97 protein-coding genes, 4 tRNA genes and 1 pseudogene (1 of these 102 running past the window's edge) are annotated in these 115,343 nt (G+C 62.2%); 38 read left to right on the top strand and 64 right to left on the bottom strand.

All coding sequences use genetic code 11. The features are described 5' to 3' along the window. The 3 genes from CAG44_RS14965 to CAG44_RS14955 all read left to right on the top strand — a co-directional run. Positions 1-201, top strand: the end of a protein-coding gene (locus CAG44_RS14965) for a glycosyltransferase family 4 protein (protein ID WP_085692419.1). Its footprint begins 1,044 nt before the window's first position; 201 of the gene's 1,245 nt are visible here — the last part of the coding sequence; the start codon falls outside the window, past its left edge; the stop codon is at positions 199-201. Beyond that, positions 201-1,427: a glycosyltransferase family 4 protein gene (locus tag CAG44_RS14960; RefSeq protein ID WP_085692418.1), complete on the top strand. Its 1,227-nt coding sequence runs from the start codon at positions 201-203 to the stop codon at positions 1,425-1,427. Before CAG44_RS14965 ends, CAG44_RS14960 begins: the two co-directional genes overlap by 1 nt. 571 nt (positions 1,428-1,998) lie before the next feature. Then, positions 1,999-3,084, top strand: a complete 1,086-nt coding sequence (locus CAG44_RS14955; protein WP_085692417.1) for a DUF6270 domain-containing protein — start codon at positions 1,999-2,001, stop codon at positions 3,082-3,084. An 80-nt stretch (positions 3,085-3,164) separates the two neighbouring features. Here CAG44_RS14955 and CAG44_RS14950 read toward each other — a convergent pair whose 3' ends face one another. The 32 genes and pseudogenes from CAG44_RS14950 to mtnA form a co-directional block, all read right to left on the bottom strand. After that, positions 3,165-5,156 (bottom strand): acyltransferase family protein, encoded by a 1,992-nt coding sequence (locus CAG44_RS14950; RefSeq protein WP_085692445.1) that lies wholly within the window; start codon positions 5,154-5,156, stop codon positions 3,165-3,167. A 149-nt stretch (positions 5,157-5,305) separates the two neighbouring features. Further along, the gene (locus tag CAG44_RS14945; protein ID WP_158091149.1) at positions 5,306-7,261 is read right to left on the bottom strand and encodes an acyltransferase family protein; all 1,956 of its coding nucleotides are present in this window, start codon (positions 7,259-7,261) and stop codon (positions 5,306-5,308) included. Positions 7,262-7,995: 734 nt separating this feature from the next. Beyond that, entirely contained in the window at positions 7,996-8,874 is an 879-nt protein-coding gene (locus CAG44_RS14940) for an SGNH/GDSL hydrolase family protein (RefSeq protein WP_143493920.1), read from the bottom strand. 423 nt (positions 8,875-9,297) lie between these two features. After that, positions 9,298-10,179 carry a glucose-1-phosphate thymidylyltransferase RfbA gene (gene rfbA / locus CAG44_RS14935; RefSeq protein WP_085692444.1) on the bottom strand — a complete coding sequence of 294 codons (882 nt, stop codon included), beginning with the start codon at positions 10,177-10,179 and terminating at the stop codon, positions 9,298-9,300. A 5-nt stretch (positions 10,180-10,184) separates the two neighbouring features. Continuing rightward, positions 10,185-11,081 carry a dTDP-4-dehydrorhamnose reductase gene (rfbD, locus tag CAG44_RS14930; protein WP_061550844.1) on the bottom strand — a complete coding sequence of 299 codons (897 nt, stop codon included), beginning with the start codon at positions 11,079-11,081 and terminating at the stop codon, positions 10,185-10,187. After that, a complete protein-coding gene (gene rfbB, locus CAG44_RS14925; RefSeq protein ID WP_085692414.1) occupies positions 11,078-12,148 on the bottom strand; it encodes a dTDP-glucose 4,6-dehydratase in 1,071 nt (356 codons plus the stop codon). Before rfbB ends, rfbD begins: the two co-directional genes overlap by 4 nt. Positions 12,149-12,249: 101 nt before the next feature. Further along, on the bottom strand, positions 12,250-14,247 hold the full coding sequence (locus CAG44_RS14920; RefSeq protein ID WP_085590023.1) for a nucleoside-diphosphate sugar epimerase/dehydratase: 1,998 nt from the start codon (positions 14,245-14,247) through the stop codon (positions 12,250-12,252). A gap of 58 nt (positions 14,248-14,305) precedes the next feature. After that, positions 14,306-15,319, bottom strand: coding sequence for a glycosyltransferase family 4 protein (locus tag CAG44_RS14915; RefSeq protein WP_085590021.1), 1,014 nt, complete (start codon positions 15,317-15,319; stop codon positions 14,306-14,308). Further along, a complete protein-coding gene (locus CAG44_RS14910) occupies positions 15,316-16,305 on the bottom strand; it encodes an SDR family oxidoreductase (RefSeq protein WP_085692413.1) in 990 nt (329 codons plus the stop codon). Before CAG44_RS14910 ends, CAG44_RS14915 begins: the two co-directional genes overlap by 4 nt. Continuing rightward, positions 16,305-17,414: a DUF1972 domain-containing protein gene (locus tag CAG44_RS14905; protein WP_085590016.1), complete on the bottom strand. Its 1,110-nt coding sequence runs from the start codon at positions 17,412-17,414 to the stop codon at positions 16,305-16,307. Before CAG44_RS14905 ends, CAG44_RS14910 begins: the two co-directional genes overlap by 1 nt. After that, positions 17,404-18,495: a glycosyltransferase family 4 protein gene (locus CAG44_RS14900; RefSeq protein ID WP_085692412.1), complete on the bottom strand. Its 1,092-nt coding sequence runs from the start codon at positions 18,493-18,495 to the stop codon at positions 17,404-17,406. The genes CAG44_RS14905 and CAG44_RS14900 overlap by 11 nt, the downstream gene beginning before the upstream one ends. Further along, on the bottom strand, positions 18,492-19,199 hold the full coding sequence (locus CAG44_RS14895; RefSeq protein WP_046615532.1) for an acyltransferase: 708 nt from the start codon (positions 19,197-19,199) through the stop codon (positions 18,492-18,494). The genes CAG44_RS14900 and CAG44_RS14895 overlap by 4 nt, the downstream gene beginning before the upstream one ends. Next, positions 19,196-20,044: a hypothetical protein gene (locus tag CAG44_RS14890; protein ID WP_085590012.1), complete on the bottom strand. Its 849-nt coding sequence runs from the start codon at positions 20,042-20,044 to the stop codon at positions 19,196-19,198. The genes CAG44_RS14895 and CAG44_RS14890 overlap by 4 nt, the downstream gene beginning before the upstream one ends. Next, the gene (locus CAG44_RS14885; protein ID WP_170929315.1) at positions 20,004-21,269 is read right to left on the bottom strand and encodes a hypothetical protein; all 1,266 of its coding nucleotides are present in this window, start codon (positions 21,267-21,269) and stop codon (positions 20,004-20,006) included. The genes CAG44_RS14890 and CAG44_RS14885 overlap by 41 nt, the downstream gene beginning before the upstream one ends. 2 nt (positions 21,270-21,271) lie before the next feature. Continuing rightward, on the bottom strand, positions 21,272-22,705 hold the full coding sequence (locus tag CAG44_RS14880) for a hypothetical protein (RefSeq protein WP_085692411.1): 1,434 nt from the start codon (positions 22,703-22,705) through the stop codon (positions 21,272-21,274). Between the two features lie 6 nt (positions 22,706-22,711). Then, positions 22,712-23,983, bottom strand: coding sequence for an O-antigen translocase (locus CAG44_RS14875; protein WP_085590006.1), 1,272 nt, complete (start codon positions 23,981-23,983; stop codon positions 22,712-22,714). A 3-nt stretch (positions 23,984-23,986) separates the two neighbouring features. Continuing rightward, complete coding sequence (locus tag CAG44_RS14870; protein ID WP_085665322.1) at positions 23,987-25,099, bottom strand: DegT/DnrJ/EryC1/StrS aminotransferase family protein; 1,113 nt, start codon at positions 25,097-25,099, stop codon at positions 23,987-23,989. Next, positions 25,092-25,559, bottom strand: coding sequence for an acyltransferase (locus CAG44_RS14865; RefSeq protein WP_085590002.1), 468 nt, complete (start codon positions 25,557-25,559; stop codon positions 25,092-25,094). Before CAG44_RS14865 ends, CAG44_RS14870 begins: the two co-directional genes overlap by 8 nt. After that, the gene (locus CAG44_RS29125) at positions 25,552-25,938 is read right to left on the bottom strand and encodes an FdtA/QdtA family cupin domain-containing protein (RefSeq protein WP_223998121.1); all 387 of its coding nucleotides are present in this window, start codon (positions 25,936-25,938) and stop codon (positions 25,552-25,554) included. Before CAG44_RS29125 ends, CAG44_RS14865 begins: the two co-directional genes overlap by 8 nt. Before the next feature lie 27 nt (positions 25,939-25,965). Then, positions 25,966-26,526 (bottom strand): annotated as a pseudogene (gene rfbC / locus CAG44_RS29120) (dTDP-4-dehydrorhamnose 3,5-epimerase); the annotation flags it as partial. Positions 26,527-26,604: 78 nt separating this feature from the next. After that, on the bottom strand, positions 26,605-27,666 hold the full coding sequence (locus CAG44_RS14855; protein ID WP_085692410.1) for an LPS O-antigen chain length determinant protein WzzB: 1,062 nt from the start codon (positions 27,664-27,666) through the stop codon (positions 26,605-26,607). 234 nt (positions 27,667-27,900) lie between these two features. Then, positions 27,901-29,325: an MBL fold metallo-hydrolase RNA specificity domain-containing protein gene (locus tag CAG44_RS14850; protein ID WP_085692443.1), complete on the bottom strand. Its 1,425-nt coding sequence runs from the start codon at positions 29,323-29,325 to the stop codon at positions 27,901-27,903. 102 nt (positions 29,326-29,427) lie between these two features. Next, entirely contained in the window at positions 29,428-29,691 is a 264-nt protein-coding gene (locus CAG44_RS14845; protein WP_085617676.1) for a lipopolysaccharide assembly protein LapA domain-containing protein, read from the bottom strand. Between the two features lie 19 nt (positions 29,692-29,710). After that, on the bottom strand, positions 29,711-30,010 hold the full coding sequence (ihfB, locus tag CAG44_RS14840; protein ID WP_013971456.1) for an integration host factor subunit beta: 300 nt from the start codon (positions 30,008-30,010) through the stop codon (positions 29,711-29,713). Between the two features lie 190 nt (positions 30,011-30,200). Then, positions 30,201-31,259: an acyltransferase gene (locus tag CAG44_RS14835; RefSeq protein WP_178076929.1), complete on the bottom strand. Its 1,059-nt coding sequence runs from the start codon at positions 31,257-31,259 to the stop codon at positions 30,201-30,203. Positions 31,260-31,345: 86 nt separating this feature from the next. Next, a complete protein-coding gene (gene rpsA, locus CAG44_RS14830; protein ID WP_003252673.1) occupies positions 31,346-33,022 on the bottom strand; it encodes a 30S ribosomal protein S1 in 1,677 nt (558 codons plus the stop codon). A gap of 124 nt (positions 33,023-33,146) precedes the next feature. Continuing rightward, positions 33,147-33,833 carry a (d)CMP kinase gene (gene cmk / locus CAG44_RS14825; protein WP_003260862.1) on the bottom strand — a complete coding sequence of 229 codons (687 nt, stop codon included), beginning with the start codon at positions 33,831-33,833 and terminating at the stop codon, positions 33,147-33,149. Beyond that, positions 33,830-36,037 (bottom strand): bifunctional prephenate dehydrogenase/3-phosphoshikimate 1-carboxyvinyltransferase, encoded by a 2,208-nt coding sequence (locus tag CAG44_RS14820; protein ID WP_238067670.1) that lies wholly within the window; start codon positions 36,035-36,037, stop codon positions 33,830-33,832. The genes cmk and CAG44_RS14820 overlap by 4 nt, the downstream gene beginning before the upstream one ends. Positions 36,038-36,246: 209 nt before the next feature. Further along, on the bottom strand, positions 36,247-37,341 hold the full coding sequence (gene pheA, locus CAG44_RS14815) for a prephenate dehydratase (protein WP_025338102.1): 1,095 nt from the start codon (positions 37,339-37,341) through the stop codon (positions 36,247-36,249). After that, complete coding sequence (gene serC / locus CAG44_RS14810) at positions 37,341-38,426, bottom strand: 3-phosphoserine/phosphohydroxythreonine transaminase (protein WP_025338101.1); 1,086 nt, start codon at positions 38,424-38,426, stop codon at positions 37,341-37,343. The genes pheA and serC overlap by 1 nt, the downstream gene beginning before the upstream one ends. A 257-nt stretch (positions 38,427-38,683) precedes the next feature. Continuing rightward, positions 38,684-41,449, bottom strand: a complete 2,766-nt coding sequence (gene gyrA / locus CAG44_RS14805) for a DNA gyrase subunit A (protein ID WP_085589990.1) — start codon at positions 41,447-41,449, stop codon at positions 38,684-38,686. A gap of 291 nt (positions 41,450-41,740) precedes the next feature. Then, positions 41,741-42,817, bottom strand: a complete 1,077-nt coding sequence (gene mtnA, locus CAG44_RS14800; RefSeq protein ID WP_025338099.1) for an S-methyl-5-thioribose-1-phosphate isomerase — start codon at positions 42,815-42,817, stop codon at positions 41,741-41,743. A gap of 111 nt (positions 42,818-42,928) precedes the next feature. Here mtnA and ubiG point away from each other — a divergent pair, with 111 nt between their 5' ends. The 3 genes from ubiG to CAG44_RS14785 all read left to right on the top strand — a co-directional run bounded on the left by ubiG (position 42,929) and on the right by CAG44_RS14785 (position 45,186). Then, positions 42,929-43,627, top strand: coding sequence for a bifunctional 2-polyprenyl-6-hydroxyphenol methylase/3-demethylubiquinol 3-O-methyltransferase UbiG (ubiG, locus tag CAG44_RS14795; protein ID WP_025338098.1), 699 nt, complete (start codon positions 42,929-42,931; stop codon positions 43,625-43,627). Between the two features lie 2 nt (positions 43,628-43,629). Further along, a complete protein-coding gene (mupP, locus tag CAG44_RS14790) occupies positions 43,630-44,301 on the top strand; it encodes an N-acetylmuramic acid 6-phosphate phosphatase MupP (RefSeq protein ID WP_046615545.1) in 672 nt (223 codons plus the stop codon). Between the two features lie 144 nt (positions 44,302-44,445). Next, positions 44,446-45,186: a YciK family oxidoreductase gene (locus CAG44_RS14785; RefSeq protein ID WP_085692409.1), complete on the top strand. Its 741-nt coding sequence runs from the start codon at positions 44,446-44,448 to the stop codon at positions 45,184-45,186. 118 nt (positions 45,187-45,304) lie between these two features. On the opposite strand, the gene CAG44_RS14780 is transcribed toward CAG44_RS14785, so the two are convergent. From CAG44_RS14780 to CAG44_RS14750, 7 genes are all read right to left on the bottom strand, one after another. Continuing rightward, positions 45,305-46,090: a TenA family transcriptional regulator gene (locus CAG44_RS14780; protein WP_085692408.1), complete on the bottom strand. Its 786-nt coding sequence runs from the start codon at positions 46,088-46,090 to the stop codon at positions 45,305-45,307. A gap of 30 nt (positions 46,091-46,120) precedes the next feature. Then, positions 46,121-48,577 (bottom strand): EAL domain-containing protein, encoded by a 2,457-nt coding sequence (locus CAG44_RS14775; protein WP_085692407.1) that lies wholly within the window; start codon positions 48,575-48,577, stop codon positions 46,121-46,123. Positions 48,578-48,815: 238 nt separating this feature from the next. Then, on the bottom strand, positions 48,816-50,648 hold the full coding sequence (locus tag CAG44_RS14770) for an ABC transporter ATP-binding protein (protein WP_075044054.1): 1,833 nt from the start codon (positions 50,646-50,648) through the stop codon (positions 48,816-48,818). Then, on the bottom strand, positions 50,641-51,273 hold the full coding sequence (locus tag CAG44_RS14765; protein ID WP_085589984.1) for a DsbA family protein: 633 nt from the start codon (positions 51,271-51,273) through the stop codon (positions 50,641-50,643). Before CAG44_RS14765 ends, CAG44_RS14770 begins: the two co-directional genes overlap by 8 nt. 3 nt (positions 51,274-51,276) lie before the next feature. After that, positions 51,277-52,209: a rhodanese-related sulfurtransferase gene (locus tag CAG44_RS14760; protein ID WP_025338092.1), complete on the bottom strand. Its 933-nt coding sequence runs from the start codon at positions 52,207-52,209 to the stop codon at positions 51,277-51,279. A gap of 219 nt (positions 52,210-52,428) precedes the next feature. After that, entirely contained in the window at positions 52,429-52,725 is a 297-nt protein-coding gene (locus CAG44_RS14755) for a BolA family transcriptional regulator (protein WP_003252644.1), read from the bottom strand. 10 nt (positions 52,726-52,735) lie between these two features. Then, positions 52,736-53,260, bottom strand: coding sequence for a DUF2059 domain-containing protein (locus CAG44_RS14750; RefSeq protein WP_025338091.1), 525 nt, complete (start codon positions 53,258-53,260; stop codon positions 52,736-52,738). A 155-nt stretch (positions 53,261-53,415) separates the two neighbouring features. On the opposite strand from CAG44_RS14750, the gene CAG44_RS14745 reads away from it, so the two are divergent. Then, positions 53,416-54,810 (top strand): class II fumarate hydratase, encoded by a 1,395-nt coding sequence (locus CAG44_RS14745; protein ID WP_025338090.1) that lies wholly within the window; start codon positions 53,416-53,418, stop codon positions 54,808-54,810. Between the two features lie 123 nt (positions 54,811-54,933). Here CAG44_RS14745 and CAG44_RS14740 read toward each other — a convergent pair whose 3' ends face one another. Further along, a complete protein-coding gene (locus tag CAG44_RS14740) occupies positions 54,934-55,896 on the bottom strand; it encodes a DMT family transporter (protein ID WP_085692406.1) in 963 nt (320 codons plus the stop codon). A gap of 252 nt (positions 55,897-56,148) precedes the next feature. Beyond that, complete coding sequence (gene pap, locus CAG44_RS14735; protein ID WP_085692405.1) at positions 56,149-57,642, bottom strand: polyphosphate:AMP phosphotransferase; 1,494 nt, start codon at positions 57,640-57,642, stop codon at positions 56,149-56,151. Between the two features lie 214 nt (positions 57,643-57,856). On the opposite strand from pap, the gene mnmC reads away from it, so the two are divergent. From mnmC to CAG44_RS14710, 5 genes are all read left to right on the top strand, one after another. Continuing rightward, positions 57,857-59,821: a bifunctional tRNA (5-methylaminomethyl-2-thiouridine)(34)-methyltransferase MnmD/FAD-dependent 5-carboxymethylaminomethyl-2-thiouridine(34) oxidoreductase MnmC gene (gene mnmC, locus CAG44_RS14730; RefSeq protein WP_085692404.1), complete on the top strand. Its 1,965-nt coding sequence runs from the start codon at positions 57,857-57,859 to the stop codon at positions 59,819-59,821. 231 nt (positions 59,822-60,052) lie between these two features. Beyond that, on the top strand, positions 60,053-61,840 hold the full coding sequence (locus CAG44_RS14725; RefSeq protein ID WP_085589976.1) for an N-acetylglutaminylglutamine amidotransferase: 1,788 nt from the start codon (positions 60,053-60,055) through the stop codon (positions 61,838-61,840). Positions 61,841-61,843: 3 nt separating this feature from the next. Beyond that, entirely contained in the window at positions 61,844-63,589 is a 1,746-nt protein-coding gene (gene ngg / locus CAG44_RS14720) for an N-acetylglutaminylglutamine synthetase (protein WP_085692403.1), read from the top strand. Positions 63,590-63,718: 129 nt separating this feature from the next. Further along, a complete protein-coding gene (locus CAG44_RS14715; RefSeq protein WP_025338084.1) occupies positions 63,719-64,903 on the top strand; it encodes an osmoprotectant NAGGN system M42 family peptidase in 1,185 nt (394 codons plus the stop codon). A 167-nt stretch (positions 64,904-65,070) separates the two neighbouring features. Beyond that, on the top strand, positions 65,071-65,298 hold the full coding sequence (locus tag CAG44_RS14710) for a YheU family protein (protein ID WP_003252629.1): 228 nt from the start codon (positions 65,071-65,073) through the stop codon (positions 65,296-65,298). Between the two features lie 114 nt (positions 65,299-65,412). Here the strand turns inward: CAG44_RS14710 and csrA are convergent, their stop codons facing one another. Then, on the bottom strand, positions 65,413-65,601 hold the full coding sequence (gene csrA / locus CAG44_RS14705) for a carbon storage regulator CsrA (protein WP_025338083.1): 189 nt from the start codon (positions 65,599-65,601) through the stop codon (positions 65,413-65,415). 120 nt (positions 65,602-65,721) lie between these two features. Then, entirely contained in the window at positions 65,722-66,531 is an 810-nt protein-coding gene (locus tag CAG44_RS14700) for an SDR family oxidoreductase (RefSeq protein WP_085692402.1), read from the bottom strand. Between the two features lie 307 nt (positions 66,532-66,838). Here CAG44_RS14700 and CAG44_RS14695 point away from each other — a divergent pair, with 307 nt between their 5' ends. After that, complete coding sequence (locus tag CAG44_RS14695) at positions 66,839-66,991, top strand: DUF3309 family protein (protein ID WP_013971433.1); 153 nt, start codon at positions 66,839-66,841, stop codon at positions 66,989-66,991. A 55-nt stretch (positions 66,992-67,046) separates the two neighbouring features. Here the strand turns inward: CAG44_RS14695 and CAG44_RS14690 are convergent, their stop codons facing one another. The 3 genes from CAG44_RS14690 to CAG44_RS14680 all read right to left on the bottom strand — a co-directional run bounded on the left by CAG44_RS14690 (position 67,047) and on the right by CAG44_RS14680 (position 70,121). Continuing rightward, positions 67,047-68,711, bottom strand: a complete 1,665-nt coding sequence (locus CAG44_RS14690; protein ID WP_013971432.1) for a cation acetate symporter — start codon at positions 68,709-68,711, stop codon at positions 67,047-67,049. Beyond that, positions 68,708-69,019, bottom strand: coding sequence for a DUF485 domain-containing protein (locus CAG44_RS14685; RefSeq protein ID WP_003260090.1), 312 nt, complete (start codon positions 69,017-69,019; stop codon positions 68,708-68,710). The genes CAG44_RS14690 and CAG44_RS14685 overlap by 4 nt, the downstream gene beginning before the upstream one ends. A 241-nt stretch (positions 69,020-69,260) precedes the next feature. Beyond that, positions 69,261-70,121, bottom strand: a complete 861-nt coding sequence (locus CAG44_RS14680) for a glycine betaine ABC transporter substrate-binding protein (protein WP_085692401.1) — start codon at positions 70,119-70,121, stop codon at positions 69,261-69,263. A gap of 197 nt (positions 70,122-70,318) precedes the next feature. On the opposite strand from CAG44_RS14680, the gene CAG44_RS14675 reads away from it, so the two are divergent. After that, positions 70,319-71,884 carry a beta (1-6) glucans synthase gene (locus CAG44_RS14675; RefSeq protein WP_085692400.1) on the top strand — a complete coding sequence of 522 codons (1,566 nt, stop codon included), beginning with the start codon at positions 70,319-70,321 and terminating at the stop codon, positions 71,882-71,884. Between the two features lie 133 nt (positions 71,885-72,017). On the opposite strand, the gene CAG44_RS14670 is transcribed toward CAG44_RS14675, so the two are convergent. After that, the gene (locus CAG44_RS14670) at positions 72,018-72,380 is read right to left on the bottom strand and encodes a hypothetical protein (protein ID WP_085589963.1); all 363 of its coding nucleotides are present in this window, start codon (positions 72,378-72,380) and stop codon (positions 72,018-72,020) included. 190 nt (positions 72,381-72,570) lie between these two features. On the opposite strand from CAG44_RS14670, the gene CAG44_RS14665 reads away from it, so the two are divergent. Next, positions 72,571-73,869 carry a serine/threonine protein kinase gene (locus CAG44_RS14665; protein WP_025338072.1) on the top strand — a complete coding sequence of 433 codons (1,299 nt, stop codon included), beginning with the start codon at positions 72,571-72,573 and terminating at the stop codon, positions 73,867-73,869. Then, positions 73,862-74,686, top strand: a complete 825-nt coding sequence (locus CAG44_RS14660) for a VacJ family lipoprotein (protein ID WP_080958529.1) — start codon at positions 73,862-73,864, stop codon at positions 74,684-74,686. Before CAG44_RS14665 ends, CAG44_RS14660 begins: the two co-directional genes overlap by 8 nt. A gap of 113 nt (positions 74,687-74,799) precedes the next feature. On the opposite strand, the gene CAG44_RS14655 is transcribed toward CAG44_RS14660, so the two are convergent. Beyond that, complete coding sequence (locus CAG44_RS14655; RefSeq protein WP_085692399.1) at positions 74,800-75,948, bottom strand: patatin-like phospholipase family protein; 1,149 nt, start codon at positions 75,946-75,948, stop codon at positions 74,800-74,802. A gap of 149 nt (positions 75,949-76,097) precedes the next feature. Then, entirely contained in the window at positions 76,098-77,033 is a 936-nt protein-coding gene (locus tag CAG44_RS14650; protein ID WP_024086430.1) for a lipid A biosynthesis lauroyl acyltransferase, read from the bottom strand. A 111-nt stretch (positions 77,034-77,144) separates the two neighbouring features. On the opposite strand from CAG44_RS14650, the gene minC reads away from it, so the two are divergent. The 7 genes from minC (at position 77,145) to CAG44_RS14620 (ending at position 83,891) form a co-directional block, all read left to right on the top strand. Further along, positions 77,145-77,903, top strand: a complete 759-nt coding sequence (gene minC / locus CAG44_RS14645) for a septum site-determining protein MinC (protein ID WP_025338069.1) — start codon at positions 77,145-77,147, stop codon at positions 77,901-77,903. 101 nt (positions 77,904-78,004) lie between these two features. Next, entirely contained in the window at positions 78,005-78,817 is an 813-nt protein-coding gene (minD, locus tag CAG44_RS14640; RefSeq protein WP_013971423.1) for a septum site-determining protein MinD, read from the top strand. Positions 78,818-78,820: 3 nt separating this feature from the next. After that, positions 78,821-79,075 carry a cell division topological specificity factor MinE gene (minE, locus tag CAG44_RS14635; RefSeq protein ID WP_025338068.1) on the top strand — a complete coding sequence of 85 codons (255 nt, stop codon included), beginning with the start codon at positions 78,821-78,823 and terminating at the stop codon, positions 79,073-79,075. A 159-nt stretch (positions 79,076-79,234) separates the two neighbouring features. Then, on the top strand, positions 79,235-79,870 hold the full coding sequence (locus CAG44_RS14630) for an RluA family pseudouridine synthase (RefSeq protein WP_011532730.1): 636 nt from the start codon (positions 79,235-79,237) through the stop codon (positions 79,868-79,870). A gap of 169 nt (positions 79,871-80,039) precedes the next feature. Continuing rightward, positions 80,040-81,329 (top strand): M18 family aminopeptidase, encoded by a 1,290-nt coding sequence (locus CAG44_RS14625; RefSeq protein ID WP_025338066.1) that lies wholly within the window; start codon positions 80,040-80,042, stop codon positions 81,327-81,329. A gap of 196 nt (positions 81,330-81,525) precedes the next feature. Beyond that, positions 81,526-81,693: a hypothetical protein gene (locus CAG44_RS28955; RefSeq protein WP_170929313.1), complete on the top strand. Its 168-nt coding sequence runs from the start codon at positions 81,526-81,528 to the stop codon at positions 81,691-81,693. Positions 81,694-81,737: 44 nt separating this feature from the next. After that, positions 81,738-83,891 carry a mechanosensitive ion channel family protein gene (locus CAG44_RS14620; protein WP_085692398.1) on the top strand — a complete coding sequence of 718 codons (2,154 nt, stop codon included), beginning with the start codon at positions 81,738-81,740 and terminating at the stop codon, positions 83,889-83,891. Positions 83,892-84,009: 118 nt separating this feature from the next. Here CAG44_RS14620 and phnR read toward each other — a convergent pair whose 3' ends face one another. Beyond that, a complete protein-coding gene (gene phnR, locus CAG44_RS14615) occupies positions 84,010-84,723 on the bottom strand; it encodes a phosphonate utilization transcriptional regulator PhnR (protein WP_085692397.1) in 714 nt (237 codons plus the stop codon). A 317-nt stretch (positions 84,724-85,040) separates the two neighbouring features. On the opposite strand from phnR, the gene CAG44_RS14610 reads away from it, so the two are divergent. The 6 genes from CAG44_RS14610 (at position 85,041) to CAG44_RS14585 (ending at position 90,349) form a co-directional block, all read left to right on the top strand. Beyond that, positions 85,041-86,105, top strand: coding sequence for an ABC transporter substrate-binding protein (locus CAG44_RS14610; RefSeq protein WP_085692396.1), 1,065 nt, complete (start codon positions 85,041-85,043; stop codon positions 86,103-86,105). Positions 86,106-86,251: 146 nt separating this feature from the next. Then, positions 86,252-87,058 (top strand): alkaline phosphatase family protein, encoded by an 807-nt coding sequence (locus CAG44_RS14605; protein WP_085601816.1) that lies wholly within the window; start codon positions 86,252-86,254, stop codon positions 87,056-87,058. Beyond that, entirely contained in the window at positions 87,055-87,906 is an 852-nt protein-coding gene (locus CAG44_RS14600) for an ABC transporter permease subunit (RefSeq protein ID WP_046616725.1), read from the top strand. Before CAG44_RS14605 ends, CAG44_RS14600 begins: the two co-directional genes overlap by 4 nt. Further along, positions 87,896-88,690 carry an ABC transporter permease gene (locus CAG44_RS14595; protein WP_013971414.1) on the top strand — a complete coding sequence of 265 codons (795 nt, stop codon included), beginning with the start codon at positions 87,896-87,898 and terminating at the stop codon, positions 88,688-88,690. Before CAG44_RS14600 ends, CAG44_RS14595 begins: the two co-directional genes overlap by 11 nt. Position 88,691: 1 nt before the next feature. Next, positions 88,692-89,681 carry an ABC transporter ATP-binding protein gene (locus CAG44_RS14590; protein ID WP_085692395.1) on the top strand — a complete coding sequence of 330 codons (990 nt, stop codon included), beginning with the start codon at positions 88,692-88,694 and terminating at the stop codon, positions 89,679-89,681. A gap of 14 nt (positions 89,682-89,695) precedes the next feature. Next, a complete protein-coding gene (locus tag CAG44_RS14585; RefSeq protein WP_085692394.1) occupies positions 89,696-90,349 on the top strand; it encodes an HAD family phosphatase in 654 nt (217 codons plus the stop codon). A 113-nt stretch (positions 90,350-90,462) separates the two neighbouring features. On the opposite strand, the gene CAG44_RS14580 is transcribed toward CAG44_RS14585, so the two are convergent. Beyond that, positions 90,463-91,425 carry an NAD(P)H-quinone oxidoreductase gene (locus tag CAG44_RS14580; RefSeq protein ID WP_085692393.1) on the bottom strand — a complete coding sequence of 321 codons (963 nt, stop codon included), beginning with the start codon at positions 91,423-91,425 and terminating at the stop codon, positions 90,463-90,465. 143 nt (positions 91,426-91,568) lie between these two features. On the opposite strand from CAG44_RS14580, the gene CAG44_RS14575 reads away from it, so the two are divergent. Both CAG44_RS14575 and CAG44_RS14570 read left to right on the top strand, forming a co-directional pair. After that, entirely contained in the window at positions 91,569-93,650 is a 2,082-nt protein-coding gene (locus tag CAG44_RS14575) for a carboxy terminal-processing peptidase (RefSeq protein ID WP_025338057.1), read from the top strand. A 118-nt stretch (positions 93,651-93,768) separates the two neighbouring features. Then, on the top strand, positions 93,769-94,737 hold the full coding sequence (locus tag CAG44_RS14570; RefSeq protein WP_085589918.1) for an EAL domain-containing protein: 969 nt from the start codon (positions 93,769-93,771) through the stop codon (positions 94,735-94,737). A 60-nt stretch (positions 94,738-94,797) separates the two neighbouring features. Here CAG44_RS14570 and CAG44_RS14565 read toward each other — a convergent pair whose 3' ends face one another. The 6 genes from CAG44_RS14565 to CAG44_RS14540 form a co-directional block, all read right to left on the bottom strand. Continuing rightward, positions 94,798-95,166, bottom strand: a complete 369-nt coding sequence (locus tag CAG44_RS14565) for a hypothetical protein (protein WP_013971408.1) — start codon at positions 95,164-95,166, stop codon at positions 94,798-94,800. Continuing rightward, the gene (locus CAG44_RS14560) at positions 95,163-95,501 is read right to left on the bottom strand and encodes a helix-turn-helix transcriptional regulator (protein ID WP_085692392.1); all 339 of its coding nucleotides are present in this window, start codon (positions 95,499-95,501) and stop codon (positions 95,163-95,165) included. The genes CAG44_RS14565 and CAG44_RS14560 overlap by 4 nt, the downstream gene beginning before the upstream one ends. 111 nt (positions 95,502-95,612) lie before the next feature. Beyond that, positions 95,613-96,053 carry a YkvA family protein gene (locus CAG44_RS14555; RefSeq protein WP_085692391.1) on the bottom strand — a complete coding sequence of 147 codons (441 nt, stop codon included), beginning with the start codon at positions 96,051-96,053 and terminating at the stop codon, positions 95,613-95,615. Between the two features lie 293 nt (positions 96,054-96,346). Beyond that, positions 96,347-97,111 carry an FKBP-type peptidyl-prolyl cis-trans isomerase gene (locus CAG44_RS14550; RefSeq protein WP_003257347.1) on the bottom strand — a complete coding sequence of 255 codons (765 nt, stop codon included), beginning with the start codon at positions 97,109-97,111 and terminating at the stop codon, positions 96,347-96,349. Positions 97,112-97,445: 334 nt separating this feature from the next. Continuing rightward, complete coding sequence (gene pcaQ / locus CAG44_RS14545; RefSeq protein ID WP_085692390.1) at positions 97,446-98,378, bottom strand: pca operon transcription factor PcaQ; 933 nt, start codon at positions 98,376-98,378, stop codon at positions 97,446-97,448. Positions 98,379-98,388: 10 nt separating this feature from the next. Next, positions 98,389-99,318: an AraC family transcriptional regulator gene (locus CAG44_RS14540; RefSeq protein WP_085589916.1), complete on the bottom strand. Its 930-nt coding sequence runs from the start codon at positions 99,316-99,318 to the stop codon at positions 98,389-98,391. A gap of 416 nt (positions 99,319-99,734) precedes the next feature. Between CAG44_RS14540 and CAG44_RS14535 the strand changes: the two genes are divergently transcribed. The 4 genes from CAG44_RS14535 (at position 99,735) to CAG44_RS14520 (ending at position 103,668) form a co-directional block, all read left to right on the top strand. Next, positions 99,735-101,075 (top strand): MFS transporter, encoded by a 1,341-nt coding sequence (locus tag CAG44_RS14535; protein ID WP_085589914.1) that lies wholly within the window; start codon positions 99,735-99,737, stop codon positions 101,073-101,075. Between the two features lie 131 nt (positions 101,076-101,206). After that, positions 101,207-101,917, top strand: a complete 711-nt coding sequence (locus CAG44_RS14530; RefSeq protein WP_085589912.1) for a fumarylacetoacetate hydrolase family protein — start codon at positions 101,207-101,209, stop codon at positions 101,915-101,917. Between the two features lie 17 nt (positions 101,918-101,934). Beyond that, entirely contained in the window at positions 101,935-102,693 is a 759-nt protein-coding gene (locus CAG44_RS14525; RefSeq protein WP_085589910.1) for an SDR family oxidoreductase, read from the top strand. 24 nt (positions 102,694-102,717) lie between these two features. Then, complete coding sequence (locus CAG44_RS14520) at positions 102,718-103,668, top strand: 2-hydroxyacid dehydrogenase (protein WP_085589908.1); 951 nt, start codon at positions 102,718-102,720, stop codon at positions 103,666-103,668. A 124-nt stretch (positions 103,669-103,792) separates the two neighbouring features. On the opposite strand, the gene nirD is transcribed toward CAG44_RS14520, so the two are convergent. From nirD to CAG44_RS14505, 3 genes are all read right to left on the bottom strand, one after another. Beyond that, positions 103,793-104,155, bottom strand: a complete 363-nt coding sequence (gene nirD, locus CAG44_RS14515) for a nitrite reductase small subunit NirD (RefSeq protein WP_085589906.1) — start codon at positions 104,153-104,155, stop codon at positions 103,793-103,795. After that, the gene (nirB, locus tag CAG44_RS14510; protein WP_025338051.1) at positions 104,155-106,707 is read right to left on the bottom strand and encodes a nitrite reductase large subunit NirB; all 2,553 of its coding nucleotides are present in this window, start codon (positions 106,705-106,707) and stop codon (positions 104,155-104,157) included. The genes nirD and nirB overlap by 1 nt, the downstream gene beginning before the upstream one ends. Before the next feature lie 305 nt (positions 106,708-107,012). Next, positions 107,013-111,038, bottom strand: a complete 4,026-nt coding sequence (locus CAG44_RS14505) for a bifunctional nitrate reductase/sulfite reductase flavoprotein subunit alpha (RefSeq protein ID WP_085692389.1) — start codon at positions 111,036-111,038, stop codon at positions 107,013-107,015. Positions 111,039-111,376: 338 nt separating this feature from the next. Between CAG44_RS14505 and map the strand changes: the two genes are divergently transcribed. Then, entirely contained in the window at positions 111,377-112,153 is a 777-nt protein-coding gene (gene map / locus CAG44_RS14500) for a type I methionyl aminopeptidase (RefSeq protein WP_371858039.1), read from the top strand. Between the two features lie 225 nt (positions 112,154-112,378). Here map and CAG44_RS14495 read toward each other — a convergent pair. The 4 genes from CAG44_RS14495 to CAG44_RS14480 form a co-directional block, all read right to left on the bottom strand. Then, positions 112,379-112,455 (bottom strand) — tRNA-Asp (locus CAG44_RS14495). A gap of 13 nt (positions 112,456-112,468) precedes the next feature. Further along, positions 112,469-112,544 (bottom strand) — tRNA-Val (locus CAG44_RS14490). A gap of 170 nt (positions 112,545-112,714) precedes the next feature. Continuing rightward, positions 112,715-112,791, bottom strand: a tRNA-Asp gene (locus CAG44_RS14485). 13 nt (positions 112,792-112,804) lie between these two features. Further along, positions 112,805-112,880, bottom strand: a tRNA-Val gene (locus CAG44_RS14480). Between the two features lie 217 nt (positions 112,881-113,097). On the opposite strand from CAG44_RS14480, the gene rdgC reads away from it, so the two are divergent. Beyond that, positions 113,098-114,018 (top strand): recombination-associated protein RdgC, encoded by a 921-nt coding sequence (gene rdgC, locus CAG44_RS14475; protein ID WP_085589900.1) that lies wholly within the window; start codon positions 113,098-113,100, stop codon positions 114,016-114,018. A gap of 187 nt (positions 114,019-114,205) precedes the next feature. Then, positions 114,206-115,171 carry a bile acid:sodium symporter family protein gene (locus CAG44_RS14470; RefSeq protein WP_013971400.1) on the top strand — a complete coding sequence of 322 codons (966 nt, stop codon included), beginning with the start codon at positions 114,206-114,208 and terminating at the stop codon, positions 115,169-115,171. Positions 115,172-115,343 lie beyond the last annotated feature (172 nt).

Raw genomic sequence — 115,343 nt, 5'->3', positions numbered from 1 at the left:
ATACTGGTACCAGCCAATAATTCACCTGCTCTAGCACGTGCGCTGAACCAACTGGTTACAGATCTCGAGTTGCGTAAAAAACTTGCCAGTAACGCGCGCGCAACTGCAAGTACCTTGAATTGGGAGGAGCAGGAGGCTCGCTTGGTGGACCTTTACCAACAAATACTCCCTGCGACCACACCAATAGAACAGGTTCGATAATGACCACCCGGATTCTTCTGCTCAGCTTTTACTACCCGCCGGATCTTTCGGCCGGTTCATTTCGTGCAGAAGCGCTGGTCAACGCGCTAAGGGCTGAATTAGGTGAGCACGTGGCTATCGATGTGGTCACGACACGCCCTAATCGTTATCACTCCTTTACAGCAAATGCGGTGAACCTTGAATGCTCCCCGCTGTTAACAATAAGGCGCATTGATGTACCGGCACATCGAAGTGGGATTAGGGACCAGGCTAGAGCTTTCATCAGCTTTGCTACCAACGCTTTAAAGATCACACGAAATCAAAACTACGATTTGGTTTTCGCCACATCGTCGCGCTTAATGACTGCATCTCTCGGGGCTTTCATCGCGCAACGAAATGGTTGTGGATTGTATTTAGATATTCGCGACATTTTCGTTGATACCTTACGAGAGCTCTTACCCGCTCGATGGGGGCGTTTCGCAGCATTAACTTTCTCACCGATTGAGCGTTGGACGATTAATAGAGCGACCCGAGTAAATTTGATATCACCTGGATTCCTGCCTTACTTCAACACTCGCTATCCAGGTCGAGATTTCACTCTTTACACCAATGGCGTAGATGATTTATTCATCAACCAAATCTCGCCCCCCCAGATAGCAGAGTCCGAAAAAAAGTCGTCGAGAATTAAAGTGGTTTACGCAGGCAATATTGGCACCGGACAAGGGCTCCACCAAATACTTCCAGAACTCGCAAAGCGACTTGCCGATCAAGTTGAGTTTCACCTAGTCGGTGCTGGCAGCACATTAGAACACCTTAAGATTGCCTTGGAGCATGCTAAGGTCGATAACGTTCGAATTTCACAACCAATGAAGCGAGATGAACTGCTTCGTGTTTATTATCAAGCAGACGTACTTTTTTTGCACTTGAATAACCTAAAGGCATTTCGCCGCGTCCTTCCCTCGAAGCTGTTTGAGTACGCCGCCACTAACAAACCTATTTGGGGTGGCCTTTCTGGTTATGCGGCGCGCTTTGCGCAAAAGCGCATCAAGAACATTGCACTGTTTCGACCTTGCGATATAGACGGTGCAATTGAAGCCTTTCAACGTCTGGAAATGCAGCAAACCTCTCGCTCTGATTTTGTCGAGCAATTCTCTCGAAACAACATCAAGAAAGAAATGGCCAAGGACATTCTGCAGATTTCGCCAAAATACCTGGCTCGATCAACAGGCCAGAATACTAAAAGTTAGGGCATAGCAAAGGTCGCGAACTCTCAACTTTTGAAAGGCTTGTCTCGAGCTGAAGTTTGCATAGCTGGCTCAATTACCCTCCAAGTAGTTTATTATTATAAAAGCTTACACTTTTCTTCCAGCCCTGCCTCCATTCGTCTAGACCTCTAAGAAAGACCCTCGGCTACCGCGCCCTACAGCGCATCCAGTCGACCGAAAAATGAACTATCTGCGCTATCCGGGGGTCATAGCTTTACGACTCAAGCAGCATGACGACATCAAGAATGCATGAGCGCCCAGTGCGTCACGATTTTATTTGTGTGACGTATTATGTGTTTAGAGCGCCTATCAACCGCTGCGTGGTCGTTGCATTCGCCCTTCCTGCTCGGGATAATGCATTATCAGTTACCTCTCACAAGGCATAAATTGGATCCTATATGATCGCCACCGCTAACCGTCCCATGAATATCGAACCGCATCAGTGTTGGCTAAGATAATCAGTTCGGTTACGCCCAAAAACCATATGGGCTTTGTGGTCGCACCATTTGATGCACGTTCAAACTGCATCATTCCAGAAGGCTAAAACAATACAGTGACTAAGAATTTAATTATCTATGGCAGCTGCGTTTCCCGAGACATATTTAACCTCGAAGAAAACAGCGACTTCAGTCTCTTAGAATACTATGCCAGATCCTCTATGGCTTCACTATGCAGTGCGGCTTATGCTAACGATGAGGCATTACAACGCATTCCTTCTGCCTTTCGACGCCGCATGGTTGCGTACGACTTCTCCAAAGCGATGTTCTCCGAGAACAATCAATTCAATGACGCAGATATAATCCTAATTGACCTCATCGATGAAAGATTCGACCTTATAGCCTTGCCTTCCGGCCAAATAATCACGCTCTCAAATGAGCTTACCGAAAGCGGCTTACTCGAAGAGCCATCCATAGCTGGCTTTAGGATAATCCCTCAAGGATCCATGGAGCGTCGTCGACTCTGGTTCCAAGGAATGCAAAAATTATTTGCTTTCTTGAAGGATCGAAACAAGCTTGACAAAGTTATCATCAACAAAGTCTTCTGGTCATCTAAGTTTGAAAAAGATAGCGATACAGATTTCCCCGTAGCCCCCGCTTTTATTGAAAAAGCAAATGCCGAACTAAACTGGATGTATGATGTTTTAAGCCATGAATTGGCCGAACATCAATTCATGAGTTTTTCACCATCTCTTTTAACTGCGGACGAACAACACCGATGGGGGGTTTCTCCTTTCCATTACTGTAAGGGTTACTACGTAGAAGCTCTTAGTCAAGTAAGAAAAAAAACCGACCACCCAAATGCGATGGTTATCGAACCCCCGTCAACACCTCGTCCTTATCCGCCGTTCATTTCTTTAGGCGCAAAGCTTGCTGTTGCTGCTTTTAAAGCCGATGAAGAAATATTTGCACATTGCTCTTTGGTAATCGATGGGAAGTTTCAGGATAGCGGGAGCGTTGCTTTTTATCTAGTAGTCGATGGTGCTCGCCGTGATGTGCGCTGGTACGACACCTCGCGAGACGCCCGCTTCCCAGTTCCTAGTTCGTACGAGACATTAGAGATCATTGCTTTTTACAAAGACGCCCTCGAAGAGCAGCTATCTGCAAAATGCAATGTAGAACAGATCGAAAACCTTTTATAAAGATCTCCCCCTATTGAAAATAGAAGATTGGACAGGTACTTTTCAGTGCCTGTCCAATCTTCATGCAGCCCAACAGTCCATTACATGCTTGGACTACTGTCACTATCCGCTAACGGCTCAGAGTTATTCGAAAGCACTCGCAATAGTTCCCAAGGAAGTGAATTTGTTCGCAATGCTTCCGCACCTAGCATTTCAGAACCAGGGATACTTAAGTGCCCTTCATCATAATACAACGGAATGCCATTCATGTAGGCTGAGCACATACCATTCTTGCAAATCAAATCTCGCAAGCCGAACACGGCTACTCGCGGATAATCTCGAGCCACATCACCAATTAGCTTATTAACCGCAATATCGCCTTTATCCACATACGAAGATTGCTTCTCACATGACATGAAAGGAATCTTCAGTTGTTTCTTACTGCACTCGCGGTCATAGCCAATGAAACCTGGCGCGCGGAGAGCAATAACGACACTCTTACCGGAGTCGGTAAGAAGCTTCAATGTCCGCCTAAGGTCAGATTCGAAACTCGGCTCCTTCGCATACGCATGCCAACTTGCACCCAAGACAACAGTTTCGTACTTGTTCAGTTCACTCCGCACCATTCTATTGAATTCAACACAGCTATTTTTTGCGGCGGGTGGAGTGTACTTCCTGCTTAACTCCTCAGGGAATGGCGGACAAGAGGAGTGTTCTATATTTCGCAGCGCGAACCCATAATGCTCAGAAAGAACCTTAAAATAGCCCATGAAGTGCGCAGCATTAGAATCACCAAACAAAATTGCTCGTGGCTCTTTACTCGTATCTCCGACTACACATCTCTTGTCACTCAAAAATTCCGGCTTTGCTCCTACCTGACATACATATCGATAGCTGAAAGCTGGACCTGTGTTATTGCCAATATCTGCTAATGTCTCTGCGTAGCCTTTTGGCGACAGAAACTGAATCACTCCATTAAAATACAACGCAACACCGGAAAGCATGCATGCCGCTACGAGCAATCCAGAAAGAGCCAGAGCTTTGGCGGGAGCCCCTCCATGTCTAAAGGGCTTTTCAACGAAGAAGTATGAGAACAATGTCATCACTATAATGATAACAAGACACAAGCCCCCTCCCAGTAGATCCGGCTCCCCCATTGCGTAACGATAAAACGCCAACACCGGCCAATGCCATAAATAGAGAGAGAATGAAACCAGCCCGATACCGACTATCGGACGTAAGGAAAACAGTTTACCGATGAATGTAGGGCTGAATGTGCCAACTGCAATAAGCAGCGCAACGCCAATTGTAGGCACTATCGAGATGAGGCCAGGGAAACCATCCGACTCACGGATCATTACCAAAGACCAGACTACAATCACAAGGCCGACAACAGCCATAAGCTCAGCATAAATTCGCTGAAGTCTGTAATTACTGTTCTGACATATAAAATAGGTGACCGCGCCAACCAACAGCTCACCAGCACGCGAAGGCAACATATAATATGCAAACTTCTGATCGGCAACCAGATTTAGTTGCCCACAGATGAAAGATGCTATCGCCACGAACACGGCAAAAACTATTAGCCAATATCTTCCAGCCCAAGCAAATGCAAAAAATAGACAAGCGGGCCACAGCAAATAGAACTGTTCCTCAACGCCTAGCGACCACATATGAAGCAACGGAACCATATCTGAAGACGCAGCAAAGTAACTTACGTCCAGATACTTCCAAAAATATACATTCGCCACTGACAAAATAGAGGCAAGTGCTGATCCTGATAGATCATTCACGTCCGCTGGCAACATCAGAACAATGCCGATCGACAGGACAACGAAGATCATAAAAGCAGTAGCGGGGAAGATTCGCCTAATTCTTCGCAAATAAAAATCTGCAAATCTGAACTCCCCTGCGGTTAGTTGCCTAGCTACAATCCCTGTGATCAAGTATCCAGAGATCACAAAGAAAATATCAACCCCAACAAAGCCACCCGGCAACCATTGCTTGTTGAAGTGAAATATCACGACTGCCAATACGGCAATGGCCCTCAATCCATCAATATCAGGACGATAGGCAATAATTTTGTTACTCATGAATTCCCTTTCGTAGGGCATTGCCCTTGGTCAGGTACGTAGGACGCGAGCCTCGGGAACTCGCCCGCAAATGAACTACTGGGTAGGTAAACTGTGTTTGTGCCATAGTGCTCTAAATAGAGGCGACCACTTGGTCGCCTCGTCAGCCTCTATTTTTGAGAAATCAATCCAGGCATATTTTTCTCGGCAACCGATATCCGCCCAATCTGCTCTGATCCAGCCATGCTCAAGTGACCGAGGTCAAAATAGATAGGTTTTCCTCGCAGATAAGCAGAGCATGTACCGTGAGTACAGACATAGTCTCTCAGCGTAAAAGTCTTGACGTTATTATACTTACCAGCAATAGCAATAATCTGGTTGTTTATTTCTGTCTCACCTGTATCGGCATACACACCTCTAGCAGCGCAATCCACCCCGGGAATCTTGATGGCTTTTAGGTCACACGACCTATCATATCCCTTAAAGATCGGCACTTTCAGGCCGATTATGATACTCTTTCCGGTAGATGAGAGTTCCCTAACAAGACCCTCAATATCTTCCACATAGTTTTTTGTTCTGTATTTATAGCCTTCCCAGTCAGCGCTAACAATTAGCGTATCATAATCACCAAAATGCTCTCTAACCAGCGAATTGAACTTCTGGCAAGAGTCTCGACTAGCCACCTTCACATACGGGCGACTTTTTTCCCCTGCAAAAGGCACACAAGAATCATGCGCAATATTGCGCATGGTGACACCTTGATTTTCCGCAATGACTTTCCAGTAACCAACGTAATGGGCAGAATTAGAATCACCAAAAATCAAAACACTTGGTTTTTTGTCGCCAGGACCGATAAGGCAGCGTTCCAAATTTATCAAATTTGCATCATAACGTGGAGTTTGGCAATTATATTCGTAGCGGTAGGCAGCTTTAGTTTGATTAAAATGCTCAGTCACCTTGGCATGGTACCCCTCTGGCGAGAGCTCTCTTACTAAGCCTTTAGTGCCGATGGCGTAGTAAGATACGGAAACGGTTAAAATTGCCACCACAGCAACAGCAAAACCTTTTAGGTTTACGATTCGTTTTGCCGGACGCCGGAAGGGCACTTCAACTAAATAATAGGAAATCAATGTCGCTACGATTAGCAACACGCCGCAGATCAGATACCCGCTGCCTGCTGGCTGACCATACGCATAGCGATAAAATGCCAGGATAGGCCAGTGCCATAGATACAGAGAAAATGATACAAGCCCGATAAATACAAGAGGCCTCAATGACAACAATGAACTCACGACATTATTGCCAATAGCACCCGCAAAAATCACAGATGCTACGCCCACTACCGGAAGTAACGAAATAATTCCCGGAAAGCCCCCTGCCTCGCTTATAAACGCAATTGAAAAACCAATTGCTGCAACACCAAAAAGAGCCAGAGCCTGGCCGACGTTTTTATTGATACGACCTTTCCAAGTCTCACTTGCAAAAAGTGCAAGCGCACCCACAAGCAGCTCACCAGCTCGTGAAGGAAGCATATAATAGGCAAACTTGGGATCAGAGGCCAATTTGCTTTCACCATACAGAACTGATGCTAAAGATATCAGCAACGCAGCCGGGACTAGCCCTCTCCGTCCTCCGACCTTATACAAAATGACTAGCAAGGCTGGCCAGACAAGATAAAATTGCTCCTCTACACCTAGCGACCACATGTGAAGCAGCGGCACCATGTCAGAGGATGCTGCAAAATAACTTACATCCAGATATTTCCAAAAGTAAATATTTGCAACTGAAAAAGTGGATGCGATTGCCGAGGAAGCCAAATCCTTCGCATCCATAGGCACCATGAAGGTAAGCCCGAAAAGCACCGTAACGAAAATAAGGAAGAATGCAGCCGGAAGAATCCTTCGAACTCTTCTCATATAGAAGTCCACAAAGGAAAACTCTCCCCTTGCAACTTCTTTCAAGATGATACCCGTGATCAAATACCCTGAAATCACGAAGAATATATCGACACCGACGAAACCACCGGGCAGCCACTGTTTATTAAAGTGAAATATCACTACCGCTAATACCGCCAGAGCCCGTAACCCATCTATGTCTGGACGGTAGGACATTTTCTTGCCTTGCATCTCTGAATTCCCTGTCATGGGGGCCTTTAAGAAATGGCAAATGATACCGTTTTACTAGCGTTTGCGGATTTTTTTTTACTCAGACCGCTCTATTTTTCTCAGGAAAAAAGCATACTGATGACGCTTTGCCCACGCTGAAGCGGCTATCTCAAGCTATTCAGGGATGCTCGTATGACCTGCGGCAAACTCATACCATACCGGAGAGGAGACTCAATTGCCGCGCAAAGCCGGGAAAAGCCTGCTAGGGACAAAACCAGGGTTGTATGCTCCATGGGTATCAGGACACATTGATCTATCCACCTAAGACCTCCCGGGGTCCCGACGAAACTCGACTCCTCGGTAGGGCATGGCATGTGTTTACAGGGCTTTCCGCCAAAAGGAGCAGGACAATGTTCAGTCAACGGCTGACGCTCGATGGAGCGCTTCGGCGCCTGAACAATCAGTTGCTTATACGGTTGTATCTCTGGAGCAGACGAACTGCCTCATCAGGAGGGATAAGGGCCCGAGGCATACTGATCACAGCCCTGACCTTCCCTGGCGATCTGACACGCTTTGTGACGTCACCGGTACATCCTTACGCTTTGTACTCCTTGGATAGGATACAATTGATAACGGACAGAGCTAAACCCTCAAACTACTGGACGACGTCGCTGGCCTGACATACCTCAATACAGCTTTCAAGTACCGACGAAAACCCAAAGTCTTATAACAGGGCGCAGCTTGCGCCCATACATTTAAGCCATTTCGATTGCTGACATTATATTCCCAGCAATTACTGAATGCCCCTTAACGTTCGGGTGGCTCCCATCACTTAAGTGCGCCTTGAGATCAAGACTTTCAAACAATGCGTAATTATCAATAAAATCAATGCGGCAATTTTTGGCAACCGCAAGTACAGCATCTCTAACCACCCGCATATCAAACAAATATTTTCCAGACGACTCTACAGTTGATGGGTTTGCGCACATTAGAACCACATCAGCCTTATCATTGATTCGGGAAACAAGAAGCTCCAAGTTTTCCGCCAGTTCGCTACCACTCTTCGGATTCCGGCGATCGATAATTCGATCATTGGTCCCAAGTTGCACAAAAACAAACTTGTCGCCGGAAAGCAAAGCAAAATTATCCTCACCAGAGGCAACTAGATTACGGGCCGTATAACTGGTAGTGCTTGCTCCGTTGATGCCTTGATTGCTGATGCGCACCGCTTTATTCTTGGCCCCATCAAGAAACTCCACAATGGATTGTCCAGAGGGCGATGTGCGCCAATTAGACAACTTCAATGATGCGTTTGGTAAAAATTTATTTCCGATGAAGCGCTTAACATTATTGACATAGCTTTCACTCGCAAAATTGTCTCTAGGATCAGACAGCGTACCGTTTCGAGGATCGGGATCAGGGCCTTGTCGAGTACCTGTACCCCAGGTTATTGAATCCCCAATAAACGAGATTCCAGTCATAGCTTGATTGGGGTCGGCAAGGGCAGCTTTAAGTCTGCCAAGTTGCCCACCATAAAAGTGAACCAGTCGATCGTTAAATAACACCCCAAGTCCTCGATAGGCCGGATATGCTGCAGCAGCAGCCGCAACTGTTAAAAATTTTCGTCTATTCACCGATTTTTCCCTGTAAAAAACAGCGATTGTACCGGGATATCTATGCGAACTGAAATAGAAAGCCCACCGTAAGGTGGGCTCAGGAGATGCGCTCGAAGGAGCTTATGAACGTTGCGGACATCGCTTCAACGCCCGAGAATTAAGCGAAAAACCATACCAGGTTTGCCCACCTCGATCGAGTGTTCATCAACCGCTGTTGCAACATTTCGGACGCATGTATGACTGGTAGAGAAAAAATCGCCAAATCCTCATGTGTTTCGACAAGTTAACAAAAGGCTGTGCCATGATTCCGCTGGCTTGCACCATGTGATATTCGTGCCAGGATTTTTTAGGGCCTTGATCAAGAAAGACAAAGCCTCCCAACAAAAACCTACCATCGTCCCCTCAAGGTCCGGTTGCGCTACGGCAAGGCTTAACTCCCTCTCAATAAACCCTATCCTGCACCAGCCGCTTCAAATACTGCCCATACCCATTCTTAGCCAACGGCTCCGCCAGCTTCAACAGCTGCTCCGCCCCAATCCACCCCTGCCTGTACGCCACCTCTTCCGGACAAGCCACCTTCAACCCCTGCCGCCGCTCAATGGTCGCGATATACCCACTCGCCTCGAGCAACGAGTCATGCGTCCCGGTATCCAGCCAGGCATACCCGCGCCCCATTATCTCCACCGACAACCGGTTCTGCTCCAGGTACACCCGGTTCAAATCGGTAATCTCCAGCTCACCCCGCGCAGATGGCTTGATGCCTTTGGCAATCTCGACCACGTCCTTGTCGTAGAAGTACAACCCGGTCACGGCATAACTGGACTTCGGCTTGGTCGGTTTCTCCTCCAGGCTGATCGCCTTGCCCTTCTCATCGAACTCGACCACGCCGTAACGCTCGGGGTCGTGCACGTGGTAGGCGAACACGCTGGCGCCTTCGTCGCGATCCATGGCGTTGCGCAGCAGTTGCTGGAAGTCGTGACCGTAATAGATGTTGTCGCCCAGCACCAGTGCCGACAGGTCGTTGCCAATGAAGTCTTCACCAATCAGGAAGGCCTGCGCCAGGCCGTCTGGCGAGGCCTGCACGGCGTAGCTGATGTTGATGCCCCACTGGTGGCCGTCGCCCAGCAGTTGCTCGAAACGCGGGGTGTCCTGCGGGGTGGAGATGATCAGGATGTCCTGGATACCCGCCAGCATCAGGGTGGTCAACGGGTAGTAGATCATCGGCTTGTCGTAAACCGGCAGCAGCTGCTTGGAAATAGCCAGGGTCGCGGGGTGCAGACGGGTACCCGACCCGCCCGCCAGAATGATGCCTTTACGCTTCATAGTGGTCATTTCTCGTGTATTTCCGTAAGCATGCGAGCCACACCCAGGCGCCAGTCTGGCAGGTTCAGGGCAAAGGCTTGCTGCAGTTTATGGGTGTCCAGACGCGAGTTGGCCGGCCGCTTGGCCGGGGTCGGGTAGGCGTCGGTGGTCAACGGGTTGACCTGTTCGGCGTGGGCTTTCAATGGCACACCCAAGGCCGCTGCCTGCTCCAGCACGTAACGGGCGTAGCCGCACCAGGTGGTTTCGCCGGCCGCCGCCAGGTGATACAGGCCAGCCAGGGCCGGGTCGCGGCGGGTGGCGGTGATGGCGTGGGCGGTGATGTCGGCGATCAGTTCGGCGCCGGTCGGGGCGCCGTGCTGGTCGTCGATCACGCCCAGGCTGTCGCGTTCCGCAGCCAGGCGCAGCATGGTCTTGGCGAAGTTGTTGCCGCGTGCGGCATACACCCAGCAGGTTCGGAAGATCAGGTGCTGGCAACCGGCGGCCTGGATGGCCTGTTCGCCGGCCAGCTTGCTTTCGCCATAGGCATTCAGTGGGCCGACGCTGTCGTCTTCGCGCCAGGCTTGAGTGCCCTGCCCCGGGAACACGTAATCGGTGGAGTAATGCACCAGCAATGCTCCGCAGTCGGCGGCGGCGCGGGCCAGCACGCCGACGGCTTCGGCGTTTACCTTGAAGGCTTGTTCACGGTCGCTTTCCGCCTTGTCCACGGCAGTGTAGGCGGCGGCGTTGACGATTACATCGGGGGCGTAGGCGCGCACTGTTTCGGCCAGGCCCGGCAGGTTGGCCAGGTCGCCGCAGTGTGCCTGGCTGCGGGAATTGAGCGCCAGCACCTGGCCCAGCGGGGCCAGGCTGCGTTGCAGCTCCCAACCTACCTGGCCGTCCTTGCCCAGTAGCAGAATCTTCATGCCGAGCGCCCTGCGTAGTTTTTCTCGACCCAGTCGCGGTAGTTGCCGGACTGTACGTTCTGCACCCACTCCTGGTTGTCGAGGTACCAGGCCACGGTCTTGCGAATGCCGGTTTCGAAGGTTTCGGCAGGCTTCCAACCCAGTTCGCGCTCGAGCTTGCGCGCGTCGATGGCGTAGCGGCGGTCATGGCCTGGGCGGTCGGTCACGTAAGTGATCTGCTCGGCGTAGGGCTTGCCGTCGGCGCGGGGGCGCAGTTCGTCCAGCAGGGCGCACACGCGGTTGACGATTTCCAGGTTGGGCTTTTCGTTCCAGCCGCCCACGTTGTACACCTCGCCGGTCTTGCCGGCTTCCAGCACGCGGCGGATGGCGCTGCAGTGGTCCTTGACGTACAGCCAGTCGCGAATCTGCTGGCCGTCGCCGTATACCGGCAGCGGTTTGCCGGCCAGGGCGTTGACGATCATCAGCGGGATGAGCTTCTCCGGGAAGTGGTAAGGGCCGTAGTTGTTCGAGCAGTTGGTGGTCAGCACCGGCAGGCCGTAGGTGTGGTGGTACGAGCGCACCAGGTGGTCGCTGGCGGCCTTGCTGGCCGAGTACGGGCTGTTGGGCTGGTACTGGTGGGTTTCGGTGAAGGCCGGTTCATCGGCGGCCAGCGAACCATACACTTCGTCGGTGGACACATGCAGGAAGCGGAAGGCCTGACGCGATTGCTCATCCAGGCCGCCCCAGTAGGCGCGTACGGCTTCCAGCAGGCGGAAGGTGCCGACGATGTTGGTTTCGATGAAGTCTTCCGGGCCGTGGATCGAGCGGTCGACGTGGGACTCGGCGGCAAAGTTGACGATGGCGCGTGGCTGGTGGGTTTTCAGCAGCTGTTCCACCAGCGCGGAATCACCAATGTCGCCATGCACGAAAATGTGCCGCGCGTCGCTCTGCAGGCTGCTCAAGGTCTGCAGGTTGCCTGCGTAGGTGAGTTTGTCGAGGTTGACCACGGGCTCGTCATTGCCGGCCAGCCAGTCCAGCACGAAGTTCGCGCCAATGAAGCCCGCACCACCAGTTACCAGAATAGTCATCGTTCAGTTCTTCCCAATTCCCGCGTTCAAACTTCACAGCGTTTGAAGTTCATGTAGGCGTTCCTGTATCGGCAACGCCGTTCATTTTGTAAGTGCTGCGTTCAGGGCTCCATGCGCCGGCGCTGGTACAGCCAGTCCACAATGTCGCCGCCAGGCACGTAGCCGCTTACGGTGTCACGCAGCAGCTGTCGCACGGTGGCAAAGTCATCTTCCGCAGTCGCCGCGCGCAGGGCGTCAAGGCGCTGCTTCAGCACATCCCAGGGCAGGTAGTCCTCGTGTGCGCTCATGATCATGGGGTGGCGGGTGGCAATCACGTTGTCGCCGATCAGCAGCTCTTCGTACAACTTCTCGCCCGGACGCAGGCCGGTGAAGTTGATGGCGATGTCGCCCAGCGGGTTGCGCTCGGAGCGGATGCTGAAGCCGGACAGGTGAATCATCTTTTCCGCCAGTTCCACGATCTTCACTGGTTCACCCATGTCCAGCACGAACACATCGCCGCCCTGCCCCATGGAACCGGCCTGGATCACCAGCTGCGCGGCCTCGGGGATGGTCATGAAGTAGCGGGTGATTTTCGGGTGGGTCACGGTCAGCGGCCCACCGGCCTTGATCTGCTTGTGGAACAGCGGAATGACCGAGCCCGACGAGCCCAGCACGTTGCCGAAACGCACCATGGTGAAGCGGGTCTTGTTCACCTGTGAGACATTGCCGGTTTCGCCCATCAGTACCGGCGCCAGCTCACGGCTAAGGGCCTGCAGCACCATTTCGGCCAGGCGCTTGGTACTACCCATCACGTTGGTGGGGCGCACGGCCTTGTCGGTGGAAATCAGCACGAAGTTGGCAACGCCGGCCTGCAGCGCCGCCTGGGCGGTGTACAGGGTGCCGAACACGTTGTTCGTCAGGCCTTCGGCAATGTTGTGCTCGACAATCGGCACATGCTTGTAGGCAGCGGCGTGGTACACGGTGTCCACCTGCCAGGCACGCATCACGTCGAGCATCTTGGCCTGGTCGCGGACCGAGCCGAGGATGGGGATCAGCTGCACCGCCAGGCCTTCGCGAATGATGCGCTGCTCCAGTTCGCCGGCAATGGTGTACAGGTTGAATTCGCTGTGATCGAACAACAGCAGGGTGCGCGGTGTCTGCCCGAGGATCTGGCGGCACAGCTCGGAGCCGATAGAGCCGCCGGCACCGGTCACCATGACCGTCTGGTCGATGATGCAGTGCTGTAGCAGGTCGCCTTGCGCCGGCACCGCGTCGCGGCCCAGCAGGTCAGCAATGTCCACCTCCTGGATGTCGTCCACCTTGACCCGGCCGCTGGCCAGGTCCATGAAGCCGGGCACACTGCGCACGTGCAGCGGGTAGCCTTCCAGCAGGTTGAGGATTTCGCGGCGACGGCTGCGGCTCACCGAGGGCAGCGCCAGCAGGATTTCTTCGGCGCCGGTATCGTCGATCATGCGTTGCAGTTGTTCCGGCTGGTACACCTGCAGGCCGGCGATCACTCGGTCAGTGATGCTGGCATCGTCGTCGATGAACGCTACCGGGCGCATGGCCTTGCCCATGCGCAGCGCCGCCACCAGCTGGTTACCGGCCGAGCCGGCGCCGTAGATGGCCACCCGTGGCAGGCCGTCGTCGCGGTTGGCAAAGGGCACGTGCTGCACGGCAGTGGCAAACCAGTCGCCGAGGAAGTACTGGCGCATGGCCAGACGCAGGCCGCCGACCATGATCAGGCTCAGCCACCAGTAGTTGAAGGTGATCGAGCGCGGCACCACGTTCTGGTGGTTGCTGGCCCAGTAGATGATGAAACCGAGGATCAGCGCCGACAGGGTCACCGCCTTGATGATCGCGATCAGTGCGTCATTGCCGAAATAGCGCATCACCGCCCGGTAAAGACCAAAGCGGATGAACAACGGGATCGAGATGATCGGCGCCGTGATGAACAGCCAGGTGTGATCACGGACAGGGTTGGCCAGGTCATCGATGCCCAGGCGCACGACAAACGCCAGCCACAGCGCGAACCAGACCAGAATTACATCGGTCGCTACCTGGATCAGCCGTTTGTGGCGTCGAGGTAGTCCAAGCAGTCTTGAGCGCAGCTTATCCATAGAACCTCTGAGAGTGTTGCAAAGTGACATGTCTAGCGTCTTCTTTCTATCACTCTAGCTAGTGTTCGAGTTCACCGGCGCGCCAGCGCACGGCCAGAAACGCCAATGGCAGGTAGGCGATGATCACGCCCAACACGCCGTCCAGGCCCAGCAACAGCACACACAAGGCCACCGGCAGCAGCCAGAACAGGTTGAGCCCGGCCACAGCCAGGGTCACCGGCAGGTGCTTGCCATAGTGGCGCGAGGCGAACTGGTAGGCGTGACTGCGGTGCGCTTCGTACACCTTGTCGCCGCGCAGCAGGCGGCGGATCAGGGTGAAGGTAGCGTCGACCACGAACACGCCCAACAGGATCAGCCAGCACCAGAACAGCTGCGGCGCGGCCCAGGCCGCCTGCAGCGACAGGCCTGCCAGCACGATACCAAGGAAGCCACTGCCAGCGTCACCCATGAAGATCCTGGCCGGCGGGAAGTTCCAGAACAGGAAGCCCAGCGTGGCCGCGGCCAGCAACAGTGGCAGCGCCATCAACTGTGGCACACCGGCCAGGGCCGAGAGCAGCACCATGCCCAGGCAGGCGGTCACCGCTTCGACGCTGGCGATGCCGTCGATACCATCCATGAAGTTATACAGGTTGAGCATCCACACGCTGTAGAACGCGGCCAGGATGTAGCCGAACCACTGCAGGTCCAGGGTAAAGCCGAACACCTGCAGCGGCGCCAGGCCACCCAGCCAGTACAGCATCCAGACGGCCGCGGCGAAGTGGCCAAGCAGGCGCCAGCGGGCAGCGATGTGGCCGTGGTCGTCCATGAAGCCGATTACCGCGATCAGTGCCCCTGCCCCGCCGATGGCAACCAGTGCCGGCAGCGGCACAGCGCCCGCCAGGCCCAGCAGCGGCAGGCAGCCAAGAAAGCTCAGCACAATGGCTACACCGCCACCCCGTGGGGTGGGCACGGTGTGCGAACTGCGCGCGTTGGGCACGTCGATGATCTGCTTGTTCAGGGCGTAGCGCCGCAGCACTGCGGTCAAAAGCAGGGATGCCCCTGCGACCAGGGGGATAAGCCACCATGCCATCATTTGTCTTGCTCTTTCAGAAAGTTGAGTGCCGTAGCCCGCAGTGCCTGGTCGACATCCAGCGGGGGCTGCCAGCCCAGCAGTTCACGGGTTTTGCCAATGTCTACCTGCAGCGAGCCGCACAGGCGCTGGGCCAGCCCGGCCTTGCCGGCCAAGGTGGCCGCGCCCTTCAACCAGGCGGCGGGCACGGGCAACAACCTGGCTGGCTTGCCCAGCGCCTTGCCCAACCGTTGCAGCAGTTCGGTGGTGGACAGGTCGTGGCCATCGCTGGCCAGAAAAGTCTGGTTGGCGGCGGCCGGGTGGTCGATGCAGGTCAGCAGCAGGTCCACCAGGTTGTCCAGCGCCACCAGGCTGCGTTTGTTGTGGATGGCGCCAAATGGCAGCGGCACACCTTTGCTCAGCCAGTTCATCATGCTGCGGAAGTTGGCTTTCACGCCTGGACCATACACCAGCACCGGGCGCACGATCACCACTTCCAGCCCGGTTTCAGCCGCCAATTGGCGCAGGCCGTCTTCGGCTTCGCGCTTGGAGATGCCGTACGGGTCCGAAGGCGCAGGGGTTTCATCGGCAGTGAACGGCTGGCGGCCGTTGGTGGTTTCGCCGTTCACCTTCACCGAGCTTACAAAAATGAAGCGCCGCACACCGGCCTGGGCGGCGGCTCGGGCCAGGCTCAGGGTACCTTCCACGTTTACCCGGCGGAACTCGGCCAGCGGATCGGCGGCGGTTTCCTCCATTACGTGCACGCGGGAGGCCAAGTGGATTACGGTGTCGACCTGCTCGAAATGCCCGGACGCAACATCCACCGCCGCCAGTTCGCTGAATGGCCGGTAGTCGACGCCCGCCAGCCGCTGGCCAGGCGCTTGCCGTACCAGCGCGCGCGGCGCCCAGCGTGTGTCTGCAGCAAGCCGCTGCAGCAACACCTTGCCGACAAAACCGCTACCGCCGGTGGCCAGGATACCTGGCCGTTGCCCGTTGCCTTGCTCGGCCATCAGCCTCTCCCCGCCCGGCCCAGCAGGCGGGTGAACACGCTACGGTACTGGTCTGCCACCACCGACCATCGGTAACGGCGGTTGGCAATTTCATGCAGGCGCGCCGAAAGCTGCGCACGGGCGCCTTCATCGGCAAACAGGGCTTGGGCGTGGTTGCGCAGCGAGGTGCTGTCGGCAAAGTACAGCGCCTGGTCTTCGGTGGTGGCGCGGTTGAACGACACATCGAAGGCCACCACCGGCAGGCCCAGCCACATGGCTTCGACAAGCGACGGGTTGGTGCCGCCGGCGCTGTGGCCATGCAGGTACACCGTGGCATTGCTGCGCAGCGGGCTCAGTTGCTCCACGTCGTAGATCGGGTCCAGCAGGTGAATGTTGCTTACCCCTTCGTATTGCTTGCGCAGTTGCACGCCGTATTCGCTGTGGTTCCAGTTGCCGATGATCGCCAGCGGCATGCCAGAGCCGGCGAAGGCTTCGAGAATGACATGGATGTTGTTCTCCGGCTCGATGCGGCACACCGTAAAGGCATAGGGCGCACCCAGGAAGGGGTAAGCCTGGCGGGCTTGCTCGCTTGGCTCGCCGGCCCGGGCCTGGTCGCCACCGTAGGCAATCAGTTCGCTGGGTTTGTTGTATTCGGCGGTCACGTATTCCTGCAACACCTTGTTGTCGGTGATGACCGCGTGGGCAAAACGCACGGCCACCGCTTCGGACAACTTCAGGAACCAGCGGGCGAAGTTGGACCACTTGGCGCGCTTCCATTCATAGCCGTCGATGTTCACCACGATCGGCTTGCGGGTCAGCAGGCGCATGAATGGCAGGGCAATGCAGCCGGAAACACCCAGAATCAGCATCAGGTCATGCTTGCGGTAGGCGTGCAGCATGCTCAGCACATCGTACGGAATGCTTTGCACGCCATTGGCCTTGAGGTTCAGGTAGACCAGGCGGGCACGCTCGAAAAACTTCGGGCGCTGGGGGTAATGGGGCGCACTGCAATATACGGTGAGTTCGCAGTCACCCGGCAGGTTGCGCACCAATTGCTCGGTCAGTGTTTCCCAACCACCGTATTGAGCGGGTAAACCGACCGTACCAATCACTGCAATCTTATAGGTCATCAAACACCATCACGATTTTTTTCTGGAAGTTGGCAGTGGAAAACTCACTCGCTTTCCTGCGTGCGCACTCGGACAGTGCCTGGCACACCTGTGGGTCCTGCGACAGGCGCGCAACGGTGCGCACCAGTTGTTCATGGTTTTTCGAATCGATCTGGTAGCCCTCAACCCCGTCACTGACCAGTTCGACCGGGCCGCCTACCGGGGGCACTATGGTCGGGATGCCGAAAGCCATCGCCTCGAGAATGGTCAGGCCAAAGGTTTCAACCCAGCCGTCCACATGGGACAGGTTCAGCACCAGGCTGGCATTGCGGTAGAACTTCGCCACCTCGGCACTGGCCGGGCTGAGCATGAGGTTTTGCGGCAGAACCTTGCCGGCAAAGTAGGCGTCCACTTCCTGCGGGCTGGCATTGAGCACCAGGGTGAACTTCAGCACAGGGTTCGCGGACAGTGCGGTGGCCAGGGCGACAAATTCGTCCACCCCTTTGTAGCCCTTCAACGACGCCAGCATCAGCACGTTGAAGCTGCCGTCGTGCAAGTGCTGGTACGGCGTGGCCATTGCCTGCTGCTGGAAGCCCTCGGCCAGCCCGTTGTACACGGTCACCGCTGGCACGCCGGCCACGCCCTCTTGTACCTGAAGGTACTTCGACACGTAGACCACCTTGCTGGCACAGCCGGCAATCACTCGGCGCAGGAACGCCTTGAGCAGCGCAGGCCGGATGGAGGTTTCGTGCACGTGGTAGACCACCTTGGCACCGCGCAAACGGGCGGCCAGGGCGGCACCAAAGGGCAGCATGGTGTTAACCAGCACGATCGACCCCGGCCGCACCTGGCGCAACAGGCTGAAGAACAGCGCCACCTGCGAGCCGGCATACGCCAGCAAGGTCAGCCAGCGGTTGTCGAAGCGCTTGTAGGCAAACCTGCAGGTGCGTACCTGCAGCTCGTCGAGCACACCGTGGCCGCTGCTGCCCACATGCAGGGTGCAGTCGGCGCCATGTCGCTGTAGCGCGGTGATGGTCTGGTTCAACACCCGGGGGCTGCCGCTGTAGTCATTCAGCAGATGGACAAAGTGCAACGTTTTCATGCCACCCCTTCTTCCGCTACGCGCGCCTTGATGAACTTGGCCGGCACACCGCCATAAATCGAATTCTTGCGGTACACGCCCGCGGCCACCACCGCCCCTGCGGCGAACACGCAGCCGTCTTCGATCACCGCGCCATCGAGTACGGTCACCTTGGCGCCGATCCAGCAGTTGCGGCCCACCTTGATGCCCTGGCGGGTCACGCCCTGCAGGCGGATGGGTTGCAGCGGGTCTTCGAAGTTGTGGTTTTCCGAATGGAAGCTGACGAAGTTGCCGATGATGGTGTCGCTGCCAATCTCGATGCCGCCGGCGCAGCCCAGGAAGCAGCCGGCACCCAGGCCGACGTTGTCGCCGATCACCAGGCCCTTGCCGATGTTGGCCAGGCTGCCGGTGCACTCGATGATGATGTGCTTGTTCAGCGACACGGCGGTGCCGAAGCGGATGCCGTCATTGGACAAGGCATCGACGAAGCAGCCCTGGTCGATGACCAGCCCCGGGCCGTACTCGATCTTGCCCACTTCCTTCAGGGTTACCCCCGAGCCGATGAACGCCAGGCGCCGCCGGCGCAGGCGGATCACGCCGCGGCAGGCCATCAGCAGCTTGGTCACGAACAGCCCCAGCAGATAGCCCGACGAGATGCGCCGGTCGACAACCAATGGGCGCTTTTTAACCAGCAGCACCAGTTTTTCGAGCAAGGCATGCATCATTTCACGGCCCTCACCTGGGTAAACAAGGCCTTGACGAAGGCCGGACGGCGGTAGGCCACCGCTTTGCGAATGGCCGCATAGACCAGGTACAGGTCAAGCAGGCCTCGCTCCAGCAGGCCGTGGGAATGGAAGCTGATACGCAGCCCGTGGATCATTTCCTCGAAGCGGAACAAGGCACGCTCGGGGGTATCGGCACTGTGCTCGGACAGGTCGTGGGCAATCTCCACATCCAGCACGCAGGCCTTGGGGAAATAACCCTCGTAGCGGATGAAAAAGTCGGTATCGGTGGCATAGAAGCGCAACCGCTCGTCATAGAAAGGCGTCATGCGCTGGAAGCACTCGCGAGTGAAGATCAGGCCACTGTTGATGCCCAGCAGGTTTTTCGAGTCCACCAGCCCCGCGGCCACGTTGGGGGTAAGGCGGCCCATGAACAGCCAGCGCTTGCCGGGGCTGACCAGTTGCCCATGGCTGACCAGCCGGGGCATGAACACGCCCACCTGCTCGCCGCCTGGCGCACGGCGTACCTGGCCGATCTGCGCCAGGCAGCTGGACAGGCGGATGTTCGAGTAGTTGGTGTCGTCGTCCGAGATCATGAACAGGTCGACCCCGGCGGCAAACGCCTGTTCGGCCACCTGGTTGTAGACCACCGACAACCGCTGGTTGTCCGCCTCGTACCAGCGTACGCCCGGGCACGGCTGTGCCACGCCGGGGGAGTTGTTCCAGACGTACAGCTGCAGGTCGATACCCTCGTCACGCAGTAAAGCCTGCTGCGCGAGCAATGACTGCAGGGCAATCGAGTCCTGGCTAGCTTTCCGATACAGAACGATCAGGACTGCCAGGCTCAACTTTTGTTCTTCTGTTTTCACCAATGATCACCATCACCACGATCGCGAAAATGTAGAGGACAACACTGTTCGTATAGGACTGGAAAAAGAACGAGCTCAGGAAGAACGGATAGCTGGCAATCACGAAGTTGCCCAGGCCGTTTTTCCAGGAGCTGCCGTGAGGCCTGTCCCGGACGATGATCGTCACCAGCTTGTGATACCAAAGGATCAACCCGGCCATGATCAGCAGGCCGACCAGACCGCAGGTGGCCAGCAGGTTGAGCCAGAACGAATCGAACCAGTGCGGCTGGCCCGGGCCTACCGCGCCAAAGCCATAGCCCATGGGGTGCGCGCCAAGCACCTCAAACATGTGCAGCCACTGCCGCTCACGGTCCAGTGCAGACAAGTCCTCGGTGTAGCCCATCGACAGGTAGGCGAAAATCGCCACGGTCAGGCCCACGAACTGCAGGTAGCCCAGCAGTGAGATCAGCCAGGCCGTACGCAGTACCCGGGCCGCCACCAGCATCGAGCAGATGCACACCAGGCCGATCATGGCCGTACGCACCGAACCGATCACAATCAGCCCGCACAGCAGCAGGAAGGCAACACTCAGCAGCAGGCGCCGGGTCAACGACCAGTTGCGCCCGCTGAGCAACACGGCCAGGGTCATGGCTGCGGTATTGAGGATTACCGCAGAAAACTCCAGCGTGCCGGTAAAGAAGCCGGAAACCCGCGGCAGCCCGTCACGCATCGAGTTGTAGGGTTGCAGCTCATAGCCTTTGGCGGTAAGCAGCGGCCAGTACCAGAACTGCTCGGCCGAGACGATGGTCAGGTACTGGTAAAACGCATACGCGCCGGTAAGTACGCTCATCGCCAGCACCGACCAGTACACATGGCGCAGCTTCTTCTCGGTCGACACCGCGTGGGCCCAGATGGCCACCGCCATGCCGACGAACACCGGCACGGCCAGTGCGCGGAACATGCGCACCGACGACGCGCTAAGGTCGCCGAACAGCAGATACAGGAAGACGAAGAACAGCACGACCAGCAACCACCGCCCGACTTCGAGGTTGACCATGCCACGTGCCGTGACACTGGCCAGCACCCGCAGCAGCAGCCACATGATCATCAGCAGGCTGATCATTTCTCGCCAACCGGCAAACACACTGCCCAGCCCCAGCGTCAACACGACGAAGTCGCTGAAGAACAGCAGGCAGAACAGCACGCCGATAAATATCCTGATCACACTCACCCTCGCGCTCTGGTCAGCCTGGCCAGCCGGAACAGCACGACCTTGATCAAGAGTTTGATTCTCGGCACCCAGGCGTAGGCAAACAGGGTTCGCAACCCCAGGTTCGTGTCTATGCGGCACAGGGCGTCGAAGACATCCGCAGGGATCATGCTAGTGACCTTACCTGTCGGTTTCATGAAATCGAGGTTGCCCGTCCACGGCAACATGGCTGCCAGTTCGTTCTCGCTGAATTCGCCCCGCTCGATGCAAGCCAGGTAACGCGCTTTCACCGACTCCAGCGAGTTGACCCGCTGCACCGCTTCCACCACCGAGGCACTGGGCCGGGGTTGTTCGATGCTGTCCAGCAGCTGGTCGATGCTGGCCACCTTCAGGCCGTCTGCCGGGGAATAGCCCTGAATCGGCGCCACCAGCCCCACGCAACGCCGGCCCTTGAGCAATTGCTCGGCGAACGCCGTGCCACCGGGTATAGGGTAGCTGTCCAGGTAGAAGTCGGCTTTTTCCGCAAAGGCCAGGTAGTCCTTGTACGGCAGGTGGCGGCGGATGAAGAAGCGCTTGGGGTAGCGCAGCTTCACTGTCCACCACCAGGTGTTGGTCAGGGGGTTGGCACCGATGATCCAGCACTCGGCATTGGGGAAGCGCTGAAGAATCGCCGTGATCGACGGACGCATGTCCAGGCCGCCGTGGGGCTTGTACTTGGCCGCCGAGGCAGCGCTGAACACCTTGATCCGCTCATGGGTTGGCACGGCATCCGGCACTCTGGCGCCGCTGGTCTCGATCGGGATCGCCAGGAAGCTCTTCTGGCAGGATAGGTGCTTTTTCTTGTCCAGATGGTGCCCGTAGGCGCTGATCTCGAAATACACGTCGGCCACCGACGCGCCAAAGCTGAACACGTGGTCGGCATGGTTGACGAAATACACTGTCAGCGCGGCGCCACGTTGTTGCTTCAGCAGGCCGCAGGCGACGGTGGTGATGATGTCGTCCGGGTGAATGTGCAACACCACCTTGTCGTACTGGGCCAGGATGTCGACGATGGACTGCAGGCGGGCGCACGGGTCATCGCCGCGCGCCACCTCGATATGGGCGAAATAGCCTGCCAGGCGTTCGAGCACCTGGGGCTTGGCGCTGCGCGCGACCAGCAGGTCCACAGGCCCCTCGTGCATGTGCGCCAGGCGCTCCATCAGCCGGGTGTGCCCGCCTTGCATATAGGGTTCGCTGACCACATGCAGGCAGCCGCGCGATACGCTGCTGACAGCCGGCAGCGTGACCTGGCTGGCGCATCGGGCCACCAGGTGGCGCTCAAGCGCGGTGGCATCATAAATACCCAGGTCCACCGCCCAGAGCAGTGCCCCATAGACCTGCGCCTGCACCAATGCCTGGGCAGGTTCAGCGCCAAGGATGCGCCCATGTAACTGTTCGATGACGTCCTTCATCTCTACTCAGCTCCGCGCCGTATCGCCAACAATAATGTGCAAACGACGGAATACCGAGAAATACATCACGACTCCGTACAACAGGTAGTTTGCCGCGTATGCAAGGGTAACTTTTTCATACCCCCACAACTGGGTGAAATAGACCGTCAGAGCATAAAGCGAAAGCGTCGAGAGGACTTCGGTAATCAGATACAACCGGGTGAGTGCCTTGCCGAGCATCAGGTAGGCCATCAACCAACTGATGACCTTCAAGCTGTCCCCTACCATCTGCCATGCGAACAGCTCACGCATGGGCAGGAATGACGCCGAGAAAAGGACATGGATGATGAAGTCCCTGAGCAGGTAGATAACCAGGCCGGCAGCAATGGTCAGGGGCAGGATGAGCTTGTATCCCTGAATGATTTCCCGACGAAGTTCACCTGCATCTGAAAGCTCCGAGAGCCTCGGCAGGTAATAGACCGCAAGCGTCGTGGTGATCAACATGAGATAGGCCGTGCTCAACCGCCACATGGCCTCCCAGTAACCAGCGTGATCCCAGCCGAACTCCGCCCCCAGGTAATCCCGGATGAACACATGGCAAACGGGCAGAGAACATGCTGTCACAACGGCCATGAGGGCAAACTTTGCCAGCCGGGACAAGGACTGCTTGTCCAGCGCCCCGATGAAATCTGAGAGGCGGAACCATGATGTGCGCATGCAGATGACCAAGGTGGCCACGAAGCTCAACGACTGGTACACAGCCAGCGAAACCAGCGCACCGTACAACCCCAGCCTGATGGTCAGGGCACAGGTCACCACCAGCGATATCAGGCTGCCAGAAATATTGGCAAGCACGTAGCGCTGAACGTCTTTCTTGCCGTTCAGAATGCCCAGCAGCAAAGAGTTGAAGGCAAAAAATACCAAGGTAGCGGCAAACCACACCAGCACTGGGGCGAGTTTTTCGTCGTTGAAAAACCAACCTGCCAATGGTGCCCGCATGGCCACGATCAGCACTGCCAATACACACGAAACCAGCAGTGACAGCGTCCCGGCAGTTCGCCAGATCCTGTGTTGTTCGTCCGGCCGATCAGCAAACTCCGCCGTGTACTTGGTTACCCCTGTGCTGACAGCGCCGCTGGCCAGTGTCGTGAACATGGTAACGGCATTCTGCAATTGCCCGATCGCCGCGTAACCCGCTGGCCCTACATAAAGGGCCAGCACCTTGTTGAGCCCCAGCAATGTCGCCATCTTTACAAAAACAGCAATAGCATTCAGCAGACTGGTCTTGATCAACGTCATGTATTATTGCCCGGACACAGTAAAACTGTTGCAGGCATCGATGACCGTCTGAATATCCGCGTCGCTCATGGTGGGGTCGACAGGCAGGCTGAGCACTTCATCATGAATTTTTTCAGTCAGCGGCAGGCTCAAACCGTTGTACTGACTGTAAGCCTGCTGCCTGTGAGGCGGGATTGGGTAGTGAACCAGCGTCTGTATCCCTTGCTCGCGAAGATGTTGCTGCAAATCGTTTCTGTGCGGCGTGCGTACTACATACAGATGCCAGACATGCTCCTCGACAACACTATTTTGCGGCTGGACGATTTGAGCATTTTGAATGCCCGCGCGGTAGCACTTGGTGATGTGCCGGCGCCGGCTGATTTCTTCACCCAGATACTTGAGCTTCACGTCCAGCATAGCCGCCTGGATCTCGTCCAAACGACTGTTCACTCCGACGTACAAGTTCTTGTACTTCTCATGGGAACCGTAGTTTCTGAGGGCGCGCAGCACTTCCGCCAACTCGGCATCCGAGGTGGTTATCGCCCCGGCATCGCCGAGCGCACCCAGATTCTTGCCCGGATAGAAGCTGAAGCCCGAGGCATTCCCCCAGCTCCCCGCCCGCTTGCCATCGATTGAGGCACCGTGAGCCTGGGCCGAGTCTTCGAGTACCAGCAAACCGTATTCGGCGGCAATCTCGGTGATCGCCTTCATGTCTGCAATTTGCCCATACAGGTGTACCGGCAGGATGACACGCGTCTTGTCGGTAATAGCCTGGCGTATGAGGGAGGTATCAATATTGAAGGTTGCGGGGTCAGGTTCGACGAGCACAGGCTCAAGCCCACTGGCGGTGATTGCCAGGATGCTCGCAATGTAGGTATTGGCCGGGACGATGACTTCATCACCCTGCTTCACCCGCCCCAGCTGTTTCCAGGCGGTCAAGGTCAACGTCAGCGCATCGAGACCGTTTGCCACGCCAATGCAATGAGCGGTACCGCAATAAGCGGCAAAGTTGCTTTCAAAGCGGGCCAGAGCGCTACCGCCGATGTACCAGCCGGAATCGATGACATCGGCACACGCTTGCAACAATTCTTCGCGGTACTGTTTATTGACGGCCTTGAGATTCAGGAAATCAACCATGCTCTAGCTCCCTTGTTATTTTTGCCGGATTACCCACTACCACGCAGTAATCAGGTACATCCTTTGTCACGACGGCACCGGCACCTACCATGGCGTGTCGACCAATCGTGACGCCCGGGAGCAATGTTGCGTTGGCACCGATGCTGCAGCCTTCCTTCAGCACCGTGACTTCGTAAGCCTCGGGGTAACACTTGGAGCGCGGTACTCTGTCGTTGGTGAATGTAGCATTGGGGCCAATGAAGACATTGTCCTCGATCACGAGCCCCTCCCACAGAAACACACCACTTTTCACGGTGACGTTGTCCCCGACTACAACCCCTCCTTCGATCAGGGTGTGGGCGCATATGTTGCAGTTGCTGCCAATTCGCGCACCTTTGAGGATGACCGCGTATTGCCAGACTCTGGTTTTTTCACCGATGGCATCGGTTTGTACATCGGCCAAGGCATGAATGCTAGGCATGGGCGATCAGCCTCTTGAAGTCATCGTAACTGCGAATGTAATCACGCTCGTCGTAGGTTTCACTGGCGATGACCATGAGTACGCAGTCTTCACTGAAATCATGCATTTCACGCCAGACCATATTCTTGATCAGCAAGGCTTTCTGTGGCGCGTCAAGCATATGGTCGACTCGGCCGGTACCGTCATCCAGGGTCATGCGGCAACTGCCGGCCAGGCAGATTATCAGTTGCTGGAGATCCCGGTGGGCATGGAAGCCGCGGCTGACGCCGGCCTTGGTACCGAAGATGTAGTAGACGCGACGGATGGCAAACGGGATATTCAACGCCTTTTCAATACTGATCAGGCTCCCGCGATCATCACCAATGATCGGTAGTACCAAGTCTTCCGCCTGCCCTTTCAGGATCAGCGGTGGCAAGTCAGCCTCGGCAAGGGTTGGCGCAATCGCATCCTTGTCACTGATCAGCAGCCCCTCCAGCTGTGGCCATTCGATGGCAAGGTCCGGGTCATTCCAGGCAATGCTGCGTTCATGCTCTTTGGAGTAGACATTGGTCGTGCGGTACTGGAACACCGTATCTTCTTCCAGCGCGATAAAACCATGGGCGAAGCCTTCAGGCACCCACATCATCTTGCGGTTGGCCGCCGACAGCTCCATGCCTACCCACTGCCCGAAGGTAGGGGAGCCTTTTCGAATATCCACTGCCACGTCGAACACTGCGCCCTTGACCACGCTTACCAACTTGCCTTGGGCAAATGGATAAAGCTGATAGTGCAAGCCGCGCATGACGCCCTTTTTGGATAAAGAGCAATTTTCCTGAACAAAAGAAGGCGGAAGGGTAATACCTTGCGCACTGAGCAAGGCATGAAACTTAGGCTCGCTATAAGACTCATAGAACCAGCCCCTGTCGTCCTCGAAAACGGTAGGTTCAAAAACGACTACGTCCGAGATATTTGTTTCTATGAGCTTCACGCAACCAGCCTCTTGTTGAAATTTATTACTATCAGTTCGACTCTTCCCGCAGCATACAGGCTCGGGGGGCGGGGTAGCTCAAACGCGCCCCAGACGACGCTCTCTTTCAGTAGATACCAGGTGGGTAAATGCGGCCAGGAGCACACCGAGTACCAGCCCTGCGAACACACCCCCTACGACAATAAGCAATTTGCGCAGCCGGACCGGGGTATCAGGCACCTCGATGGCACCATCCTGCTGAAACACCTCGATCACGGCCGGGTTCAGCTGCAGGTTGCGGTAGAAGTCGAGTTTCTCCTGGATCTCCCGCAAACCGGCGACGAATGGGTCATCGGACTCCCGCGTGCGAAGGTTTGCAAGCTCTGCCTCAAGGGCCTGGCTACCGCGCATGTAGGTCAGTGCGCCCTGCATGCCGCCAGACACCTCAGTATCCATGCCACTGGCAATGATGGGGGGCTTGCTCAGGTTCACTGCCTTGGCAACTTTCAGCGCCTCTTCAAGGCGGGCGATTTGATCTTCCCGCTGCTTGTGCGCCGCATCTCGCGCGCTGCGGATCTGTTGCTCCAGGTTCTTGACCACCACCTTCACTTCAGTATCGGCATCTTCAACCAGCGTCTTTTTAGCAAGGTCGCTGGCCATTTCCGAAAAACGCGTTACCCACTTCACACTCATCTTGGGGTCGTCGCTTAACGCCCTGATCAAAAAGCGCTCGGCACTATCTCCCGCCACAGCCCCCACAGTCAATACCTTGCCAAACTGGTCATAAAGTGCATCTTGAGAGCCTTGGCGGGCGACCTCTGGCAAATTAGGCAAATAGACTGCGCGAAAAAACTGCCGCCGCAGTGACTCGGATTGCAGGGAACGCAGGTAAATCTGATAAACATCTTTGGGTGTAAACGCTTTGAGGCCGCTGGCTTCAGTGCGGCCATAGTTCAACTGGGCAATATCATTCTTGGTAGGTGGCAATATAAAAGACTTGGCCTCATACATCGGCGTCTTTAGCCAAACATAAACAAGAGTAGCTGCAGTAACTAAAACAACGCACGAAAGGATGAGCAGTTTACGACTCCACAAGACATGCCAGAGTTCGAGAACATCAACTTCGTCATTTTCGACTCCGGGACTACGTTCATTTCGCATTTGTTCTCGTTTTCCTTAGATCCGGCCATTTGCATGATTCCTCTGCCAGCCAGGCTTAGCCTTGGCTGCAGCTGACCTGACGAAAGACCAGCTGAAGCTAAGCGTAGCGGCATTTTGCTCATCCACCGCAGACCGCTCGAAACGACCTACAGCTTTAGCACTTATCCGATCTAAGAGAAAGATACCGTCAACAAAGTTCCACCGCCGCCCCACGAGCCGACGGCCTGCGGCTCGCTACTGGGCAACCATGACGTCGACCTCCCTACCGCCGCGCTTGCTTAATGCTTCGGCCAAAGCTGATTTCGCCCGAGCTTCTCCATGTACCAGCACAACCTTCCTTGCGGCTTTCGCACCATCCAGCGCGAAGCTCACCAACCCCTGCTGATCCGCATGACCAGAGTAGCCCGGCAAGGTTACGACTTTTGCGCGCACCTCATACATCCGCCCATCCAGATCAATCTGCACAAACCCTTCCGCCCCTTCGCTGGCCTGTATCACCGCGCCCGGCGTGCCCTTTGCCTGATACCCGACAAACATCACCTCGTGCCGCGGATCCCCGAGCATGGCCTTGAGATAATTGACGATGCGCCCACCCGAACACATGCCATTGCCGGCAATCACGATCGCCGGGCGCCCGGTGCTCTTCAGGTAATTGACCACCTGCTGGTGGCGGGCATGGGTGTCCACGCTGATCAACTGGCTGAAGCCAAGCGGGTTGCGCCCTTCGGCCAGGCGCGCCCTGGCTTCGGCATCCCAGTAGTCGTGCAACTCCCGGTACACACCGGTAATGCGCTGGGCCAGTGGTGAGTCAAGGATGATGGGCAGCTGTGACCAGTCGAGCGGGTCGCCCTCGGAGGCCGGGCCGGCCTTGTTCAGCAAGGCCTTGCGATGAAGAATGCCTTCGAGCTCGTACAGCAGCTCCTGGGTGCGGCCGAGACTGAAGGCCGGAATGAGCAGCGTGCCCTGGTCGGCAAGGGCGCGGTCGATGGCAGCTTCCAGCCGCTGCTGCCGGTCGCCTGCAGGCGGGTGCAGGCGGTCGCCGTAGGTGCTTTCCAGTACCAGCACATCGGCCCGTTCCGGGGGCAGCACAGGGCGCAGCAAAGGGTTGCCACCGGCGCCAAGGTCACCGGAGAACACATATCGGTTATTGGCTTGTTCACGCTGCACATCGCATTCGACATAGGCCGAACCCAGCAGATGACCAGCGCGCTGCAGGCGAATGCGGCAACCGAGGCCGGGGCGCTCGACCAGGGTGTGCCACTGCTCGAAAGGCACCGGCACTATCAGGTCGCGGATGAACTCCAGGTACCTCGCCACTTGGGCGGGCTCACTGCTGATACTCAGTTTGTAGGCATCTTCCAGCACCAGAGGCAGCAGCCGGGCAGACGGCTCGCTGCACAGGATCGGGCCACGGTAGCCGGCAGCCAGCAATGCCGGAATGCGACCTACATGGTCGAGATGCACATGGGTGATGACCAGGGCCTGAATACCCTGCACGTCGAAGCCCAACGGCGCCGATGCTGCGCCTGGCGCGGCCTCGGCGCCCTGCTCCAGGCCGCAGTCGATCAGCAGGCTGGTGGACGGGGCGAGGTGCAGTTGATGGCAGGAGCCGGTGACGCCACGGGCACCACCGTGATGGGAAAGGACAGGATATTCCATGTTGCGCACACTCGCCTGGGCCGAAAATGAAGTGCGTTATTACTCCATGACGGCCGGTACAGGCATAGGTGAGACTTTCCCAAACAGTTGTAGGAAATATCCTTAGTTACCGTTCAGTGCTGCCTGGCGGGCAGAAGCCCTGATCTTGCGCTTGCTGCGCTGCACGCCGTAGGCACCCAGCAGCGGCCCGACTGCCAGGCCAATGACCAGGGCGGCCAGGACCAGCACGGCGACTGGCACGGCCGGGGCTGCCCAACCGAACAGAACCAACGAGACGGTTTGCTGGTTCTCCAGCACGAAGAACAGCACCACAGCCGCCAACAGCAGCACGAACACCGCCGCCAGGGCGCGCTTGAGGTTACGCATCAGATTGCTCCTTGTGGAATCAGGTGTGGGCCTCATGTTCTTCTTCATTGACCCGATCGCGCAACTCCTTGCCAGGCTTGAAGTGCGGCACGAACTTGCCTTCGAGGCTGACCGACTGGCCGGTCTTCGGGTTACGGCCTACGCGAGGGGCGCGATAGTGCAGCGAGAAGCTGCCAAAACCGCGGATCTCGATGCGATCGCCAGTGGCAAGGCATTGTGACATCTGCTCAAGCATGGTCTTGATGGCCAGCTCCACGTCCTTGGACGAGAGCAGCCCCTGATGGGTGACAATACGTTCGATCAGCTCCGACTTCGTCATATTTTTCCCTTCGTTATCAAGCAGCTAGATCATTGCTTAACCAGTTTGTAGCACGCTGGGAGGGATTTGAACAGGGTGGTTCTTGACTTAATAAAAAAATTCAAGATTGAAGTTTTACAGGGATGGTCTAGCCGGCGGCACCCGAGCGCGCCCGCCACAGATGCAGCGGGCACACCGACACCCTGAACACCTATGCCAATTGTTCCCGGGAGACCGCTTGGGAAAAGCGCTTTCGCATCGCCAAGGCAGGCTTCTCTACCAGCTCCCACGAAACATAGCCCGCAAACCACGACGCCGGCACCGCAGCCAACATCAACCAGTAGGGACCGGCCCATGGCATGGCCCCCGCCAACACTTGCTGGATCGGAAATGCATACAGGTAGATACCGTACGAGTAATCCTGCACCAACGAAGGCAGCTTCACCTGCGGGCAGTAAGCAAAGTACAAGGTGCCGTAAAGCGTCAGGATGGCGCAGGTAAACACCTCGAAGCGCCCACCCTTGCTCAGCAAGAACAATCCGGCGCAGGCAAGCAGCAGCCACCACCCATGCGGGATCACCGCCCGGCACGAATAGAACGCCGAACCCGCCAGGAAACACACCACCAACTTGAATGGGTACTCCCCATAAGCCGGATGCAGGGTATGCAGCCCCAGCGCAATCACCAGCGCCGCCAGCGTCAGCCCTGCCATCGGCCATCGACAAACCCTGGCCACCAGCACCAATACCCCCAGCACCAGGTACATGCGCATTTCCAGCGGAATGGTCCACAAACTGCCATTGACCGAAACCCCATGAAACCTCGGAGTAAAACTCACGCCTGGCAGCACGAACTGGGCATCCTTGAATATCAACAGCGGGCTGTAGACGTACTTGTAAACCTGGCCTTTCGAGAAATACTCGGCAAGCGGCAACGAGGTAACCACTGGCCCCAGCACAAAGGCCATAAGCAGCAGACACACCAGCAAACCAGGCAAGATCCTCAGTGCGCGCGCCAGGTAGAAATCCCGGGCACCATTGCGCTCACCACTGGCAGCGATCAAGAACCCGCTGACCATGAAGAACACTTCAACGCCCAGGCTGTGAACCGGCACCGGCATACCCAGCAGCAACGCCGGGTCGGCACAACTCAGGCACTCCAGGTAGGACAACGCAAAGGAATGCCCAACCACCACAGCGGTTGCCGCCAGCAACCTGATGATCAGGAAATTGTTATCACGCCCGCGACCTTTCATGACGTCGCCAAACATCAACATCATCCACCCCCGACATGGACCATTTCCGACATAAAAAAAGGGCGACCCGAGGGTCGCCCTTTTTACCGATCAAACAGAACTCAGTTCTGCTTGGCCATTGCTTCGCGCAGCAGCGCAGCCATGGTGGTGTCGGCAGCCGCTTCCGGAGCGTTTTTCAGGCTCTGGATGGCTTCGCGCTCTTCAGCATCGTCCTTCGACTTGATGGACAGGCTGATAACGCGGGACTTGCGGTCAACGCTGATGATCTTGGCTTCGATCTCTTCGCCTTCCTTCAGGACGTTACGCGCGTCTTCAACGCGGTCACGGCTGATTTCGGAAGCTTTCAGAGTAGCTTCGATGTCGTCGGCCAGAGTGACGATGGCGCCTTTGGCGTCAACTTCTTTCACGATGCCCTTGACGATAGCGCCCTTGTCATTGACAGCAACGAAGTTGGAGAACGGATCGTCTTCCAGCTGCTTGATGCCCAGGGAGATGCGCTCGCGCTCTGGGTCGACCGACAGGATGACGGTTTCCAGCTCGTCGCCCTTCTTGAAACGACGCACGGCTTCTTCGCCGGTTTCGTTCCAGGAGATGTCGGACAGGTGAACCAGACCGTCGATGCCGCCGTCCAGGCCGATGAAGATACCGAAGTCGGTGATCGACTTGATGGTACCGGTGATCTTGTCACCCTTGTTGAACTGGCCGGAGAAGTCTTCCCATGGGTTGGACTTGCACTGCTTGATGCCCAGGGAGATACGACGACGCTCTTCGTCGATGTCCAGAACCATGACTTCCACTTCGTCGCCAACCTGAACGACTTTCGACGGGTGGATGTTCTTGTTGGTCCAGTCCATTTCGGAAACGTGTACCAGACCTTCAACGCCTTCTTCCAGCTCAGCGAAGCAGCCGTAGTCGGTCAGGTTGGTAACGCGAGCCTGTACGCGAGTACCTTCTGGGTAACGGGCAGTGATAGCTACCCACGGATCTTCGCCCATCTGCTTCAGACCCAGCGAAACGCGGTTGCGCTCACGGTCGAACTTCAGAACGCGTACGTCGACTTCGTCGCCAACGTTAACGATTTCCGATGGGTGCTTGATGCGCTTCCAAGCCATGTCGGTGATGTGCAGCAGGCCGTCGATGCCGCCCAGGTCCACGAAGGCGCCGTAGTCGGTGAGGTTCTTGACGATACCCTTGACCTGTTGGCCTTCCTGCAGGGTTTCCAGCAGGGCTTCGCGCTCGGCGCTGTTCTCGGCTTCCAGCACGCTGCGACGGGAAACGACAACGTTGTTGCGCTTCTGGTCCAGCTTGATGACCTTGAATTCCAGCTCTTTGCCTTCCAGGTGGGTGGTGTCGCGCACAGGGCGGACATCAACCAGGGAGCCCGGCAGGAACGCACGGATGCCGTTAACGTCGACAGTGAAGCCGCCCTTAACCTTACCGTTGATAACGCCCTTGACCACTTCTTCGGCGGCGAAAGCTGCTTCCAGAACAATCCAGCACTCGGCGCGCTTGGCTTTTTCACGGGACAGTTTGGTTTCGCCAAAGCCGTCTTCGACCGCGTCCAGCGCAACGTGAACTTCGTCACCGACCTTGATGGTCAGCTCGCCAGCTTCGTTGTAGAACTGCTCGAGCGGGATGACGCCCTCGGACTTCAGGCCAGCGTGTACGGTAACCCAGTCGCCGTCGATGTCGACAACGATACCGGTGATGATGGCACCCGGCTGAAGATTGAGGGTTTTCAGGCTTTCTTCAAAGAGTTCTGCAAAGCTTTCGCTCATTTTAATTCCTGTAGATTCGGGCGAAACAGACGCCCATAGCCACATTCCAGACAATGTGGGTTTGTTTTAAGTAAAGGAAAGCCGGCAGGACGTTGACTGGTGCCCCTGCCTGCTTTCCTGGCTATCAGAGAAGGTCGCGCAGTGCGATCTCGCTCCTGATACGTTGCAACACCTGCTCGATGGACAACTCGGTAGAGTCCAACTGAATGGCATCGACCGCTGGCTTCAGCGGGGCCACTGCACGTTGGGTGTCGCGCTCATCACGCGCACGAATCTCATCCAGCAGACTCGACAGACTAACATCTTCACCCTTGCCCTTCAACTGCAGGTAGCGGCGACGCGCCCGCTCTTCCGCGCTGGCGGTGAGGAAGACTTTCAACGGCGCGTCCGGGAACACCACGGTGCCCATGTCGCGACCGTCGGCGATCAGGCCCGGCGCCTCGCGGAATTCGCGCTGGCGCACCAGCAGTGCATCACGCACGGCCGGCAGCGAAGCAACCATCGAAGCACCGGCACCGACGGTTTCGGTGCGGATGACGTTGCTGACGTCCTCGCCCTCGAGGATGATCTGTTGCAGCTTACCGGGCTCGGCGGCGATGAACTGCACATCCAGATGGGCGGCAAGCTTGGTCAGCAACTCTTCGTTGGTCAGGTCGACGCCGTGGTTGCTGGCGTTGAACGCCAGCAGACGGTACAGCGCGCCAGAGTCCAGCAACCTCCAGCCCAGCTCGCGAGCCAGCAGCCCGGCGACCGTACCCTTGCCCGAACCGCTTGGCCCGTCGATGGTGATGACCGGCGCCAGGGCACTCACGACTTGCCCTCTTCCGCCACGCGGATGCCCACCTCGGCGCACAGCGCCAGGAAGTTGGGGAACGAGGTGGCGACGTTGGCGCAATCGTGGATGCGGATCGGTGCGCTGGCGCGCAGCGAGGCAACGCTGAAGGCCATGGCGATACGGTGGTCACCGTGGCCATGCACTTCGCCGCCGCCCAACTGGCCGCCGTCGATGATGATGCCGTCCGGGGTCGGCTCGCACTTGATGCCCAGGGTGATCAGGCCGTCGGCCATGACCTGGATACGGTCGGATTCCTTCACCCGCAGCTCCTCGGCACCACGCAGCACGGTACGCCCTTCGGCGCAGGCAGCGGCGACGAACAACACCGGGAACTCGTCGATGGCCAGTGGCACCAGCTCTTCAGGGATGTCGATACCCTTCAGCTTGGCACCACGCACACGCAGGTCGGCCACCGGCTCGCCGCCGACTTCACGCTGGTTTTCCAGGGTGATGTCGCCGCCCATCAGGCGCAGGATGTCGATCACGCCGGTACGGGTCGGGTTGATGCCAACGTGCTCCAGCACCAGTTCGGAGCCTTCGGCGATGGATGCCGCCACCAGGAAGAACGCCGCCGAGGAAATGTCGGCCGGTACTTCGATACGGGTGGCAGTGAGCTTGCCGCCGGACTGCAGCGAGGCCACCGGGCCGTTGCTGTCGACGCTGTAGCCGAAGCCGCGCAGCATGCGCTCGGTGTGGTCACGGGTTGGCGCAGGCTCGGTGACGGTGGTCTTGCCTTCGGCGTACAGGCCGGCCAGCAGCAGGCAGGATTTGACCTGGGCACTGGCCATCGGCAGCGTGTAGGTCAGCGCCTTGAGCTTGTGGCCACCGCGGATGGTCAGCGGCGGGCGGCCCTCAGGGCCAGTCTCGACCACGGCACCCATTTCGCGCAGCGGGTTGGCCACACGGTTCATCGGGCGCTTGGACAGCGAAGCGTCGCCGGTCATGGTCACGTCGAACGGCTGGCCGGCCAGCAGGCCCGACAGCAGGCGCATCGAGGTACCCGAGTTGCCCACGTAAAGCGGCCCGGGTGGCGGCTTGAGGCCGTGCAGGCCGACGCCGTGAATGGTCACGCGACCGTGGTTGGGGCCTTCGATGACCACACCCATGTCACGGAATGCCTGCAGGGTCGCCAGCGCGTCCTCACCTTCGAGGAAGCCTTCGACCTCGGTGGTGCCTTCGGCCAGCGAGCCGAGCATGATCGAGCGGTGGGAAATCGACTTGTCGCCCGGTACGCGGATTCGCCCTGACAGGCGGCCACCCGGTTGGGCCAGGAAAATCAGATCGTTGGCGTTCATAGCGTCCACATAGGCCCGGCGGGCCAGGATTTTACTGAAATGCTCGCGGGCAACGCGTGCGCGGGTGAATACACCCAGCAGCTGGTGCCCGTCCCCTTCAGCGATCGCGTCGCGCAAGGCGTCGAGATCGCTGCGATATGTATCAAGCGTGCGCAGGACAGCGTCGCGGTTGGCGAGAAAGATGTCGTGCCACATGGTCGGGTCGCTGCCGGCGATTCTCGTGAAATCGCGGAAGCCTCCCGCAGCGTACCGGAAGATTTCGAGGTTTTCATTGCGCTTGGCCAGTGAATCGACCAGGCCGAAGGCCAGCAGATGCGGCAGGTGGCTGGTGGCGGCAAGCACTTCGTCGTGGCGTTCGACCGACATGTGCTCCACATCGGCGCCCAGCTCGCGCCACAGGCGGTCGACCAGGGCCAGGGCGGCCGGGTCGGTTTCGGCCAGCGGCGTGAGGATGACCTTGTGCCGACGGAACAGGGTGGCGTTGGAGGCCTCTACCCCGCTCTGCTCGGAGCCGGCGATGGGGTGGCCGGGGACGAAGCGCGGCAGGCGCCCCCCAAACACTTCCCGCGCGGCGCGCACTACGTTGCCCTTGGCGCTGCCGACGTCGGTGATGACAGCATCGCCAAGGTCGAGCTGGGCCAGGCGGGCCAGCAGTTTTTCCATGGCCAGGATCGGCACGGCCAGCTGGATGACATCAGCACCGACACAGGCGGCAGCGAGGTCTTCTTCGCAGCGGTCGACCACGCCCAGGGCCACGGCCTGCTTGCGCGAGGGCGCGTCCAGGTCGACACCGACCACTTCGCGGCACAGGCCGCTTTCACGCAGGCCCTTGGCGAACGAGCCACCGATCAGGCCGAGGCCGACCACGACCAGGCGGTTGATGATTGGTGCGGGTTTGGTTGTTACTGCTTTTACCACTGGTGCGAACCCTGTTCAGAAGTCAGGACAGTCTTTGAGACCGCAGGGGGCTGCTTTGCAGCCCATCGCCGGCAAGCCAGCTCCCACAGGTACGGCGCATGCCATGAGATTTGTGCGGCCCCTGTGGGAGCTGGCTTGCCGGCGATGGGCCGCACAGCGGCCCCGGCAATCTTCGATTAAAGCACCGCCTTCGGATACGAACCCAGCACCTTCAGCGCCACAGCCTCCTGGCTGATCTGCTCGAGCACCGCCTTGATCAGCGGGTCGCGGTGGTGGCCGACGAAGTCGATGAAGAACACGTAGGTCCACTTGCCGCTGCGCGATGGGCGGGTCTCGATGCGGGTCAGGTCGATGCCGTTCTGGTGGAACGGTACCAGCAGCTCGTGCAAGGCACCCGGCTTGTTGCTCATCGAAACGATGATCGAGGTCTTGTCGTCGCCGGTCGGCGGCACTTCCTGGCTGCCGATCATCAGGAAGCGCGTGGAGTTGTCCGGGCGGTCTTCGATCTTTTCGGCCAGGCGGGTCAAACCGTACAGGTTGGCCGCCATGTCGCCGGCGATCGCCGCCGAGTTCCACTCGCCCTTGACCCGCTTGGCCGCCTCGGCATTGCTCGACACGGCCACGCGCTCCACGTTCGGGTAGTGCGCGTCCAGCCACTTGCGGCACTGGGCCAGCGACTGGGCGTGGGAGTAGATGCGGGTGATGCTGTCGGTCTTGGTGTTCTCGCCCACCAGCAGGTGGTGATGGATGCGCAGCTCGACCTCGCCGCAAATCACCATGTCGTGCTCGAGGAAGCTGTCCAGGGTGTGGCTGACCGCGCCTTCGGTGGAGTTTTCCACCGGCACCACGCCGAAGTTGACGGCACCGGCCGCCACTTCGCGGAACACTTCGTCGATGGCCGCCATCGGCCGGCTGATCACCGCGTGGCCGAAGTGCTTCATGGCCGCGGCCTGGGTGAAGGTGCCTTCAGGGCCGAGGTAGGCGATTTTCAGCGGCTCTTCCAGGGCCAGGCACGACGACATGATTTCGCGGAACAGTCGCGCCATCTCTTCGTTGTCCAGCGGCCCCTTGTTGCGCTCCATCACGCGCTTGAGCACGGCGGCTTCACGCTCGGGGCGGTAGAACACCGGCTTTTCGCCTTCCGCCAGCGAGGCGGTCTTGACCTTGGCCACTTCCTGGGCGCAACGGGCGCGCTCGCTGATCAGCTCGAGGATCTTCTCGTCGAGGCTGTCGATGCGAACGCGCAGCGCCTTCAGTTCGTGCTCGGACATCAGCCGTGCTCCTTCTCGAATTCGGTCATGTAGGCCACCAGGGCTTCGACTGCTTCAAGGCCCAGGGCGTTGTAGATGGAGGCGCGCATGCCGCCTACCGAACGGTGGCCCTTGAGGTTGAGCAGGCCACGGGCATCGGCGCCGGCGAGGAAGGCCTTGTCCAGGCGCTCGTCAGCCAGGCGGAACGGCACGTTCATCCACGAACGGGCGTTGTGGCTGATCGGGTTGGTGTAGAACTCGCTACTGTCGATGAAACCGTACAGGCGGTCTTTCTTGGCGCGGTTGCGCTGTTCCATTGCATCGACGCCACCCTGCTCTTTCAGCCATTCGAACACCAGGCCCGAGAGGTACCAGGAGTAGGTGGCCGGGGTGTTGTACATCGAGCCGTTGTCGGCCGAGACCTTGTAGTCGAGCATGGTCGGGCAGCTGCTACGGGCGCGACCCAGCAGGTCTTCGCGCACGATCACCACTACCAGGCCGCTCGGGCCGATGTTCTTCTGCGCGCCGGCGTAGATCAGGCCGTACTGCGACACGTCGATCGGGCGCGAGAGGATGTCGGACGACATGTCGACCACCAGCGGTACGTCACCGGTTTCCGGCACCCAGTCGAACTGCAGGCCACCGATGGTCTCGTTGGACGCATAGTGCACGTAGGCGGCGTTCTTGGTCAGCTTCCACTCGTTCTGGCCCGGGATGGCCAGGTAGTCGTAAGGCTTGGCGCTGGCGGCGACGTTGACGTTGCCGAAGCGGCGCCCTTCTTCGATGGCCTTTTTCGACCAGATGCCGGTTTCGATGTAGTCGGCGGTGCCGTTTTCCGGCAGCAGGTTCAGCGGGATTTCGGCGAACTGCTGGCTGGCGCCGCCCTGCAGGAACAGCACCTTGTAGTTGGAGGGGACGGACAGCAGGTCACGCAGGTCCTGCTCGGCCTTTTCGGCGATGGCCACGTAATCGTCGCTGCGATGGCTCATTTCCATCACCGACAAGCCCTTGCCACGCCAATCCAGCATCTCGGCCTGGGCGCGCTGCAGAACAGCGTCAGGAAGCGCGGCAGGGCCTGCGCAGAAGTTAAAGGCTCGTTTGCTCACATCCACTCTCGCTCTGCCAAATGGTACAAAATCGTAATTCGGTGCTGACCAACTAAAACTGTGTCGCCTGTCATGGGCCTGCCTTGCAGGCCATCGCCGGCACGCCAGCTCCCACAGGGACTGCGCAAACCTCGAAGCTCGCGCTGAACCTGTGGGAGCCAGGCTTGCCGGCGATGGGCCGCACAGCGGCCCCAATGACCTGGCCTGATCAGTCAAACGGGGCGACCTTGGTCGCCCCGTTCGGGTTTTACGCTTGCTTACTCCTGCGGGGCCTCTTCGGCACCAGCAGCTTCTTCGTTGTCTGGCGCTTCAGCCTCGACGCCCTCTTCGTCCGTCTCGATCACATCATCGAGTTCGTCCTCGGAAGGCTCCTGGATGCGCTCCAGGCCCACCAGCGTCTCGTCGGTAGCCAGCTTGATCAAGGTCACGCCCTGAGTGTTACGGCCCAGGCTGGACACTTCGCCAACGCGGGTACGCACCAGCGTGCCCTGGTCGGAGATCAGCATGATCTCTTCGCCTTCCTGCACCTGGATGGCGCCGATCAGCAGGCCATTGCGCCCCTTGGTACCCATGGCGATCACGCCCTGGCCACCACGGCCGCGACGCGGGAACTTGGACAGCGGTGTGCGCTTGCCGAAGCCACGCTCGGAGGCGGTGAGGATCTGCGCGCCGGATTCCGGGATCAGCATGGAGATGATCTGCTGGCCCTTGCCCAGCTTCATGCCGCGCACGCCACGGGCGTTACGGCCCATCTCGCGCACCACGCTTTCAGCGAAGCGGATCACCTTGCCGGCGTCGGAGAACATCATGACTTCCTTGGCACCGTCGGTGATGGCCGCGGCGATCAGGGTGTCACCTTCCTTCAGCTTCAGGGCGATCAGGCCGTTGGAGCGCGGACGGGCGAACTGCACCAGCGGGGTCTTCTTCACGGTACCCGAAGCGGTGGCCATGAAGATGTAGGCGCCGGTCGGCTCGGCCACCCACTCAGGGGTGTCGCCGTCTTCCTCGTCCACTTCCTCGGCCTCGACCACTTCGCCTTCGAGCACGGTGTCTTCCGCGTCCTCCAGCTCCTCGTCGGCGTCAGCGTTCTGCTGCAGGGCCTCGAGGTCGATCTGCAGCATGGCGGTGATGCGCTCACCTTCCTCCAGCGGCAACAGGTTGACCAGCGGGCGGCCGCGCGCGGCGCGGGACGCTTCAGGGATGTCGTAGGTCTTCAGCCAGTACACCTTGCCCTTGCTGGAGAACAGCAGCAGGGTGGCATGGCTGTTGGCAACCAGCAGGTGCTCGACGTAGTCCTCGTCCTTCACCCCGGTAGCCGACTTGCCTTTGCCGCCACGGCGCTGGGCCTGGTAGGCAGACAGCGGCTGGGTCTTGGCGTAGCCGCCGTGGGAGATGGTCACCACGCGCTCTTCTTCCGGGATCATGTCGCCGTAGTTGAGGTCGTGGCGCGCATCGAGGATTTCGGTACGGCGGGCATCGCCATATTCGGCGCGGATGGCTTCCAGCTCTTCGCGGATCACTTCCATCAGGCGCTCGGCGCTGCTGAGGATGCGGATCAGCTCGCCGATCTGCTCGAGGATTTCCTGGTACTCGGCCAGCAGCTTCTCGTGCTCAAGGCCGGTCAGGCGGTGCAGGCGCAGGTCGAGAATGGCCTGGGCCTGTTCCGGCGACAGGTAGTACTTGCCTTCACGCAGGCCGTACTGCTCCGGCAGGTCCTCGGGGCGGCAGGAATCGGCGCCGGCGCGCTCGACCATGACCTGCACGGCACTGGATTCCCAGGCAGTGGAGATCAGGGCTTCCTTGGCTTCGGACGGGGTCGGCGAGGCCTTGATCAGGGCGATGACCGGGTCGATGTTGGACAGCGCGACCGCCTGGCCTTCGAGGATATGGCCGCGTTCGCGGGCCTTGCGCAGCTCGAACACGGTACGGCGGGTTACCACTTCACGGCGGTGACGCACGAACGCTTCGAGCAGGTCCTTGAGGTTGAGCAGGCGCGGACGGCCGTCGACCAGGGCCACCACGTTGATGCCGAATACGCTCTGCAGCTGGGTTTGCTGGTAGAGGTTGTTGAGCACCACCTCCGGCACCTCGCCGCGACGCAGCTCGATGACGATGCGCATGCCGTCCTTGTCGGACTCGTCGCGCAGCTCGGTGATGCCTTCGATCTTCTTCTCTTTGACCAGCTCGGCGATCTTCTCGATCAGGCGAGCCTTGTTCAGCTGGTACGGCAGCTCGGTAACCACGATCTGCTGGCGACCACCGACCTTGTCGATGTCTTCGATCTCGGAGCGGGCACGCATGTAGATGCGACCACGGCCGGTACGATAGGCCTCGATGATGCCCTGGCGGCCGTTGATCAGGCCGGCAGTCGGGAAGTCCGGGCCAGGGATGTGCTGCATCAGCTCATCGATGGTGACTTCGGGGTTGTCGATGAGTGCCAGGCAGCCATCGATGACCTCGCCGAGGTTGTGCGGCGGGATGTTGGTCGCCATGCCCACGGCAATACCGCTGGAGCCGTTGACCAGCAGGTTGGGAATACGGGTCGGCATGACCGCCGGGATCTGCTCGGTGCCGTCGTAGTTGGGCACCCAGTCGACGGTCTCCTTGTGCAGGTCGGCCAGCAGCTCGTGGGCCAGCTTGGCCATGCGCACTTCGGTGTATCGCATGGCTGCGGCGTTGTCGCCGTCCACCGAACCGAAGTTGCCCTGGCCGTCGACCAGCAGGTAGCGCAGCGAGAACGGCTGGGCCATACGCACGATAGTGTCGTAGACCGCGGTGTCGCCGTGCGGGTGGTACTTACCGATCACGTCACCGACCACACGGGCGGATTTCTTGTACGGCTTGTTCCAGTCGTTGCCCAGTTCGCTCATCGCATAGAGAACGCGACGATGCACGGGCTTCAAGCCGTCACGCGCATCGGGCAGCGCTCGCCCGACAATCACGCTCATCGCGTAGTCGAGGTAAGACTGTCTCAGTTCGTCTTCGATATTGACCGGGAGGATTTCTTTGGCCAGTTCGCCCATGAGAAGCCTGATTCCTTTTTCTGGTGAAACTTCGCAGCTCCATCAAGGGCCGAACGAAGCTCGCCGCCGCAGCGCATAAGGGTGCGACGACTTACGACAAATCAATGAGTTGTGCCATGGATCTGCGCAATGAAGGCCGCCGTGATGGGCGGTCTTGGAAACTGCCGGATGTTATCACAAAGGCAGGGGCGGTGGGGAGATGTGGCAGGTGGCCTCACACGAGGTTGAATCTTCGGATTTTCACTGGCTTCTTCGCGGGCGCGCCCGCGAAGAGGCCAGCGAGGTTTCCGATCAGTGCAGGCGCTTGCGGCAGATCAATTGTGCCAGTTTGGCGGCATCCGGCCGCTCGACGATGCCGCGCTCGGTCACGATCACGTCGATCAAGTCGGCCGGGGTCACGTCGAACACCGGGTTGAACACCTCGACATCCGGCGCCACGCGGGTGCCGCCAATGTCCAGCAACTCGTCGGCAGCGCGCTCTTCCAGCGGGATGTCCTCGCCCGTGGCCAGGTTCAGATCGATGCTGGTGCTCGGCGCCACCACCATGAAACGTACACCGTGGTGCATGGCGCTGACCGCCAGCTGGTAGGTGCCGATCTTGCTGGCCACGTCGCCGTTGGCGGCGATGCAGTCCGCGCCCACCACCACCCAGGTGATGCCCTTGCTCTTCATCAGGTGGGCCAGCGCCGAGTCGGCGCACAGGGTCACCGGGATGCCTTCGTTGGCCAGTTCCCAGGCAGTCAGGCGCGAACCATGCAGCCAGGGGCGGGTCTCGCCGGCATACACCCGCTCGACCATGCCCTCCAGGTAACCGGCGCGGATCACCCCCAGCGCGGTACCGAAACCACCGCAGGCCAGGGCGCCGGCGTTGCCGTAGGTGAGCAGGGTCTGGGCGTTGCCCTGGTGGCGGCGGATCAGCTCGATACCGTGCTGGGCCATGGTCAGGTTGGCTTCGCGGTCGCTTTCGTGGATGGCCACCGCTTCGGCCTCCAGCGCCGCCAGCACGCCTTCGTCCGGACGCAGGCGCTGCAGGCGCTCACGCATGCGGTTCAGCGCCCAGAACAGGTTGGCGGCGGTAGGGCGCGCTTCAGCCAGGACAAGGAAGTCTTCTTCCAGGTCCATTTCCCAGTCGCCACCCTCGGCCAGTCGCTCTTCCAGGGCCAGCACCAGGCCATAGGCCGCGGCAATGCCGATGGCCGAGGCGCCGCGCACGGCCATGTCGCGGATCGCCGCTGCCACCTGCGCGACATTGTCGCAGGCCAGCCAGCGCTCTTCCGACGGCAGCAGGCGTTGGTCGAGCAGGTGCAAGACGCCGCCCTGCCAGCGGATCCCGGTCACCTTCTCCGCCGCCAAAAGTCGCTCGCGCATCGCCTCTCCCCGTCGTTCGGATATCAAAAGCCGGCGATTATAGCGACCCTCGGGGCCGAGCGCTCGGGTATACTCCGGCGCAATTTTGCGAAGTTTCAGAGGACTGTTCTAATGAGCAACGTCGACCGCGCCGAAATCGCCAAGTTCGAAGCGCTGGCCCACCGCTGGTGGGACCGCGAAAGCGAGTTCAAGCCGCTGCACGAAATCAACCCGCTGCGCGTCAACTGGATCGACGAGCGCGCCAGCCTCGCCGGCAAGAAAGTGCTGGACGTGGGTTGCGGCGGCGGCATCCTCAGCGAGGCGATGGCCCTGCGCGGCGCCACGGTCACCGGCATCGACATGGGCGAAGCGCCACTGGCCGTGGCCCAGCTGCACCAGCTGGAGTCGGGCGTGCAGGTGGAATACCGGCAGATCACCGCCGAAGCCCTGGCCGAGGAAATGCCCGAACAGTTCGACGTGGTCACCTGCCTGGAAATGCTCGAGCACGTACCCGACCCGTCTTCGGTCATCCGCGCCTGCTACCGCATGGTCAAGCCTGGCGGCCAGGTGTTCTTCTCCACCATCAACCGCAACCCCAAGGCCTACCTGCTGGCCATCGTCGGCGCCGAGTACATCCTGAAGATGCTGCCGCGCGGCACCCACGACTTCAAGAAGTTCATCCGCCCGTCCGAGCTGGGCGCCTGGAGCCGCGTTGCCGGCCTGCAGGTGAAGGACATCATCGGCCTGACCTACAACCCGCTGACCAAGCACTACAAGCTCAGCAGCGACGTCGACGTCAACTACATGATCCAGACCCTGCGCGAGGAATAAGCATGCGTTTGCAAGCAGTACTCTTCGACATGGACGGCACCTTGCTCGACACGGCGCCGGACTTCATCGCCATCTGCCAGGCCATGCTCGCCGAGCGCGGCCTGCCGGCCGTCGATGACAAGCTGATCCGCGACGTGATCTCCGGCGGCGCCCGGGCGATGGTCGCCGCGACCTTCGCCATGAGCCCGGAGGCCGAAGGCTTCGAGGCCCTGCGCCTGGAGTTCCTCGAGCGCTACCAGCGCGACTGCGCGGTGCACAGCAAGCTGTTCGACGGCATGGCCGAGCTGCTGGCCGACATCGAGAAAGGCAACCTGCTGTGGGGCGTGGTCACCAACAAGCCGGTGCGCTTCGCCGAGCCGATCATGCAGCAACTGGGCCTGGCCGAGCGTTCGGCGCTGCTGATCTGCCCGGACCATGTCAAGAACAGCAAGCCCGACCCCGAGCCGCTGATCCTCGCCTGCAAGACCCTCGGCCTGGACCCGGCCAGCGTGCTGTTCGTCGGCGACGACCTGCGCGACATCGAGTCTGGCCGCGACGCCGGCACCCGCACGGCGGCGGTGCGCTACGGCTATATTCATCCAGAGGACAACCCCAACAACTGGGGCGCCGACGTGGTGGTGGACCACCCGCTGGAACTGCGCAAAGTGATCGACAGCGCGCTGTGCGGCTGCTGAGTTGCAACGGCTGACGACGGACCCTGTGGGAGCGGGCACGCCCGCGAAGCAGGCACTGAGGTGGATGGCACCGGCTTTGCCGGTGTTCGCGGGCACGCCCGCTCCCACAAGGGTATGTGTCGCGGCATAAATAGGGAATACAAAATGTTCGACTACACCGCCCGCCCCGACCTGCTGCAAGGCCGGGTCATTCTGGTTACCGGTGCCGGCCGCGGCATCGGCGCCGCTGCCGCCAAGGCCTACGCTGCGCTGGGCGCCACTGTGCTGCTGCTGGGCAAGACCGAGGCCAACCTGAACGAGGTCTACGACCAGATCGAAGCCGCCGGGCACCCGCAACCGGTGGTGATACCGTTCAACCTGGAAACCGCCCTGCCCCACCAGTACGACGAACTGGCGGTGATGATCGAAGACCAGTTCGGTCGCCTCGACGGCCTGCTGAACAACGCTTCGATCATCGGCCCGCGCACGCCGCTGGAGCAGCTGTCAGGTGACAACTTCATGCGCGTGATGCACATCAACGTCGATGCCACCTTCATACTCACCAGCACCCTGCTGCCGCTGCTGAAGCTGTCGGAAGACGCTTCGGTGGTGTTCACCAGCAGCAGCGTCGGGCGCAAGGGCCGGGCCTACTGGGGCGCCTATGGCGTGTCCAAGTTCGCCACCGAGGGCCTGATGCAAACCCTGGCCGATGAACTGGAAGGCGTGGCACCGGTGCGCTCCAACAGCATCAACCCGGGCGCCACGCGCACGGCGATGCGGGCGCAGGCCTACCCCAGCGAAAACCCGCAGAACAACCCGCTGCCGGAAGAGATCATGCCGGTGTACCTGTACCTGATGGGGCCGGACAGCAAAGGGGTGAATGGGCAGGCGTTCAACGCCCAGTAAGCCTGCACCGGCCTCTTCGCGGGCACGCCCGCTCCCACAGGATCACCATAGCCCTTGAGGACTGCGCCATACCTGTGGGAGCGGGCGAGCCCGCGAAGAGGCCGGGACAGGAGAGCGATCAGCCCGCTGCCAACACCGGGCGCATGCGCCCCTGCTGGCGCCCTTCCAGCTGCATGCACCGCTCCAGGAACAGGTACATGCAGTCATAACTCTTGCAAATCGCCTTGCGCAGTTCATTGCGCAGCCCCTGGGTCGGGTTCTCGCCGGCCAGGGTGCAGATGATCTCCAGCGCCTCCCACGGGTGCGCGTCGTCATACTGGGCATGCATCTTCAGCCACTTCATCGCCCGCTTGCGCTGATCCTCCGGGAAGCCCAGCGCATAGGTGTCGGTGGAGCACACCACCGCCGACCATTCACCGGTCGCACCTTCGATGGCGTAGTTGGTCGCCGCCATGGAAATGGCCAGGTTCTCGGTGGCGCACACGCGCCAGCACCAGTCATTCAGGCCATTCAGCTCTGGCGGCACTTCCTGGGCCTGCAGCTCGTGCAGGTGCACGCCATGCGCCTGGCACCAGTTCACCCAATAGTCGGCGTGGTTGAGCTCGACACGGATGTTGCGCATCAGCCAGCGCCGCGCCATGTCTTCGCCCTGATGACGGCCATATCGGGTCTTGGTCAGGTTGTGAGCCATGTACAGCGAAAACTGCTCCACCACCGGCCAGCCACCGATCAGGTACTGGCGAATGGTCGATTGCTTCAACTGGCCATCGCGCAGGCGCGCGTAGAAGTCATGCTCGACTACCCGGCGCTTGCTCTCGCGGCAGTCTTCAATCAGTTGCTGGGCCCATTGGGGGTAGCTGGCGGGATCCATCAAAGGCCCGATACGAACGAATGCGTCAATCACTTTCAGCTCCTTGATCCTTGTGATTTCTAGCTAGCGAAACGTGCCAGGTGCCCGCTGCAACAGAGGCCGGGCGGCGATCCGTTGGCGCTGCAGACTGTCACAGGTGAACACCTGGGGGCGTTCGATGAGGTAGCCCTGGGCGTAATCCACGCCAATTTCCTGCAAGGCCTGCTCGATCAAGGGTGTTTCGACGAATTCGGCAATGGTGCGCTTGCCCATTACGTGACCGATGTGGTTGATGACCTCGACCATGGCCCGGTTGACCGGGTCGTCGAGCATGTCCTTGACGAAACTACCGTCGATCTTCAGGTAATCCACGGGCAAATGCTTGAGATAGGCGAACGACGACATGCCAGCGCAGAAATCATCGAGCGAGAAGCGACAACCCAGCCCCTTCAACTCGTTGATGAAGCGGATGGCGCTACCAAGGTTGGCTATGGCGCTGGTTTCGGTGATTTCGAAACAGATCATCCGCGGCGGAATGGCGTATTCGACGAACAGGCGTTGCAGGTATTCGAGGAACTTGTCATCGCCAATGCTCGACCCCGACAGGTTGATCGCACAGATCGACAGCGGCCCCTCGCGCCCTTCGTCCAGGCACTGGCGGATGACCAGGAACACATTGCGCACCACCCAGCGGTCCAGCGCGGTCATCAGGCCGTAGCGCTCGGCCGCCGGGATGAAGCTGCTGGGCAGGATGGTACGGCCGCTTTCGTCGTGCAGGCGTAGCAGGATCTCGATATGGCCGGGGCCTTCGAAGGTTTTCAGCGGGGCGATTTCCTGGGCGTACAGGCAGAAGCGGTTTTCTTCCAGGGCCACGTGCAAGCGCTGGATCCAGGCCATTTCGCCAAAGCGCATGGACAGCTCGCTGTCGTCGGCATGGTACACCTGCACGCGGTTGCGGCCCTTTTCCTTGGCCATGTAGCAGGCCATGTCGGCGGCGCGCAGCGAGGTTTCGAGGGTACCGGGGGACTGGGCCATGTGCACCAGGCCGACGCTGACGGTGGTGACGAACGGCCGCCCTTTCCACACGAAATGCAGGCTCTGCACCAGCTGGCGCAGCTGCTCGGCAATGCGCTCGGCCTGGTCGGGCGGGCAGTTTTCCAGCAGCACGCCGAATTCGTCACCACCCAGCCGGGCCAGGGTATCGCCTTCGCGCAGGCCGGACTGCAGCACGGCGCAGATGTGCCGCAGCAGCTCGTCGCCAGCGGCATGCCCGCAGGTATCGTTGACCAGCTTGAACTGGTCGAGGTCGAGGAACATCAGCGAATGCCGCCCGGCCTGGCGGGCCAGGTCATTGAGCGCCTGCTCCAGGCGGTATTCGAACTCGCGACGGTTGGCCAGGCCGGTCAGGGCATCGTGGGTCGCCTGCCAGGACAGGTTGGCGATGTACTGGCGCTCCTGGGTCATGTCGTGCAGCACCAGCACGATGCCGCTGACCTGGCCGTCATTGACGATCGGCGAACCGACCAGGTTGACCGACACGGTGCTACCGTCCAGGCGCTGGATCAGCCGGGCATGTTCGGCGCCACCCTTGAGGCTGCCGCTGAGCACCTGTTCGACCAGGCTGCGGCCCTCTTCCTCGGCCTGCTCGTCCACCAGGCTGAACAGCGCCGACAGCGGCAGACCTTGGGCATGGCCGGCCTGCCAGTGGGTCAGTTGCTCGGCGGCGGGGTTCATGTAGCCGATACTGCCCTCCACGTCAGCGGTAATCACCGCATCACCAATGGCCTGCAGGGTGATCTGCGCCCGCTCCTTTTCTTCCTGCAGGGCACTGGCAAAGGCCTGGCGCTGGGCCAACAGCTTGCTGGAGCGGCGCCAGGCAATGGCAATCAGGAACATCGCGGTCAGCAGGTTGGTAATCAGCAGCACCCGCAGCAGCATGCGCGAGCCCTCACCCAAGGCATCGCTGAACGCCTTGGCGGCCGGGGTAACCCCTTCGTTGATGGTGACGATGCGCGCCTTCCAGTCACTGACCGTGCGGGCGTCGACCGGGCCAGCGGCGAAGCTGCTGCGCATTTCCATGGCCAGCATATCCAGCTTGCCCAGGTAGTCGTCGCCGATGTCCCAGTAGTCGATGGCCGTCTGCATGTAACTGACGTTGCGGAAGTTGCGATAGAACCAGATGATCCGCTCGACATCGTCGGGGTGGTTGCCGCCTTGCAGCACGGCCTGGCGCGCGGCGTTCAGGTCGGGGCTGGGCTGGTCCAGCACTTCGCGCAGCTGGTGGTCGCCCTGGGGCACGGTGATGGCCTGGCGATAGCGATGGTAGGTGCTGTCGTCGCGGGTTTCGGCGTACAGGTTGAGGTAGTAGATGGCGTCTTTCTGCGCCTTGGACCAAAGGCTTTCGCCCGCGACATAGGCACGCACGGCCGAGAGCGTATAAAGGCTGAGGCTGCCCAAGGCTACCTGGAAGACCACAACGGCGATGAAGGGCCAGGTGATGCCGAGCAACTTTGGCGCTTCTAGAGTGCGATGTCCCTTCATGGAGTCCCTGTCACAGAGCAGATAAGGCGCAAATCAACCCAGACAAGCACAGCGTAGGCCATTTGCCATCCTCGCGGTTGGGTTTTTTATGACAGGGAACCTGGAGATTTTCGCACGGCCTTCCCGGCCCTATCGCCGGCAAGCCAGCTCCCACAGGTAACCCCACAATGCTCAGGCCTGTGGTAATCCTGTGGGAGCTGGCTTGCCGGCGATAGGGCCCGCACAGGCTGCCAAAAATTCAGCTCTGCTGCAGGTGCCCATACAACTTGGCATACAACCCACCCTCGGCAATCAGCTGCTGATGGTCGCCATCCTCGGCCACATGCCCGCCGTCGAACACCAGCACCCGGTCGGCCTGTTTCACCGCCGACAGGCGGTGGGCAATGATCAGTGTGGTGCGGCCGCTGAGGAAGCGCGCCAGGGCCTGGTGCAGGTTGTATTCGGTGGCGGCATCCAGGGCCGAGGTGGCTTCGTCGAGGATCACCACCTTGGGTTCGGCCAGCACCATGCGGGCAATGGCCAGGCGCTGGCGCTGGCCACCGGACAAACGCACGCCGGAGCGCCCCACCACACTGTCCAGGCCCTGGGGCAACGCGGCGATGGTGGCATCCAGCTGGGCAATGCGCAGCGCCTGCCAGCAGGCCTCGTCGCTGCAGTCACGGCCCATGGTCAGGTTGGCGCGCACGGTGTCGTTGAACAACGACGGGTGCTGCAATACCACCGCGACGTTTTCGCGCAGGGTTTCCAGGCCGATTTCCTGCAGGCTGGCGCCGCCAAAGCGGATGGTGCCGGCCTGGGCGCTGTAAAGGCCCAGCAACAGCTGCACCAGGGTGCTCTTGCCACCACCGCTGGCGCCGACGATCGCCACCTTCTCGCCCGGGGCGATGGACAGGTCGAGGTGCTCGAGCACCGGCTCGTCGGCATAGGCAAAGCGCAGGTCGCGCACTTCGATGCCCACCGTCTCGCGGCCGGCGAACGGGTCGCTGGCAGCCGGGTACTGCGGCTCGTCGTCGCGTGCCAGCAGTTCGTTGAGGCGGCTCAGCGCACCACCGGCGGCGTAGTAGGCGTATTGCAGGTTGAGCAGCTGCTCCACCGGGCCGATCATGAACCACAGGTAGCTGAACACCGCCAGCATCTGGCCGATCGACAGGTCGGAGAACAGCACGGTGAGCATGGCCGCAGCGCGGAAGATATCGATGCCGAACTGGAACAGCAGGCCACTGGCGCGGCCGCTGGCATCGCTCTTCCACTGCGAATCCACGGCGTAGTCACGCACTTCGCGGGCGCGCAGGCCAAGGCGACCGAGGAAGTAGCCCTGGCGGTTGCCGGCGCGGATCTCCTGAATGGCGTCGAGGGTTTCCGCCAGCGCCTGGGTAAACCGTGCGGTGCTGTCGTTCTCGAGCTTTTTCAGGTGCTTGACGCGCTTGCCCAGCTGCACGGTGAAGTAGATCACCAGCGGGTTGAACAGCAAGATCAGCAAGGCCAGCTGCCAGTGCATCCAGATCAGGATGGCCGCCGTGCCGGTCAGGGTCAGCATGGCCACCAGGAAGCGGCTAAGGGTTTCGCCGACGAACTTGTCGAGGGTGTCCAGGTCGGTGACCAGGTGGGTGGTCACCGTGCCGCTGCCCAGGCTTTCGTATTCCTTCAGCGAGATGCGCTTGAGCCGCTCGATCAGCCGAATGCGCAGGCGGTAGACGATGTCCTTGGCCAGGCCGGCGAACAGCTTGGCCTGGATCACGTTGAACGCCAGGGCGGCCAGGCGCAGGCACAGGGTCAGCAGCAACATCAGGCCGATGTAGCCCGCGGCCACCTGCCAGCTGGACGGCAGCAGGTGGTTCATCCACTTCAGCGCGGCATCGCCATGGCCCAGCAGCACTTCGTCCACCAGCAGCGGCAGCAGCAGTGGGATAGGCACACTGCAGCAGGCCGCCAATACGGCGATGAGGTTGGCGGACCAGAGGTTTTTCTTGTGATGCAGGGCCAGGCGGCGGATTTCCGCCCAGCTCAATCGATCGGCCACAGTGTGAGGTTTGCCCGGTACCGGGTCGGGTGACCCAGGCACATCAAGCACAGGCGGCCTGCTGCAGCCAGCGGCCGAGCAAGGGTTGCAGGCGATCCAGCGGCTGGTAGCCGTTGGTCAGCAGGGCCAGTTGGCCATTGCGTTCGGCAAGCAAGGTCGGGAAACCGGCGATGCCCAGGTCCTGGGCCCAGCTGAAATCGGCTGCAGTGGCGGCGCGGGTATCGGCACGGGCGAAGGCCTCGGCGAACACGGCACGGTCGAAGCCTGCCTGTTCGGCCAGGTCGACCAGATGCGGTGCAACGGTAACGTCCACGCCTTGCTCGTAGAACGAACTCTGGATCAGCGCCAGCAGCGGCCAGACGCGCTCGGCGTCCAGTTCGCGGGCGGTGACCAGGGCACGGCAGGCCGGCTCGGTATCGTAGACGAAGCCGTCGGGCATGGCCCCCTCGAAGCGGAACGGCTGGCCGGTGGCATCGGCCACCGCCTGCCAGTGTTCGAGGATGTACTTGCGGGTAGAGCTGTCCAGGGCACTGCCGCCGGTACGCAGCCCGCCCGGCACCAGGCGGGTGGGCACGCCTGCGTCACGCGCCTGGGCGATCAGGGCCGCGGCCACGGGTGCGAAACCCCAGCACCAGGAGCACATCGGGTCCATCACATAGATCAGGCGTGCAGACATGCATCAAGCCTCGGCTTTGTAGTTGTAACCGATCGGGTGCGGCAGGTTGCGGGCCTTGGCCAGCTCGATCTGCTTCTGCCGGTCGATGGCGCTGCGCCGGGTCTTCTCGCTCAGGGTGTCCCAGCAATGCGGGCAGCTGACCCCTGGCGAATAGTGCTCGGACGCGCGCTCCTCTGCATTGATCGGGTGGCGGCAGGCGTGGCACTGGTCGTACTCGCCTTCGCTCAGGTCGTGGCGCACCGTGACGCGGTTGTCGAAGACGAAGCAGTCGCCGTCCCACAGGCTTTCTTCCTGAGGCACTTCCTCGAAGTATTTCAGGATGCCGCCCTTAAGATGATAGACCGCCTCGAAGCCTTCACCGAGCATGTAGCTGGAGGCTTTTTCGCAACGGATACCGCCGGTGCAGAACATGGCAACCTTCTTGTGCTTGCTGGGGTCGAAGTTGGCCTTGATGTAGTCGGGGAACTCGCGGAAGGTTTCGGTCTTCGGGTCGATGGCGCCCTTGAAGGTACCGATGGCCACTTCGTAGTCGTTGCGGGTGTCGATCAGCAGCACTTCCGGGTCGCTGATCAGCGCGTTCCAGTCCTTGGGCTCGACGTAGGTGCCGACCGCCTGGTTCGGGTCCACGCCCGGCACGCCGAGGGTGACGATCTCTTTCTTGAGCTTGACCTTGGTGCGGTAGAACGGCTGTTCGTCGCAGTACGATTCCTTGTGGTCGACATCGACCAGGCGCGGGTCGTTGCGCAGCCAGGCCAGCAGGCCGTCGATGCCTTCGCGGGTGGCCGACACGGTGCCGTTGATGCCCTCGTGGGCCAGCAGCAGGGTGCCCTTGACGTTGTTGTCAAGCATGGTTTTGAGCAGCGGCTCGCGCAGCTCGACGTAGTCTTCCAGGGTGACGAACTTGTACAGCGCCGCGACGACGATGGGTTGGGACATGAAGCAGGATCTCCAGTGGTTGCCCTCGTAAGGGGCGGACCGGGTTACACAAGAAACAGGGGGCCGCTGCGCGCCCCATCGCCGGCAAGCCAGCTCCCACAGGTATTGCGCCACACTCAAGAAGGGCGCTTTACCTGTGGGAGCCGGCTTGCCGGCGATGGGCTGCACAGCAGCCCCCTTTTGGGATGTTGCGGATTCTACCAGAACAACAGCAAGGTTTCAGTGCCCGCCGCCCGCGCACACCGGCGAGGCCGGTGCAACGCCGACCTTGGCCCACTCTTCGGCGGTGTAGGTGTGGATGGCCAGGGCATGGATCTCGCCCATCAGCTCACCCATGGTGGCGTACACCTTCTGGTGGCGCTTGACGCTGTTCAACCCGGCAAACTGCTCGCTGACGATCACTGCCTTGTAGTGGGTCTCCTGACCACGACTGTGCATGTGGCTTTCATTGAGCACTTGCAGGTGTTGCGGCGCCAGGGCGGCCAACTGCTGTTCGATACGCTGTTGCATGGTCATCGCGGCGTACTCACTTCTTCGCCGGGGCGGCGGCCTTGCCAGCGTTCGGGTCCAGCTCCTTGGTCATGTCGTCCAGCAGCTTGTTCACCACCGGTACCGCTGGTTCCAGGCTCTGCTGGGTCAGCTGGGCCGACTGCTGGGTGACCTTGGGCATTTCGCGCAGCACTTTCTTGCCCAGCGGCGATTCGTAGAACTTGACCAGGTCCTTGAGCTCCTGCTCGGTGAAGGTCTGAGTGTACAGGTCGACCATCTTCGGCTTCAGCTTGTTCCAGCCGATGGCGTTGTCCAGCGCGGCGTTGGCCTTGGCCTGGTAGCTTTCCAGCACCGCCTGCTTGGTGGTCGGGGCCTTGGTCTGGGCGAAACGCTGGGCGAACATCTGCTGGACCTGCATGTACACCGGGGTGCCCAGCTTGTCGGCGTTGGCCAGGGTCAGGAATTTCTCGGCAGCAGCGTTGTGGCTGGCGGTGGCAGCGAGTACCTGGCCGCTGGCGCAAGCCAGGGCAACGGCGGCACAAAGGACACGGAGACGGGTCATTGCATTTCCTTCAGAAGAGAGGGAGGCGGGTACCTCAGAGTAGAGCATTCTGCGCCGTGGTGGCGATGTGCTCAAGTGGCACGACGAGCGACGGAACCGCTCGGTCGAATCAGGGCCTAAACTGCGATTTCGAACTACACAGGAGTGAGTACAGAATGAGCCGTATCGAGACAGACAGCCTGGGCCCGGTCGAAGTTCCTGAGGACGCCTACTGGGGTGCGCAGACCCAGCGTTCGCTGATCAACTTCGCCATTGGCAAGGAACGCATGCCCATCGCGGTGCTGCACGCCCTGGCGCTGATCAAGAAGGCCGCGGCCCGCGTCAACGACCGTAACGGCGACTTGCCAGCCGACATCGCCCGGCTGATCGAGCAGGCCGCCGACGAAGTGCTGGGCGGCCAGCATGACGACCAGTTCCCGCTGGTGGTCTGGCAGACCGGCAGCGGCACCCAGAGCAACATGAACGTCAACGAAGTGATCGCCGGGCGTGCCAACGAACTGGCCGGCAAGGGCCGTGGCGGCAAGGCGCCCGTGCACCCCAACGACCATGTCAACCGCTCGCAGAGTTCCAACGACTGCTTCCCCACCGCCATGCACATCGCTGCGGCGCACGCGGTGCACGACAAGCTGCTGCCGGCCATCGCAGAGCTGTCCTCGGGGCTGGCCGAGCTGTCGGCACGCCACCACAAGCTGGTGAAGACCGGCCGCACGCACATGATGGACGCCACGCCGATCACCTTCGGCCAGGAAGTGTCGGCCTTCGTCGCCCAGCTCGATTACGCCCAGCGCGCCATCCGCGCCACCCTGCCGGCGGTGTGCGAACTGGCCCAGGGCGGCACTGCCGTGGGTACCGGGCTCAACGCCCCGCATGGTTTTGCCGAAGCCATCGCCGCCGAGCTGGCAGCGCTGTCCGGCCTGCCGTTCGTCACTGCGCCGAACAAGTTCGCTGCCCTCGCCGGCCACGAGCCGCTGACCAGCCTGGCCGGCGCCCTGAAGACCCTTGCCGTGGCCCTGATGAAGATCGCCAACGACCTGCGCCTGCTGGGTTCCGGCCCGCGCGCCGGGCTGGCCGAGGTACGCCTGCCGGCCAACGAGCCGGGCAGCTCGATCATGCCAGGCAAGGTCAACCCGACCCAGTGCGAAGCGCTGTCGATGCTGGCCTGCCAGGTGCTGGGCAACGACGCGGCGATCGGCTTTGCCGCCAGCCAGGGGCATTTGCAGTTGAACGTGTTCAAGCCGGTGATCATCCACAACCTGCTGCAGTCGATCGAATTGCTGGCTGACGGCTGCCGCAACTTCCAGCAGCACTGCGTGGCGGGCATCGAGCCGGATGCCGAGCAGATGGCAGCGCACCTGGAACGGGGGTTGATGCTGGTGACGGCACTGAACCCGCATATTGGCTATGACAAGGCGGCGGAAATTGCCAAGAAGGCCTATGGCGAAGGCAAGACCTTGCGCGAGGCGGCACTGGAGTTGAAGTACCTGACCAATGAGCAGTTCGACCAGTGGGTGAGGCCGGAGAACATGCTGGCTCCGGGGGGCAAGGGCTAAGTTCTTCATTGCCTGTACTGGCCCTATCGCCGGCAAGCCAGCTCCCACAGGTTCCCCATAATGCTCAGGCCTGTGGTAATCCTGTGGGAGCTGGCTTGCCGGCGATAGGGCCAGTACAGGCGATCAATTAACCTGGGCCAACCGCGCCCTGCGGGCTCGCCACCCGGCCACCAGCGAAGGCCCCAGCGCCACCAGCGCCGAACCCAGCACCACCGTCACTGCCCCCACATAGCCCAGGGCATTGATGTCCTCGGCGTGCACATACTCAGGCCACACCAACGCCGCCAGCGCCACCGCGACAAAGGTCACCAGCGGGGTCAGCGCCAGCGTGGCACTGACCCGCGACGCTTCCCAGTGCGCCAGCGCCTCGGCGAACGCGCCATAGGCCACCAGGGTATTCAGGCAACAGGCCAGCAACAGCCAGCCTTGCACCGGGGTCAGCTGCAACGCCTCCAACGGGTGGACCCAGGGCGTCAGCAGCGCGGCGCAGCTGAGGTAGATCACCATCATTACCTGCTGCGAATGCCACACAGTCAGCAACTGCTTCTGGCTAAGCGCATAGAACACCCAGATGCTGGTGGCCAGCAGGATGGTCAGCACGCCGGTGGTATAGGTGCCGAGCGAGGTCAGCAACTCTTCCAGGCGCTGGTTGAAAAACAGCCCGAACCCCGCCAGCAGGATCAGCAGACCCACGCCCTGCCCCAGGCTGAAACGCTCGCGGAACACGAACACGCTGGCCACCAGCAACAGCACCGGGCCGATCTGCACGACCAGTTGCGCGGTGCCCGGGCTGAGCAGGTTGAGGCCGATCAGGTACAGCACATAGTTGCCCATCAGGCCAAGCACGGCCACTACCACAAGGCCTTTGCGCTTGGGAGCCAGTTTGCGCAAGGAGGGCAACCTGCGCTTGGCGGCCAGCCAGGCAAACAGCAGGCCACCGGAAACCAGCAGGCGGTACCAGGTGACGGTGACCGGGTCGACCACTTGCAGCACCTGCTTGAGCTTGATCGGCAGGATGCCCCAGAGCAATGCAGTCAGAAGTGCCAGGAACAGGCCATAGCCCCAGCGGCCGGTAATGGTGTGCATAAAATCCTCGATCAAGCCCGTGGTGGGGGTAGTTGAATTCTACGGGCTTGGAGGGCGGGAACGGTGGCGGATGCCGGGAAAAGAATTCATCAGGTCATTCTTCTGCGGCATGGCTTGGCAGGTGTGCGGCCTGTTCTGGCCCTTTCGCGGGCACGCCCGCTCCCACAGGAATACCACAGGGCTGAATTTTGTGGGATCCCTGTGGGAGCGGGCATGCCCGCGAAAGGGCCAGAACAGGCAACCAACAAGAGGCTATTTCTTGTCCTTGGCAAACGCCGCCTCAAGCGCCTGGTTGATGGTGCGCAACACCTTCACCCGCGCCCAGCGCTTGTCGTTGGCCTCCACCAGCGTCCACGGCGCGATCTCGGTGCTGGTGCGGTCGACCATGTCACCCACTGCCTGGACATAGTCGTCCCACTTGTCGCGGTTGCGCCAGTCGTCCTCGGTGATCTTGTAGCGCTTGAACGGGATCTGCTCGCGCTCTTCGAAGCGCTCCAGCTGGGTCTGCTGGTCGATCGCCAGCCAGAACTTGACCACAACCGTGCCGGCATTCACCAGCTGTTCCTCGAAATCGTTGATCTCGCTGTAGGCACGCATCCAGTCGGCCGGGCTGCAGAAGCCTTCCACCCGCTCCACCAGCACCCGGCCATACCAGGAACGGTCGAAGATGGTGAACTTGCCACGCGCCGGAATGTGCCGCCAGAACCGCCACAGGTAAGGCTGCGCGCGTTCTTCTTCAGTGGGCGCGGCAATCGGCACGATGCGGTACTGGCGCGGGTCCAGCGCGGCGGCCACGCGGCGGATGGCGCCGCCCTTGCCAGCAGCGTCGTTGCCTTCGAACACCGCCACCAAGGCATGCCGGCGCATGTGCTTGTCGCGCAGCAGGCCGGCCAGGCGTGCCTGCTCGGTGACCAGTTGCTCCTGGTAGTCGGACTTGTCCAGGCGCAGGGTCATGTCCAGCGCGTCAAGCAGGCTGCGCTGGTCGATGCTGCGGCCCAGCGGAGCAACGTTGCCCCGGTGCTTGCCTTTGGGGTTGTTGTCCAGTGCCGCCTGCAGGCTTTCCAGCAGGATGCGCCCTACCGCCAGGCTGCGGTAGTTCGGGTCGACGCCCTCGATGACATGCCATGGCGCGTAGTCGCGGCTGGTGCGGCGCAGCACGCGCTCACCAAAGCGCACGAAACGGTCGTAGGTCTCCGACTGCTGCCAGTCCAGCGGGCTGATCTTCCAGCTGTGCAGCGGGTCGTCCTTGAGCGATTTCAGCCGCGCCTTCATCTGTTTCTTGGACAGGTGGAACCAGAACTTGATGATCAGCGCACCTTCGTCGCACAGCATTTCCTCCAGCCGCTCGGCGCCGGTGATGGCCTGGTCGAGCACGGCGTCCTTGAACACCCCGTGCACCCGCCCCTGCAGCATCTGGCTGTACCAGTTGCCGAAGAACACGCCCATCCGCCCCTTCGGTGGCAGGGCCCGCCAGTAGCGCCAGGCCGGCGGGCGGGCCAGCTCTTCGTCGGTCTGCTGGTCGAAGGTGAGCACATCGATCATGCGCGGGTCCATCCACTCGTTGAGCAGTTTGACCGTCTCGCCCTTGCCGGCGCCTTCGATACCGTTGATCAGCACGATTACCGGGAAGCGTGCCTGCTGCTTGAGTTCGTACTGGGCTTCGAGCAGGGCCTCGCGCAAAGCGGGCACCTCGGCGTCGTAAGCCTCCTTGTCGATGCTGTGGCCGATTTCGGCGGATTCGAACATGCACTGGCTCCTTCAATGGATAAGCAAGACTAGCGGATTTATGTATCGCCTGTATGGGCCCTATCGCCGGCAAGCCAGCTCCCACAGGTACCCCACAACGCCCAGGTCTGTGGCGACCCTGTGGGAGCTGGCTTGCCGGCGATAGGGCCGGTACAGCCAGCGCAAAATCATCAGATGGCATAAAATCCGCCCATCCGCTGCAACCGAGCCAACCATGTCCACCCTCCTCCAGCACGCCCAGATCGACTGGGACGACCAGGGCCGCCCCCATTCGCGGCAATACGACGACGTCTATTTCGCAGTCAACGAAGGCATCGAAGAAACCAAGCACGTGTTTCTTGGGCAAACCCGCCTGGCCGAGCGCTTTGCCAACCTCGCCCCGCACGCCTGCCTGGTGATCGGCGAAACCGGGTTCGGCACCGGCATGAACTTCTACTGCGCCTGGCAACTGTTCGAGCAAAACGCCCACGCCGAGGCGCGCCTGCATTTCGTCAGCGTCGAAAAGTACCCCCTCGATCGCGACGACTTGGCCCGCGCCATATGCCTGTGGCCTGAACTTGCCGCCTATGCCGAGCCCCTGCTGGAGCAGTACGTGGCAGTGCACCCTGGCTTCCAGCAGTTCACCTTCGACAACGGCCGGGTCACCCTCACCCTGTTGATAGGCGACGTACTGGAGCAGTTGCCGCAACTCGATGCGCAGATCGATGTGTGGTTCCTCGACGGCTTCGCGCCGGCCAAGAACCCCGACATGTGGACCCCGGAGCTGTTCGCGCAGCTGGCACGGCTGTCACACCCGGGCACGGTGCTAGGCACCTTCACCACCACCGGCTGGGTACGCCGCAGCCTGGTCGACGCCGGCTTCGCCATGAAGAAGGTGCCGGGCATCGGCAAGAAATGGGAAGTAATGAGCGGCGCCTATGTCGGCCCTGTGCCCAGCCCCGGCGCGCCATGGTACGCGCGCCCGGCTGCCATAGCGGGGCCGCGTGAAGCGCTGGTGATAGGCGCCGGGCTCGCCGGTAGCACAACCGCCGCCAGCCTGGCCCGGCGTGGCTGGCAGGTTACCGTGCTGGAACGCCACGACACCCCGGCACAGGAAGCTTCGGGTAACCCGCAAGGGGTGCTGTACCTCAAGCTGTCCGCCCATGGCACGGCGCTGTCGCAGATGATCCTGGCCGGTTTCGGTTACACCCGGCGCCAGCTGCAGCGCCTGCAACGTGGCCGCGACTGGGATGCCTGCGGCGTGCTGCAACTGGCCTTCGACAGCAAGGAAGCCGAACGCCAGGGCAAACTGGCTGGCGCCTTCGAACCTGGCCTGTTGCGCTCGCTGGAGCGTGCAGAGGCCGAAGCCATCGCCGGGGTGGCGTTGCCGGCTGGTGGGCTGTTCTATCCCGAAGGTGGCTGGGTGCACCCGCCGGCGCTGTGCCAGCAGCAGTTGCAGCACCCGGGTATTCGCCTGCTGACGCACCAGGAGGTGCTCGAACTGCGCAAGGTCGACGGGCAGTGGCAAGCCTGGGCGGGCGAACACCTGCTGGCCAGCGCGCCGGTGGTGGTCCTGGCCGGCGCCGCCGACGTACTGCGCTTCGAGCCATGCGCGCAGCTGCCGCTCAAGCGCATCCGCGGGCAGATCACCCGCCTGCCGGCCACCGCCAGCAGCCGCGCGCTGCGCACCGTGGTGTGTGCGGAAGGCTATGTGGCGCCGCCGCGCGGGGATGAACACACCTTGGGCGCGAGCTTCGACTTCCACAGCACAGACCTGGCACCGACGGTGGCCGAGCACCAGGGCAACCTGGCATTGCTGGACGAGATTTCGGTCGACCTGGCCCAGCGCCTGGGTACGGCCGAGCTGGACCCTGGGCAATTGCAGGGGCGAGCGGCGTTCCGTTGCACCAGCCCGGATTACCTGCCGATCGTCGGGCCGGTGGCGGATGCGCAGGCGTTCGCCCAGGCCTATGCAATGCTGGGCCGGGATGCGCGGCAGGTGCCGGATGTGGCCTGCCCCTGGCTGGATGGGTTGTATGTGAACAGCGGGCATGGCTCGCGCGGGTTGATCACGGCGCCGTTGAGCGGCGAACTGGTGGCGGCCTGGGTGTGCGGGGAACCGCTGCCGTTGCCACGGGCGGTAGCGGAGGCGTGCCACCCGAATCGGTTTGCCTTGCGCAGGTTGATTCGCGGGAAGTGATCGGGCCGGGGGCTGCTACGCAGCCCAATCGCCGGCAAGCCAGCTCCCACAGGGACCGCGCAAGTCCCCAGGCCTGTGGTGAACCGGTGGGAGCGGGCGAGCCCGCGAAAGACTGCACAGCAGCCCCATATAACAGATCGATCTAAAACTCTCACAAACCACATGGGTCAGTTCCTTAAGGTGCCCTAATCCGGGGCACCCCCTCCCCAACGGAAAAACCGGTAAGGACCTATGTGCGGATTAGCAGGAGAGTTGCGTTTCACCCCCATCGACCAAGCCTCTCGCCCAGCCGACCTGGCTGCGGTAGAGCGCATAACCCACCACCTGGCGCCCCGCGGCCCGGATGCCTGGGGCTTCCATAGCCAAGGCCCGATCGCCCTCGGCCACCGGCGCCTGAAAATCATGGACCTGTCCGACGGCTCTGCCCAGCCGATGGTCGACAACACCCTGGGCCTGTCGCTGGCCTTCAACGGCGCCATCTACAACTTCCCCGAACTGCGCCAGGAGCTGCAGGCCCTGGGCTACAGCTTCTGGTCCGACGGCGACACCGAGGTGCTGCTCAAGGGCTACCACGCCTGGGGCGCGGCCTTGCTGCCCAAGCTCAATGGCATGTTCGCCCTGGCCATCTGGGAGCGCGATAACCAGCGCCTGTTCCTCGCCCGCGACCGCCTGGGCGTCAAACCCTTGTACCTGTCGCGCAACGGCGAGCGCCTGCGCTTCGCCTCGACCCTGCCGGCGCTGCTCAAGGGTGGTGACATCGACCCGATGCTCGACCCGGTGGCACTCAACCACTACCTGAATTTCCACGCCGTGGTGCCGGCGCCACGTACCCTGCTGGCCAACGTGCAAAAGCTGGAACCCGGTACCTGGATGCGCATCGACCGCCATGGCGAAGTGGAACGCCAGACCTGGTGGCAGCTGCACTACGGCGCCAACCCCGATGAACGTGAGTTGGATCTGGAAGGCTGGACCACCCGCGTGCTCGACGCCACCCGCGACGCCGTGGCCATTCGCCAACGGGCAGCGGTGGACGTGGGTGTGCTGCTGTCTGGCGGGGTCGACTCCAGCCTGCTGGTCGGCCTGCTGCGCGAAGTGGGCGTGGACGACCTGTCGACCTTCTCCATCGGTTTCGAGGATGCCGGCGGCGAACGCGGCGACGAGTTCCAGTATTCCGACCTGATCGCCAAGCACTACGGCACCCGCCACCACCAGCTACGCATCGCCGAGCACGAGATCATCGAGCAATTGCCGGCCGCCTTCCGCGCCATGAGCGAGCCGATGGTCAGCCACGACTGCATCGCCTTTTACCTGCTGTCGCGGGAAGTGGCCCGGCACTGCAAGGGCGTGCAAAGCGGCCAGGGGGCCGACGAGCTGTTCGCCGGCTACCACTGGTACCCGCAGGTGGACGGCGCCGAAGATGCCTTTACCGCCTACCGCGAGGCCTTCTTCGATCGCAGCCACGCCGAGTACCGCGACACCGTGCAGGCACCCTGGCTTCTGGAAACCGACGCGGCCGGCGACTTCGTCCGTGAACACTTCGCCCGCCCCGGTGCCCCCGATGCGGTAGACAAGGCGCTGCGCCTGGACAGCACGGTGATGCTGGTCGACGACCCGGTCAAACGGGTCGACAACATGACCATGGCCTGGGGCCTGGAGGCGCGCACGCCGTTCCTCGACTACCGCCTGGTGGAGCTGTCGGCGCGCATTCCGGCACGCTTCAAGCTGCCCGACGGCGGCAAGCAGGTGCTCAAGCAGGCGGCGCGGCGGGTGATCCCGCACGAGGTGATCGACCGCAAGAAGGGCTACTTCCCGGTGCCGGGCCTGAAGCACCTGGAAGGCGCCACCCTCGGCTGGGTACGTGAATTGCTGACCGACCCCAGCCAGGATCGTGGGCTGTTCAACCCGGCCATGCTCGACCGCCTGTTGAGCAACCCGCACGGCCAGCTGACGCCGCTACGTGGCTCCAAGCTGTGGCAACTGGCGGCGCTGAACCTGTGGCTGAGCGAACAAGGAATCTGACCGATGAAAGCCCATGAAATCGCTTACGGTCAGCGCCTGCTGCGCGGCCAGGCGCCGTCCTACGAGCGCCTGCAGGCGCGCCTGGCCGGCGATGGCAGCCAGCCACACGACCAGCCGCGCGCCGTGCATTGCGGCTGGGGCCGGCTGCTGATCGGACACACCTACCCCAACCCGGCCGACCTGGCCGCCGACCTGCTGGAAGAACGCCCCGGCGAGCGCGACATCGCCCTGTACGTGGCCGCGCCCCAGCAGCTGCTGGCCCAGGCCCCGCAGCAACTGTTCCTCGACCCGTCCGACACCCTGCGCCTGTGGTTCACCGACTACCGCCCGGCGCAGCGGGTGTTCCGCGGCTTCCGCGTGCGCCGGGCGCAGAACCCGGGCGACTGGCAGGCGATCAACACCCTGTACCAGGCGCGCGGCATGTTGCCGGTCGACGCCGAGCTGCTCACCCCTCTGCACCTGGGCGGCCCGGTGTACTGGCTGGCCGAGGACGAAGACAGCGGCGCGGTGATCGGCAGCGTCATGGGCCTGAACCACGCCAAGGCGTTCGACGACCCCGAGCACGGCAGCAGCCTGTGGTGCCTGGCGGTAGACCCGCACTGCACCCGCCCCGGCGTGGGTGAAGTGCTGGTGCGCCACCTGATCGAGCACTTCATGAGCCGTGGGCTGGCCTACCTGGACCTGTCGGTGCTGCACGACAACCGCCAGGCCAAGCGCCTGTATCAGAAGCTGGGTTTTCGCAACCTGCCGACCTTCGCGGTCAAGCGCAAGAACGGCATCAACGAACAACTGTTTCTGGGGCCAGGGCCTCAAGCCGACCTCAACCCGTACGCACGCATCATCGTCGACGAGGCACTGCGCCGGGGCATCGAGGTACAAGTGGACGATGCCACCGGCGGCCTGTTCACCCTCAGCCTGGGTGGGCGCCGCATTCGCTGCCGTGAGTCGCTCAGCGACCTGACCAGCGCCGTGACCATGACCCTGTGCCAGGACAAGCGCCTGACCCAGCATGCCCTGCACAATGCCGGGCTGCAGGTGCCGGCGCAGCAACTGGCCGGCAATGCCGACGACAACCTGGCGTTTCTCGACGAGCATGGCGCGGTGGTGGTCAAGCCGGTCGATGGCGAGCAAGGCCAGGGCGTGGCGGTGAACCTCACCTGCATCGACGACATCACCCACGCCGTGGCGCAGGCCCGCAAGTTCGACAGCCGCGTGTTGCTGGAAAGCTTCCATGCCGGGCATGACCTGCGCATCGTGGTGATCGGCTACGAAGTGGTCGCCGCAGCCATCCGTCACCCGGCGCAGGTGCTGGGCGATGGCAAGCACAGCATCCGCCAGCTGATCGATGCCCAGAGCCGTCGGCGCCAGGCCGCAACCGGTGGCGAAAGCCGCATTCCGCTGGACGACGAAACCGAGCGCACCCTGCGCGCGGCGGGCTTTGGCTACGACGACGTGTTGCCCGCCGGCCAGCGCCTGGCCGTGCGACGCACCGCCAACCTGCACACCGGCGGCACCCTGGAAGACGTGACCGAACGCCTGCACCCGGTGCTGGCCGACGCCGCCGTGCGCGCTGCAAGGGCGCTGGAGACCCCGGTGGTGGGGCTGGACTTCATGGTGCGTGATGCCGGGCAACCGGAGTACGTGATCATCGAGGCCAACGAGCGTGCCGGGTTGGCCAACCATGAACCGCAACCGACCGCCGAGCGTTTTATCGACCTGCTGTTTCCGCATAGCCGGCCTTTGGCGTAACTGCTGATGGCCCTATCGCCGGCAAGCCAGCTCCCACAGGTACCCCACAGGCGCTGAACTCTGTGGGTTTCCTGTGGGAGCGGGTTTACCCGCGAAGAGGCCGGCACAGGAGTAAAGGAGTCCCCAACCATGTCCGACCGACATCCCGAACCCGATCTCGACTACCTCAAACGCGTGCTGCTGGAAATGCTCGCCATCCCCAGCCCCACCGGTTTCACCGACACCATCGTGCGCTACGTGGCCGAGCGCCTGGACGAACTGGGCATCCCATTCGAGCTGACCCGCCGCGGCACCATCCGCGCCACCCTCAAGGGCCGCCAGACCTCACCTGACCGCGCCGTGTCCGCTCACCTGGACACCATCGGCGCCAGCGTGCGCCAGTTGCAGGACAACGGCCGCCTGGCCCTGGCACCGGTCGGTTGCTGGTCCAGCCGCTTCGCCGAAGGCAGCCGGGTCAGCGTGTTCACCGATACCGGCGTATACCGGGGCAGCGTGCTGCCGCTGATGGCCAGCGGGCATGCCTTCAACACCGCCATCGACCAGATGCCGATCAGCTGGGAGCACGTTGAGGTACGCCTGGACGCCTACTGCGCCACCCGCGCCGACTGCGAGGCGCTGGGTGTAAGCATCGGTGATTTCGTTGCCTTCGACCCGCTGCCCGAATTCACCGAAAGCGGCCACATCAGCGCCCGCCACCTGGACGACAAGGCCGGCGTGGCAGCACTACTGGCGGCGCTGAAAGCCGTGGTGGAAAGCGGCCGCCAACCGTTGATCGACTGCCACCCGCTGTTCACCATCACCGAAGAGACCGGCTCGGGAGCGGCTGGCGCCCTGCCCTGGGATGTCAGCGAGTTCGTCGGCATCGACATTGCCCCGGTGGCGCCCGGGCAGGCCTCCAGCGAGCATGCGGTGAGCGTGGCCATGCAGGACTCGTCGGGGCCTTACGACTACCACCTGTCCCGGCACCTGCTGAAGCTGGCCGGCGACCACGACCTGCCGGTGCGGCGCGATCTGTTCCGCTATTACTTCAGTGATGCACATTCGGCAGTGACGGCGGGGCACGATATTCGTACCGCGCTGGTGGCCTTTGGTTGCGATGCCACCCATGGCTACGAGCGCACACACATCGACAGCCTGGCGGCGTTGAGCCGCTTGTTGTCGGCATACCTGCTGAGCCCGCCGGTGTTTGCCAGTGATTCGCAGCCGGCCAATGCGTCGTTGGAGCGCTTCAGCCACCAGCTGGAACATGATGCGCAGATGGAGAGCGATACGCGGGTGCCGGCGGTGGATAGCCTGGTTGGCAACAAAGGCTGAGGGCCCTGGGGGCTGCTTTGCAGCCCATCGCGACACAAGGCCGCTCCTACAGACGATACGCGTTCCCCTGTAGGAGCGGCCTTGTGTCGCGATGGGCCGCAACGCGGCCCCAAAATCCCGAATGTTTCGCGTAGCATGCCACCACCAACACCTAGGCAACGCCCACCATGCTGATCCCCTACGACCAACTGCAAGCCGAAACCCTGACCCGCCTGATCGAGGACTTCGTCACCCGTGACGGTACCGACAACGGCGACGACACCCCGCTGGAAACCCGCGTGCTGCGGGTGCGCCAGGCATTGGCCAAGGGCCAGGCGTTCATCCTGTTCGACCTGGAAAGCCAGCAGTGCCAGTTGCTGGCCAAGCATGATGTGCCCCGCGAGCTGCTCGACTAGCAGGCCTGGCCTCTTCGCGGGCTCGCCCGCTCCCACAGGAATTTCACAAGTCTTGAGAGCGGTGCAGTACCTGTGGGAGCGGGCGAGCCCGCGAAGAGGCCGGCACAGGCAGCATCAAACCCTGCGAGCTTTGGCCTGCTGCCCTTCCTTGATGCGCTTGTACACCTCGGCCCGATGCACCGGCACCTGCCGTGGTGCATCCACGCCAAAGCGCACCACCCCGTCCCGCGTCTCCACGACCATGATCCGAATGTCATCACCAATCACGATGATCTCTCCCACTTCGCGCCCTATTACCAGCATGCTCCGATCCTCCAGCGAAAGGGAAAACCGGAGCCTGCCTTGACGGCATAGGGCTACTCAATAGTTCTGCCGTGTTTCAGAAGCGCCCTACATTTCCAGGTAATTTTCCTTACAGACGAATCATCGCGACTGAGCCTTGGCCCGCATTTTCACCGCCATCTCAGCCATCTCGTCGTACAGCCGCTCAGGGGCCTGGCGCTTCAGTTGCCAGGCCTGGCGCCCGGCCTCATGGGGCAGGATCAGGAACTCGCCAGCGGCAACCTGCCGGTGGATGTACTCGGCGATGTCCGCCGCATTGATCGGCGAGCCTTCCAGCAGCTTGCCAACCTGGGCTTTCATCGCCGGGTTCGGCCCACGGAACGAGTCCAGCAGGTTGGTCTGGAAGAACGACGGGCACACCACGTGCACCGCCACCTCCAGTTGGCGTAGCTCGACCAGCAGGCTTTCCGACAGGGCCAGCACGCCGGCCTTGGCCACGTTGTAGTTGCTCATGCCCGGGCCCTGCATCAGCGCGGCCATCGAGGCAATGTTGATGATCCGCCCCTTGCTGCGTTCCAGCAGCGGCAGGAAGGCCTTGCAGCCCTTGACTACGCCCATCAGGTTGACCGCGATCTGCCAGTCCCAGTCCTCCAGCGACAGTTCGGCGAAGAACCCGCCCGAAGCAACGCCGGCATTGTTGACGATCACGTCGATGCCACCGAACTGTTCGGTGCAAGCCTGGGCCAGGGCGGTGAGCTGGCTGTAGTCGCGCACGTCGCAACGCTGGACAAAGCCTTCGCCGCCAGCTGCGCGGGCCAGCTCCAGGGTTTCGCGCAGGCCGGCTTCGTTGACATCGGCCAGCGCCAGGCGCCAGCCCTCACGCGCCCAGCGCAGGGCGATCTCGCGACCGAGGCCGGATCCGGCGCCGGTGATCATGATGCGGTTTTGCATGGTGGCTGGCCTTGTTCGGCTGACTGGTGAAAGGAGTCTAAACAAGGGGCCAGGTAGCAGCAGGGTTTATCAGGGTAGTGAATAGAGGGGCATGACTGTGTGGATAGCCTGCACTGGCCCCTTCGCGGGCTTGCCCGCTCCCACAGCTGCCCTCAGGCCTGTGATGACCCTGTGGGAGCGGGCAAGCCCGCGAAGGGGCCGGTACAGGCAGCACACAAATGGAATCTTTGACACTCACCACCAGTCCTTATTTACAAGAGGCCAGCAGTCCGAGGCCCTTGACCCTCAACCACGCAAGGACTCCGTCATGACCACGATTCTCATCATCATCCTGATCCTTCTGCTGATTGGTGGCTTACCGGTCTTCCCGCACTCGCGCAGCTGGGGCTATGGCCCGTCTGGCATCATCGGCGTGGTGCTGGTAGTTCTGCTGGTTTTGTTGCTACTAGGCATGATCTAGCGGCGAAAACACAAAAAAACCGCGCCGAGGCGCGGTTTTTTCATTGCCGGAAGGATCAGTGCGAAACAGCACCCGAAGCGCCCAGGCCAGTCTGCGAACGCACGAACTGCGGGAAGAACAGCGCACGTTCGTCTTCAGCAGCCTTGGACTTGTCGGTGACCGAGAAGAACCAGATACCGACGAAGGCGATCAGCATCGAGAACAGCGCCGGGTACTCGTACGGGTAGATCGGCTTCTCGTGGCCGAGGATCTGCACCCAGATGGTCGGGCCGAGAATCATCAGCGTCACCGCACTCACCAGGCCCAGCCAGCCGCCGATCATGGCGCCGCGGGTGGTCAGCTTCTTCCAGTACATCGAGAGCAGCAGTACCGGGAAGTTGCAGCTGGCCGCGATGGAGAACGCCAAGCCGACCATGAAGGCGATGTTCTGCTTCTCGAACAGGATGCCCAGGCCGATCGCCAGTACGCCCAGGGCGACGGTGGTGATCTTCGACACGCGAATCTCGTCCTTGTCGTTGGCCTTGCCCTTGCGCCATACACTGGCGTACAGGTCGTGGGACACCGCCGAGGCACCGGCCAGGGTCAGGCCGGCAACCACTGCCAGGATGGTGGCGAAGGCAACAGCCGAGATGAAGCCGAGGAACACGCTGCCACCCACGGCATTGGCTAGGTGCACCGCTGCCATGTTGTTGCCACCCAGCAGGGCGCCAGCGGCGTCCTTGAAGTCCGGGTTGGTGCTGACCAGCAGGATGGCGCCAAAGCCGATGATGAAGGTGAGGATGTAGAAGTAGCCGATGAAGCCGGTGGCGTACAGCACGCTCTTGCGCGCTTCCTTGGCGTCACTGACGGTGAAGAAGCGCATCAGGATGTGCGGCAGGCCGGCGGTACCGAACATCAGCGCCAGGCCCAGCGAGAACGCCGAGATCGGGTCCTTGACCAGGCCGCCCGGGCTCATGATCGCCTCGCCCTTGGCGTGCACCTTGATTGCCTCGGAGAACAGGGTGTTGAAGTCGAAGCCCACGTGCTTCATCACCATCAGCGCCATGAAGCTGGCACCGGACAGCAGCAACACGGCCTTGATGATCTGTACCCAGGTAGTGGCCAGCATGCCGCCGAACAGTACGTACAGGCACATCAGGATACCCACCAGGATCACCGCCACGTGGTAGTCCAGACCGAACAGCAGCTCGATCAGCTTGCCGGCACCGACCATCTGCGCGATCAGGTAGAACGCCACCACCACCAGCGAACCGGAGGCCGACAGGGTGCGGATCTCCTTCTGCCCGAGGCGGTACGAGGCCACGTCGGCGAAGGTGTACTTGCCCAGGTTGCGCAGGCGTTCGGCGATCAGGAAGAGGATGATCGGCCAGCCGACCAGGAAGCCGATCGAGTAGATCAGGCCGTCGTAGCCAGAGGTGAACACGAGTGCGGAAATACCCAGGAACGAGGCGGCCGACATGTAGTCACCGGCAATCGCCAGGCCGTTCTGGAAGCCGGTGATCTTGCCACCGGCGGCGTAGTAGTCCGACGCCGACTTGTTGCGCTTGGAGGCCCAGTAGGTGATGCCGAGGGTGAAGGCGACGAAGGCCACGAACATGGCGATCGCGGAGACGTTCAGCGGTTGCTTCTGCACCTCGCCGGTCAGGGCATCGGCGGCCCACACGGCGGGTGCGAAGGCTCCGCAGGCCAGTACGGCCAGGGCTTTGGCGTGGCGAATCATTGTTGCGCCTCCTTCAGGATGGCCTTGTTCAACTCATCGAATTCGCCGTTGGCGCGGCGTACGTAGATGGCGGTCAGGACGAATGCCGAGACGATCAGGCCGACGCCCAGGGGAATACCCCAGGTAATCGACGACTCAGGGCTGAGCTTGGTGCCCAGGATCTGAGGACCGTAGGCGATCAGGAGAATGAAGGCGCAGTACAGGCCGAGCATGATCGCCGAGAGAATCCAGGCGAACCGTTCGCGTTTGGTGACCAGCTCCTTGAAGCGGGGGCTGTTTTGTATCGAGAGGTAAATGCTGTCGTTCATTGTTTTTGTCCTAGCAGCACAGATAGGGGTGGAACCCACGACCCTTACTTTATGCGGCTATCGGACGCCAACCAGACGACCTTAGTCTTAGATGCAACGGTGTTTTACCGGTCGCGTAACAAAGTGATGGCCCATTCGCGGGTGAACCCGCTCCCACAGGGGTACCACCAGCCCAAAGGCAGTGATATCCCTGTAGGAGCGGGTTCACCCGCGAAGCAGCAAAACTGGCCCTGACAGGTTGTTATTTGCCAGTCCACTCCTTCACGCGATCAGGGTGCTTGGCCACCCAGTCCTTGGCCGCCGCTTCAGGCTTGGCGCCCTCCTGGATAGCCAGCATCACTTCGCCAATCTCGTCCTTCGACTGCCAGTTGAACTTCTTCAGGAACTCCGCCACTTCCGGGGCCTTGGTGGCCAGTTCCTTGCTGCCGATGCTGTTCACGGTTTCCGCGGCGCCATACACGCCTTTCGGGTCTTCGAGGAACTTCAGTTTCCACTTGGCGAACATCCAGTGCGGTACCCAGCCGGTCACCGCAATCGACTGCTGCTTGGCATAGGCACGGCCCAGTTCCGCAGTCATCGCCGCGCCAGAGCTGGCCTGCAGCTTGTAACCCGTCAGGTCGTAGTCCTTGATGGCCTGGTCGGTCTTGAGCATTACGCCGGAGCCGGCGTCGATGCCGACGATCTTCTGCTTGAAGGTGTCGTCGGTCTTGAGGTCGGCGATGCTCACCGCCTTGACGTATTCAGGGACGATCAGGCCGATCTTGGCGTCCTTGAAGTTCGGGCCGTAGTCGACCACGTTGTCCTTGTTCTTGGCCCAGTACTCGCCATGGGTCACCGGCAACCAGGCCGACAACATGGCATCGAGCTTGCCGGTTGCCACGCCCTGCCACATGATCCCGGTGGCCACGGCCTGCAACTTCACGTCGTAGCCGAGTTTCTGCTTGATCACTTCGGCGGCCACGTTGGTGGTCGCCACGCTGTCAGCCCAACCATCCACGTAACCAATGCTGACTTCTTTGGCCATTGCCTGTGCCGCACTCATGGCCAGTACCATGGCGGTGCCCACACCCAGGAAACGTCGCATTCTTGTAATAGCAGCCATCAAAGCATCCCCTCGTCAGGTCTCGGAATTTGCATCATCGTCCTGCAACAATAGTCGACCTGCTCCAGCTACGACCTGTAGCCGCCCCATATGCGACAGCACTATGCCATTAGCGCCATCGGCCTATGCCGCCCTGCGCGATCCTTGCATGCCAAAAGTTTGGCGCCGGGCTACTATCTACCCTTTTGCGCCTGACGATGGACCGCCCGATGCCCAGTTCTACCCGCCTGCTGCTGCCGTTGTACCTGCTTGCCTGCCTGCTTGCCCTGCTCGGGCTCGGAGGGCTCTGGTACGGGCTTGGCAAGCCGGTGCAACTGCCCGACGCGGCCAGCCCGACGCACAAGCTGCAATGCGCCTCGTACACCCCGTTCGACAAGGACCAGTCGCCCTACGACCAGCCGTTGCGTCTGCGCCCGGCGCGCATGGATGCCGACCTGGCGTTGCTGGCCGAGCGTTTTCAGTGCATCCGTACCTATTCCCAGACCGGTCTTGAGGCAATCCCGGCGCTGGCACGCAAGCATGGCCTGAAGGTGATGCTGGGTGCCTGGGTCAACGCCCACCCGGCCGACACCGAGAAAGAAATCGAGCTGCTGATCGCCGCCGCCAATGCCAACCCCGACGTGGTCAGCGCGGTGATCGTCGGCAACGAGACGCTGCTGCGCAAGGAAGTGACCGGTGCGCACCTGGCCAAGCTGATCGCCCGGGTGAAAAGCCAGGTCAAGGTGCCGGTGACCTACGCCGATGTGTGGGAGTTCTGGTTGCAGCACCCGCAGGTGGCGCCTGCGGTGGACTTCCTGACTATCCACCTGCTGCCTTACTGGGAAGACGACCCGCGTGGCATCGACGAAGCCCTGGCCCATGTCGCCGATGTGCGCCGGGTGTTCGGCACACGCTTCGCGCCGAAGGACGTCCTGATCGGCGAAACCGGCTGGCCCAGCGAAGGCCGCCAGCGCGAAACCGCGGAGCCCAGCCGGGTCAACGAGGCGCGCTTCATTCGCGGGTTCGTGGCCATGGCCGAAAGCAACGGCTGGCACTACAACCTGATCGAGGCGTTCGACCAGCCGTGGAAGCGCGCCAATGAGGGGGCGGTCGGCGGCTACTGGGGGCTTTACGATGCCGACCGGCAGGACAAGGGCGTACTCGAAGGGCCGGTGAGCAACCTGCCTTACTGGCCGCAGTGGTTGCTGGCCAGTGCCGTGCTGATGGTGCTGATGCTGATGCTTGCCGGGCGCCCCGCCACCCCGGCGGCGGCCATGCTGCTGCCGTTGCTGGCCGCGTTTGGGGCAGGCTGTCTGGGGCTTTGGGGCGAGCTGATGCGCACCCATGCGCGCTTTGCCGGGGAGTGGCTGTGGGCGGTGCTGCTGGCGGGGCTGAACCTGCTGGTGCTGGCCCATGCCGTGCTGGCCCTGGCGCGGCGCACGGGCTGGCGCGAGCGCCTGTACGCCTGGCTGCAGGCGCGGGCCGGCTGGCTGTTGCTGGCAGCGGGTATTGCCGCGGCGGTGAGCATGCTGGCGATGGTGTTCGACCCACGCTATCGCAGCTTCCCCAGCGCAGCGTTGGCATTGCCGGCGCTGGTGTTTGCCCTGTGGCCGGTGCCGGCGCGGCGGGCGGAGGTGGCGTTGCTGGCGTTCATCGTCGGTGCCGGGGTGGCGCCGCAGTTGTTTGTGGAAGGGTTGGAGAACCAACAGGCCTGGGGATGGGCAGTGGTCAGTGTGCTGATGACCGCGGCCTTGTGGCGGAGCTTGCGCCTGCGCCCGGCCTGATATCCTTGGGACCGCTTCGCGCTCCATCGCAGGCAAGCCAGCTCCCACAGGAGTTATGCTGCCTATGAAATCGGCGCGGTCCCTGTGGGAGCTGGCTTGCCTGCGATGGGCCGCAAAGCGGCCCCTTTCAGCCTTACTCCGGCGACCTGACCAGCCGCAACCCCGCCAGCACCAGCGCGAACACGGCAATGCTGGCGGTATACAGCACCAGTGCCGGCACTGCGAACACCAACGCCACCACTGCCAGCCACCAGCCGCCACGCCCGGCAACCAACTGCGCCAGCAGCGCCAGCCCCAGCCCGCCCCAGGCCATCACCTGATGATGAATGCCCAGCCCCAGCAACGACCGTACCTCACACTGCCAGTACGCCGCCGGCGCCGTGCACAGTCCCACCCACTGCCCGTCCTCCATAAGCCCGTAGCGCACGCCATAACTGGCAGCAAGCCAAAGCCCCAGAAACAGCACAAGCAGCGCAGCCGGCAGCGAACGAGACATCCAGTTCTCCAATAGCGGAAATCGAAAGCATCCATGATCGCTTATGCCCAGTTGTAAGGCAAAATCACATCCCTGCAGCTATGTTGCAGATAACAAGCACACCAAAGACCACCGCGCCTGGCAACTTTGCCCGCCCCGTTGTGGTCCTAGCCTGCACACTGCTCGACCTTGCGTTCTTTTGGGGGATTACATGCTTCGATCTTTGCGCCTCGCTGCCTTGCTCGGCGGCCTGCTCATGGCTGTGGCCGCTTCGGCGCGGGATATCGACGCCGCAAGCTATGGCTACCCCTTGACCAACCCGTTCGAGGCAACCATCGCCACCACGCCGCCGGACCAGCGCCCCACCCTGCCCGGCGACGACGAAATCAGCCAGTCCGACTACAGCCTCAACCTGCGCCCGGACCGTGAGTTCACCCTGCCCGACAACTTCTGGGCAGTGAAGAAGCTCAAGTACCGCCTGGCCCGCCAGGACCACGAGGCGCCGCTGATCTTCATCATCGCCGGCACCGGTGCGCCCTACACCAGCAGCATCAACGAATACCTGAAAAAGCTGTTCTACCAGGCCGGCTTCCACGTGGTGCAGCTGTCCTCGCCCACCAGCTACGACTTCATGAGCGCCGCCTCGCGCTTCGCCACCCCAGGCGTCAGCCAGGATGATGCCGAAGACATGTACCGGGTGATGCAGGCCGTGCGCGCCCAGCACCCGCGCCTGCCGATCAGCGAGTTCTACCTCACCGGCTACAGCCTGGGCGCACTCGACGCTGCCTTTGTCAGCCACCTGGACGAAACCCGCCGCAGCTTCAACTTCAAGCGCGTGCTGCTGCTGAACCCGCCGGTCAACCTGTACACCTCGATCAACAACCTGGACAAGCTGGTGCAGACCCAGGTCAAGGGCATCGACCGCAGCACCACCTTCTACGAGCTGATGCTGGCCAAACTGACCCGCTACTTCCAGGAAAAGGGCTACATCGACCTCAATGAAGCCCTGCTGTACGACTTCCAGCAGTCACGCCAGCACCTGTCCAACGAGCAGATGGCCATGCTGATCGGCACCTCGTTCCGCTTCTCGGCGGCCGATATTGCCTTCACCTCCGACCTGATCAACCGCCGCGGCCTGATCATTCCGCCGAAATTCCCGATCACCGAGGGCAGCAGCCTCACGCCGTTCTTCAAGCGTGCCCTGCAGTGCGACTTCGACTGCTACATGACCGAGCAGGTCATCCCCATGTGGCGCGCCCGCACCGACGGCAACAGCATCCTGCAACTGGTCAACCAGGTCAGCCTGTATGCGCTGGAAGACTACCTGAGCAGCAGCGACAAGATTGCCGTGATGCACAACGCCGACGACGTCATCCTCGGCCCTGGCGACATCGGCTTCCTGCGCAAGGTGTTCGGTGAGCGCCTGACCCTTTACCCCCATGGCGGCCATTGCGGCAACCTCAATTACCGCGTCAACAGTGACGCCATGCTGGAGTTCTTCCGTGGTTAACAAACTCCTCTTCGCCACTGCCCTGTTCGCCGCCGGCCAGGCCCTGGCAGCCGAAACCGCCCCCCGGGCCAGCGTGATCGAGGCCGACCCGCAAGTCACAGAAGCACCACTGGCCCCCGAGGCCGATGGTTTCGTCGACCCGTTGCGCGAGCTGAAATTCAACCCGGGGCTGGACCAGCGCGAGTTCGAACGCTCCACCCTGCAAGCGCTGAACGTGTACGACCCACTGGAGTCGATCAACCGGCGCGTCTATCACTTCAACTACCGCCTGGACCAATGGGTGCTGCTGCCGATGGTAAGCGGCTACCAGTACGTCACCCCACGCTTCGTGCGCACCGGGGTGACCAACTTCTTCAACAACCTGGGCGACGTGCCGAACCTGTTCAACAGCGTGTTGCAGTTGAAGGCCAAGCGCTCGGCGGAGATCACCGCGCGGCTGATGTTCAACACCATCATCGGCGTGGGTGGGCTGTGGGACCCGGCGACCAAGATGGGCCTGCCGCGGCAAAGTGAAGACTTTGGCCAGACCTTGGGCTTCTATGGCGTACCGGACGGGCCGTACCTGATGCTGCCGGTGCTGGGGCCGTCGAACCTGCGCGATACCACCGGGCTGGTGGTGGACTATGCAGGCGAACAGGCGATCAACTACCTGAACGTGGCCGAAGCCAGCAGCGACCACCCGGAAATCTCCGTGCTGCGCGTGGTGGACAAGCGCTACAGCACCAAATTCCGCTATGGCCAGCTCAACTCGCCGTTCGAGTACGAGAAGGTGCGGTATGTGTATACCCAGGCGCGCAAGTTGCAGATAGCCGAGTAAGCCGATCCGGCCCTATCGCCGGCAAGCCAGCTCCCACAGGTCCTCACAATGCCCGGGCCTTCGGTGGTCCTGTGGGAGCTGGCTTGCCGGCGATAGGGCCATGACAGGCAACCTCAAATCCCCAGGAACTGGCAAAGCTCCCGCTTCTTGGCCAAGGCATCCTTTCGCCCCAGCTCTATCAGCTCGCAGCAGTAACTGGCCTCGAACAGCAAATAGCTCAACACCCCCGCCCCGCTGGTGCGTGTCGCCCCCGGCCCGCGCAGGAACATGCGCAAGGCCGCCGGCAACTCGCGCCGATGCCGCGCGGCAATTTCGTCCAGCGGCTGGCTGGGCGCCACCACCAGCACGTCGATTGGCGCCAGGCCCAGGCGCCGGGCGTCCAGGTGCGCCGGCAACAGGTGGCTCAGGTGGTTGAGGCGCTGCAGCAGCTCGATGTCGTCTTCCAGGCTGTCAATGAACGTGCTGTTGAGCATGTGCCCGCCGATCTGCGCCAGGCTCGGCTGCTGGCCGCTGAACACCCGCTGGGTCGGCAATGGTGGCGCCGGCCGCTGCGGGTTGCCGCTGACCCCGACTACCAGTACCCGGCTGGCGCCCAGGTGCAGGGCCGGGCTGATCGGTGCCGACTGGCGTACCGCGCCATCACCGAAATATTCATCGCCCAACCGCACCGGGGCGAACAGTAGCGGGATGGCCGCGCTGGCCAGCAGGTGGTCGATGGTCAACGGCGTGGGCATGCCGATGCGGCGGTGGCGCAACCAGGCTTCGATGGTGCCGCGGCCCTGGTAGAAGGTCACCGCCTGGCCGGACTCGTAGCCAAACGCGGTCACCGCGACGGCGCGCAGTTGCTCGGCGGCCAGGGAGTGGGCGATACCGTCCAGGTTCAGGTGCGCCTGCAGCAAGCCGCGCAATGGGCTGCTGTCCAGTAGTGCCACTGGCGCCGGGCCACCCACGCCCAGCAGGTTGTGGGCGACGAAGCGGCTGGCCTGGCGGACCACACCGGGCCAGTCGCTGCGGATGACCAGGTGGCTGCGGAAGTTCTGCCAGAAGGCGGTGAGCCGTTGTACAGCGTCGCTGAAATGGGTGGCGCCGCTGGCCAGGGTGACGGCGTTGATGGCGCCGGCGGAGGTGCCGACGATGACCGGGAACGGGTTGTGCGCGCCAGCCGGCAGCAGCTCGGCGATGCCGGCCAGCACGCCGACCTGGTAGGCGGCGCGGGCGCCGCCGCCAGAAAGGATAAGACCGGTTACCGGGGGTGGGGCCATAGGAGTCCTTCCTGGGGTTGGTGTGCTGTCAGTGCCGACCCTTTCGCGGGTAAACCCGCTCCCACAGGTATTGCACAGCCTTCAAGGCCTGTGGAGAACCTGTGGGAGCGGGCGCGCCCGCGAATAGGCCGGCACAGGCAAAACAAAATTCAGCGCTTCTTCTTGTCATACAGCCGCGGCTCCCCTTCGGGCCGCGACTTGAACCGGCGGTGCGCCCACAGGTACTGCTCGGGGCATTCGCGCAACACGCTTTCCACCCACTGGTTGATGCGCAGGCAGTCAGCCTCTTCGCTCTCCCCGGGGAAATCCGCCAGCGGCGGGTGGATCACCAGGCGATAGCCGCTGCCATCCTCCAGGCGCTTCTGGGTGAACGGAATCACCTGTGCCTTGCCCAACCGGGCAAACTTGGTGGTGGCGGTCACCGTCGCCGCCGGGATGCCGAACAGTGGCACGAACAGGCTCTGCTTGGCGCCGTAGTCCTGGTCGGGTGCGTACCAGATCGCCCGGCCCGAACGCAGCAGCTTGAGCATGCCGCGCACGTCCTCGCGCTCCACCGCCAGCGAGTCGAGGTTATGCCGCTCGCGGCCGCTGCGCTGGATGAAGTCGAACAGCGGGTTGCCGTGCTCGCGGTACATGCCGTCGATGGTGTGCTGCTGGCCCAGTAGCGCGGCGCCGATTTCCAGGGTGGTGAAGTGCACCGCCATCAGGATGGCCCCCTGCCCCGCCTGCTGGGCGGCCTGCAGGTGCTCCAGCCCCTCGACATGGGCCAGACGCGCCAGCCGGGCCTTGGGCCACCACCAGCTCATGGCCATTTCGAAGAAGGCGATACCGGTGGAGGCGAAGTTGGCCTTGAGCAGGCGCTGCCGTTCGTCGACCGACAGCTCCGGGAAGCACAGCTCCAGGTTGCGCGCGGCAATGCGCCGCCGCTCCCCGGCAAAGCGGTACATCACCGCTCCCAGCGCGGCACCGACTTTCAACAGGACCCGGTACGGCAACTGGACCACCAGCCACAGCAGGCCCAGGCCCAGCCACAGGCCCCAGAAACGTGGGTGAAGGAAATAGGGACGAAAACGCGGGCGTTCCATTGAAGCTTCCGGAAAGACAAAGGCCGCGCATTCTACAACGGATCAGCGCATGTTGCGGGCAACCGGTCTTATCGTTATAAGTCAGGGCACTTTTTTCGCAACAAGCCGTCTATGCAGACCATGAGCCCAAACCACACACCCGACACCGCCTCCGTGTTCCAGCTCAAGGGCAGCATGCTCGCCATTACAGTGCTGGAACTGGCGCGCAATGACCTTGAAGCCCTCGACCGCCAACTGGCGGCCAAAGTCGCCCAGGCACCGAACTTCTTCAGCAACACGCCGCTGGTGCTGGCGCTGGACAAGCTGCCGGCCGACGAGGGGGCAATCGACCTGCCCGGCTTGATGCGGATCTGCCGCCACCACGGCCTGCGTACCCTGGCCATCCGCGCCAACCGCATCGAGGACATCGCCGCCGCCATCGCCATCGACCTGCCGGTGCTGCCGCCATCCGGCGCCCGCGAACGGCCGCTGGAGCCCGAACCCGAGGTGAAGAAGCCCGAGCCGGCCCCTGTCCCGCCGCCAATCCTCGAACCCGAGGTGCGCCCGACCCGCATCATCACTTCGCCAGTACGTGGCGGCCAGCAGATCTACGCCCAGGGCGGCGACCTGGTGGTGACCGGTTCGGTCAGCCCGGGGGCGGAACTTCTGGCCGATGGCAACATCCATGTGTACGGCGCCATGCGCGGCCGCGCCCTGGCCGGCATCAAAGGCAATACCAAGGCACGTATCTTCTGCCAGCAGATGACCGCCGAAATGGTCTCCATCGCCGGCCAGTACAAGGTATGCGAAGACCTGCGCCGCGACCCGCTGTGGGGCACTGGCGTGCAAGTCAGCCTGTCTGGCGACGTGTTGAACATCACCCGTCTTTAACGGATACTTGCCAGCATTTTTAGTGCAACTTTTCTTACCGTTGCCGTTTATTTGTATTTTTGCAGGGACTTGTGTCCCGATTATTTTAGGGGTGAAACACCTTGGCCAAGATTATCGTGGTTACTTCCGGCAAGGGGGGTGTGGGCAAGACCACCACCAGCGCCGCCATTGGTACCGGCCTCGCACTGCGTGGCCACAAGACCGTCATCGTCGACTTCGACGTGGGCCTGCGTAACCTCGACCTGATCATGGGCTGCGAACGCCGCGTGGTGTACGACTTCGTCAACGTGGTCAACGGCGAAGCCAACCTGCAACAGGCCCTGATCAAGGACAAGCGCCTCGAGAACCTGTACGTGCTGGCCGCCAGCCAGACCCGTGACAAGGACGCGCTGACCCAGGAAGGCGTGGAAAAGGTCCTGATGGAGCTGAAGAAAGACTTCGACTTCGTCATCTGCGACTCGCCGGCCGGTATCGAGAAAGGCGCACACCTGGCCATGTACTTTGCCGACGAAGCCGTCGTGGTCACCAACCCCGAGGTGTCCTCGGTACGTGACTCCGACCGCATGCTGGGCATCCTGTCGAGCAAGTCGCGCCGCTCCGAGAACGGCGAAGAGCCGATCAAGGAACACCTGCTGATCACCCGCTACCACCCGGAGCGCGTGGAAAAGGGCGAAATGCTGAGCATCGCCGACGTCGAAGAGATCCTGGCGATCAAGCTCAAGGGTGTGATCCCCGAGAGCCAGGCAGTGCTCAAGGCTTCCAACCAGGGTATCCCGGTCATCCTCGACGACCAGAGCGATGCCGGCCAGGCCTATAGCGATACCGTCGACCGTCTGCTGGGCAAAGAAAAGCCCCTGCGGTTCATCGAAGTGCCGAAGCAAGGATTCTTCGCGCGCCTGTTTGGAGGCAAGTAAACCATGAACCTTTTTGACTTCTTTCGTGGCAGACAGAAAACTACCAGCGCGTCGGTAGCGAAAGAGCGTCTACAGATCATCGTGGCGCACGAGCGCGGCCAACGCAGCGAACCGGACTACCTGCCAGCGCTGCAGAAAGAACTGCTGGAAGTGATCCGCAAATATGTGAACATCGGCAACGATGATGTGCATATCGAGCTGGAAAACCAGGGTAGCTGCTCGATTCTGGAGCTGAACATCACCTTGCCGGATCGCTGATCCGGCGACCAGGCTTTAATCATTGGGGCTGCTTTGCAGCCCATCGCGACACAAGGCCGCTCCTACAGGGGAAATGCATAACCCTGTAGGAGCGGCCTTGTGTCGCGATGGGCCGCAAGGCGGCCCCAGTGTTTTCCCCGATATAACCGAGACCAAGCAATGCCGCTGTCCAACATCCAGATCCTGCACGAAGACGCCGCCATCCTGGTGATCAACAAACCGACCCTGCTGCTGTCGGTACCCGGCCGCGCCGAGGACAACAAGGACTGCCTGATCACTCGCCTGCAGGAAAACGGCTACCCCGACGCGTTGATCGTGCACCGCCTGGACTGGGAAACTTCCGGCATCATCCTGCTGGCCCGGGATGCCGACAGCCACCGTGAGCTGTCGCGCCAGTTCCACGACCGCGAAACCGAAAAGGCCTACACCGCGCTGTGCTGGGGCCAGCCGGCGCTGGACAGCGGCAGCATCGACCTGCCGCTGCGCTACGACCCGCCGACCAAGCCACGGCATGTGGTGGACCACGAACAGGGCAAGCATGCGCTGACCTTCTGGCGCATCGTCGAGCGCTGCGGTGATTACTGCCGGGTAGAGCTGACACCGATTACCGGGCGTTCGCACCAGTTGCGCGTGCACATGCTGTCGATCGGGCACCCGTTGCTGGGCGACCGGCTGTATGCCAACCCCGAGGCACTGGCTGCCCACGAGCGGCTGTGCCTGCATGCCTCGATGCTGAGCTTTACCCACCCGGTGTCCGGGGAGCGGTTGAAGTTCGAGTGCCCTGCGCCTTTCTGATTGTGTACAGCCTGTACTGGCCTCTTCGCGGCTAAAGCCGCTCCCACAGGGACCGCACCGCTTTCGACGGTTGTGCAGTACCTGTGGGAGCGGCTTTAGCCGCGAAGAGGCAGACACAATTTGTCGACCTAATACGCTAAACTCGCGCCACTGCTGTCTGGAGTGAGCTATGCGCGACGTACTGAATTCTGGCCTTATCGATTTCCTCAAGGCCTCCCCCACGCCCTTCCACGCCACCGCCAGCCTGGCCCAGCGCCTGGAAGCTGCCGGCTACCAGCGCCTGGACGAGCGCGACAGCTGGGCCACAGTGCCTGGCGGCCGCTACTACGTCACCCGCAACGACTCGTCGATCATCGCCATCAAGCTGGGCAAGCAGGCACCGTTGCTGAACGGTATCCGCATGGTCGGCGCCCACACCGACAGCCCGTGCCTGCGGGTCAAGCCGCAGCCCGAGCTGCAGCGCCAGGGCTTCCTGCAACTGGGCGTCGAAGTGTATGGCGGCGCCCTGCTGGCGCCATGGTTCGACCGCGACCTGTCGCTGGCCGGCCGGGTCACCTACCGCCGTGACGGCAAGGTCGAAAGCCAGCTGATCGACTTCAAGCTGCCGATCGCGGTCATCCCCAACCTGGCAATCCATCTCAACCGCACCGCCAACGAAGGCTGGGCGATCAACCCGCAGAACGAGCTGCCGCCGATCCTGGCCCAGGTGGCGGGTGACGAGCGCATCGACTTCCGCGCCCTGCTCACCGAGCAACTGGCCCGCGAGCACGAGCTGATCGCCGATGTGGTGCTGGATTACGAGCTGAGCTTCTACGACACCCAGGATGCCGCGCTGGTCGGCCTGAACGGCGACTTCATCGCCGGTGCGCGCCTGGACAACCTGTTGTCGTGCTATGCCGGCCTGCAGGCACTGCTGGCCGCCGACAGCGACGAAACCTGCGTACTGGTGTGCAACGACCATGAAGAAGTCGGCAGTTGCTCGGCCTGTGGCGCCGACGGGCCGATGCTGGAGCAGACCCTGCAACGCCTGCTGCCGGATGGCGACGCCTACGTGCGCACCATCCAGCGCTCGCTGATGGTGTCGGCCGACAACGCACACGGCGTGCACCCCAACTACGCCGACAAGCACGACGGCAACCACGGGCCCAAGCTCAACGCCGGGCCGGTAATCAAGGTGAACAACAACCAGCGCTACGCTACCAACAGCGAGACCGCCGGGTTCTTCCGCCACCTGTGCATGGCCGAGGAAGTGCCGGTGCAGAGCTTCGTGGTACGCAGCGACATGGGCTGTGGCTCGACCATCGGGCCGATTGCAGCCAGCCACCTGGGCGTGCGTACGGTGGATATCGGCTTGCCGACCTTTGCCATGCATTCGATTCGCGAGCTGTGCGGTAGCCATGACCTGGCGCACCTGGTGAAGGTGCTGAGCGCCTTCTACCGTTGCCGCGAGTTGCCTTGATGCCTTGATGCAAACAGGCCTGGCCTCTTCGCGGGCTCGCCCGCTCCCACAGGATCATCACAGCATTCAAGGTCTGTGCAGTACCTGTGGGAGCGGGCATGCCCGCGAAGAGGCCGGGCCTGCTCAAGGTCAATCCCGCTTCGCCCGCTACCCGCTATGCTTGTTACATGGCCCCACTGCAAAAGGATTGCTGTCCATGTCCCCGTTCCTGTCCCTGTTCGTGCCGGTGTTTCTGTTCCTGATGCTGCTGACCATCGGTTTCAGCCTGCGCGAGCGCAACATCGGCGTACTGATGATGTGGATCGGTACCTTGGGCATCTTCGGCCTCACCTGCTGGAAGATCCTCGAGAAACTGCCGTCATAAACCTCTACACTCGGCCAATCGTTTGACCTGAGGTAGTTTTGCCAGTGCCTGCCCTCCTGCGTTGCCTGTTCCTGCTGCTGTTCCTGTTTGTCACCCCGTTACAGGCTGCGGGCCTGCCAGGCCTGCTGGGTGGCAGCGCGCCCGCGCAACCTGAGGCCAGCGAACCGCTGGGCAAGTCGCTGGACGAGGTGATCAAGAACCTGGAAAACGACCAGCAGCGGGCCAAGTTGCTGGCCGACCTGAAAAAGCTGCGCGACGCCACCAGGCAATCGCAACCCACCGTCGAACAGGGCGTGCTCGGCCTGATCGGCGGCGCCCTGCATGACTTCGAAAAGCAGTTCAGCGGCGATGCCAGCCCGTTCCATCGCTGGGCCGCGGAAATCGAACAGGCCCAGGCCGAACTGACCGAGTTGATGGTGCCGGTGCACCAGTGGCCGGCCATCCTGTTCGGCTTTGCCGCCGTCATTGCCGTCTGGAGCGTGCTGGCCTACGCCTTCAACTGGGTCGGGCATCGGGTACGCCTGCGTTTTGGCCTGAGCGAGGAACTGCCACAGCACCCGCGCACCTGGGACCTGGTGCGCTTTGCCCTGCGCAAGCTGGGCCCGTGGCTGGTTGCGCTGTTGTTCACCGTGTACCTGAGCTTCGTGCTGCCGCCGTCGCTGGGCAAGTCGCTGGCCATGGTGCTGGCCTACGCACTGGTGGTCGGCACCTGCTTCTCGGCCATCTGCGTGGTCGCCTTCTCGCTGCTCGACGGCCCCCACCGCCACCGCGCCCTGCACATCCTGCGCCACCAGGCGTTTCGCCCGCTGTGGCTGATCGGCAGCTTCGCCGCGTTTGGCGAAGCGATGAGCGACCCGCGCCTGATGGTCGCCCTCGGCACCCACCTGGCCCACGCACTGGCCACCCTGGCCAACGTGATTGCGGCGCTGTGCACCGGGCTGTTCATCCTGCGCTTCCGCCGCCCGATCGCCCACCTGATTCGCAACCAGCCACTGTCACGGCGCCTGACCCGACGCACCCTCAGCGACACCATCGAGATCCTCGGCAGCTTCTGGTTCGTGCCGGCACTGATCCTGGTGGCGATTTCGCTGTTCGCTACCTTTATCTCGGCCGGCGACACCAGCACCGCCCTGCGCCAGTCGCTGATGTGCACGGTGCTGGTGGTGGTGTGCATGGTGCTAAACGGCCTGGTGCGCCGCCACGCAGCCAACCCCAAGCGCGCCAACAAGCGCCAGGCGGTGTACGCCGAGCGCCTGCGCAACTTCGGTTACCTGCTGGTGCACCTGTTCATCTGGCTGGTGTTCATCGAGTTGGGGCTGCGCGTGTGGGGCCTGTCGATGATCAGCTTCGCCGAGGGCGACGGCCACGACATAAGCGTGCGCCTGCTGGGCCTGGCCGGCACGCTGATCGTCGCCTGGCTGGTGTGGATCCTTGCCGACACCGCCGTGCACCACGCCCTGGTGCGCTCGCGCCGAGGCCTGGCCAACGCCCGCGCGCAAACCATGATGCCGTTGATCCGCAACGTGATGTTCGTGGTCATCTTCATCATCGCGGTGATCGTCGCCCTGGCCAACATGGGCATGAACGTCACCCCGCTGCTGGCGGGTGCCGGTGTAATCGGCCTGGCCATCGGCTTTGGTGCGCAGTCACTGGTGGCCGACCTGATCACCGGGCTGTTCATCATCATCGAGGACTCGCTGGCCATCGACGACTACGTCGATGTGGGTGGGCACCTGGGCACGGTGGAGGGGCTGACCATCCGTACCGTGCGCCTGCGTGACATCGACGGCATCGTGCATACCATCCCGTTCAGCGAGATCAAGAGCATCAAGAACTACTCCCGCGAGTTCGGTTACGCGATCTTCCGCGTGGCGATCCCGCACAGCATGAACATCGACCAGGCGATCACGCTGATTCGCGAAGTGGGGCAGAAGCTGCGCAACGACCCGCTGATGCGCCGCAACATCTGGTCGCCGCTGGAGCTGCAGGGGGTGGAGAGCTTCGAGTCGGGGTCGGCGATCTTGCGGGCGCGGTTCAAGACTGCGCCGATCAAGCAGTGGGAGGTGTCGCGGGCGTTCAACCTGGCGTTGAAGCGGCAGCTGGATGAGGCGGGGCTGGATTTGGCTACGCCGCGGTTGTCGGTGCAGGTGGTGACGGCCGGGGGTGGCGGGATGGCGGAAACCGGTTCCGCCAGTTAGGACCCTATCGCCGGCAAGCCAGCTCCCACAGGGATAGCGCATGGCTCGAGGCCGATGCTTTCGGGGTGGGAGCTGGCTTGCCGGCGATGGGCTGCAAAGCAGCCCCAAAAAACCATGGTCAACCCGCCTGGGCGCGGATGCGGATGGCATCATGCCGCCAATACTCCAGGTCGCAGTCGATCAGGTGCCCATGCTGGTCACTGTTGACCCGGGTGATATGCAACCCTGGGCTTCCCGCCGACACCTTCAAGGCACTGGCCGCCTCCACCGGCAACGCCGTCGGCAAGATCTCGAAGCACACCTGCCCATACTGGATGCCATACACCCGCCCATAAATCTCGGTCAGCGACTGGGCCAGGTCCTGTTCGAGAATCTCCGGGAAGTACCGGGGGTTGAGGTAGTGCTCGGCATACAGCACTGCCCGCCCATCGATCCGCCGTAACCGGCAGATACGCACCACACTGGACAACGCCGGCAGCTGCAAGCGCGCACAGATGGCCGCCGAGGCCGGCTGCAGCCGCGCCGACAACAGTTCGGTACTGGGCGCCCGCCCCTGGTCGCGGACCATGGCATGGAAGTGGCTGCGCTCGATCAGGTCGTAGGTCAGCCGTTCGGGCGCGACGAACCAGCCGCGACGCTCTTCGCGGTAGATCAGCCCCTGGGCTTCCAGCTGCACCAGCGCCTCACGCAGGGTAATGCGCGTGGTATCGAACACCTCGCTGAGCTTGCGCTCGGCCGGCAGCTTGCCGCCCGGCGCCAGCAGGCCGTGCTCGATCTGCTCCTGCAGAGCGTGACAGATGGCTGTTACCGCACGCGGTGGCATCGACTGCATCAAAGGTTACCTATCTGGACTAGTCCAGCCCCAGAACAGGGCACTTGGAGAATAGTGCAAGCCTAGGCAGGGCTGATGAACATCCTGTGACAAAGGCTTTGGCCAGACACTGCCAGAAACGCGCCAACCCAGCAGAACCGGGGCGGCTGCGTGGTCTACGCTGTAGCTTCAGGGCCTTCACCGGCCCTTCCCTACATCAAACTGTCACGCAAGCAGCCTACCTTGGCTCAAGGTTTGCTGACCTAGACCAACGGTCACCAGACAACGGCTTCACTCATAACAACCATCGCTAAAGGCACCCACCCAAGGAGCTTCGGATGAAAAAGTTGTTCATGGCGTCACTGCTCGGTTCGGCCATCGCCCTGTGTACCACGGCCATGGCCGCCGATACCGACCTCAAGGCCCTGGAAGACGCCGCCCGCAAGGAAGGCAACGTCAACAGCGTGGGCATGCCCGATGCCTGGGCCAACTGGAAAGGCACCTGGGAAGATCTGGCCAGCAAGTACGGCCTCAAGCACAGCGACACCGACATGAGCTCGGCCCAGGAAATCGCCAAGTTCGAAGCCGAGAAGGACAACGCCAGCGCCGACATCGGCGACGTGGGTGCCGCCTTCGGCCCGATCGCCGTGAGCAAGGGCGTGAGCCAGCCGTACAAGCCGAGCACCTGGGACCAGGTGCCGACGTGGGCCAAGGACAAGGACGGCCACTGGGCGCTGGCCTATACCGGCACCATCGCCTTCATCATCAACAAGGACCTGGTCAAGGAAGGCGAGCGGCCAACCTCCTGGCATGACCTGGAAAAAGGCAAGTACAAGGTCGCCATCGGTGATGTCGGCACCGCTGCCCAGGCCGCCAACGGCGTGCTGGCTGCTGCGATCGCCTACAAGGGTGACGAGACCAACCTGGCACCGGGCCTGCAGCTGTTCACCAAGCTGGCCCAGCAGAAGCGCCTGTCGCTGGCCAACCCGACCATCCAGACCCTGGAGAAGGGCGAAGTGGAAGTGGGCGTGGTGTGGGACTTCAACGGCCTGAGCTACCGTGAACAGATCGACCCCAAGCGTTTCGAAGTGCTGATCCCGTCGGATGGCTCGGTGATCTCCGGCTATACCACCGTCATCAACAAGTACGCCAAGCACCCGAATGCGGCCAAGCTGACGCGTGAATACATCTTCAGCGACGCCGGGCAGATCAACCTGGCCAAGGGGCATGCGCGGCCGATCCGTGCCGAGCACCTGAAGCTGCCGGACGATGTGCAGGCCAAGCTGCTGCCCAACGAACAGTACAAGGCCGCGCAGCCGATCAAGAATGCCGAGGCCTGGGAAGCGAGCTCGAAGAAACTGCCGCAGATGTGGCAGGAGCAGGTGATCATCGAGATGGAGTAAGGGGCTATCTTCTGTAGCGCCTGAACAGGCCTCATCGCCGGCAAGCCAGCTCCCACAGGTACCCCACTGGGTCTGAATCCTGTGGTAGACCTGTGGGAGCTGGCTTGCCGGCGATGAAGGCAACGCGGTTTATGACTGGAGCCACCATGCAACACAACGTCATCCTGGTCCTGCTCGACGGCCTCAACTATCAGGTCGCCCACCACGCCATGGGCCACCTGCACGCCTACGTCGAGGCCGACCGTGCCGCGCTGTACCGCGTGGAATGCGAACTGCCGTCGCTGTCGCGGCCGCTGTACGAGTGCATCCTCACCGGTGTGCCGCCGATCGACAGCGGCATCGTGCACAACAACGTCAACCGCCTGTCCAACCAGCGCAGCGTGTTCCACTACGCCCGCGAGGCCAACCTGGGCACTGCGGCGGCGGCCTATCACTGGATGAGCGAACTGTACAACCGCTCGCCCTTCGACCCGCAGCGTGACCGCCATACCCACGCACCGAAACTGCCGATCCAGCACGGGCTGTTCTACTGGGACGACCGTTACCCCGATTCGCACCTGCTGGCCGATGGCGAATACCTGCGCCGCCGCCACGCCCCCAACTTCCTGCTGGTGCACCCGATGAGCATCGACGATGTCGGCCACCATCACGGCCTGGACAGCAGCCAGTACCGCAACGCCGCGCGCAGCGCCGACATTCTGCTGGCCGACTACCTGCCAGGCTGGCTCGAAGAGGGCTACCAGGTACTGGTCACCGCCGACCACGGCATGAACAACGACCGCTCGCACAATGGCCTGCTGACCGAGGAGCGCGAAGTGCCACTGTTCGTCTTCGGCGATGCCTTCAGCCTCGACCCAGCGGCCAAACCGCTGCAGACCGAGCTGTGCGGGACCATCTGCGAGCTGCTCGGCGCAGCGCATGACAAGAGCGTCTGCCGGGAGCTGCTGAAGTGACCACACCCAAGAGCAGCAGCGCCCGTGGCCGCTACCTGGCCCTGCTCTGCCTGCTACCGTTCGCCGTGTTCTTCGTCATCTTCCAGATCGCCCCGCTGGCCTGGGTGGCGATCAACAGCCTGCAATCGGAAGCGGGTTGGGGCGTGGACAACTTCAGCAAGGTATTCGCCTCGAAGTTCTACCTGCAGGCGCTGCAACGCAGCCTGGAGATCAGCTTCTGGTCGAGCCTGTTCGGCATCGTCATCGCCACCCTCGGCGCCTACTCGCTGCGCCAGGTGGACTCGAAGCTGCGCGACTTCGTCAGCGCCTTCGCCAACATGACCAGCAACTTCGCCGGTGTGCCGCTGGCCTTCGCCTTCATCATCCTGCTCGGTTTCAACGGCGCGCTGACCCTGCTGCTGAAGCAGGTCGGCCTGCTGGAGGACTTCAGCATCTATTCCAAGAGCGGGCTGATCCTGGTGTACACCTACTTCCAGATCCCGCTTGGCGTGTTGCTGCTGTACCCCGCGTTCGACGCCCTGCGTGAAGACTGGCGCGAGTCGGCCGCGCTGCTGGGCGCCAACCACTGGCAATTCTGGCGGCACATCGGCCTGCCGGTGCTGACCCCGGCACTGCTGGGCACCTTCGTCATCCTGTTGGCCAACGCCCTCGGTGCCTATGCCACCGTGTACGCGCTGACCACCGGCAACTTCAACGTACTGCCGATCCGCATCGCCGGCCTGGTGGCCGGTGACATCAGCCTCGATCCCAACCTGGCCAGCGCCCTGGCGATGGTCCTGGTGGGGCTGATGACGCTGGTCACGGTGGTGCATCAATGGCTGCTGAAAAGGAGCTACCATGCGCGCTGACGCCCGTTCCGGCGGCTGGTACCACCGCGCCGTGGTCTACCTGCTGTTCCTCATCCTGCTGCTGCCGCTGGCCGGCACCCTGCTCTACTCGCTGGCCACCAGCTGGTCGGCCAGCCTGCTGCCCAGCGGCCTGACCTTCAAGTGGTACATCGCGCTGTGGAGCGAGCCGCGCTTCCTGGCTGCCTTCGGCCAGTCGCTGCTGGTGTGCGTGGGCGCGCTGCTGCTGTCGGTGGTGCTGATCCTGCCGCTGCTGTTCGTGGTGCACTACCACTTCCCCAGGCTCGACGCGCTGATGAACATCCTCATCCTGCTGCCGTTCGCGGTGCCGCCGGTGGTGTCGTCGGTGGGGCTGCTGCAGCTGTATGGCAGCGGGCCCATGGCCATGGTCGGCACGCCGTGGATCCTGATCGGCTGCTACTTCACCATTGCCCTGCCGTTCATGTACCGGGCCATCACCAACAACCTGCAGGCGATCAACCTGCGCGACCTGATGGACGCCGCCCAGCTGCTGGGCGCCAGCACCTGGCAGGCGGCGCTGCTGGTGGTGCTGCCGAACCTGCGCAAGGGCCTGATGGTGGCACTGCTGCTGTCGTTCTCGTTCCTGTTCGGCGAGTTCGTGTTCGCCAACCTGCTGGTCGGCACCCGCTACGAGACCCTGCAGGTGTACCTGAACAACATGCGCAACAGCAGCGGCCACTTCAACAGCGCGCTGGTGATCTCATACTTCGCCTTCGTGCTGGTACTGACCTGGGTCGCCAACCGCCTGAACAAGGACAAGACCTGACATGAGCTTCGTCAGCGTACAGAAACTGCAAAAAAGCTACGCCGGCAGCCCGGTGTTCGAGAACATCGACTGCCGTATCGAACGCGGCGAGTTCGTTACCCTGCTTGGCCCGTCCGGTTGCGGCAAGTCCACGCTGCTGCGCTGCATCGCCGGGCTCACCCCGGTGGACAGCGGGCAAATCCTGCTCGACGGCCAGGACATCGTGCCGCTGAGCCCGCAAAAGCGCGGTATCGGCATGGTGTTCCAGAGCTATGCGCTGTTCCCCAACATGACCGTGGAGCAGAACGTCGCCTTCGGCCTGCGCATGCAGAAGGTCAAGGCCGACGAAAGCCAGGCCCGGGTACGCGAGGCGCTGGAGCTGGTGGAGCTGGGCAACTTCGCCGGGCGCTACCCGCACCAGTTGTCCGGCGGCCAGTGCCAGCGCGTGGCCCTGGCCCGTTCGCTGGTCACCCGCCCGCGCCTGCTGCTGCTCGACGAGCCGCTGTCGGCGCTGGATGCGCGCATCCGCAAGCACCTGCGCGAGCAGATCCGCGCCATCCAGCGCGAGCTGGGGCTGACCACCATCTTCGTCACCCACGACCAGGAAGAGGCGCTGACCATGTCCGACCGCATCTTCCTGATGAACCAGGGCCGCATCGTCCAGAGCGGCGATGCCGAAACCCTCTACACCGCGCCGGTGGACCTGTTTGCCGCCGGCTTCATCGGCAACTACAACCTGCTCGACGCCGACAGCGCCAGCCGCCTGCTGCAGCGCCCGGTGGCCAGCCGCCTGGCGATCCGCCCCGAGTCGATCACATTGGGCATCAACGGCGAAATGGACGCCGAAGTGCGCAGCCACAGCCTGCTGGGCAACGTGATCCGCTACCGGGTGCGGGTGCGCGAGGTGGAACTGGTGGTCGACGTGCTCAACCGCTCACCGTCCGACCTGCACGCGGACGGGCAACGGGTAAGCTTGTCGATCGACCCCACGGCGCTACGAGAAGTGGCCTAAGGAGAATCAACACCATGGCACTGGCAATTTTCGATCTGGACGAAACCCTGATCCACGGCGACTGCGCGTCGCTGTGGAGCGAGCAGATGGCCCGGCTGGGCTGGGTCGACGGCAAGGATTTCCTGCGCCGCGACCATGAGTTGATGGAAGCCTACGGCAGGGGCCACCTGCGGATGGAGGAGTACATGGCCTTCAGCCTGGAGCCGATTGCCGGGCGCACCCTGGAAGAGGTCGAGCACCTGGTGGCGCCATGGGTCGAAGAGGTGATCGAGCCGATCATCTACGGCGACGCCTGCCGCTGCATTGCCGAGCACCGCAAGCGCGGTGATCGCATCCTGATCATTTCGGCGTCGGGTACGCACCTGGTCGGGCCGATTGCGGCGCGGCTTGGGGTGGACGAATACCTGGCGATCGAACTGGAGGCGGTGAACGGGGTTTATACCGGCAAGACCCATGGGGTGCTGACCTATCGCGAAGGGAAGATCACGCGGTTGCTGGAGTGGCTGGACCAGGAGCAGGAGAACCTGGAGGGGGCGAGTTTCTATTCCGACTCGCGGAACGATTTGCCGCTGTTGTTGAAGGTGGATCATCCGCATGTGGTGAACCCGGATGCGGTGTTGCGGGAGCATGCCGAGATCAATGGCTGGCCGGTTCTGAGCTGGAGCTGAAGATTTGTGTGGGCCTCTTCGCGGGCACGCCCGCTCCCACAGGAGTCACCACAAACTTGAATATTGTGGAGTCCCTGTGGGAGCGGGCGTGCCCGCGAAAGGGCCAGGCCTGCTTACATCAGGCTAGGGTCTATCACCATCACCAGCTTGCCCGACACCTGGTTGGTCTCAAGCTCGGCATACGCCGCCTGGGCAAACTCCACCGGGTAGGTGTCCACCAACTGCGGCGACAGGCGCCCTTCGGCAAACAGCGGCCACACCTGCTGCTGCAACTCGCGCAGCAGTTCGGCCTTGAAGCCGTCATCGCGGTTGCGCAGCGTGGAACCGGTAATTTCCAGGCGCTTGCCCAGTACCTGTGCCAGGTCCAGCTCGAACTTGCGCCCGCCCATCAGGCCGATGATCACCCAGCGCCCGTCACGCGCCAGCAGCTTGAGGTTGAGCTCGCCGTAGCTGGCGCCCACCGGGTCGAGAATCACATCGAACGGGCCGAAACCTTCCAGCACCTCCAGGTTCTCGTTGCGTACTACACCGCCGGCGGCGCCCAGCGCCTCGCAGTAGGCCAGGCGGTCCTGCGAACCGACGCTGACCCACACCGGGCTGCCGAATGCCTTGCACAGCTGGATGGCGGCCGAACCAACGCCGCTGGCGCCAGCGTGCACCAGCACTTTCTCGCCGGCTTTAACGCCACCCAGCTGGAAGATGTTCAGCCAGGCAGTGGCATACACCTCCGGCAACGCCGCCGCCTCGTGCAGGCTCAGGCCTTCGGGCACCGGCAGCACGTGGCGGGCATCCACCACCACTTCCTCGGCCATGGCGCCGCTGGCCAGCAGCGCGCACACCCGGTCACCCACCCGCCAGTCGGCACCGGCACCCACTTCCTCGATCACCCCGGCGCACTCCAGGCCCATGTAAGGGCTGGCGCCTGGCGGTGGTGGATACAAACCTTTCATCTGCAGCAGATCGGCGCGGTTCAGCCCCGCTGCGGCCACGCGAATACGCACCTGGCCAGCGTCACAGGTCGGGCGCTGCGCCTCGACCCAAGCCACATGTCCGTCAACGCCTTGCAATGCCTTCACAGTGCCTCCATAGTTGAATCATATGACCGAGCCTGGGTGAGCATGTCCCAGGCTTTTTGCAGTATGCGCCCGGCTCCCATGGAACCGGCGAACGGAAAAGACGGCCTACTATGCGTGATCAATTGCCTCCACGTCGAATCAGCATGAAGCATTTCCTCCCAAGCACCGCCCTGGCCCTGATGATCGGCCTGGGCAGCCTCACGCTCGGCGGCAATGCGGCGGCCGCCAACAAGTGGGACAGCCTGCAGCCGGACCGCGACGAGATCGTCGCCAGCCTCAACGTGGTGGAATTGCTCAAGCGCCACCACTACAGCAAGCCGCCACTGGACGACGCCCGTTCGGCCATCATCTATGACAGCTACATCAAGCTGCTGGACCCGGCGCGCAGCTACTTCACCGCCGCCGACATCGCCGAATTCGACAAATGGAAAACGCAATTCGACGATTTCCTCAAGAGCGGTAACCTGGACCCGGGCTTCACCATCTACAAACGCTACCTGGACCGCGTCAAGCAACGCCTGGACTTCGCCCTGGCCGAGCTGAACAAGGGCGTGGACAAGATCGACTTCAACGCCAAGGAAACCTTGCTGATCGACCGCAAGGACGCCCCGTGGATGAAGGACCAGGCCGAGCTCGACGACTTGTGGCGCAAACGCGTCAAGGACGAAGTGCTGCGCCAGAAGATCGCCGGCAAGGAACCCAAGCAAATCCAGGAAACCCTGACCAAGCGCTACAAGAACCAACTGTCGCGCCTGGACCAGACCCGTGCCGAGGACATCTTCCAGGCCTACATCAACACCTTCGCCCAGTCCTACGACCCGCACACCAACTACCTGTCGCCGGACAACGCGGAAAACTTCGACATCAACATGAGCCTGTCGCTGGAAGGCATCGGCGCAGTGCTGCAAAGCGACAACGACCAGGTCAAGATCGTGCGCCTGGTGCCGGCTGGCCCGGCGGCCAAGACCAAGCAGGTGGCACCGGCCGACAAGATCATCGGCGTGGCCCAGGGCAACAAGGAAATGGTCGACGTGGTCGGCTGGCGCCTGGACGAAGTGGTCAAGCTGATCCGCGGCCCGAAAGGCTCGGTGGTGCGCCTGGAGATCATCCCGGCCAGCAACGCGCCTAGCGACCAGACCAGCAAGATCGTGTCGATCACCCGCGAGGCGGTGAAGCTCGAAGAGCAGGCAGCGAAGAAGTCGGTGCTCAAGCTCAAGCAGGACGGGCGTGACTACAAGCTGGGCATCATCGAGATCCCGGCCTTCTACCTCGACTTCAAGGCCTACCGCGCCGGTGACCCGGAGTACAAGAGCACCACGCGGGACGTGAAGAAGCTGCTCACCGAACTGCAGAAAGAAAAAGTCGACGGCGTGGTCATCGACCTGCGCAACAACGGCGGCGGCTCGCTGCAAGAAGCCACCGAGCTGACCAGCCTGTTCATCGAGAAAGGCCCGACCGTGCTGGTGCGCAACAGCGACGGCCGTGTCGACGTGCTGGAAGACGAAAACCCCGGTGCCTTCTACAAGGGCCCGCTGGCGCTGCTGGTCAACCGCCTGTCGGCCTCGGCTTCGGAGATCTTCGCCGGTGCCATGCAGGACTACCACCGTGCGCTGATCATCGGTGGCCAGACCTTCGGCAAAGGCACCGTGCAGACCATCCAGCCACTCAACCATGGCGAGCTGAAGCTAACCCTGGCCAAGTTCTACCGTGTTTCCGGGCAGAGCACCCAGCACCAGGGCGTGCTGCCGGACATCGACTACCCGTCGATCATCGACACCAAGGAAATCGGCGAAAGCGCCCTGCCCGAGGCCATGCCATGGGACACCATTCGCCCGGTGGTCAAGCCGGCGGCCGACCCGTTCAAGCCGTTCCTGGCCCAGCTCAAGGCGCAGCATGAAGCGCGCAGCGACAAGGACGCGGAGTTCACCTACATCCGCGACCGCCTGGCCCTGACCCAGAAGCTGATGAACGAGAAGACCGTCAGCCTCAACGAGCAGGACCGCCGTGCACGCCACGACGAAATCGAGGCCAAGCAGCTGGCGCTGGAGAACATCCGCCGCAAGGCCAAGGGTGAAGAGCCGCTGAAGGAGCTGAAGAAAGAGGACGAGGACGCGCTGCCGACCGAGGATGAAAACACCAAGCCGGAAGACGATGCCTATCTGTCGGAAACCGGTCGCATCCTGATCGACTACCTGAGTGCGAGCACCAAGGTGGCCAAGAAGTAAGGCACTGCGGCAATGATGGCAAATTAGTTTCACTTGTCATCAAACAGTCATCGCGCTGTCGTGAAATAGAGGGGCCGGGCGTGGAAACGCCCGGCCCTTTCATTTTCAGGAATACGTCATGACCGTCGCCGAACAGCTCAGTGCCTTGAGTGCCATCCTGGCTCAACGCAGCATCCACAGTCTGTTCCAGCCGATCATGTGCCTGAGCGAGCAACGGGTTTTCGGCCATGAAGCATTGAGCCGAGGGCCCTCCAACAGCCCGCTGCACGCACCGCTGAACCTGTTTACCATCGCCCGCCAGGCCGGCCGCCTGACCGAGCTGGAGGCTGCCTGCCGGGAAAGCGCCTGCCGGCGTTTCAGCGAACAGCAGCTGCAGGGCAAGCTGTTTCTCAACATCTCGCCGGAATCGCTGCTGGAGCCGCACTACCCCTCCGGGCAGACCCTGAAACTGCTCGAACAGGTCGGCCTGCCGCCCAGCCGGGTGGTGATCGAATTGACCGAACACACCCCGACCGACGACTTCCAGCTGCTGTCCAATGCCCTGCACCACTACCGGGACATGGGCTTCTCGATTGCCATCGACGATCTGGGGGCGGGTTATTCGAGCCTGCGCCTGTGGTCGGAGCTGCGCCCCGAATACGTGAAGATCGACCGACATTTCATCGACGGCATCCACCGCGACCCGCTCAAGCGTGAGTTCGTAGGTTCGATTTTGCAGATTGCTCGGGCGTCGAAGGCGCAGGTGATTGCCGAAGGCATCGAGCTGGCGGAAGAGCTGGCGGTGCTGGTGGAGATGGGCGTGGACCTGGTGCAGGGCTACCTGCTGGGGCGGCCGCAGGAGCTGGGAGCGCGCGAAAGCAGGCCGCTACCGGCGCTGATGAGCGTTCCGCAGGCCGAACAGCCGACGGTGCGGCTCAATGCGACGATTGGGCAGTTGCTGGAGCTGTTTGGCCGGCACCGGCACCTGGAGGTATTGGAGGTGGTAGATGCCGATGGCAGGGCTTGTGGATTGATCCACAGGGATGCGCTGCCTGTTATGGCCTCTTCGCGGGCATGCCCGCTCCCACAGGTTCATCACGGATCTTGAGCCTTGTGCTGTACCTGTGGGAGCGGGCGTGCCCGCGAAGAGGCCGGAACAGGTAACGCTTCAGGCCGTTTCGGGGTAGCTGTACTCGAACACCCTGACCACCTCGGAGGCATGCCATGAGGCCGCTTCCATGCCGTCGACCGGCCCGGAAAATCGGCCCAACCGTTCAACGCATTCAAAGAAGCCGGTACGCGGCAAACGGCTGGCACCCTGGCTGATCACCAGCGAGCTGCGCAATGGCTGCTCGGCGCGGGCATCCAGCACCGCCAGGTACTCAAGCGCGGCTGTCAGCGTCTGCATGGCCGGGCTGGGCAACTGCAAGCGCTCGATCAGCGCTCGATACGTCAGCAAGTGACGTTGACGACGGGCCAGGTCAAGCTCGCCCAGCAGGTTATCCCAGTGCTGACGGCTGATCCTGACCTGGCTCATGATGGCTCGCTCCAGCCAGCCACCCCCAGATGCCAGGCCAGGGCTCGGCGGATGGCAGCATCCGGCTGGCGTTCGCCCGATTCGATCATGGCCAGGTAAGCCGGGCTTACCCCGACATTGCGCGCCAGTTGCTCAGGGGCAATGCCCTTGGCCTGGCGAATCTGTGCCACTTCGCTGAAGGCCGGCAATGGCGCACTGGCTGCATCGCCCTGTGCTTCACTGGCAACCACCTCGGCGGGTGCCTGCCCTGCGGCCTTGAGCAGTGCCTGGTGCTGTTCCCAGGGAACGACGGCGTACTCGGGTTGACCGTCCCGGCTGATGACCTGAATACCCATTACAAACCCCTTTAAAAAGGATTACAGCATGTAATCCGTAGGCATAACCCTTATGCCAATTATATTACCAACTCTGGGGTCTGTGCAGTTGCGCTGCGGTTGCGGCCAGTTTCACTGCGTGTTGCGTTCCAACCGCAGCGCTTCGGGGGTGGCCGGCAGGCGCTCGACCACGCGCAGCCGCTCGGGCGCCTGGCTGTCGCGCCAGGCCTTGAAGCGCGCCAGTTCGTCAGCCACGGTCTTAAGCACCCAACCCAGTACCGCGATGTCGTCGAGGAAACCCACGCCCAGCAGCCAGTCGGGGATGGCGTCGATGGGGCTGACGAAATACAGCAGCCCGGCGACGATGGTGACCAGCGCCTTGGGGCTGATGGCGCGGTACTCGCCGCGCCACCAGGCAAGGCACAGCGACTGCAGCAGCTTCACGTCTTCACGCAACTGGCCGATGCGCGGGCCTTTGCGGGCTACCGCAAACAGCAAGGCCGGCAACCGGCCACAGCTGAGCAGGCGCTCGGCCAAGGGCAGGAAACGGGCGAAATTCCAGGGTGCGCTCATGGAGCCTCCAAGAGGAAAAGGTTATCCACATTTATTGTGGATAACCTTGTGAACAGGGCGACGTTTCCGACCCCAGGTGCCTGCCAGGCAAGGGCCCCGGTCAGATCGGGCGTTTTTTACACAGTCGTTTCACACCTTGGGTGCGTACGCCGCAAACGGTTTGCGTCAGAAGCATTCTGCTTCTTCACGCTGCATTTCCTCGGACAGTATCAGCAGTTGCAGGTTCGTCCAACTACCCGGCACAAACGAAAACGCCCCGTCAGGACGGGGCGTTTTGCGTGGGCCAGCCAGTGTTACTTGGCAGGCGCTTCGGCCGGGGCCTCGGCAGGAGCTTCCGCTTCCGGCTCGGCGCCTTGCAGCTGGGCCGGATCCTTGATGGCGATCAGTTCCAGGTCGAATACCAGTACCGAGTTGGCCGGGATCAGCGGGCTTGGGCTCTGCGCACCGTAGGCCAGTTCAGCCGGGATGAACAGCTTGTACTTCTCGCCGACGTGCATCAGCTGCAGGCCTTCGACCCAACCCGGGATCACGCCGCTGACCGGCAGGTCGATCGGGCTGCCGCGCTCGACGGAGCTGTCGAACACCTTGCCATCGATCAGCTTGCCTTCGTAGTGGACGGTGACCACGTCGGTCGCCTTGGGCTGCGGGCCGTCGGCCTTCTTGACCACTTCGTACTGCAGGCCCGAGGCAGTGGTGACCACGCCTGGCTTCTTGGCGTTTTCCTCGAGGAACTTCTTGCCGGCGGAGGCGGCTTCTTCGCTAGCCTTGGCCAGGCGCTCTTCGGCACGCTTCTGCAGCGCGGTGAAGGCCTCTACCAGCTCTTCGTCCTTGATGCGCTGTTCCTTCTTGCCAACGGCGTCTTCGATGCCGAGGGCGACTGCTTTCGAATCAAGGTCTTCCATGCCTTCCTGAGCCAGGCTCTTGCCCATGTTCAGGCCGATACCGTAGGAGGCTTTCTGTGCCGGAGTCTTCAGCTCGGGGCTGCTGGTCTGTTGATCACAGCCAGCCAGTACCAGGCCTACCAGGGCAACCGCAGCCGCCAAACGATGCTGTTTCATGCTATTTCCTTGTTCATGCGCCAAAAGGGCAATCAGGGTAAAGCCGCGAGCTTAGCAGGCGGCCATGACCAATGGCTACCGGCATAGGAGCCGGTTTTGGTAAGGAAGTTCAGTAGTTAAACGCTTATTCATCCAAGGATGTGCAGCCACTGGCCAGTATTGATCGGTTGCGGCGCCTTTGCCCGGTTTTGCGGGGAATTTATTTAGCTGAATGCTGAGAAGCCTGCACTGGCCCTATCGCCGGCAAGCCAGCTCCCACAGGTTGACCACAGGCCCCGAAGCAGGTGCTATCCCTGTGGGAGCTGGCTTGCCGGCGAAAGGGCCAAACCTGCGTTCAGGGGTAGCTGCCCTCTCGGTACTGCCCTGCCACCTCACGCAACACCTCGCATACCCACTGCCCAGGCAGGCTCTGCGGCAAGGCGGCATTGCGACAGATGCCGACCGAGCCGCCTGGCTCGCGCACACCCAGGTCGAGCTCGACCAGCTCGCCCCGGCGCAGGTCGAGCAACACCGCGTCGCGCGGCGCCACCCACACGGCATCGCTGCCCAGCAGGTAGCGCCGGCTCAGCGCCAGCGACAGGGTTTCCAGGCGCTGGGCGGGCATCTGGATGCCACATTGCACGAACAGGCTGTCGGCATGCTGGCGGATGGTGGTGCCTGCGGGCGGCAATACCAACGGGTAACGGCCCACCTGCGCCCGCTCCACCGGCGTGCCGGCCAGCAGCGGGTGGCCGGGCCGCACCACCAGGCTCATCGACTCGCTGTACAGGTGCTCGAACGACAGGCCCTGGATCTGCGGGCTGTCGGTCATGCGCCCGACCACCAGTTCCAGTTCGCCCAGGCGCAACTGGCCGAGCAGCTGCGCGCTGACCCCGGTGACCACACTGATCACCAGCGCCTCATGGCGCTGGTGCAGGCGGCACAGCACTTCGGGCATGAGCAGGCCTTCGACCGTGGACAACACACCGATGCGCACTTGCGACGGCGCCCGCGCTTCGCCACGCAGGCTGCTGACGCCATCGCGCAGGGCCTGCACGCTGGGCCCGGCATAGCGCATGAAACGCGTGCCGGCCGGGGTCAGCTCGACGCCCTGGCGGCTGCGCGCGAACAGGCGCGTTTCCAGCAGGTCCTCGAGCTCCTTGAGGGTCTTGGAGATGGCTGGCTGGCTGATTGCCAGGATGTCGGCAGCCCTGGCCAGGCTGCCCTGCCGGGCAATCTCCAGGAAGCACAGCAGGTGGCGGTACTTGATGCGGGTGTCGAGATTCATGTCGCCAAGCTTACCGCATCGCCACCTGCGGCGTATCCGGGTCGCGTTGCTGGCGGCGGAACTGCCCCGGCGGCAAGCCATGAATCTGCCGAAAGCGCCGGGAAAAGTAGGCTTCATCGGCGAAGCCACAAAGCCGCGCCACCTCACCCACCGGGCGGCTGCCATTGAGCAGGTAGTTGCGCGCAGTATGCATACGCCGCTCCAGCACCAGCTCGCTGAAAGTCTTGCCGATTTCCTTGCGCAACCAATGGGTCAGGTAGGTCGGTGACAGGTAAGTAGCGGCGGCGACTTTCTGCAGGTTCAGGTCAGGGTCATCGATGTGCCGACGCAGGTACTCGCTCATGCGGCCCAGCGCGGCGCGGCGGCTGAGCTGGGCGGCATTGCTATCGGCCAGTTCGCGCAGCGGCTCGGCGTACAGGCCGCAGACCTGGCCGATCAGTTGCAGCAGCAGGCCCTTGAGCATTTCACGGCTACCGAACCGGCGGTTGGCATCCAGCGTGCGCATGCGTTCGAGGATCTGCCGCACCTCGGCGAAGTCAGCCTCATCGAGGCTGAAGTCGAGGTGCTCCTGGAAACGGAACGGTGACAGTTCCGGCGCCTGCAGGATCGACACCTCTTCCAGGTCCATCGGGTCGCAGGCCAGGTGTGGCAAGAGGAAGGTCTGGGAGAAGTTGATCACCACGAAGTCGCTGTCGTCCGGGTGCGGTATCACGTGCACCCGATGCGGCAGGATGAAGGCCAGGGTGTTGCGCGTGAACGGGCGCTGCACGCTGCCGATGTGCTGCACCGTATCGCCGCCGAAGTTGACCTGGATCTGGAAGTACTCGTGACGGTGCGGCGCGGTCTCGGCGGGACGGCCGCGCTGGTCGCGGATATAGAAATCCATCAGCTCGCTGCGCTGCTGCATGACGTAGGTCGGGACCTCGCGCTTGGGGGGCATTCGGCTTGCTCCATTCAGTGAGTGTGGCGCCGCCTGTTGTGGCCTCTTCGCGAGCGAGCCCGCTCCCAAGGGTCTCCAAAAAACTTGAAGCCTGCGCTGTACCTGTGGGAGCGGGCTTGCCCGCGAAGAAGCAGTGGCAGGCACGGCCTAGTTGTACGATGTCTAGATTTGGTGATTTAACCCCTTCTGCAAAAAGCAGCGCAACCGGAAATCCGTGCAGCCCTCAAAAAACGCGACCTTCAGCATGAAAACCGAGCAAAACCCAGCCCGCTGATTTTCTTGGACAGCGCTGCCATACCCCGTCTCCTGTGAAAAAAACGGTCTAAAACGGCCGTTGCATTCACGCTGTTGTACGACCACCTTAGAAAAGGGACTGCAGCCCAACCTCTACCAACAACAACAAACGAGGTCGACTCATGTCGAGCACGCCTACCCCCCGCACCGCGTCGTCATACGCGCTGGACGCGGCCCCTGCCCAGCGCCTGCCCACCCGCCGCCGCTGGTTCATGCTGTCGCTGCTGCTGGTGGCGACCATCATCAATTATGTCGACCGGGTGAACATTTCCATCGCAGCGCCGTTCATGGCCAAGGACCTGGGGCTGGACAAGGTCGAGATGGGGCTGATCTTCTCCGCCTTCGCCTGGACCTACGCCCTGGCCTTGGTGCCTGCCGGTTTCATCGCCGACCGTTTCGGTTCGCGCCTGACCTACGGCGTATCGCTGATCAGCTGGTCTGCGGTCACCGTGGCCCAGGGCCTGGCCAGCGGCTTTGCCTCGCTGTTCGGCCTGCGCCTGGCAGTCGGTGCCATGGAGGCCCCGGCATTTCCGGCCAACAGCCGTGCGGTCACGGTGTGGTTCCCCGCCCGTGAACGCGGCTTGGCCAGCAGCATCTACGTGTGTGGCCAGTACCTGGGCACCGCGCTGTTCACCGGCGCGCTGTTGTGGCTGGCAACCACCTATGACTGGCGCCATGTGTTCTACAGCACCGGCCTGGTCGGCATCCTGTTCGGCGCGGTGTGGCTATGGCTGTACCGCGACCCGCTGAACTGCAAGAAGGTCAGCAAGGAAGAGCTGGCCTACATCGAAGGCGGCGGCGGGCTGGTGAAAAGCAGCCGGGCGCGCACCCGTTTTGCCTGGCGCCAGGTGGCTGAGCTGTTCCGCTATCGCCAGGTCTGGGCCATCTGCCTTGGCAAGTTCGCCAGCACCTCGGCGCTGTATTTCTTCCTCACCTGGTTCCCCACCTACCTGATCGAGGAGCGCCAGTTGACGCTGATCAAGGTCGGCATCTTCGCCGTCATGCCGTTCATTGGTGCCACGGTCGGCATCCTCCTCGCGGGGATCGTCTCCGATCTGCTGATCCGCAAGGGCTACTCGCTGTCGTTCGCCCGCAAACTGCCTCTGGTGGTGGGTTCGATGCTGGGCATGTCGATCGTGCTGGTGAACTTCACCGACTCCAATGTGCTGTGCATTGCCATCCTCACCCTGGCGTTCTTCGCCCAGGGCATCGCCTCGGCGTCGTGGGCGGCGGTGTCGGAAGTAGCGCCCAAGGAGCTGATCGGCCTGACCGGCGGGGTCACCAGCCTGGCGGCGAACATTGGCGGCATCGTCACGCCGATCGTGATTGGCGCGATCGTGCATGCCAGCGGCTCGTTTGCCATGGCGTTCTGGTTCATCGGCGCCGTGGCGTTGATGGGCACCCTCTCTTACTCGCTGCTGCTCGGGAAGCTGTATCGCATCGAGCTGAAGTCCGCAGCTTGAGCGTTGTCTGTCCTTGCCCGCAAAGAAGCCGCTACAGGTTGCTTGGATAGTCCAAGCCATCCCCGTTTTCGTCCAACTTTACCGGCCAGCCGCTGACTTACGCTGACCACTCCAGTACGGAGGATCCACCCATGACCTACCTGTTCAACCCACCGGCCACCGTCAGCCTGCCGATCCGCGGCAGCGCTGCGCGCTTCCCGGTCGGCCGGGTGTTCTGCCTGGGCCGCAACTACCCTTGGCCGGAATCCTACGGAGCGGCACCGCAGGAGCCTGTGTTCTTCATGAAACCGGCGAGCAACGTGGTCCAGGCGCAGGGCGAGCTGCCCTTTCCGCCGCAGACCGATGAGTTCTGCCACGAAATCGAACTGGTAGCCGCCATCGCCAAGGGCGGTGCCAACATTGCCACGGAGCATGCCCTGGCACATGTGTTCGGCTTTGCCGCCGGCCTCGACCTGACCCGCCGCGACCACCAGCGCAAAGCCAAGGCCGAGGGCCTGCCCTGGGAAGGCGCCAAGGTGTTCGAGGCCTCGGCACCGATGACCGCCATCGTTCCCGCCAGCGAATGTGCCTGGCCGCTGGACGCGTCGCTGTGGTTGCAGGTCAATGGCCAGGAGCGCCAGCGTGCGCACCTGCGCCAGCAGACCTGGGCCCTGTCCGAGGTGATCAGCAGGCTGTCCCGCCAACTGCCGCTGCGCCCCGGCGACCTGATCATGACCGGCAGCCCGCCCGGGGTGGCGCCGCTCAACCCGGGCGACACGATCCACGCCGGCATTGATGGCATCGGCGAACTGCAACTGCGCGTCGGCCCCCGCCCTGCCGGACAAGCCGCCAGCGCTGCCTGAATCTACCGGAGCCCCACATGAGCCAAAACAAGAAAATCGCCCTGGTCACCGGCGCTGGCAGCGGCATCGGCCGCGCCGTCGCCCTCGCCCTGCTGGAGGATGGCTTCAGCCTGGTCCTCGCCGGGCGCCGCGCAGAACCGCTGCAAGCAGTGGTCGAACAGGCTCAGGCAGCGGGCGGTGAAGCCCTGGCCGTGCCAACCGACGTGCGCGACGAGCAGAGCGTTGCGCAACTGTTCGCTACCATCGAGGAGGTGCATGGCCGCCTCGATGTGATCTTCAACAATGCCGGGGTCAACGCCCCCGCCGTACCGGTCGACGAGCTGCCGCTGGAGTACTGGCGCAACGTCATCGCCACCAACGTCGACGGCGTGTTTCTGTGCGCCCGCGCCGCCTTCGGCCTGATGCGCCGCCAGCAGCCGCAGGGCGGGCGAATCATCAACAACGGCTCGATCTCGGCGCACACCCCGCGCCCGTTCACCGCCCCCTACACCGCCAGCAAGCACGCGGTGCTGGGCCTGACCAAGGCACTGGCGCTGGATGGTCGGTCGTACAACATCGTCTGCAGCCAGGTGGACATCGGCAACGCCCTGACCGAGCTGTCCGAGCGCATGACCCGTGGAGTGCGCCAGGCCAATGGCGAGACCGCCGCCGAACCGATGCTCGACGTGCGCCATGTGGCCGACGCGGTGCGCTACATCGCCGCGCTGCCGCTGGACGCCAACGTACTGAACATGACCGTGATGGCCAGCAACATGCCGTTCGTAGGCCGTGGCTGACCTTTGTTCCTGATGGAGTGACCGATGAAACCCGAAGTCCTGCAACTGAGCCCGATCCTCATCCCGCAAATCCGCGAGCGCCTGGACCAACTGTTCACTGTGCACCGCTACTACGAACAGACCGACAAGGACGCCTTCGTCAACCAGCATGCCGGCAATATTCGCGGTGTGATCACCGGTGGCCACACCGGCATCAGCCAGGCGCTGATGGCGCGCCTGCCCAACCTTGAAGTGGTCGCGGTCAATGGCGTCGGCACCGACGCAGTGGACCTGGCCTATGCCCGTGATCGCGGCATCCGGGTCACCGCCACCATCGGCGCCCTCACCGAGGACGTCGCCGACCTCGCCATCGGTCTGCTGATCGGCTTGTGCCGTGGCATCTGCACCGGCGACCGTTTCGTACGCGCAGGCCACTGGGCCACCAGCGCCACACCGCTGGCACCGCTGCCACTGGCCCGCCAGGTGACAGGCATGCGGGTGGGCATCGTCGGCATGGGCCGGGTCGGCCGCGCCGTGGCGCAGCGAGCGGCGGCGTTCGGTTGCCCGATTCGCTATACCGACCTGCAGGCGCTGGATGTGCCCTATGGTTTCGAAGCGGATCTCGTACAGTTGGCCCAGGGCAGCGATGCGCTGATCTTGGCAGCCGCAGCCGACAAAGGCGAAGCGCTGGTCAACCGCGAGGTTCTGCGGGCATTGGGGTCGCAGGGGTACCTGATCAACATCGCGCGCGGCAAGCTGGTGGATGAGCCAGCGTTGATCGCGGCGCTGGAGGCCGGCGAGATCGCGGGCGCAGCGCTGGATGTGTTTGCCGATGAACCACGGGCGCCCGAGGCCTTGTTCGAGCGAGAGGATGTGGTGCTGCAACCGCACCGGGCCAGCGCCACGGTGCAGACCCGCACGCGCATGGGCGAGATGGTGGTGGCCAGCCTGGTGGATGTGTTTGCAGGGCGTAAGCCGCTGGGGTTGGTTATCTGACTCAAGATCCTGGGGCTGCTTTGCAGCCCTTTCGCGACCCAAGGCCGCTCCTACAGGGGGACGCAATTTCCTGTAGGAGCGGCCTTGTGTCGCGAAAGGGGCGCAAAGCGCCCCCAGCGATTTATCAGGCCACCGCCAACTCCACAGCACTTCCACTCAACCGCACCGGCCACACCCGCAACCGCTGCCCGGCATCTTCCAGGCACTCGCCACTTTGCAGGCTGAAGTGCTGCTTGTACAACGGCGCCGCCACCACCAGCTCGCCCTGCACACTGCCCACCAGCCCGCGGCCGATGATGTTGGCGCCGGACCGCGGGTCGCGGTTGTCCACCGCGTACAGCGGCTGCGCCTGCCCCGGCAGGTAGAACAGCGCCACCTGGGCCCCGTCGAGCCAGACCACCACCCCGGAATCGGCCACCAGGTCATCCGCCTGGCACACCGCCTGCCAGTTCTCGTGGGTTTTCACAGCAGCATTGGACAGGTTCATCAGACAGCCTCCTCGACGGTTGGGATCAGGTGCAGTGGCGCAGCAGGCCGGCGCTGTTCGCGTTCGCGCACGAAGTGCACGTCCGGGTCGGCGCGGCGGTCGTTGACGAAAGTACGGAAGCGCTTCAGCTTCTCGGGGTCGTTGAGGGCGTTGGCCCATTCGCATTCATACTGGTCGACCACATGCTGCATCTGCGCCTCCAGCTCGCTGGCCAGGCCCAGGCTGTCGTCGATGATCACCTGCTTCAGGTAGTCCAGCCCACCTTCCAGGTTCTCGCGCCACACCGAGGTGCGCTGCAGTTTGTCGGCGGTGCGGATGTAGAACATCAGCACGCGGTCGATCAGGCGCACCAGGGTTTCGTCGTCGAGGTCGGTGGCAAACAGTTCGGCATGCCGCGGGCGCATGCCGCCATTGCCGCACACGTACAGGTTCCAGCCCTTGTCGGTGGCGATCACGCCGATGTCCTTGCTCTGTGCCTCGGCGCATTCGCGAGTGCAGCCGGACACCGCGAACTTGAGCTTGTGCGGGCTGCGCAGGCCTTTGTAGCGGTCTTCCAGGCGCAGGGCCATGCCGACGCTGTCCTGCACGCCGTAACGGCACCAGGTGCTGCCGACGCACGATTTCACCGTGCGGGTCGACTTGCCGTAGGCATGGCCGGTTTCGAAGCCGGCCTCGATCAGCTCGCCCCAGATCAGCGGCAGCTCGTGCAACTGGGCGCCGAACAGGTCGATGCGCTGGCCGCCGGTGATCTTGGTGTACAGGTCGTACTTTTTCGCCACCTGGCCGATCACGATGAGCTTGTCGGGGGTAATTTCACCACCGGGGATGCGCGGCACCACCGAGTAGGTGCCGTTCTTCTGCATGTTGGCCATGAAGGTGTCGTTGGTGTCCTGCAGCGGCACCAGCGCCGGGTCCATGATCGGCTGGTTCCAGCACGAGGCGAGGATACTGCCCACCGCCGGCTTGCAGATGTCGCAGCCAACGTGGCCCTTGCCGTGGCGTTCGAGCAGTTCGTTGAAGGTGCGGATACCCTCTACCCGCACCAGCCCGTACAGCTCCTGACGAGTGTAGGCGAAGTGCTCGCACAGGCTCTTGTCCACCGCCACGCCACGGGCGGTCAGCTCGTGCTCGAACACCTGCTTGAGCAGTGCCGCGCAACCACCACAACCGGTGGCGGCCTTGGTGCAGCCCTTGACTGCGGCAAGGTCGCCGCAGCCGCTGTCGATGGCGGCGCAGACCGCGCCCTTGCTGACGTTGTGGCACGAGCAGATGGTCGCGCTGTCGGGCAGCGCATCAGCACCCAGGGCCGGTGCGCCGCCGCCTTGCGGCAGGATCAGTGCCGCGGGGTCGGCTGGCAGGGCGATGCCGTTCTGGGCGTACTGCAGCAGGGTGTCGTAGTAGCTGTTGTCGCCCACCAGCACCGCACCGAGCACGTGCTTGCCGCTGGCATCCACCACCAGCCGGCGGTAGGCGCTGTTGGCTTCGTCGATGAAGCGGTAGCTGCGTGCGCCCGGGGTGGCGCCATGGGCATCGCCGATGGAACCGACATCCACGCCCAGCAACTTGAGCTTGGTCGACATGTCGGCACCGGTGAATTCGCCAGCGGCTTCACCCATCAGCAATGCCGCCAGGTTGCGCGCCATGCTGTAGCCCGGGGCGACCAGGCCGAACACGCTGCCGTTCCACGAGGCGCACTCGCCGATGGCAAAGATGCGTGGGTCGCTGCTGCGGCAATGGTTGTCGATCACCACGCCGCCACGCGCGGCGATGTCCAGGCCACAGGCACGGCCCAGGGCATCCTGCGGGCGGATACCCGCAGAGAACACGATCAGGTCGGTTTCCAGGTGCTCGCCGCCATCGAAGTTCATGCGGTAGCGGTAGTCTTCACCCGCACTGATCGACTGGGTGGCGCGCGACAGATGCACGCCAACGCCCAGCGCTTCGATCTGTGCCTTGAGCGCGGCACCGCCCTCGCCGTCCAGCTGCACCGGCATCAGCCGCGGGGCGAATTCCACCACGTGGGCTTCCAGGCCCAGCGACTTGAGGGCGTTGGCTGCTTCCAGGCCAAGCAGGCCACCACCCACTACCACGCCACGGCGGGCACTGGCTGCGGCAGCGCGGATGCCGTCGAGGTCGTCAAGGGTGCGGTAGACCAGGCGGGCATTGCCGCTGGAACCTTCGATCGGCGGCACGAAGGGGTAGGAACCTGTGGCCAGCACCAGCTGGTCGTAGCCATAGCGGCCCTCCGCGGTGACCACTTCGCCGCGCTCACGGTCGATTTCCAGCACCGCTTCCCCGAGGTGCAGGTGCACACCGTTGGTACCGTAGAAGTCCTGCTCGCACAGGGCCAGGGTTTCGGCACAGCTGCCGCCGAAGTACTCGGACAGGTGCACGCGGTCGTAGGCGCGTTGGCGCTCTTCGCCGAACACATGCACTTCGAAGCGCTGCAGGGCGCCGCGGCTGACCAGTTGTTCGACGCAATGGTGGCCGACCATGCCGTTGCCGACGATGACCAGTCGCTCTCGTTGCCCGCTGCTCGCTGTTGCCTTCATAAGCCGATCCTCGATCAAAAAAAAAGCGCCTGGAGCCGAAGCTCCAGGCGCCTTTGCCTGTATTCATCACGGTAGGGGGCCCGGGTTGATCGCCGTTGATCAGTGGGCTTTGTTGTAACTGGGATAAAGCAGGGAGTGTGCCAACCCTGTTTCCTGTACCGGCCTCTTCGCGGGCACGCCCGCTCCCACAGGGTTCTCCACGTTTATTCAGACCTGTGCAGTACCTGTGGGAGCGGGCCTGCCCGCGAAGAGGCCAGTACAGTAAATGCACATTCCAAGTGCATCACTCCCCATCTTGGAGCACATCAATACACATCCCGCCGATACCGCTTGGCCCTGCCCAGCGCTTCGACATAAGCCGCAGCCGCCGCTGCATCCATGCCGCCATGCTCGGCCACGATCGCCCGCAACGCCGCATCCACATCCTTGGCCATGCGCTGCGCATCGCCACACACATAGAAGTACGCCCCCGCCTCCAGCCACTGCCACAGCTGCGCGCCCTGCTCGAGCATGCGCTGCTGCACGTAGACCTTCTCGGCCTGGTCGCGTGAAAACGCCGTGTCCAGACGCAGGTGCCCTGCAGCCTGCCAGGCCTGCAGCTGCTCCTGGTAATAGAAATCGGTGGCCGCGTACTGCTCGCCGAAGAACAGCCAGTTGGCCCCTTTCGCCCCACGTGCCTCTCGTTCTTCGAGGAAGGCCCTGAACGGTGCAATACCGGTGCCGGGGCCGACCATGATCACCGGCACGCTGTCGTCCTCGGGCAGGCGAAAGTGCTTCGACACCTGCGGGAAGATGGCAACCTTCAGCGCCTGCGCACGGTCGGCAAGGAAGCTTGAACACACCCCTTTGCGCGCGCCATAGCGCACCGTGGACACGGTCAGGTGCACCTGCTGCGGGTGCGCCAGCGGGCTGGAGCTGATCGAGTACAGGCGCGGCTGCAACGGCTTGAGCAGCTCCAGCCAGCTGGCCAGCGGCAGCTGCTGGGGGAAGGTGCGCAGCACATCGACCAGTTGCCGCCCCCACAACCAGTCCTGCAGCTCGGCCTTGCACTCGGGCTGCAGCAGGCGCTGCAGGTCCGGGGCATTGCCGGCGAAGGCCTGCAGCTGCTGCATGGTGACCTTGGCGATCTCCAGGTGCGCTTGCAGGGCTTCGGTCAGCGGCATGGCGGGATGGCCTTTCAGCTGAACCATGGTCTGGCCATCGAGCTGCATCAGCGCCAGCAGCTCGTCGACCAGGGCCGGACAGTTGCGCGGCCACACGCCCAAGGCATCACCGGCGGCATAGGTGAAGCCGCTGCCACTCAGGTCGAACACCAGTTGACGGGTTTCCTTGCTGGCACCCGGGCCGTTGAGCAGGCGGTTTTCCAGCAAGGTGGCAGCCCAGGGTTGCTGCTTGCCATAGGCCGCCACGGGCGCAGGCTCGGTGACCGGTTGCGGTGCAGCAGCGTTGCCTAGCGTGGGCAGCAGCGCATCCAGCCAGGCGGCGAAGGCGTCGTCGAAGTCCGGCTCGCAGTCCACCCGCTGCAGCAGGCGCCGCCCACCCAGCTCGGCCAGGCGTTGGTCGAGCTTGCGGCCAAAGCCGCAGAACTGGTCGTAACTGGAGTCGCCCAGGGCCAGCACGGCAAAAGGCAGTTCGGCGCAGTGGGCGCCCTCCTCGCCTTGCAAGGCTTGCCAGAATGCCGCTGCGCTGTCGGGCGCGTCGCCATCGCCAAAGGTGCTGGCGATCAGCACCACGCTGGCGGCGCCCTGCAGCTGGCGCGGGCTGACCGCTTCCATGCAACTGAGCTGCACGTCGAGGCCGGCACCGCGCAGGCGCTCGGCACAGCGTTCGGCCAACAGCTCGCCGTTGCCGGTTTGCGAAGCCCACAGCACCTGGTGCCGTGGTGCTATCAACGCTGCATCGGGCAGCACGGCCGGCTGGGCGAACAGCCCGGCCAGCAAGCCATCGACGAACAACCGGCGGTTGGCGGCCAGCGGCGCACTGGCCGGCAGGCAGGGCACGCCCTCGGCGCGAACCTGGTCCAGGCCCAGCAGGAAGCCTTGCAGGTAATGGCGCTCTTCCTCGGCCAGCACCGGAGCTGGCAGGGTGTCCAGGCCAAGCAGACGGGACAGGGTGGCGGTCGGCATGCGGGCAGGCTCCGGATTGGCAGTGTTCAGATCAAGGGCTTCGATGCGCTCACCGGCAACCCGCTCCAGGGTCACGGCACAATGCTTGAACGCCGGCTGCAGCGACAGCGGGTCGACCGCATCGCAGGTCACGGCGTTGATCGCCAGTTGCTCGCCGATCAGGTCATTCCAGTGGAACGGGGCAAAGCAGTTGCCAGGCATGACCCGGTCGCTGATTCGCGCGGGCAGCACGGCCTGCCCGCGGCGCGAGCGAATGGCCACCTGGTCCTTTTCGGCAATGCCCAGCCGGGCAGCATCGTCGCGGTGGATTTCCACGAAGGGTCCGGGCTCCAGCTTGTTCAGCGCCGGTACCTTGCCGGTCTTGGTCAGGGTGTGCCACTGGTGCTGCACGCGGCCGGTATTCAGCACCATGGGGTAATCGGCATCCGGCAGCTCCGCCGCCGGCAACCAGGGCCGGGCGAAGAAGCGGGCCTTGCCGCTGGCGGTCGGGAAGGCCAACACCGGGCACTCGCCCTGGGCATCGTGCAACAGCGTCTGGCTGCTGCCGTCGTTGCGATAGCGCAGCGAGCTGCGCGGGTTGTCGCGGCCCGGGGCGCAGGGCCACTGGTGCGGCTGCTCGCGCAGTTCGGCATAGCCGATGCCCCGCAGGTCGTAGCCGGTGCTTGGGTTGTGAAAGCGGCGGATCTCCTCGTATACCGCCTCGGCATCGGGGTAGTCGAAGGCGTCGGCATAGCCCATGGCACAGGCGACCCGGGCGATGATCTGCCAGTCTGGCAGGCTCTGCCCGGGCGGTTCGACGGCACGTGGCATGAGGGTGAGGTTGCGCTCGCTGTTGATCATCACGCCCTCGCCTTCGGCCCACAGCGCAGCCGGTAGCAGGATGTCGGCGTAGCGGTTGGTCTCGGTGTCGAGGAAGGCATCCTGGGTAATCACCAGTTCGGCCTGGCGCAGGCCGTCGATCACCTGCTGGCGGTTGGCGACACTGGCCACCGGGTTGCTGCAGATGACCCAGCAGGCCTTTACCACGCCGCTTTTCATCTGCTCGAACAGCGCCACCGTGCCCTCGCCGCCTTCGCTGCGCAGGCTGCCCGGGGCCAGTTGCCACTGCTGCTCGACGAAGGCGCGGTCTTGCGCTACCAGCGCCGAGCGCTGGCCTGGCAGGCCGGGGCCCATGTAGCCCATCTCGCGGCCGCCCATGGCATTGGGTTGGCCGGTCAGCGAGAACGGCCCACTGCCGGGGCGGCAGATGGCGCCCGTGGCCAGGTGCAGGTTGCAGATCGCATTGGTGTGCCAGGTGCCGTGGATGCTCTGGTTCAGGCCCATGGTCCAGCAGCTCATCCAGTTGCTGGCGCTGCCGATCCATTCGGCGGCCTTGATGATGTCGGCCTCGGCCAGCCCGGTGATGGCGGCCACCCGGTCAGGGGTGTAGTCATCGAGAAAGGCCGGCAGTTCGTCCCAGCCTTCGGTGTGGCGGGCGATGAAGTCGGGGTCGGTGTGGCCGTTACGCAGGAGCAGGTGCAGCAGGCCATTGAGCAAGGCCATGTCGCTGCCGGGGCGCACCTGCAGGAACAGGTCGGCCTTGTCGGCGGTGGCGCTGCGCCGCGGGTCGACGACGATCAGCTTGGCACCCGCCTTGACCCGGTCGAGCAGGCGCAGGAACAGGATCGGGTGACAGTCGGCCATGTTGGCGCCGATCACCAGGAATACGTCGGCGTGCTCGAAGTCCTGGTAGCTGCCGGGCGGGCCATCGGCACCGAGCGACAGCTTGTATCCGCTGCCGGCACTGGCCATGCACAGGCGCGAGTTGGACTCGATGTGGCGGGTGCGGATAAAGCCCTTGGCCAGCTTGTTGGCCAGGTACTGGGCCTCCAGCGACATCTGCCCGGACACGTACAGCGCCACGGCGTCGGGGCCGTGCTGGTCGATGATGCCGCGCAGGCGCGCAGCGGCGGCGGCAATGGCCTGGTCGATGCCGGTACGCGCTGGCTGCTGGCTGCGCTGCTGGCGTACATAGGCATCCTCCATGCGCCCGGCGGCGGTCAGCGGCAGGTGTGCGGTGAGGCCTTTGGTGCACAGGCGGCCGAAGTTGCTGGGGTGCTGCTTGTCGCCGCTGATCTTGCCGACCTTGCCATCGGCGACGCTCATGACGATGCCGCAACCGACGCCGCAGTAGGGGCAGACGCTGCGCACTTCGCTGTTGGCCATGGGCGGGCTCCTGTAGGGAACGCAAAAAGGCGCCGGCTGCCCCTGCTTGCTGGGCAAGCGGGGCAACACGGCGCCTTTGTCGTGAAGTTTTGTGGGCTGTCGACGTTGATAGCCCTGGATGGAGGTGAAACAGCAATTTATGGGCCAGCTGTGCCGCCCCTTTCGCGGGCATGCCCGCTCCCACAGGGATATCACAAGGCCTGAGGGCGGTGCTGTACCTGTGGGAGCGGGCGTGCCCGCGAAGAGGCCGGTACAGGCTGTGCACCATGCGATGGCACCCCCACACCCCATGGCGCTATGCTGGGGCACATTCCAGCACGAGCCACTGCACTCCCCCCATGTCCCAGGTGATTATCAAGACCCCCGCCCAACTCGACCTGATGCGCCGCGCCGGCCAGCTGCTTGCCCAGGTGTTCGCCGACCTCGACAGCTTCATCCGCCCTGGCGTGACCACCATGCAGATCAACGACCGCGCCGAGGCGTTCATCATCGACACGCTCAAGGCCCGCCCGGCGAGCAAGGGCCAGTACGGTTTCCCCTATTCGCTCAACACCTCGGTGGACCATGTGGTGTGCCATGGCATGCCCAAGGTCGATGAAGTGCTAAAGGAAGGCTCGATCATCAACGTCGACATCACCCTGGAACAAGGCGGCTATATCGCCGACTCGTCAAAGATGTACAGCATCGGGCCGATCAGCGATGAGGCGCAGCGCCTGGTCGACACCACCTATGACGCGCTATGGAAAGGCATCGAACAGGTACGCCCCGGGGCTACGCTGGGTGATATCGGCCATGCCATCCAGACCCATGCCGAAGCGGCGGGCTACAGCGTCGTACGTGAGTATTGCGGGCATGGCATTGGCCAACAGATGCATGAAGGGCCCGAGGTGCTGCACATTGGCCAGCGCGGGATGGGCCTGAAGTTGAAGCCGGGGATGGTGTTTACCATCGAACCGATGATCAACCAGGGCGGACGCGGGACGCGCACGCTGAAGGATGGCTGGACGGTGATTACCCGCGACCACAGCTTGTCGGCGCAGTGGGAGCATACGGTGGCGGTGACCGAGGAGGGGGTTGAGGTGCTCACCTTACGGGAAGAAGAGCGTCGCCGCTGAGATTGCCGGGGCTGCGTTGCAGCCCATTCGCCGGCAAGCCAGCTCCCACAGGGATAGCGTAGGGCTTGAGATCAATGCGGTCGAGGTGGGAGCTGGCTTGCCGGCGATGAGGCCCTGACAGGCAATACAAGATAGTTTTTTGCCAAAGGCAGAAACAAAAAAAGCGACCCTAAGGTCGCTTTCTCTGTTACTTCCGGGTGTTCAGTAGGCCCTGGAAGTGGAATATGGCGCAGCGGACGGGACTCGAACCCGCGACCCCCGGCGTGACAGGCCGGTATTCTAACCGACTGAACTACCGCTGCGCTAAACATCGAGTGGTGGGTGATGACGGGATCGAACCGCCGACCCTCTGCTTGTAAGGCAGATGCTCTCCCGGCTGAGCTAATCACCCATGTCTCTCGGTGTGGCGCGCATTCTACGGGCGACTTGGCGCTCTGGCAAGCACTTATCGAACTTTTTGCAAAATTCGCGAAAACACCAAATCGCAGGCACAAAAAAAGCGACCCTGAGGTCGCTTTCTCTGTTACTTCCGGGTGTTCAGTAGGCCCTGGAAGTGAAATATGGCGCAGCGGACGGGACTCGAACCCGCGACCCCCGGCGTGACAGGCCGGTATTCTAACCGACTGAACTACCGCTGCGCTAAACATCGAGTGGTGGGTGATGACGGGATCGAACCGCCGACCCTCTGCTTGTAAGGCAGATGCTCTCCCGGCTGAGCTAATCACCCTTCGTCTCGGTGTGGCGCGCATTCTACGGACGGCCCCGTACCCTGGCAAGCACTTTTTTAACTTTTTTCAAAAAAAACCTCAGGCCTTTCAAAGACCTAGCGTTGCCACGTGCATCTTTACATTCAGCTACAGCTACTGGCACTCCGACAGGGTTGGCCTGAGAGCACCGCTCGGAGAATAATGCCCGCCTTATGCATTAAGGAGAGATTGCCCCTCATGTGGTTCAAGAACCTGCTGACCTACCGCCTGACCCAGGAAGTCCCGTTCGAGCCTGAAGCGCTGGAAGCGGCCCTGGCCAGCAAGCCGGCCCGCCCCTGCGCCAGCCAGGAGCTGACCACCTATGGTTTCGTCGCGCCATTCGGCAAGGGCGAAGACGCTCCCCTGGTGCATGTCAGTGGCGAGTACCTGCTGATTGCCGCGCGCAAGGAAGAACGCATCCTGCCCAGCAGCGTGGTCAACGATGCGGTGAAGGAAAAGGTCGAAGAGATCGAGACCGAGCAGATGCGCAAGGTCTATAAAAAGGAACGCGACCAGATCAAGGACGAGATCATCCAGGCCTTCCTGCCGCGCGCGTTCATCCGCCGCTCGATGATCTTCGCGGCCATTGCCCCGCGCCTGGGCGTGATCCTGGTCAACTCGGCCAGCGCCAAGCGTGCCGAAGACCTGCTGTCGACCCTGCGTGAAGTGATGGGCTCGCTGCCGGTGCGCCCGGCCACCGTGAAAATCGCACCGGTTGCCACCATGACCGAGTGGGTCAAGTCGCAGCAAGCTGCCGAAGGCTTCTATGTGCTGGACGAGTGCGAACTGCGCGACACCGCCGAAGATGGCGGTATCGTGCGCTGCAAGCGCCAGGACCTGACCGGCGAGGAAATCCAGCTGCACCTGAGCACTGGCAAGGTGGTTACCCAGCTGGCCCTGGCCTGGCAGGACAAGCTGTCGTTCATTCTGGATGACAAGATGGTGATCAAGCGCCTGAAGTTCGAAGAGCTGCTGCAGGAGCAGGCCGAACAGGATGGTGGCGATGAGGCTGCGCAGCAGTTCGATGCCAGCTTCCAGCTGATGATGATGACCTTTGCCGAATTCCTGCCGGTGCTGTTCGAGGCACTGGGTGGGGAAGAGATTCCGCAAGGGGTCTGACTGGTTTTGAAATGCCGGTACTGGCCTGGGAGATATCCTCAGACAGTACTGGCCTCTTCGCGGGCTTGCCCGCTCCCACAGGTACACCACAGTTTCTGAGTACTGTGGTGTACCTGTGGGAGCGGGCAAGCCCGCGAAAGGGCCAGTGAAATTCTTGAAGCCATAAAACAGAAAAGGAATTGCCCCCATGCGTGCCCTCGCCACCCTCAGCCGCTTCGTCGGCAATACCTTCGCCCTGTGGGTGCTGGTGTTCGCCGTGCTGGCCTTCCTGCAACCGCAATGGTTCATCGCCCTGAAGGTGGCCATCGTGCCGTTGCTGGGCCTGGTGATGTTCGGCATGGGCCTCACCCTCAAGCTCGATGACTTCGCCGCCCTCGCCCGCCAGCCCTGGCGGGTGATGCTGGGTGTGGTCGCGCACTTCGTGATCATGCCGGGCATGGCCTGGCTGCTGTGCCAGCTGTTCCACCTGCCGCCGGAAATCGCCGTGGGCGTGATCCTGGTTGGCTGCTGCCCGAGCGGCACGGCGTCGAACGTGATGGTCTGGCTGTCCCGTGGCGACCTGGCGCTGGCGGTGGCGATCGCTGCGGTGACCACCCTGCTCGCCCCGCTGCTGACCCCGGCGCTGATCTGGTTCCTGGCCTCGGCCTGGCTGCCGGTGTCCTTCATGGACATGTTCTGGTCGATCCTGCAGCTGGTGATGCTGCCGATCGTGCTCGGCGTGCTGGCCCAGCGGCTGCTTGGCGCGCGGGTGCAGGCGGCGGTGCAGGTGCTGCCGCTGGTGTCGGTGGTGAGTATCGTGATGATCGTGTGCGCGGTGGTGGCGGCCAGCCAGGCGAAGATCGCCGAGTCGGGGCTGCTGATCATGGCGGTGGTGATATTGCACAACAGCTTCGGCTACTTGCTGGGGTACCTGACCGGCAGGCTGTGCAAGCTGCCACTGGCACAGCGCAAGTCGCTGGCGCTGGAGGTGGGCATGCAGAACTCCGGGCTGGGCGCGGCACTGGCGGCGGCGCATTTTTCGCCGCTGGCTGCGGTGCCGAGTGCGTTGTTCAGCGTTTGGCACAATATTTCCGGGGCGCTGCTGTCGACCTGGTTCCGGCGCATGGGGGAACCTGTGGCAGAAGCAGAAGGTGGGGAGCCGGCCAGGCATTGATGTTGCCTGCACTGGCCCTTTCGCGGGCACGCCCGCTCCCACAGAGATCTCCACAATCTTCAGACCTGTGCAGTACCTAATGAAATGGTCCTCCCAGGACTCCCCAGTGAAAGCCTAAGCTTTCACTGGGGGATCTAACTGGAGATCGCCGTTATGAATACTCAAAATCTTG

The sequence above is a fragment of the Pseudomonas sp. B13(2017) genome (assembly GCF_002113245.1).
In the GTDB taxonomy this organism is placed as follows: domain Bacteria; phylum Pseudomonadota; class Gammaproteobacteria; order Pseudomonadales; family Pseudomonadaceae; genus Aquipseudomonas; species Aquipseudomonas putida_Z.
This window is presented reverse-complemented; position numbering and strand designations above follow the sequence as displayed.

Excerpts from the sequence above, each read along its gene's own strand:
- CAG44_RS14960 (WP_085692418.1), top strand. The coding sequence starts at position 201 with ATGACCACCCGGATTCTTCTGCTCAGCTTTTACTACCCGCCGGATCTT.
- CAG44_RS14950 (WP_085692445.1), bottom strand. The coding sequence starts at position 5,156 with ATGAGTAACAAAATTATTGCCTATCGTCCTGATATTGATGGATTGAGG.
- CAG44_RS14945 (WP_158091149.1), bottom strand. The coding sequence starts at position 7,261 with ATGCAAGGCAAGAAAATGTCCTACCGTCCAGACATAGATGGGTTACGG.
- rfbA (WP_085692444.1), bottom strand. The coding sequence starts at position 10,179 with ATGAAGCGTAAAGGCATCATTCTGGCGGGCGGGTCGGGTACCCGTCTG.
- rfbD (WP_061550844.1), bottom strand. The coding sequence starts at position 11,081 with ATGAAGATTCTGCTACTGGGCAAGGACGGCCAGGTAGGTTGGGAGCTG.
- rfbB (WP_085692414.1), bottom strand. The coding sequence starts at position 12,148 with ATGACTATTCTGGTAACTGGTGGTGCGGGCTTCATTGGCGCGAACTTC.
- CAG44_RS14920 (WP_085590023.1), bottom strand. The coding sequence starts at position 14,247 with ATGGATAAGCTGCGCTCAAGACTGCTTGGACTACCTCGACGCCACAAA.
- CAG44_RS14915 (WP_085590021.1), bottom strand. The coding sequence starts at position 15,319 with ATGATGGCATGGTGGCTTATCCCCCTGGTCGCAGGGGCATCCCTGCTT.
- CAG44_RS14910 (WP_085692413.1), bottom strand. The coding sequence starts at position 16,305 with ATGGCCGAGCAAGGCAACGGGCAACGGCCAGGTATCCTGGCCACCGGC.
- CAG44_RS14905 (WP_085590016.1), bottom strand. The coding sequence starts at position 17,414 with ATGACCTATAAGATTGCAGTGATTGGTACGGTCGGTTTACCCGCTCAA.
- CAG44_RS14900 (WP_085692412.1), bottom strand. The coding sequence starts at position 18,495 with ATGAAAACGTTGCACTTTGTCCATCTGCTGAATGACTACAGCGGCAGC.
- CAG44_RS14895 (WP_046615532.1), bottom strand. The coding sequence starts at position 19,199 with ATGATGCATGCCTTGCTCGAAAAACTGGTGCTGCTGGTTAAAAAGCGC.
- CAG44_RS14880 (WP_085692411.1), bottom strand. The coding sequence starts at position 22,705 with ATGAAGGACGTCATCGAACAGTTACATGGGCGCATCCTTGGCGCTGAA.
- CAG44_RS14875 (WP_085590006.1), bottom strand. The coding sequence starts at position 23,983 with ATGACGTTGATCAAGACCAGTCTGCTGAATGCTATTGCTGTTTTTGTA.
- CAG44_RS14870 (WP_085665322.1), bottom strand. The coding sequence starts at position 25,099 with ATGGTTGATTTCCTGAATCTCAAGGCCGTCAATAAACAGTACCGCGAA.
- CAG44_RS14865 (WP_085590002.1), bottom strand. The coding sequence starts at position 25,559 with ATGCCTAGCATTCATGCCTTGGCCGATGTACAAACCGATGCCATCGGT.
- CAG44_RS14855 (WP_085692410.1), bottom strand. The coding sequence starts at position 27,666 with ATGCGAAATGAACGTAGTCCCGGAGTCGAAAATGACGAAGTTGATGTT.
- CAG44_RS14850 (WP_085692443.1), bottom strand. The coding sequence starts at position 29,325 with ATGGAATATCCTGTCCTTTCCCATCACGGTGGTGCCCGTGGCGTCACC.
- CAG44_RS14845 (WP_085617676.1), bottom strand. The coding sequence starts at position 29,691 with ATGCGTAACCTCAAGCGCGCCCTGGCGGCGGTGTTCGTGCTGCTGTTG.
- ihfB (WP_013971456.1), bottom strand. The coding sequence starts at position 30,010 with ATGACGAAGTCGGAGCTGATCGAACGTATTGTCACCCATCAGGGGCTG.
- CAG44_RS14835 (WP_178076929.1), bottom strand. The coding sequence starts at position 31,259 with ATGTTTGGCGACGTCATGAAAGGTCGCGGGCGTGATAACAATTTCCTG.
- rpsA (WP_003252673.1), bottom strand. The coding sequence starts at position 33,022 with ATGAGCGAAAGCTTTGCAGAACTCTTTGAAGAAAGCCTGAAAACCCTC.
- pheA (WP_025338102.1), bottom strand. The coding sequence starts at position 37,341 with ATGTCCGAGCACGAACTGAAGGCGCTGCGCGTTCGCATCGACAGCCTC.
- gyrA (WP_085589990.1), bottom strand. The coding sequence starts at position 41,449 with ATGGGCGAACTGGCCAAAGAAATCCTCCCGGTCAATATCGAAGACGAA.
- mtnA (WP_025338099.1), bottom strand. The coding sequence starts at position 42,817 with ATGCGCGAGCGACTTTTGGCGGCGGAGAAGGTGACCGGGATCCGCTGG.
- ubiG (WP_025338098.1), top strand. The coding sequence starts at position 42,929 with ATGAGCAACGTCGACCGCGCCGAAATCGCCAAGTTCGAAGCGCTGGCC.
- mupP (WP_046615545.1), top strand. The coding sequence starts at position 43,630 with ATGCGTTTGCAAGCAGTACTCTTCGACATGGACGGCACCTTGCTCGAC.
- CAG44_RS14785 (WP_085692409.1), top strand. The coding sequence starts at position 44,446 with ATGTTCGACTACACCGCCCGCCCCGACCTGCTGCAAGGCCGGGTCATT.
- CAG44_RS14775 (WP_085692407.1), bottom strand. The coding sequence starts at position 48,577 with ATGAAGGGACATCGCACTCTAGAAGCGCCAAAGTTGCTCGGCATCACC.
- CAG44_RS14765 (WP_085589984.1), bottom strand. The coding sequence starts at position 51,273 with ATGTCTGCACGCCTGATCTATGTGATGGACCCGATGTGCTCCTGGTGC.
- CAG44_RS14760 (WP_025338092.1), bottom strand. The coding sequence starts at position 52,209 with ATGTCCCAACCCATCGTCGTCGCGGCGCTGTACAAGTTCGTCACCCTG.
- CAG44_RS14755 (WP_003252644.1), bottom strand. The coding sequence starts at position 52,725 with ATGACCATGCAACAGCGTATCGAACAGCAGTTGGCCGCCCTGGCGCCG.
- CAG44_RS14750 (WP_025338091.1), bottom strand. The coding sequence starts at position 53,260 with ATGACCCGTCTCCGTGTCCTTTGTGCCGCCGTTGCCCTGGCTTGCGCC.
- CAG44_RS14745 (WP_025338090.1), top strand. The coding sequence starts at position 53,416 with ATGAGCCGTATCGAGACAGACAGCCTGGGCCCGGTCGAAGTTCCTGAG.
- CAG44_RS14740 (WP_085692406.1), bottom strand. The coding sequence starts at position 55,896 with ATGCACACCATTACCGGCCGCTGGGGCTATGGCCTGTTCCTGGCACTT.
- pap (WP_085692405.1), bottom strand. The coding sequence starts at position 57,642 with ATGTTCGAATCCGCCGAAATCGGCCACAGCATCGACAAGGAGGCTTAC.
- mnmC (WP_085692404.1), top strand. The coding sequence starts at position 57,857 with ATGTCCACCCTCCTCCAGCACGCCCAGATCGACTGGGACGACCAGGGC.
- CAG44_RS14725 (WP_085589976.1), top strand. The coding sequence starts at position 60,053 with ATGTGCGGATTAGCAGGAGAGTTGCGTTTCACCCCCATCGACCAAGCC.
- ngg (WP_085692403.1), top strand. The coding sequence starts at position 61,844 with ATGAAAGCCCATGAAATCGCTTACGGTCAGCGCCTGCTGCGCGGCCAG.
- CAG44_RS14715 (WP_025338084.1), top strand. The coding sequence starts at position 63,719 with ATGTCCGACCGACATCCCGAACCCGATCTCGACTACCTCAAACGCGTG.
- CAG44_RS14710 (WP_003252629.1), top strand. The coding sequence starts at position 65,071 with ATGCTGATCCCCTACGACCAACTGCAAGCCGAAACCCTGACCCGCCTG.
- csrA (WP_025338083.1), bottom strand. The coding sequence starts at position 65,601 with ATGCTGGTAATAGGGCGCGAAGTGGGAGAGATCATCGTGATTGGTGAT.
- CAG44_RS14700 (WP_085692402.1), bottom strand. The coding sequence starts at position 66,531 with ATGCAAAACCGCATCATGATCACCGGCGCCGGATCCGGCCTCGGTCGC.
- CAG44_RS14695 (WP_013971433.1), top strand. The coding sequence starts at position 66,839 with ATGACCACGATTCTCATCATCATCCTGATCCTTCTGCTGATTGGTGGC.
- CAG44_RS14690 (WP_013971432.1), bottom strand. The coding sequence starts at position 68,711 with ATGATTCGCCACGCCAAAGCCCTGGCCGTACTGGCCTGCGGAGCCTTC.
- CAG44_RS14685 (WP_003260090.1), bottom strand. The coding sequence starts at position 69,019 with ATGAACGACAGCATTTACCTCTCGATACAAAACAGCCCCCGCTTCAAG.
- CAG44_RS14680 (WP_085692401.1), bottom strand. The coding sequence starts at position 70,121 with ATGGCTGCTATTACAAGAATGCGACGTTTCCTGGGTGTGGGCACCGCC.
- CAG44_RS14675 (WP_085692400.1), top strand. The coding sequence starts at position 70,319 with ATGGACCGCCCGATGCCCAGTTCTACCCGCCTGCTGCTGCCGTTGTAC.
- CAG44_RS14670 (WP_085589963.1), bottom strand. The coding sequence starts at position 72,380 with ATGTCTCGTTCGCTGCCGGCTGCGCTGCTTGTGCTGTTTCTGGGGCTT.
- CAG44_RS14665 (WP_025338072.1), top strand. The coding sequence starts at position 72,571 with ATGCTTCGATCTTTGCGCCTCGCTGCCTTGCTCGGCGGCCTGCTCATG.
- CAG44_RS14655 (WP_085692399.1), bottom strand. The coding sequence starts at position 75,948 with ATGGCCCCACCCCCGGTAACCGGTCTTATCCTTTCTGGCGGCGGCGCC.
- CAG44_RS14650 (WP_024086430.1), bottom strand. The coding sequence starts at position 77,033 with ATGGAACGCCCGCGTTTTCGTCCCTATTTCCTTCACCCACGTTTCTGG.
- minC (WP_025338069.1), top strand. The coding sequence starts at position 77,145 with ATGCAGACCATGAGCCCAAACCACACACCCGACACCGCCTCCGTGTTC.
- minE (WP_025338068.1), top strand. The coding sequence starts at position 78,821 with ATGAACCTTTTTGACTTCTTTCGTGGCAGACAGAAAACTACCAGCGCG.
- CAG44_RS14630 (WP_011532730.1), top strand. The coding sequence starts at position 79,235 with ATGCCGCTGTCCAACATCCAGATCCTGCACGAAGACGCCGCCATCCTG.
- CAG44_RS14625 (WP_025338066.1), top strand. The coding sequence starts at position 80,040 with ATGCGCGACGTACTGAATTCTGGCCTTATCGATTTCCTCAAGGCCTCC.
- CAG44_RS28955 (WP_170929313.1), top strand. The coding sequence starts at position 81,526 with ATGTCCCCGTTCCTGTCCCTGTTCGTGCCGGTGTTTCTGTTCCTGATG.
- phnR (WP_085692397.1), bottom strand. The coding sequence starts at position 84,723 with ATGCAGTCGATGCCACCGCGTGCGGTAACAGCCATCTGTCACGCTCTG.
- CAG44_RS14610 (WP_085692396.1), top strand. The coding sequence starts at position 85,041 with ATGAAAAAGTTGTTCATGGCGTCACTGCTCGGTTCGGCCATCGCCCTG.
- CAG44_RS14605 (WP_085601816.1), top strand. The coding sequence starts at position 86,252 with ATGCAACACAACGTCATCCTGGTCCTGCTCGACGGCCTCAACTATCAG.
- CAG44_RS14595 (WP_013971414.1), top strand. The coding sequence starts at position 87,896 with ATGCGCGCTGACGCCCGTTCCGGCGGCTGGTACCACCGCGCCGTGGTC.
- CAG44_RS14590 (WP_085692395.1), top strand. The coding sequence starts at position 88,692 with ATGAGCTTCGTCAGCGTACAGAAACTGCAAAAAAGCTACGCCGGCAGC.
- CAG44_RS14585 (WP_085692394.1), top strand. The coding sequence starts at position 89,696 with ATGGCACTGGCAATTTTCGATCTGGACGAAACCCTGATCCACGGCGAC.
- CAG44_RS14575 (WP_025338057.1), top strand. The coding sequence starts at position 91,569 with ATGAAGCATTTCCTCCCAAGCACCGCCCTGGCCCTGATGATCGGCCTG.
- CAG44_RS14570 (WP_085589918.1), top strand. The coding sequence starts at position 93,769 with ATGACCGTCGCCGAACAGCTCAGTGCCTTGAGTGCCATCCTGGCTCAA.
- CAG44_RS14565 (WP_013971408.1), bottom strand. The coding sequence starts at position 95,166 with ATGAGCCAGGTCAGGATCAGCCGTCAGCACTGGGATAACCTGCTGGGC.
- CAG44_RS14560 (WP_085692392.1), bottom strand. The coding sequence starts at position 95,501 with ATGGGTATTCAGGTCATCAGCCGGGACGGTCAACCCGAGTACGCCGTC.
- CAG44_RS14555 (WP_085692391.1), bottom strand. The coding sequence starts at position 96,053 with ATGAGCGCACCCTGGAATTTCGCCCGTTTCCTGCCCTTGGCCGAGCGC.
- CAG44_RS14550 (WP_003257347.1), bottom strand. The coding sequence starts at position 97,111 with ATGAAACAGCATCGTTTGGCGGCTGCGGTTGCCCTGGTAGGCCTGGTA.
- pcaQ (WP_085692390.1), bottom strand. The coding sequence starts at position 98,378 with ATGAATCTCGACACCCGCATCAAGTACCGCCACCTGCTGTGCTTCCTG.
- CAG44_RS14540 (WP_085589916.1), bottom strand. The coding sequence starts at position 99,318 with ATGCCCCCCAAGCGCGAGGTCCCGACCTACGTCATGCAGCAGCGCAGC.
- CAG44_RS14535 (WP_085589914.1), top strand. The coding sequence starts at position 99,735 with ATGTCGAGCACGCCTACCCCCCGCACCGCGTCGTCATACGCGCTGGAC.
- CAG44_RS14530 (WP_085589912.1), top strand. The coding sequence starts at position 101,207 with ATGACCTACCTGTTCAACCCACCGGCCACCGTCAGCCTGCCGATCCGC.
- CAG44_RS14525 (WP_085589910.1), top strand. The coding sequence starts at position 101,935 with ATGAGCCAAAACAAGAAAATCGCCCTGGTCACCGGCGCTGGCAGCGGC.
- CAG44_RS14520 (WP_085589908.1), top strand. The coding sequence starts at position 102,718 with ATGAAACCCGAAGTCCTGCAACTGAGCCCGATCCTCATCCCGCAAATC.
- nirD (WP_085589906.1), bottom strand. The coding sequence starts at position 104,155 with ATGAACCTGTCCAATGCTGCTGTGAAAACCCACGAGAACTGGCAGGCG.
- nirB (WP_025338051.1), bottom strand. The coding sequence starts at position 106,707 with ATGAAGGCAACAGCGAGCAGCGGGCAACGAGAGCGACTGGTCATCGTC.
- CAG44_RS14505 (WP_085692389.1), bottom strand. The coding sequence starts at position 111,038 with ATGGCCAACAGCGAAGTGCGCAGCGTCTGCCCCTACTGCGGCGTCGGT.
- map (WP_371858039.1), top strand. The coding sequence starts at position 111,377 with ATGTCCCAGGTGATTATCAAGACCCCCGCCCAACTCGACCTGATGCGC.
- rdgC (WP_085589900.1), top strand. The coding sequence starts at position 113,098 with ATGTGGTTCAAGAACCTGCTGACCTACCGCCTGACCCAGGAAGTCCCG.
- CAG44_RS14470 (WP_013971400.1), top strand. The coding sequence starts at position 114,206 with ATGCGTGCCCTCGCCACCCTCAGCCGCTTCGTCGGCAATACCTTCGCC.